Origin of the sequence: Aeromonas veronii bv. veronii (genome assembly GCF_000820225.1) — a bacterium.
Taxonomy (GTDB): domain Bacteria; phylum Pseudomonadota; class Gammaproteobacteria; order Enterobacterales; family Aeromonadaceae; genus Aeromonas; species Aeromonas veronii.
The window spans coordinates 230,687-345,384 of record NZ_CDDK01000018.1 but is presented as its reverse complement, the minus strand read 5'-3'; the positions used below and the strand labels follow the sequence as shown (position 1 = coordinate 345,384).

Here is a 114,698-nt window from a genome sequence, read left to right as displayed (position 1 = left end):
TCGCGACAGTGACGAATATTCTCCCCATTCCAGCACACTTCACCGGCAAATGGCTGCGACAGCCCGGTCAACAATCGCAACAGGCTGGTCTTGCCAACCCCGTTGGGCCCTTCAATTTGCACCAGATCGCCGGGCGCAACAGAGAAAGAGAGGTGTTCAAACAGAGTGCGATCTTCGCGCACGCAGCTCAGATTGTTAACTTGAAGCAGCATGGGGATTTTTTCAGAGAAAATGAAGCGGTCTGCATCTTAACACAGTATTGGAATACGTCTTTTCAAAGATGCAACAATTGAACTGACTGGCGACCGGGATCACAAAGAAAATACGGTAGAAACCGCCTGCTCAACGCAGCTGGGGGACAAGCGGCTGCACGCCATAAAATTCAGGAAGGCAATTGCCTTCCTGAATCATCAAGAGCGACCTTTTCGCAACGATATCAAGAGCTCTGCCTCTGCCTTTGGCAACTCGCACTCACTCATGACTTCATCAAGATCGGCGCCCAGTTCGACCATCTTTGCCGCTCGGCTGTAAAGCCTGCGTTCGGGATCCTGCATGGTCAGTTCTTGCTGGCGCTCATTGACCTGCTGCATCGCCCCTTCCACCGACTGCAGACGCTGCCCCATGCCAATGGCACCGGTATGGAGCTCCATCATCTGCTTGCGCAAGCTTTCCAACTGACCTTGCAGCGTTGCCACACTGGCCTCGGACTCCTGCTTGCTGCGCTTGCTCTTGAACCAGATATAAGAGGCAAACGCCAAGGCAATCAGGGACACCCCCAAGGCAACCATCTCGATTATCAAAACATCACCTTACTTATCAGAGGGAACCGATATCTTCCCACTCTTCATCGGAGAGCAGCTTGTTCAAGTCAACCAGGATCAGCAGTTGCCCATCGCGGTTGCTCACCCCCTGAATAAACTTGGCGCTCTCTTCAGTGCCGACCGCAGGTGCCGCATCGATTTCGGAAGAACGCAGATAAACCACCTCAGCCACGCTGTCGACCATGATGCCGATCACCTGCTTCTCGGCCTCGATGATCACGATCCTGGAGTTTTCACTCACATCACCGGAAGGCAGACCGAAGCGGGAACGGGTATCGATGACAGTCACCACATTGCCACGCAGGTTGATGATCCCCAGTACGTACTCAGGCGCACCCGGCACCGGTGCAATTTCGGTGTAGCGCAACACCTCCTGAACCTGCATCACATTGATGCCGTAGGTTTCGTTTTCCAGTTGGAAGGTTACCCATTGCAGCACTTCATCTTCGGCCAGATTCTGTGCAATATTGCGCTTTTCTGTCATGTTTTTATTCCTTTTATGAAAACGTCTACTGCTAAAACTAGCAATAAAACAGCTCGATTGCAGAAGTTATCAGCGACCTTCTATGTTAACCCCACGCTCCAGCAACAGGAGCAGTTCGCGGACGTGTAACAGGGCACACATTTTTTCTTTGACCATGCCAGCCAACCAGGGGCGCTTGCCCTCCTGATGGCGCCATTTCACTTGGTCACGGTGTAACAATTCAGTCCCTTTGAGATGATGGCAGGCTAATCCCCACGGCGATTCACCAAGCATAATCAAATACTTGTAATCATCCATCTCGAGATGCTGACCCGGCATGACCCACTGGGCAGTATCGACCACATTCATCTTCTGCTCGCGGGAGGTCATGATCCCCTTGTACCAGCCAGGCTGGCCAAACAGGGAGGTGATCTCGCCCAGCTGATGAATACCACCCAGCTCGGTCAACGGCACCGCAAACGTCACGCCCGCGACTTCAAAGAAAAGGGCCTGAAACTCTTTACCGGTATCGATATTTTCCCAAGCAACCGGTTCACTGGCCTCTACCGGAGCAACCTCCAGCGCCGTTTCGGTCAGGATAGTAGTATGGGGCTCTGCAACCTCGGGAAGCAGAACCTCCTCAGGCCATTCAGGCTCCACCGGCAGCAGTGATTCCTCTGCCACAATCTCCAGCGGAGTGGTGAGTGTTATCTCTTGGGTGAAGGCATCATTTTCGAACTGGACTTGTCCCACCTGAGCCAATAGCTCACCAAGTTGGGCAAGCCGTGGATCGCTTTCGAGGTAAGGTGCGGCAACTACCTCGGGGACGCTTTGGGGCTGACGTTGCAACTGTAAAACAGGGGCAGATTGAACCTCTTCCACCTCATCCAGCACCAGTGGCTCATCGAGCAGCAGGGAGTGGAAATAGTCATCCATCGCCCGAACTTGAATGGTATCTCTCATGCCGTCACCTCATGAACCCGTTGCCGCTCAAGGGCATCAAGATGGTTGAGCAGCGTTTCATATGCATAGGTTCCACGACTCCCGGGAGAATAGATAGACGGGGGGATATGCAGCAAGCTGGCATCCCGAAACTTGGTATCAATAGGGATCACCGCATTCCACACTGAATCTCCATATTGATCCTTAATCGACTTCAAGGTCATCAGAGAGGCTCGGGTGCGCTTGTCGAACATGGTCGGGATCACGGTATAACGGAACTTGTCACGCTTGGAACGCTGCATGATCTCGAATGTTTTCATCATCCGCTCCAACCCCTTGAGGGCCAGAAATTCAGTCTGGACAGGCACCAGAATGCGATCGCATGCAGCCAGCGCGTTGACCATCATCACCCCCAGTACTGGCGGGCAATCGATCAGCACGTAATCATATTGCTCCTGAATGCGCAGCAGTGCCCGTTTCAGTACCAGTCCCATCCCCTCACGATTGCCCATCACCCGATCAAGGGTCGCCAAGGTAATAGAAGCTGGCAGTAAGTTGATATTTTCGAACTTGGTCTTGAGCGTCAGTTTATTGACAAGCTCGGCTGTCGGTTTGACAGCTTGAAACAACTCATAGAGGGTTCCATCCAGGCGATCTGAATCAAAATCAAGATATGCAGTCAGCGAAGCATGGGGGTCGGTATCAATCAACAGCACCCGCTGGCCACGCTGGGCCAGGATCCCCGCAAGCGAGACCACTGTGGTGGTTTTACCCACACCACCTTTCTGGTTGGCAACCGTCCAAACAATCACTGTATCAATCCTGCCTTGTTGTTATGCGTATGCCACCACCGGGCAAGGTGATCACCTTTATCTCTCCTGCATCCACCGCCTGCTGTACAGCAGGAACCGGTTCAGCAACTACCGTCGATGTTGCAACCACAGGTGCCGGCGGCACCCAGGCAAATTTGGAGATAGCGACCACAACCTTGCGATTCTGCAGCCTGCCCTGCTCGCTGCCGTTGTCAGCAAAGGGGGAAAACTCGCCATATGCCTCGAACGCCAGACGCTGAGGGGCGATCCCATCGGCAATCAAGCCATTGAGTACCGCTTCGGCCCGAGCAGCAGAAAGCGCCCAGTTAGAACGATAAATTTCATTATTTATCTGTTGGTTATCGGTATAACCCCGAACCCTTACATAGTTATCGACCGGTTTGAGAATACTTGAAAGAGTATTAATGACCGGTGCAGCGTTTGGTCCCAAAAAGGCACTGCCGCTGCCAAACAACAAGCCGGAACTGAGTTCAACCGTCAGCCAGTTCTCATCTTGCGTCAGTTTGACGATACCGGCATCCACCAGCGAGCCCATGCTCTGTTGCAACTGCATATCGAGTTTTGCAAGTGTCGCGCCATCTTGCAGCACTGGCACACCAGAAATAGGAGCAAGTGAAGGAGAGGGGGATGCTGGGCTTTCCAGCAACGATGGAGAGGCAGATACCGCGTTATCCAGCAGGGAATTACCCTGCCCTTCGAGCAAGCCATTGCCGCCAGACTGCATGACACTGAACGCCTGACTCATACCATCAATCACCGCGCGATACTTGTCCTTGTTCACCAGCGCAACAGAGTAGAGCACCACGAACAAGGCAAAGATCAGCGTCATATAATCGGCATAGGAGACCAGCCAGCGGTCAAGATGCTCGCGACCCTGCAAGTGCAACCGATAGCGCTTGCGCATGGCTACTCTCCTTTCAAATAGGCCCTAAGCCGGCGTTCAACCTGTAAGCCGTTTTCACCATGAGCGATAGCCAGCAGCCCTTCCAGGGTCATCTCCTGAAAGAGTGCATAGTGATAGTGAAATGCGCGTAGCCGATTGGCGATAGGCAGGTAGATGAGGTTGGCAAACCCCACTCCATAGATGGTCGCCACAAATGCCACTGCGATACCCGCCCCCAGCGCTGACGGGTCTTCGAGATGAAACATGGCCTGGATCAGGCCCAGCACGGCACCGATGATCCCGATGGTCGGACTGTACCCCCCCATAGCTTCAAATACCCTGGCGGCATGTTCATTGCGCTCCTGCTCGATATCGATGTCCGCTTCCAGCAGCATACGGATATCCTCTGTGGAGACCCCATCGACAATCATACCAAGCCCTTGGCGGGTAAAGTTGTCTTCCTCATGCTCGGCCTGATTTTCAAGGGCCAGCAGTCCTTGCTGGCGCGCAAAGACGGCCCATGACTGCAACCGTTCGGCCTGCGTCGCAAGATCTTGGTGGGGAGGGGTAAAAATCCACAACAGCTGGCGCAACGCCAGCAAGATGTACTTGGCTGGAGTCTGCAACGTGACGGCACCGACGGTACCACCCAGCACGATCAAAAAAGCAGGGCCGTCCACCAGCGTCAACAGGGAGCCGCCATGCCACAGTTGGGCAATGGCAATAGCCCCCAATGCCAGGAGCAGACCGAGCAAGCCCATGATTAGCGCCCCAACTCAACCAGAATACGCTGGGCCACCTTGTCCAGAGGGAGTGATTCGCTGGCAATCCCCGCTTTGGCTACCGCTTGCGGCATACCATATACCACGCAGGAAGCCTCATCCTGAGCCCAGATGGTTGAGCCCTGCTCTTTCAGCAGTCTGGCGCCATCACGGCCATCTGCGCCCATACCGGTCAGCACAATCGCCAATACCTTGTCGGCATAGGTCTTGGCCGCAGAGGCAAAGGTGATATCCACACAAGGCTTGTAATTTACCTTGTCGTTGCCATCCACGATGCGAATACGGGCCCCTATTCCACGACCTTCCAACAGCATCTGCTTACCACCGGGAGCAAGGTAGGCATGCCCTGGTTTAAGCACATCGCCATCTTCCGCTTCCTTGACGCCAATCTGACATAACCCGTTGAGACGGGCAGCAAACGCGGCAGTAAAAGTGGCTGGCATATGCTGGATAAGCAGGATGGGATGGGGAAAATCCCCCGGCAACTTGGTCAGCACATTTTGCAACGCAACAGGTCCGCCGGTAGAAGTGCCGATCGCCACCAACTGATAACTCTTGCCACTGCGCTTGAATGAAGCACTTGGCACAGTACGTTGCAGGTCAGGCTGACGATCTGAAGTTCTGGGCACAGTGCTGCCCAGAGGAGCACGAGCAACCGGTTCAGGTGCTTTGGGGCGAGCAGCGGATGTCATCAGGAAGCGCTTGCGGGAGATCTCCTTCACCCGTTGTTGCAACAGTCTGACCGCTTCATCTTTGTCTCTGGCAATGTCCTCAAACTTCTTGGGCAAGAAGTCCAGGGCACCGGCGTCCAGCGCATCCAGCGTAGCCTTGGCCCCTTCATGGGTCAGGGAGGAGAACATCAGAATGGGGGTTGGGCACTTGGCCATGATCTCCCGCACCGCACTGATGCCATCCATCACGGGCATTTCGATGTCCATGGTGATCACATCAGGGCGCAGCGACATCGCCTTGTCCACCGCCTCACGTCCATTCTGGGCCGTATCAATCACCGTCAGCATGGGATCCTGATTGATGATCTCGCTCACCCGACGGCGAAAGAAGCTCGAATCGTCGACAACTAATACCTTGACTGCCATTGTTGTTTTTCTAACTCCTTGGGCCTGAGCTATTAATGTCTACGCGCATATGCTTTGAGCAGACTCGGCACATCCAAAATAAGAGCGATTCCGCCATCACTGGTAATCGTCGCACCGGCCATGCCAGGGGTGCCTTGCAGCAGGTTATCAAGTGGCTTGATCACCACCTCTTCCTGACCAATCAGGCTATCTACCACAAACCCGATTTGCTGAGTGCCAATCTGCACGATCACCACATGTCCGGTATCCTGACGTGAACGTTTGTTGGCGCCACGAATCAACCATTTGTGCAGATAGAAGAGCGGTATCGCCTTCTCGCGCACAATGATGGTGAGCTGGCCATCAACCATGTTGGCCTTTTTCAGATCCAGATGGAAAATCTCGTTCACACAACCAAGGGGAAGTGCGAAGGTCTGCTCACCCACTTCCACCATCAGAGTCGGCAGAATGGCTAACGTCAACGGAACCTTGATTTCAAGACGGGTACCTTTCCCCCAAGTGGAATCTATATGCACCGACCCATTGAGGCTGACAATGCTGGTTTTAACCACATCCATTCCGACACCACGGCCAGAGATATCAGAGATCTCGGCCTTGGTTGAAAAACCCGGGGCAAAGATCAGGTTATAGGCATCGTTGTCGCTCATGCGAGCGGCAGTATCTGCATCCAGAACACCGCGACTGATTGCGATGGACTTGAGTTTCTCCGGATCCATCCCAGCCCCATCATCCTCGATACAAAGCAGGATATGATCGCCTTGCTGGGAGGCGCTAAGGGTGATCGTCCCTTGCCGTGGTTTGCCCGCTTTCTCACGAACATCCGGCATTTCGACCCCGTGATCGCATGAGTTGCGAACGAGGTGAACCAGAGGATCGGCGAGCGCCTCCACCAGGTTTTTATCCAGATCGGTCTCTTCGCCCACCATCACCAGCTCAATCTCTTTCTTGAGGGTTCTGGCCAGGTCACGCACCACGCGCGGGAAACGACCAAATACCTTCTTGATTGGCTGCATGCGGGTTTTCATCACCGCACCTTGCAGATCAGCCGTTACCACATCCAGATTGGCAACCGCCTTTGACATCTCTTCATCATTACTGGCAATACCCAAGCTCACCAGCCGGTTACGAACCAGTACCAACTCACCTACCATGTTCATGATGACATCGAGGGTCTTGGTATCCACCCGCACCGTCGTATCGCTTTGCACGGCACTGTTTTCTGCTGGCGCAGGCGCCGCCTTGGCAGCAGGCGCTGGCGCCTTGGCTGCTTCAGCGGGTTTTGCGGGGGCAGCCGGTGCAGGTTTGGCTACAGGAGTGGTAGGTTTGGGCGGAGTCACCGCAGCAGGTGCGGCAGGTGCGGCAGGTGCGGCAGGTGCGGCAGGTGCGGCAGGTGCCAGAGTACTCTGAGGCCCTTGGCCACGGCCATGCAATTCATCAAGCAGACGCTCAAACTCATCATCATCGATAAGCTCGTCCACCTCTTTTTGCACCGACTTCAGAGGATTTACCTCTGGCGCCCCCATGTGCTGTCCCTGACCATGAAGCTGGTCCAGCAAGGCCTCAAACTCATCATCAGTGATATCGCCAGAGCCACCTGCTATCGGGGCTGCTGCAGCCATCTTGGTCGGAGCCCCACCCACGCCGTGGAGCTCGTCCAGCAGACGCTCGAATTCGTCTGCAGAAATTTCATCGATCGAGCCGCCGCCATTGACAGGAGTAGGCTCGCTGCTGATGGCTGCGGGTTCAACAACTTCTGGAGCAACTTCTTCAACAACTACCGGTGCTGCAGGTTCAGATTCTACAGCCGCTGCCGCACTGGTCGCAGTGCGCAGTTGCTCTTCCCCTTCTGGCTTGCACAACTCATGAAGGTCATGAAGCAAATCATCTGACGCAGGGCTGGGTGCTTCGCGATTTTGAACCTGGGCGAACATGACATTGATGGCATCCAGCGCTTGCAGGATCACATCCATCAGCTCCGCAGTAACGGTTCGCTTGCCATTACGCAAGATATCGAACACGTTTTCCGCACCGTGGCATACATCAACCAGTTCACCGAGCGACAGAAAACCTGCCCCCCCTTTCACGGTATGGAAACCGCGAAAGATGGCATTCAACAGGTTCTTGTCATCGGGCCGCTTTTCCAAGTCGACCAGTTGTTCAGACAACTGTTCCAATATTTCGGATGCTTCGACCAGAAAGTCTTGCAGTATGTCTTCATCAACTTCGAAGGCCATGCGTCACTCCATTAGAATCCCAAGCTAGACAGCAGATCGTCCACATCATCCTGACCATTGACCACATCGGCACGAGCCTCGGGGTTCATGATAGGGCCCTCTGCTTCAATCCCGTTGACAGGAATACTACGAGTTGAATGCTCAGCAGAAGCCTCACCAAACATGGTCAGCATTTCTATTAATTTTGTTTCAACTTCCTGAACAAGCTTGATGACCTTGCGGATCATCTGACCTGTCAAATCCTGAAAATCTTGCGCCATCAGGATTTCTGTCAGCAGTTGCCGTAATTTATCGGCATCAGACTCTGAAGCCTTAATAAAATCATCAAGTTGGTGGCATAAGGATTTGAACTGCCCCACGCTCATGTCACGAGACATCAGGGCATTCCAGTTCGGCATCACCAGCTGGATATTGTCATTCAGGCGATCCGCTATCGGCAAACTGGCTTCCACCGCATCCATTGTGCGATTGGCCGCTTTGTCGGTCATATCGATAACGTAGCTCAAACGCTCCCGAGCATCGGGAATGTCATGAGTAGCCAAATCGGGAATACGGGGATCGAGGCGAAATTCTTGAAGTGAATCATGCAGTTGTCGGGTCAGCTGACCTACTTTTTCAAACAGATCGGCTGCGTTGGGGGCACATACTTCGGCAAGCAGTTCATCGGCCAGCTCAAATTCGCCTTGCTCCAGATGAGCAACAAGCATCCTTGCCTGGTCGAGCGAAATCATTGCTCTCGTTTTGGCCATCATCCCTGCAGCTCCTTAGCCAATTCGTTCGAAAATTTTGTCGAGTTTTTCTTTGAGCGTTGCTGCGGTGAAGGGCTTGACGATGTAACCGTTGACGCCAGCTTGGGCGGCTTCAATGATCTGCTCACGTTTGGCTTCAGCAGTTACCATCAGTACCGGCAGATGCTTGAGCTTCTCATCGACACGGATGGCTTTAAGCAGGTCAATACCTTGCATGCCAGGCATGTTCCAGTCGGTAACTACAAACTGAAAATCACCATTTTTCAGCATCGGCAGCGCTGTATTGCCGTCATCCGCCTCATGGGTATTGTTGAATCCCAAGTCGCGCAGCAAGTTCTTGATAATCCGGCGCATCGTTGAAAAATCGTCAACAATGAGGATTTTCATGTTCTTGTCCAAAATTCCCTCCTAAATAGCCACCAGAGTGGCTCACTTACATGATGCTAAAAACGGGTTGTGTCGTGCGGATTATGCCTTAGAGTTTCATCTCAGTGTAGCCAGTACAAACACTTATAGATGCCAATCTCTCAAACGAGCACGCAATCTGTGCATTGCCTGACTGTGGATCTGGCTCACACGCGACTCGCTGACATTCAAAACCTCGCCAATTTCACGCAAATTCAGCTCTTCATCGTAGTAAAGAGAGAGAACCAAAGCTTCTCTCTCTGGTAGACGACCAATTTGCTCGGATAATTGAATCTGAAATCGCTCGGCAGCCAATTCATCGAATCCCGAGCCGGAAGGGGCATCATCGGGGTGGCCGATCACATCCTCGCTGACCCCCAGATCCTCGATACCGATAATTTTGCCGCAAGAGACGTCTTGCAGCATCGCATGGTAATCAGCGATGGAGACCCCCATCTCGGCAGCAACCTCGGTATCTCGCGCGTCACGACCGTGCGTCTGCTCGACATTCTCGATCGCTTCTGCAATAGCCCGACTGTTGCGATGCACAGAGCGGGGTACCCAGTCACCACGCCGGATCTCATCCAGCATGGCGCCTCGGATGCGGATCCCGGCATACGTCTCGAAGCTGGCCCCCTTGCTACCGTCAAAATTGCGGGAGGCTTCAAGCAGCCCAATCATACCTGCCTGGATCAGGTCATCCAGCAAGACACTGCTGGGCAGGCGAGCCAACAAATGCTGGGCAATTCGCTTGACCAGGGGAGCATGACGCTCCACCAGCACATAGGAATCCTGATGACGCAAGTACGCTTGGGCTTTATTCACGGGAACCTTCCTGTGTTGTGGCCGGTTTCTGCAACAAATTTTCCAGGAAAAACTCCAGATGGCCGCCCGGCTGGTTGGGAACCGGCCAGCTCGCAGCCTTGTTGGCAAGGGCCCGGAACGCCAGTGCGGCCGGCGACTTGGGAAACGCCTCGACAATCAGCTTCTGCTTGCGCACGGCGGCACGCAGGTTGGTGTCATAAGGTACACAGGCGACCAGCTCCAGCGAAGTGTCGAGGAAACGATCCGTGACCCGGGTCAGTTTGGCAAAGAGCTCCTGCCCTTCGCGCAGACTGCGCACCATATTGGCCACTACCTTGAAACGAAACACACCGTGATCCTTGGAGAGGATCTTGATGAGGGCGTAGGCATCGGTGATGGAGGTCGGCTCATCACAGACCACCACCATGATGTCCTGAGCGGCACGGGTGAAGCTCAGCACCATGTCGGAGATCCCCGCAGCCGTATCCACCAGCAGGATGTCGACCTGGGTCTTCATTTCGCTGAAGGCACGGATAAGTTCGGCATGCTGCACCGGAGAAAGCTCGACCATGGACTGGGTGCCCGAGGTCGCAGGCACGATCATCATGCCGTAAGGGCCTTCGACGATGATATCGTCGATGGTGCATTCACCCGCCAGGACATGAGAGAGGTTGCGATGAACCCGCAGCCCCAGCATGACGTCGACGTTGGCCAGACCCAGGTCGGCATCCAGCACCATCACCCGCTTGCCTTGGGCGGCCATGGCTCCGGCCACGTTCAGGGTCACGTTGGTCTTGCCCACGCCACCTTTACCACCGGAAACGGCGATTACTTTTACTCGATTGTTTTGACGCATTTTGCGCAGACCACTCGCCTGATCCATATACATGTTACTCATAAAACTCCGAATCTTCGGCCTCGCCAAAGCCTGCGCCCCAGAAATAGGGCTCCTCTGTTTCTCGCTCCAGCGAGCCCATGGCAGCCCCGACGAGCTGCGCCGCATTGGCAACCTGAATATCTTCCGGAACCCTTTGTCCGTCAGTGATATAGCTGATGGGCAATGAATTCTGGATACACACGTTAATCACTTCGCCCAGATTCAGACTTTCATCCAATTTGGTAAGTATGCAGCCGCTTAATGGAATACGCCGGAAATGGTCAACCGCCTCCTGCATCACCCGACGCTGGGAAGTTGCCGACATCACCAGATAACTGCGGATCCGTACCTTGGCATTCTTGACCAAGGTATCGAGCTGCTCGGTCAAGCGGATATCCCGTTGGCCAACGCCGGCCGTATCGATCAGTACCAGCCGACGATGGCGGAACTGATAAAGAGCATTGGCCAACTCTTCGGCATCACGTACCTGCCGCACCGGACACCCCATGATGCGGCCATAGGTCTGCAGCTGTTCATGGGCACCAATCCGGTAGTTGTCGGTGGTGATCAGCGCCACCTGCTCGGCGCCATACTTCATGGCGAAACGGGCAGCCAGCTTGGCGATGGTAGTGGTTTTGCCCACCCCGGTCGGACCAAGCAGCGCCACCGCGCCGCCCTGACGCATGATCTCGTCCTCACTGATCTTGAGCTGGGCCGTCAGCACTTCGGCCAACTGGGCCATCGCCTGATGGATGGACATATCTTCGGGGATCAGTCCCGCCAGTTGATCGGCAAAGGCATCATCAAAGCCCAGTTTCTTGAGCTCCTTGATCAACAGGGCCCGCATCGGTTCGCGGCGCTCCACCTCTTGCCACATCAGCCCGGAGATCTGGTGCTCCAGCAATTTACGGATGCTGGCCATCTCCTTGCGCATCCCTTCCATCTCCTGATCCCGCTGGGCAGGTTGAGGGGGGCGCTGGCCGGACGCAACCCGAGCTTTGGGCTTGGCAGGTTCGGGAGCTGCGCCCCACTGCCCCTGCTCGGCCAATGTTCTGGGCGCTGCATTGGCAGCGGCCAGACCGGCCGATTGGGTATTACCCAGTGGCGCCCCATTGCCCGGCTTGAGCTTCTGCTGGCGCGCCAGCAAGGCGGCCAGGGTATCGGCATAATGTTCGTTCTGCTCCTTCGCCGGCGTCGGCTCGGGGCGGATCATCTGCCGTGCAGCAGACGAAATATTGACGCTCTCATCGTTCAGCTGACGGCGAACCGGCGCATCTTTGGGCCCCGGAACCTGGGATTGATAATCGACTGCGGCGACTATCTCTACCCCTCCGGTGACCTTCTTGTTGGACATGATGACGGCGTCAGGCCCGAGAGTCTCCTTGACCTCGGCCAGAGCCGTTCGCATATCCTTGGCAAAAAACCGCTTAATCTTCACCCGTCGTCTCCGCTAACTAGTTCTGCCCTACCGCACTGACGATGCGGATCTGCTTGTCGTCGGGCACTTCCTGATAAGACAGAACGCGCAATCCAGGAATGGCATTCTTGACAAATTTCGCCAGGGTATTGCGCAAGATCCCCGATGTCAGAAGCACGGCCGGTTGGCCTTCCAATTCTTGTCGTTGAGTGGCTTCCACCAGCGAACGCTGCATCCGCTCTGCCAGACCCGGTTCAATACCGGCACCATCACCGCCACCTGCCTGCAGGGATTGATGCAATATACGTTCCAATTCCGGCGCCAAGGTAATCACCGGCAACTCGGGATCCGGGCCTGCAATCTCCTGCACAATCAGGCGACGCAGGGCAATCCGGCAAGCGGCCGTGAGCACTTCCGGATCCGGACTGCGCGGCGCGTATTCAACCAGGGTCTGCAGGATAGTGCGCATATCGCGGATTGGCACGCCTTCATTGAGCAAATTCTGCAATACCTTCACAAGGTTACCCATGCTGATCACTTCCGGCACCAACCCTTCGACCAGCTTGCTCTGATGTTTGCCAATCATGTCGAGCAGCTGTTGTACTTCGTCATGGCCCAGCAGCAGAGCCGCATGGTTGGTCAGGATCTGGCTCAGATGGGTAGCCACCACGGTCGCGGTATCCACCACCGTATACCCCAGCGTCTGTGCCTGAGAGATCATGTCCTTGGCAACCCAGACCGCTTCCAGTCCGAAGGCGGGATCCCGGGTCGCTATCCCCTGGATCTGGCCGAACACCTGCCCCGGATTGATGGCCATCTCCTTATCATGGTAGACATTGGCCTCGCCGGTACTGACCCCCATCAAGGTGATGCGGTATTGATTTGGCGCCAGATCCAGGTTGTCGCGAATGTGGACGGCCGGGACCAGAAAGCCCAGCTCTTGCGAGAGTTTCTTGCGCACCCCTTTGATCCGGTTGAGCAGTTCGCCCCCCTGATTGCGATCCACCAGCGGGATCAGCTGATAACCCACTTCCAGCCCGATGATGTCCACCGGCATCACATCGTCCCAGCTCAGCTCTTTCTGCTCATGGGGTTGCTCGGCAGTAGCAGGTAGCAACTCACCCTTGGCCGCTTTGGCGGCTGCCAGTTTCTCGCGGCGCAGCAACCACCAGGCGCCAGCGGCAGCGAGAGCACCCAGACTCAGGAAGGCGAAATGCGGCATCCCCGGCACCAACCCCATCATCAGCAGAATGCCGGCCGAGATGATCAGCGCCTTGGGATTGTCAAACAGCTGGCCCAGTACTGCGGTACCCATGTCCTGATCAGTATTCTGACGGGTCACTATGATGGCGGCGGCGATGGAGAGCAGCAGAGAGGGGATCTGCGCCACCAGACCGTCACCGATGGCCAACAGGGTATAGATCTCGGCAGATTCGCTGAAGGTCAGCTGGTGCTGCATCATCCCGATGATGAAGCCGCCGATGATGTTGATAAAGAGGATCATGATGCCCGCAATGGCATCCCCTTTGACAAACTTGGAGGCACCATCCATGGAGCCGTAGAAGTCAGCTTCCTGGGTTACATCCTGACGACGCTTCTTCGCCTCTTCCTGATTGATAAGGCCGGCGTTCAAATCGGCATCGATGGCCATCTGTTTGCCCGGCATCGCATCAAGGGTAAAACGGGCACTCACTTCCGCGATCCGCCCGGAACCCTTGGTAATGACCACAAAGTTGATGATCATCAGGATGGTGAAAACGATGATGCCGACCGCATAGTTGCCGCCGATCACCACGTTACCGAACGCCTCGATCACATGGCCGGCCGCCGCACTGCCATTATGACCTTCCAGTAACACCACCCGGGTCGAGGCGACGTTCAACGCCAACCGCAGCAAGGTAGCGAGCAGCAGTACGGTCGGGAAGGCAGCAAATTCGAGGGGGCGGCGGGTATAGACGGATACCAGCAGCACCACGATGGAGAGGGCAATGTTAAAGGAGAAGAGCACGTCCAGCATCAGCGGCGGGATGGGTAACACCACCATGCCGAGCGCGGCCAATACCAGTAGAGGGGTACCAAGGCCTTTGCCCAATACTCCCCGGTACTCTTTGAACTGGCCCAATACTGCCTTGAATTCCATCGCGCTTCTCAATTTCAACCTGCTGGTGCCAGATTAAAGCAAACATCAAGCCAACAATACAAGACATTGAAATGCAATGGATTTATTTTGACTACGTCAGAACTTTGTCATTTCCGATATTCGGTCGGAATAGGCAGATCTTTAGCCAGCGGCTGGGGACGGCGCCCCTGACCACGGCGGAATTTCTTGAGCTGGAAGACATAGGCGAGCACCTGGGCTACCGCCGCAAACAGCCCTTCCGGGATCTCGTGGCCCAGCTCGGTTGAGTGGTAAATAGCCCGGGTCAAGGCTGGTGACGGCATGATGGGGATCTCGTACTCTCTGGCGATCTCCCTGATCTTCATTGCAATTTCATCGGTGCCCTTGGCCACGACCTTGGGCGCGGCACCGGGTTTTCCCGCATCATACTTGAGCGCTACCGAGTAGTGGGTCGGGTTGGTGATCACCACATCGGCCTTGGGTACATCCCCCATCATCCGGCGCATCGCCATCTGCATCTGCAACTGACGGATCTTGCCCTTTACCTCGGGCTTGCCTTCGCTGTCCTTGAACTCGTCCTTGACCTCCTGTTTGGTCATCTTGAGCTGACGCATGTGGTTCCACTGCTGGAACGGCACATCGATGGCCACGATGGGGAGCAGGGCGCAGCAGAGGATGATCAACATCCAGAGAAACAACTCCAGCGCATCGATAATACCGCCGGGGAAACCCTCCATGGATAGGTTGAGCAGATGATTAAACTGACTTGATAACATCCACCAGGCAAACAGGGTGATGAACACCACCTTGGCGATGGATTTGACCAGCTCAATCAGCGACTGCACCCCGAACATTCGCTTGAGGCCGCTGAGCGGGCTCAGCTTGCTCATCTTGGGCATCATGGCTTCGGTGGAGAAGTTCATCCCCCCCATCAGGGTGTTGCCGATAAAAGCGGCAATCGCCACCAGCGCAAACAAGAGTCCCAGCGGAAGCACCAGTTCCCCCAGCAGCGCCGGCACCATAGCGATCATGGCATTGGGATCGAAAGCCTGCTCCCTGTCCAGGGTAAAGCCCATGGTGACTACCTTGATCATGGCAGTCGCCAGCGAGCCCTTGAGCATCAGCAGGCCAAATACCGCCGAGAGCAACACGCTGGCGGTTCCCAGCTCTTTTGAACGTGCAATCTGCCCTTTTTCACGGGCCTGTTGCAGTCGTTTGCCCGTGGGTTGTTCGGTACGTTCCTGGTCGGTATCAGCCATGAGCGCCCCCGAAGCACTGGGTGTTGATCAGCTCGCAGCTGACCTCCTGCACCCGCTCCCACATGATGTCGAAGTGGCCGAGGAACCCGCCGATAGTGAGCCAGAGGATGAGCAGACCCGACATCATGCTGACCGCAAAACCGATACTGAAAATGTTGAGTTGCGGCGCCGCCCGGGTCATGACACCAAAGGCGAAGTTGATCAAGAGCAAGGCGACGATGGCTGAAAGCGACATCACCAAAGCAGCCTGATACATCACACCCAGAAACGCACTCAGGGTTTTCATGGATGAAACCGAGAGGCCGTGCTCGGAGACAGGCAGTGTCTCGAAACTAAGAATGACCAGCCGCAGCATCACCAGATGACCATCCAGCGCCAGAAACACAAGGGTCGCCAGCATCAGATAAAACTGACCCACCACGGGGGCCGACTGGCCATTCATCGGGTCCACCAGGGTGGCAAAACCCAGACTGGTCTGCATAGCGATGACCTGACCGGCCATCACGAAGCTCTCCATCAGAAACTGGGTCATCAGGCCGAGGGCAATACCGATCAGCAGCTGCTGGCCCAATACCAGAAAGCTGCCGGCCGAGAAGAGCTCGATAGGGGGCATTTTCGGAAGCAGCGGGGCAATCAGAAAGGTGATGGCCAAAGCCAACCCCATCCGTACCCGCGCAGGAGCAAGGCGGCTGCCGAACACCGCCATCACCATCAGCAGGCTGCTCACCCGCGCCAGCGGCCAGAGGATGGAAGACAACCACTCCATGATCAGAGCGGTTGTGTAGGTCATCCCACCACCTCGGGGATTTGATTGACCATCAGTATGAAGAAGTCCATCAGACTCTGCATTCCCCAGTGAGCACCAATTCCCAGGGCCAGCAGGGTCACGATAAGACGGGGCAGAAAGCTCAGGGTCTGTTCGTTGATGGAGGTGGCCGCCTGAAAAATGGCTACCACCAGCCCGATAGCGAGGCTGGGCAGGATCACGGCGCTGACCATGATATTGACCAGCCAGAGCGCCTCGCGAAAGACGTCGACAAAGGTTTCAGGACTCATGTTCGGGCTCCTTGCGCTCGACCGGCTAACCGGCACCCAGTCCGAAACTGTTGGCCAGCGACCCCAGAATGAGATTCCAGCCATCCACCATCACGAACAGCATCAACTTGAAGGGCAGCGAGACGATCATCGGCGAGAGCATCATCATCCCCATCGCCATCAGAATACTGGCGACCACCAGATCGATGACCAGGAACGGCAAGAACAGCATAAAACCAATCTGGAAGGCGGTTTTCAGCTCGCTGGTGACAAACGCCGGGATCAGCACTCGTAGCGGCACATCGGCAGGTTTCTCCACCTGCACGTTGGCGATCTCCATAAAGGTGTTGAGATCCTTGATGCGGGTCTGGGCCAGCATGAACTGATGGATGGGCAACTCGGCCCGCTCCAGCGCCTCCTTTGCCTGAATGGTCTCGGCCAGATAGGGCTGCAACGCCTCATCATTGATGCGATCCAGCACCGGCGACATGATGAAGAACGACATGAACAGGGCGATGCCGATCAACACCTGGTTGGAAGGACTCTGTTGCAGACCGATCGCCTGGCGCAAGATACCCAACACCACAATGATGCGGGTAAACGAGGTCATCATGATCACCATGGCCGGCAAGAAGGAGAGCGCGGTCATCAGCGCCAGCACTTGCAGGGTCAGGCTGTACTCCTGAGAGCCATCCCCCATGGTCTTGACGGTCACCGCCGACATGGCGTCCTGTGCCAGCGCAGGCCAGGAGCAAAACAGTGGTATCAGCAGGCTGACCAGCAGCCCCGTTTTCAGCCATAAGCCGTTAGCTTTTTTCATGCTTGCCCATCAATTTGCCAAGCTGCTGGGAAAACGCCTGCGGCTGGTTTTCGTCCAGCGGCTCCTCCAGCCGGTAGAGAAAGTTGACCTGCTGCGGTGTTACGCCGACCAGCAACTGCTGTTCGCCCACCTTGACCACCAGCAGCTTCTCTTTGTAACCCACCGGCAACGAGGCGATGACCCGCATCTGGCCGCCCCCCATGGCGGTCGCCAGCTTGCTCTTCTTGAGCAGAAATCCCAGCACCAGAATGAGACCAATCACCATCAGACTGGAGAGCAACCAGGAGCTCAGACTAGGCACGTTGGCAGATGCCGCTGTCTCGGCAAAGACCGGAACAGGCAGCAATAACAACAGGAGGCGCATCATTTGAGCTTCTTGATCCGTTCAATCTGGCTGATGACGTCAGTCAGGCGGATACCGAACTTGTCGTTCACCACCACCACCTCGCCGTGAGCGATCAGGGTACCGTTGACCAATACATCCAGCGGCTCGCCTGCAACCCGATCCAGCTCCACCACCGAGCCCTGGTTCAGCTGCAACAGGTTGCGGATGCTGATCTGGCTGCGGCCCACCTCCATGGCGATAGTGACCGGAATATCGAGAATGGTGTCGAGCTTGCGACGCTCCTCGGCACTGATAGGGGCATCATCTTTCAACTCTTCCAGCGGGGCTGGCTTGGCTTCCGCCGTCACCTGCTCCTCCAGAGCCGCAGCCCAGGCATCAGCCATCAGATCCTCTTCCTCAGTTCCGCTCATCTTGTTTCCTTATGCTACTTCGTGACCGTTTACCGTAATAAACCGTCAATTATCGCTGTTGATCTTCGATACTGCGCTCGAGCTCTTCCAGCTCGGCCTCGCCATCAATTCGTACCCCGCCCCGGGTCACCAGATGCATCTCCGTCTTGACCCCTTCCGGACGTTTGAGCTTGTCGGTGATCTTGAGCGCCACATTATCCTTGGTGCGGCCCATCTTGGCGTGGAAAGTGGGCAAGTCCTCCACAAAAACCAACAGATTTTCCGGCATATCGACCGGAATGATATCGCCGGGTCGCAGCTCCATCAGTTCACGCAGGGTGAGTTCGGTCTCCAGCAGCTTGGCCCGCAGCTCCACCTTGACGTCCATGATCTCGTCACGCAGCGCCTTGCTCCAACGTACATCGGTATCCCCCTTGTCACTCTGCACACCGGCGTCCAGCAGCTCGCGGATCGGCTCCAGCATGGAATAAGGCATCGCCACGTGGAAGTCGCCGCCACCACCGTCGAGCTCGATGTGGAACGAGCTGACCACGATTACCTCGGTCGGGCTGACGATGTTGGCCATCGCCGGGTTCACTTCCGAGTCGAGATACTCGAACCCCACGTCCATTACTGGCGCCCAGGCATCCTTGTAATCCTCAAACACCAGTTTGAGCAGCATCTGGATAATGCGCCGTTCGGTCGGGGTAAATTCGCGCCCTTCAATTTTGGCGTGATAACGGCCGTCGCCACCGAAGAAGTTCTCCACCAGGATGAAGACCAGTCGAGCCTCCATGGTGATGAGCGCCGTCCCCTTGAGCGGGCGGAAGCGCACCATGTTGAGACTGGTCGGCACAAACAGGGTATGAACATACTCGCCAAACTTGAGCATCTGCACCCCGTTGATGGAGACCTCGGCGGTACGACGCATCATGTTGAACAGGCTGATCCGCATATGGCGGGCGAAACGTTCATTCACCAGCTCCAGCGTCGGCATGCGACCACGGACGATGCGGTCCTGGGAGGAGAAGTCAAACTGTGCTACGCCGGGATCTCCAGCGCCGCCTATCTCTTCCTCTTCGACATCATCGACACCGTGCAAGAGGGCATCAATTTCGTCCTGACTTAACAGATCGCTCACGCTTCACCTACTGCATTACAAAGCCGGTAAACAGCACTTGTTCGATAACGGGGGAAGAGACCAGGTCCTTGAGCACCCGACGGCACTCTTCCAGTGAATCCTTGCGCAGCTTCTCCTTACCTTCAAAGGTCATCAGCTGTTCGGCACTGGCTGCACTGAATACCCGCAGCAAGGTGCCTTCAATCAGGGGGATATTCTGTTTGGCCAGCGTCTCGTCGGCGGTACCGCGCACCATCAGCTGGATCTTGATCTGCACCAGTCGATCTCGCTGGGCACCTGCGACGTTGAAGACAAAGGGGCGCGGCATACCGACATAGAGGGAAGGTTTAGGCGCTTCCTCCTTGGGTGCGGCCTCGGCACCTTCCGCCGCTTCAACAGGCGGTTTATTGGAGCCGGAGAGCATCAGGAAGGCGCCAGCACCACCACCGCCCAGCAAAATAACCGCCAGGGCAATGATAATGATCAGCTTCTTTTTCTTGCCCGCAGCCGGGTCTTTTAGCGTCAACTCGTTATCGTCAGCCATCCCTTGTCCACCCTAGTCTCAAACTTGTTCGATATCATAAACTTACTCGGGATTGCATCAAGCATAGAAATCAATTCCGGAACCGTTTGTCGATTCCACCAGCAAACTGGGGTTGGATGTGGTGAGTTCCCCTTCAACCAGCCCGTTACCGGACCGCGGCTGACCACTACTCTGCCCCTGCTGCCCCTGCCCGTTAAAGGTGGGCTGGCCCTGTTGCTGCTGTTGTTGCGACTGCTGCTGCACCTGCGTCTGACCAAGCTGGATCCCCTGCCCTGCCAGCATGTCACGCAGCCGAGGCATCGCCTGCTCCAGCATCTCGCGGGTCTGTCCATGTTGTACCACAAAATGGACGTTGGCCTGGCTGTCGGCCCCCATCTGGATCTGGATCTTCATCTTGCCAAGGCCGAGGGGGTCGAGCTGAATTTCCGCCTGTTGCAGTTTTTCGGCCAGCATCACATTGACCTTCTGGTGCAATTCGGCAGGTGCTTCCTGACTGGCCAGTTTCAAATGAGGTAAATTCTGCGACTCACGGCGCAGCGTCGTCTCAGCGGCGGGGGCCCGGCTATCGGCTACCTGTGGCTGAGTCTGGCTGTTCTGGCCATGCTGAACGGTCTGGCTCGGGCTGCTCTCACCGCTCGATGTCGCCGCAACCAGGCTCTTCTCCGCCTCACCGGCCTTCGGTTTTACCTCAAGCGAGACCGCTTTGCGCACCTCGTCGGTGCCGGTCACTTCCATCTGCTTGATGCCGGCTGAAATAGTCGACAGCGGCGCTTGCGGCCCCTGAGATTCAGCCTGTGCCAACACCTGCTGCGGCGCCACCATCACGGGGGCGGCAGCACTATCGGTCTGAGCCGTCGCATTTGTCGTCACGCTGCCTTGGGCTGCGGCACTTTCTGCGGCACTTTGCGCCGTCGTCACGGGCGCCGAACTTTGATTAGCGGCGGTGGCTTGCTGCTGGCTACCCCCGGCGGCCCCCTTTTCTGCCCCCTTGCCAGCTACCCCACTTCCATCCGCAGTTGCTGAGGTGGTTGCAGCGCCAGCTTCAGGCTGCTTGAGCCCCTCACTGAAGGCCTTGAGGGCGGTCCCCTGAGTCGCGGCTTGCGTCGCCTGCCCCTTGTTAGTCACAGCATTACTGGCGGCGAGATCGGATTTGCTGTCGCCAGCCTCTTTTGCAGCGAGTAACTCTACGGACTTGGCGGTGCTTGCCGACTCATCGACCGGCAGCACCTTGGCCAGCTGGGCCATTCGCTCTGCCCCCGTGAGGGGCTTGGTCTGCTTGCCATCTGCTCCGAGGGTTTCGCCCTTGGCAAAGGCTTTCTCCCCGGACTGCCCATCCGCAATAGTGGCTGCATCTTCACCTTCAGAGGAGAGAACGGCAGCAGAGGCATCGCCCTGCGCCACTACTCGCGCCGCTGAGGACAATACGGTGGTATCAAGAGTCGAGTTGGCGGTCTGCGCCCCGGTCTGACCGGCAAGCTGTTGGGCAATCCTGGCAGCGGCAGGAGTCTGCTCGCTTTCATCAAGCGCAATCCCCTCCAGCTCACCCTCTTGCGGCAACGGATTGCCGTCTACCACAGTGGCGCTCTGTTGGGCTGCTACCGCCAGCTGGGGTGTCACTAGCGAGGTATCGAGCTTGAGGGAGTCTTGCAGGCGCAGCAGAAAGTCGGTGGCAGGGACCTCCTCCACCTTGTTGTCGGCGTCAGGATCCTGCTCCTTGCCAGTCTCCTCTTTGGGAGAGGCGCTTTCGGTCGCCAAAGATTTGGCTAATCGGGCATGGTTGCCGCCCTGAGTGGTCTCGGCGGCGCCCTGCTCGCTGTTCCGGACCTTGGCAATCAGGGTGGCGAAATCCCCCTTGCTGTCGCTGCCGGTTCCCCCATCGATACTTTTGCTCTCGACGGAACCGTTCAGAGGCGCTTTGTCCAACCCGTTGGCCGCAGCCGAAGGCGTTTGTGTCAACAGTGTCTGCATCATGATGGGATCCCTGAATTCTGGTGGCCCCCAGAGAGATGGCCGCCGACAATGCCCATATCAAAGCAAGTTACAGGCCAGATTGATGAAAGCGTCGCAACATGGCGTACTCATCCAGCATCTTCTGCTCCTGACGCTGGGCTTTCTGCTGCTCGCGGCTCGCTTGCTTCTCCAGCAACAGCTCTACCGCCTTGCGCCGCTGCTGGGCCGCCAGCCACTCTTCACGGCGTTGCTCCAGCGCCTGACGCACCTGCAACACCCCTTCGTACTGCTGGGTCGCAGCCTGTTCGAGCTTGTTGATAAAGGCGTGATACTGGGTATTTTGCTGGGGCGAAATCCCCTGCAGGCCGCGATCGGTCCACTGCTGGTGATAGATCTGGCGATACTGATTGAGGGCATTTTGCTGATCCATGAACAGCTTGAGATCCTGCTGCGCCTTCACCAGCGCCAGCGCACACTGCTGCTCCGCCTCCACCAGCCGATCGGCCAACAATACCAACCCTTTACTCATCGTCGACCTCTCTGTTACCGACCATCATCAGCGCATCAATGGCATCGCCACCATCTGCAAGGCTTGCAGGCCATCATCGTAGTGAATGACCTCGCGCATCCCCTGCTGCAAGAATTGATCCAGATAGGGTTTTTGAATGATGGCACGGTCAATGCGCGGATCGGAACCCTGACTGTAGGCACCGATGGTGATGAGATCCCGGTTCTGCTGATAGAGGGAGTAGAACTGCTTGAGGGTGCGCGCCAGATCCATATGTTCCGGCGAGGTCACCATGGGCATGACCCGGCTGATGGACTTCTCGATGTCGATAGCCGGATAGTGGCCCGCATCGGCCAGCTCGCGCGACAACACTATGTGGCCATCGAGGATCGCCCGCGCCGCATCGGCAATGGGATCTTGCAGGTCATCCCCCTCGGTCAGGACGGTGAAGAAGGCGGTTATGGAGCCCTGGCCGTCACTGCCGTTACCCGCCCGCTCCACCAGCGCCGGTAATTTGGCAAATACCGAGGGAGGATAGCCCTTGGTCGCTGGCGGCTCGCCCACCGCCAGCGCGATCTCACGCTGGGCCTGGGCATAACGGGTCAGTGAATCCATCAAGAGCAGCACATTAAGCCCCTGATCGCGGAAATATTCTGCAATGGCCAGCGCCGTTTCACACCCCTTTAGCCGCATCAGCGGCGAGGCATCGGCGGGAGCCGCTACCACCACGGAGCGGGCTCGCCCCTCCTCTCCCAAAATGTCTTCGATAAACTCTTTTACTTCCCGACCCCGTTCACCGATGAGGCCGACCACCACCACATCCGCCACCGAGCCACGGGTCATCATGCCAAGCAGCACCGATTTGCCGACACCGGAGCCGGCAAACAACCCCATCCGCTGGCCCTGACCAACCGTCAGCACGGCGTTGATGGCGCGCACCCCCACGTCCATCGGCTGATGGATCGGGCGGCGAGAGAGCGGGTTGATGCGGTGCTGGGCAAACTGCACGGTCTGGGAGGAGAGAATGGGGCCGAGCCCATCGAGTGGCTGGCCGATGCCGTCGATGACCCGACCAAGCAGGTTCATACCGACCGGAATACCGTGCTCTTCGGTGATGGGCACCACCCGGGCACCGGGGATCACCCCCTTGAGCTGCTCGCTCGGCATCAGATAGAGGCGATCGCCAGAAAAACCGACCACTTCTGCCTCCAGCGTCCCATCAAGGGTATCGATGCGGCAGAGGGCACCGATGGCGGCGCGGCAGCCAATGGCTTCGAGGGTCAGCCCCACCACCCGGGTCAATTTGCCGGCGACCGGCGGTTTGGGGGCGCTGTCGCGTACCTTGTACCCTTGCAACCGGTTCAGTAGCGAGCCGCTCATCTGGCCTCCTGAGAGCTAAAAAGTGCAGCCGGACAGCAACGTCCGGCATCGGTTATGGGCGTGAGTCCTGCGAAGCCGGTTTTTGCGACGCATTGTCCCGCAAGAAGTTTCGCAGCAACTGATCGATGCGACCGGAGAGGGTCAAATCGATGCTGGAGAGCTCGGTAGCCAGTTGCAGATCGCCGGGGGAGAGGGTGGGATCGCTTTGTAATCGCCAGTGGCGCTTGGCGCACTCTTCGGCGCCAAATGCCTGTTCGATTCGCGCGATATCGTCGGGATGCAACATCAGAGTCACCCCCTGTTCAGCGGCAGGCAGCAAGGCCAGCCCCTCTTTAAGCGCCTCCAGCAGAATGCGGGGGGAGGTCTCTGCTTCGTGACGAATAAGCGCGCGGGCCAGTTGCATCACCAGCGAGACCAACTGCTGCTCCACCGCCTGATCCAGCTCGTTAAGCGGATTGGCAAGGCGCGCGGCGAGCCCCTGCCAGTGGGCGATCTCCTGCTCCACCAGCTCGCGCCCCATAGCCAGCCCCTCCTCGCGCCCCTGTTCGAGACCGGCAGAGTGGCCCTGTTGCAATCCTTCCAGCTTGCCCTCTTCCATACCCTTGGCATAACCGGATTCGCGCCCCTCAGCCATTCCCTCTTCCCAGGCGGCCTGACGGATCGCTTCAAGCTCTTCGGCGGTGATGCTGGGGGTCGGCTCCTGTTCGGGCTCCGGCTCCACCACCTCCTCTTCCTGCTGATACCAGTCAGGGGCCAGGCCAAGAGCATTGGTAGGCGCTCCCGCCTCTACCTCGACCTCCATCTCGGGCCAGCCCCAAGTCTCAACCCGGGCATCATCGCCCTCGGGGCGCACATACCCACGCAGTTTGTTGTTCATGCTTTGCGCGGCTCCTCACCACTGCCTGATGCGGGCTTGGCATCGCGGTTCTGTTTATGGGCCATGGCTTAGAGGAACTCCTCGCCGCCACCGGCACCCAGCATGATTTCGCCGGCATCCGCCAGACGACGGGCGATGGAGAGGATCTCTTTCTGGGCCGCTTCCACTTCGGAGACCCGGATCGGCCCCATGGCCTCCAGATCGTCCGCCAGCATTTCGGCCGCCCGTTTGGACATGTTCTTGAAGATCTTCTCGCGCATCTGATCGTCGGAGCCCTTGAGGGCGCGTTGCAGCAGATCCCCGGGCACTTCCCGCAGCATGGTCTGGATGCCGCGATCGTCCACATCGATGAGGTTTTCGAACACGAACATCAAATCCTGGATCTGCTGGCTCATCTCTTCGTCCGACTCGCGGATGGAGTCCATCAGCTGGCCTTCGATGTTGGTATCCAGATAGTTCATGATGTTGGCGGCAGCCTTCAGGCCGCCCATCTTGGCTGCCTGGGCACCAGCGGCACCAGCGAACTGTTTCTCCATGATGTCGTTCAACTCTTGCAGTGCCGCCGGTTGCACCTCTTCGAGGTTGGCGATACGCATCACCAGATCGAGGCGCACCTGCTCCGGGAACTGGCTCAGGATCTCGGCTGATTGCTCCGGCTCCAGATAGGAGAGCACGATAGTCTGGATCTGCGGGTGTTCGTTCTGGATGATACTGGCCACCTGACGGGCATCCATCCACTTGAGCGAGTCGAGACCGCGGGCGCCGGAACCGAGAATGATCTGGTCCACCAGGTTGCTCGCCTTGTCCTCGCCAAGGGCCGCCACCAGTGCCTTGCGCACGAAGTCTTCGCTGCCGATACCGATGTTGGTGTACTTCTGGATATCGTCGATGAATTGACGGTGCACCGCCGCCACCCGATCGTGACTGAAGTCGGACATGGAGGCCATCGACATACCGAGCCGCTGCACCTGCTTGGGCTCGAGATGACGGAAGATCTGGGCGGCATCCTCTTCATTGAGGCTCAGCATCAACACCGCAGCCATCTCCATCCCCGACATCTGGTCGAGGATCTGGCGCTGACTGTCAGTGATGTCATTGCCGGTGACTTGACTCTTCTTTTCTTCAGGCATCTTTGTTCGTTACCCATTCTTTAATGACCTGAGCGGCCAGATCCGGCTCGTTCGCTACCAGCGCACGCACCGCCTTGAGCAAGTCTTCGTCACGGTGCAGATCCGGCAGTTTCAGCTGGCCATCGCGTACACCAAATACCTGATCGTTCTCGACTTGTGCTGACAGCAGACTCAACTCGTCGTCGCCACCCAGTACGGTGTGGTTGTCGAAATCCACTTCCCCTTCCGGTTTGGCATCCGGATAGAGCAGTCGCTTGAGCATGGGGCGAACCACGGTGACGATCAAGACGATGATCACCAGTACCGAGGCGGCAATCCGCACCGCACGCCAGAACCAGGGCTGATCGTAGAGCGGCACTTCGGCCACGGTATCCAGTTCTGGGCGATTGAACGGAATCGCGACCACCTCAAGGGTATCACCACGGGTCACATCAAAGCCAAGGCCACCGCTCAGCAAACGGCGCAATGTATCGAGTTCTGCCTGGGTGCGCGCCTCACGGGTCACTGCCCCGTCGGCACCGGGTACCGCTTTGTAATCCACGGCAACCGAAACAGTCATGCGGCGAATGCCCCCCATCTGGCGACGGGTATGGCTGACGGTGGTATCCAGCTCGAAGTTGCGAGTCGCCTCTTTGCGGGAACGGCCAGAAGCGGCAGCGCTGGCACCATCACCACCGGTCGCCTCCTCGGGAATATTGGAGGCGGCAGGGGGCTGGTTGGAGAGTGCACCAGGCACACCACCATTGCTGCCGCTGGCGCTGTTCTCTTCCATGGTCATCTCGGAGCGCACTGCAGGCAAGTCAGGGTTGTAAGTCTTGCGGGTCTGCTCCTGCTGGGAGAAGTCGAGGGAGAGATCCACTTCCGCCGTATAGTTGTCGGCCCCCAGCACCGGGATCAGGATGGCGTCAATTTTTTGTTTGTACTCCAGCTCCTGCTTCTGCTGCATGGCAAACTCTTTGCGAGTCTGGGCCGAGATCGGGTCTTGCGAGCCGGAGTTGAGCAGGCGGCCATTCTGGTCGGTGACGGTGACGCGGGTCGGCTCAAGGCCATGTACGGCGGAGGCGACCATATCGACGATGGAGTCCACCTCCCCCTGCCCCAGCGCCGCCCCTTTCAGGTTGAGCACCACGGTGGCACTGGGTTTACGTTCGTTGCGGGCAAACACATTGTCTTTCGGAATGGCCAACAGCACCTGGGCCTTGGCCACATTCTGGAACTGCTCGATGGCGCTCGCCAGCTGGCGCTCGCGGCTCAGCTTCAGACGTTCACTCTCCATCCGCTGGCTGACGCCGAAACTGGAATCTTTGAGCAGGATATCTTCACCACCGATGTTGCTATCGGTGGCATTGGCAAGACCGGCACGGGTCAGGGCCAGCTGGATAGTGGGGTAGCTTTCAGCGTTGACCAGCACGCTCTTGCCATCCACCTCATAGGGGATCTTCTGCTGATCGAGGAAGTCGAGAGTCTTCACCAGCTCCTGGGTGGTGTAGGTGCCGAGGGGACGCATATCCGGCTCCTTGCCCCACAGCAGGATAAACACCGCAATGGCCAGACAGATGGCAAGCCCCAGGATCAGGGTGATTTGCCGCAGCACATCGGTGTTGGACAGGAAGCCCAGCGCCGAACTCTTCTGCTCATTTTCATCGAGGGCGGCGGTGCCCTCATCGTTTATCAGCAGATCGCCGTTTTGGTCAGTAGCCACGATTTATGTCCTTATTGCTGACATGTTCATGATGTTCAGTCGTCATGGTTTATTGGCGTCGCTTATACCGGCATGTTCATGATGGTCTTGTAGGCATCGACCATCTTGTTGCGCACCTGTACCGTGGCTTCAAAGGCGATGGACGATTTTTGGCCCGCGATCATCACCTCGGCCAGATCCACCGACTTGTCACCCATATCGAAACGGGTACGCAGATCATTGGCGGCGCCTTGCAGTTCGTTGACGTTGCCAAGCGCCTGTTGCAGCAGCAGACCAAAGTCGGAGGTTACCTGACGACCGGGTTGTGCCAGCGGCGTTGCGCCTGCTTCGATCTTGAGCGCCTGCATCTCTTGCATCAGGCTGCTTGCACTAATTTCCATTTTCCATCCCCAGACAAATCATTGACGCTGGCATGCAATAAGCAATTAGAGTGCCAATGCGTTAAAAGCGCGATGCGGATGAGTGGCCAGACCAGGCCGGACGGGTTCGACAACGGCAGGTGGCTCTGATTAAATCCGACTCTGACGCCCACTTTTGCTGGCTGGCAAGGAGTCCGCTCTGGATTATCGCAAACCCGTGTTCAAGGCGATGGACTACATCAGCCACCATCTGGATGACAATCCGGGCCTGGATGAGGTCGCAGCAGCGGCAGCCATCTCCACCTTCCACTTCCACCGTATTTTCAAGACGATGGTCGGCGAGACCATTGCCGGATTTACCCGGCGCCTGCGTATGGAACGCGCTGCCCGTCGCTTGCTCGCCTCCCCCCAGAGCGATATCACCACCCTCGCACTGGCCGCCGGGTTCTCCAGCTCGCAGAATTTCGCCAAGGCCTTTCGCCTGCACTTCGCCATGAGCCCCTCGGAATACCGCCAGCAGCAGGGGGGAAACTGGAAAAGCAAGATTGGAAACGATCCCCTTCCCTTTGACACCTATGATGGCCTCGTCATGCACCCGGTCACCGAACACCCGGGTCTGTTGCAGGGGGCAAGCGTCAGGCTGATGCCCGCCCGGCGCGTGGCGTACATGCGCCGCCTGGGCCCCTATGGCAAAGAGACCTGCGAGCAAGCTCATCGGGATTTGCTCGCGCTGTTCGCCTCGGACGAGGCGATGACACCAGCGGGTACCCTGAGTCTCTATTGGGATATCCCCGATATCACCGATGAGACCCGTTGCCGTACTGACGTCTGCATCGAGCTGGGGCCAGAGATCCTCGCTGGGCGCCAGTTAACCACCCAGACCATCGCCGCGGGCCCCTATGCGGTTTGTCAGTTTATCGCTCGCGGCGATCAACTGGTCGCCTGCTGGGAGACGGCGTTTCGCTGGGTAGTGAGCCAAGGGCTGAACTGCGACGATCGCCCGTGTTACGAGCAATACCACGCAGGCACGGACTCCGACCGGGATCATTACGTGTTTGATATCTGTATCCCGCTGATCAACCGATAAGCCGATACCTCATTTCCATTTACCCACTTCGGTGCCTTCGGGCACCGAAGCGACGGAGTCATGCCCATGAATATCAAAACGCTGTTTCTCGCCAGCCTGCTGGTGACGCTTCCCGCTGCCGCCAATGCCCAGTCACAGAGCCAGACGCTGATCTTTGGCGGCACCATCTACAGTGGTGATCCGGCGAACCCTCACCCGGAAGCGGTCGGCATTGAAGGTAAAAAGATAGTGGCAGTCGGCAGCTATCAGGAGGTCAGCGCCCGCCTCGGCAGCCATGCCAAGCGTCTTGATCTGAAAGGAAAGTACCTGATGCCAGGGCTCATCGACAGCCATGTTCATGCGGCATTTGCCGGTTTTCAGGGGATGACGGTTAACTTTCCTGACGCCATGAGTGAGGTTGAGCAGGTGCAGCAATTTCTGACCCGCAGCAAGGATGACCCCCGCCTGACACAGGGCGATGTAGAGCTATACAGCAATGTCTCCCTCGACTACTGGCATCAGCTTCCCCTGCTCGATCAGGTGTTCAATGGCCCGCAATACCAGCAAATACCCGTAGTGCTGGCCGGTTCGGATGCCCACACCGGTTGGGCCAATCAGGCCATGCTGCGCAAGGCTGGCATTGATGCCGACACCCTTGCCGGTCGTTATGCTCCGCTGAAAGGCAATTTTGGCCTCACCCCATCCGGCAAGCTCAATGGCTTTGCCTCGGAAGGCGGCTGGGATGCCATCCTCAAGGCGCTGCCCCCCGTCAGCGACGAGACGATTGCCAGTGCCATCATGACCGCCGCCAAACAGCTCAATCAGGTGGGCATCACCGCCTGGATGGACCCTATCAGCAACATTCGCCCCCTCGCCCCCATCTTCAACGCCGAGCCGGATCGCCGCGATACCGGCCTGCTGCCGGCGTACAGCATGCTCTCCCGGGAAGGCAAGCTGACCGGACATGTGTCCGCCCTGGCACTGGTGGGGATACATGCATCACCCGCCATCATTGATGACGTATTGGCGCTGCAACAGCAGTTTCAAGATGCCCCGGACGTTAAACTGGTGGGGATAAAGATCCTGCAAGATGGTGTCATCGAGTATCCATCCCAGACCGCCAAGTTGAGCGAGCCCTACCTCAACCGTCCCGGTTACAGCGGCAAGGACGATCTGGACAAACAGCGTTTTAACGAGCTGATCCGCACCGCGGATGCCCATCAACTTATCGCTCACTTTCATGCCATCGGCGATCGGGCCGTCCGTGAATCCCTCGATGCCATCGCCTATGCCCGGGCCCACAATCGGGATCACCGCCTGCTGCACAGCATCACCCATCTGGAGGTGGTGAGCCCGGCCAGCATTGCCCGCTTCAAACCGCTCAATGTGGCCGCATCGATGCAACTCTTGTGGGCCGGGAAAAACGTGGCGACCACCCTGCTGCTTGATGGAAAAGTGCCCCCGGCACTGCTAGCCCGCCTCTATCCGGCAGGCAGCTTGCTGCAAAGCGGCGCCATTATTGCCGGTGCCAGTGACTGGCCGGTCTCCAGCCCCAACCCTTTCCTCGCCATGTATACCGCGATCACTCGTCAAGGGGAGCTTGGCTTGCTGCCCCCCGCCAGCGAGCAGATCAGCCGTCAGGCCATCTTGCAGGCCTATACCCTCAACGCCGCCAAGGTGATTGGGCGGGAGAAGGAGATTGGCTCCATCAGCGCGGGCAAGAGTGCTGACCTGATCTTGCTGGATCGCAATCTGGAACAGGTAGCAAGCGAAGAGCTCAAGGAGACCAAGGTGCTCTGGACCATGTTCAAGGGCAAGCAGGTCTATTCAACCCACTGACACCGAGAGAACAAACAGGCCCGCACTGCGGGCCTGTTGGCGAGATCACGACAGGATTAGCGACTCGTTTCAGTCAAGTCCTTGTCAATCCAGTACTTGGAGCCGGAGATATTGGCATCGAGCAGCAAGCCCTTCTCGCCAATCTGGTAGATGGCCATGCCGCCATTGTATTTGGCGGTCAGCTCGGCGCTCTCCTTGCCGGCCACCACACCCACTTCGGAGGTAGCTTCCCACCCCTGGGTCACGAAGGCATCGAATCTGGCCTTGTCTTCAAACAGGATCACCTGCTGATAGAACTTGCCACCAATCCCGGCCGCCAGACCTGCGCCAAACATCTTCATATAGGTGTGCTTGCCGGTTTTGCGATTGACTGCCACCCCGGCCCCCTGATTGGTATGCAGCATCAGGGAGAACTTGCGCGAATCGAATACCGCATAACCATAAGCCTTGTCAAACAACAACTTGGCTGATGGCTGCTCGTTGAACAACCGGATCAGCGCAGTGTCGGCCATGGTATTGAGCGCGATCCTCGCCTCTTTCGCCGTCTTGGGGTTGAGCATCTCGTTGAGCTCCTTGTCGGCCGCCTTCAGCCACTCCTTGCCGGTGGCGATGCTCTTGTCGGTCCAGACCCCGGCGGTATTGAAGGCATCCTCTCCCCAGGCCGAGATGGAGGCCCAGCTCTTCTTGGAGAAATCACTGACATCCTGCCACACCTCCTTGCTGGTCTCGCTCACTGCCGCACCCAGATCGGACGCTGCGGCCTTGAGCTTGGCCCAGTCGGCATAACAGGGTGAGAAGGCCAGACTCAGTGACAAGGCCAGCAACCAGTTACGCTTGTTCATTTTTTCACTCCCGTATTGTCGAGTGTCTGGGTTACCTGGGACGATCACCTACAACAGGCTACCCGCTGAAAATCACTCCCGCATTATCGGAAGGGGAATCCGGTTAAGCAATCATTGAGTCCTGTTTATCCCGCTACAGCCCGATAGCGGTTAACAAAAAGGCTGCTCATCAAAGAGGAGCAGCCTTTTTAAGCACAGTAAAACCGGACGGGCTTATTCGACCATCATCACCTTGCAGGTGTTGGTACTACCCACGGTTTCCATCTTGTCACCGTGAGTCAGCAGCACCATGTCGCCGCTTTGCAGCAGCCCCTTATCCTTGAGCACGGCCAGCGCGTCGCGGCACACTTCGTAGACCGGTTTGGTCTCGTCACCGTCAAACATCACCGGAGTGACGCCACGGTAGAGATTGGTCCAGGCCAGGGTCTTGTTGTGGGGAGACATGGCGAAGATCGGCAGACCGGAGCTGATACGGGACATCAGCAGCGGCGTGGTGCCGGACTCGGTCAGTGCCACGATCGCCTTCACCCCTTCCAGGTGGTTGGCCGCATACATGGTGGACATGGCTACAGCTTCTTCAACGGAAGTGAAGGTGTAGCTCATGCGGTGGTTGGAGACGTTCAGGCTCGGGTGCTTCTCGGCACCGACACAGACGCTCGCCATGGAGGTAACGGTCTCGATGGGGAACTGACCGGCAGCAGTCTCAGCGGAGAGCATCACCGCATCGGTACCATCCAGCACGGCGTTGGCCACGTCCATGACCTCTGCACGAGTCGGCAGAGGCGCATTGATCATCGACTCCATCATCTGGGTAGCGGTGATCACCACACGGTTCAAACGACGGGAGTGGCGGATCAGCTTCTTCTGTACGCCAACCAGCTCGGGGTCACCGATCTCGACACCCAGATCGCCACGGGCGACCATCACAGCATCGGAACCGAGGATGATGTCTTCCATCGCCTCATCGGTGGCGACGGTTTCGGCGCGCTCAACCTTGGCCACGATCTTGGCATTGGAACCGGCTTCGCGGGCCAGCTCGCGGGCGTAGCGCAGATCATCGCCACAACGGGGGAAGGAGACCGCCAGATAGTCCACATTCATACGGGCAGCAGTCTTGATGTCTTCTTTGTCTTTCTCGGTCAGGGCCGGAGCGGAGAGACCGCCCCCTTTCTTGTTGATACCCTTGTTGTTGGAGAGCGGCCCGGCCACGGTCACCGTGGTATGAATGCGGGTGCCTTCAACCTGCTCGACCTTCAGCTGCACACGGCCATCGTCCAGCAGCAGGATGTCGCCCTGCACCACATCGTCTGGCAGGCTCTTGTAGTCGATACCGACCTGCTCCTGACAACCTTCACCCTTGCCGAGTGCCGCGTCGAGAATGAACTTGTCACCGATGGCCAGATAGATTTTGCCATCCTTGAAAGTGGAAACACGGATTTTCGGGCCTTGCAGATCCCCCATGATGGCAACATGACGACCGAGCTTGGCAGCAATGTCACGCACCTGATTGGCGCGCAGGATATGGTCTTCAGCAGTGCCGTGAGAGAAATTCATCCGCACCATGTCGGCCCCGGCGCGGATGATCCCTTCGAGGATCCCTTCGCGGTCGGTAGCCGGACCGAGTGTGGTTACAATCTTTGTACGTCTAGGCATGAAAGACTCCAATATGAAGTTGATATGACTTGAGATTCTGCCCCATCAAGCCCATGGCTCGATGCACCCGTTTGCAAACCATCTGGGTGGTTTTTGTTATTAAATTACAATACTACACCAAGGCGGGTGGCATAGACAGTCGGGGGCCAGAGCCCCCGACGGTTCAGGAAGAGTGCGGGGTTTCGAAGCGGGATTCGCGCAATCCCTCTTTTACTTTCTTCAGATTTTCGCGAAATTTCATCCCCCGGCGCAGGGTAAAACCGGTCGCCAGCACATCCACCAGCGCCAGCTGGGCGATGCGGGATGCCATCGGCATATAGACATCGGTATCTTCCGGCACATCCATGGAGAGCACCAGATTGCACTCGCGGGCCAGAGGGGAGTCCTTGGCGGTCATGCCGATCACGGTGGCGTCGTTCTCGCGGGCCAGCGCGGCGATCTCGACCAACGCCTTGGTGCGGCCGGTGTGGGAAATAAGTACCACCACATCCCCTTCGCTGCTGTTGATGCAGCTCATGCGCATCATGACGATATCGTCAAAGCTCACTACCGGAATGTTGAAGCGAAAGAATTTGTTCTGGGCATCGCGGGCAACGGCGGAGGAGGCGCCAAGGCCGAAGAAGCTGATCTTCTTGGACTGGGTCAGGATATCGACGCAGCGGTTGATGGCAGAGATATCCAGGCTGTTTTTGGCGGCATCCAGACAGGCCATGGTGGATTCGAAAATCTTGGCGGTGTAGGTATCGGGCCCATCTTCCGCTTCCACATGACGATTTACGTAAGGGGTGCCATTGGCCAGGCTCTGGGCCAGATGGAGTTTGAAATCAGGAAAGCCCTTGGTATCGAGACGGCGGCAAAAGCGGTTGACGGTCGGTTCACTGACGTCGGCCATCTTGGCCAGAGCAGCGATGCTGGAGTGGATGGCGGTCTGGGGAGACGCCAGGATCACCTCGGCAACCTTGCGTTCTGATTTACTGAAACTTTCCAAGTTGTTCGTAATTTTATCAAGGGTATTCATCATCACCACCAGGCGTTTTTGTAATTTAGCTTCAGTGTCTTTGCACTCAATCTACGGCTAAGCAAGTTTCCATTCAAGCTAAGGACTATACAAGACAAGCGGTTATCGCAACTAACGCCTGCCATACAAAGTATGACTCATCTCTAATTATTTCGTACTTTTCGTTACAAAACGTCACCTAGCCATGAAAGCGCTTACAAATGTTGCAAAGCAACAACACTGTGAGCAGGCGCACGTTTGTATCGATCCGGCGGGTGAGCAAGCCTGAGCTCGGATAGAATGGGCCGTCATAATCCAACAATAATCTCGGGACACCAGAGTCGTCCCCATCCTGTAACGAAGGAGTTGTTATGCAGCATACCCATGCGCTGGTCGGCGATGTCGGCGGCACCAATGCGCGTCTGGCCCTGTGTGAGCTGGCCACCGGAACTATCTCTCAGGCAAAGACCTACTCAGGTCTGGCCCATCCCAGCCTTGAAGCCGTGGTACGCCTCTATCTGGAAGAACACAAGGTACAGGTGGCTGAAGCCTGCATCGCCATCGCCTGCCCCATCAACGGTGACTGGGTTGCCATGACCAACCACAGCTGGGAGTTCTCCATCAGCGAGATGCAGAGCAATCTCGGGCTGGCACGCCTGCAAGTGATCAACGACTTTACTGCGGTCTCGATGGCTGTGCCGGTATTGGCTGAATCGGATCGCATCCAGCTTGGCGGCGCCGCGCCGGTAGCGGGCAAACCCATCGCCATCTATGGTGCGGGCACCGGCCTTGGGGTCGCCCATCTGGTCAAGGCGGGTGAGCAGTGGCTGAGCCTGCCGGGTGAAGGTGGTCATGTGGATTTTGCTGCCAACACCGAAGAGGAAGATGCGGTGCTGCAGGTGATGCGAGGCGAATTGGGCCATGTCTCGGCAGAGCGTTTCCTCTCCGGCCCGGGCCTGGTCAATCTCTATCGCGGGCTGGTGAAATCCGATGGTCGTGAGCCAGAGCCGTTCGCCCCCAAAGACATTACCGAGCGCGCACTGGCGGGTGAGTGCCTCGATTGCCGTCGCACCTTGAGCCTGTTCTGCGTGCTGATGGGCCGCTTTGCCGGCAATCTGGCCCTCAATATGGGTACCTTTGGCGGCGTCTATATCGCAGGTGGCATAGTGCCGCGCTTCCAGGAGTTCTTTACCGGTTCCGGTTTCCGGGTCGCCTTTGAAGACAAGGGACGCTTCAAGTCCTACCTCAAGGAGATCCCGGTGTTCCTGATCACCCATGAAGGGCCGGGGCTGCTCGGTGCAGGCGCTTACTTGCGCCAGTCGATGGGGATCACAATCTGATTGAAGAGGGGGCGAGGCGGGATCATCCATGGTTCAGCCTCGATTCAGTGTGAATGGCATAAAGTAGCCGCACGTAACCAAGAGTGTTGTGCTTCACAAGGAGTGGAAAGCGACTCTCATCCGCTGGATACGTTTGTCACCTGACAAGCCTGAACTGTTTCAACCGGCCTTTTGGCCGGTTTTTTTTATGTCTGAATATCCGGGATTACTGGGCCAACGCCTTCAGCTGCGCCTTGTCGGGAGGATTGTTCCAGTCGATGGGGCCATGGGTAAAACGATACTGCAACCGTGGCAGGCTGGTCTCCAGCCACTCTTCCCGAAAATAGGCATAACCCTGATCCCAATCCGGATCATTGGCCCAACCGCTCTGGAGGAAGTAGAGGCGAGTGCCCTGCCCTTCCGGCACAAATCGCAGGCAAACCTGGGTCTTTTGCTGGCGGATATGGGGTAGGCTGGGCGGGAAATTCCAGCTGAAACTGAGCAGGTCATAGGGCATGACGGCCATGACCCGGCACCCTTCGCTGCCACGTTCACCCAGCGGGGCATCAGGCCTGAAGTAGATCTCGAAAGGACCATTCGGTTCGGCCACCATCAAACATTCGGGGGCCAGAAAACTGCGCAGACCGCTTTCGGTAGTCCAGGCGTGCCAGACATCGTCTATGTGCGCCGGAACAAAAATGTTGCCTTCAATCAGTTTATTGTCCATAAATCAGCGATCCTCAAGCCATCCATACAAGGGACTCCGGCAGTATAGCCCCATGGCAAATACAATGGACAGTGCTTAATCACACCCTTGTCATTTGCCTCGATTAACCTGCCGCTGTGCAGCTGCCTCAATGAACATTGGCTTGATCCGGGAGGGCATCATGATCCGGCTCATGGAAGAACACGACATTCCCCAACTGGCCCGGTTGTTTTTAAAGAGCCGCCGCCACACCTTTCACTGGGTCGATCCCGCCCGTTTCCAACTCGAGGATTTCGAGGAACAGACCAAAGGTGAACGGGTGTGGGTAGCCGAACAGGGGGGCAATATCTGCGGCTTTATCGCCATCTGGCAGCCCGATCACTTCGTCCATCACCTCTATGTGTCAAGCGACTGGCACGGTCAGGGGATAGGGCGCGCCCTGCTGGAGCGGGGCCTTGCTGATTCGCCGCACGGCTCGCTCAAGGTTGCGACCCGCAACACGGCGGCAGTAGCCTTCTACCATCGGCTGGGCTGGCAAAACAGTGATGAGACAGGCCACTGCGAGGTCACCGGCCCTTGGTGCAAGTTGCTCAGAAGCTAGCGGGACGCCCGGCACCTGCGCTTTGCGGCTGAACAGGCACCAGCGGTGCCGGGGGGAAGAACCAGCGGTAGAGATCGAACCAGCCATCTCGCTGGGCAATCACGACCTCGTGCACCGGATCGCGCTGGAAGATCGCCACCTTGTTTTCAGTCAGCGGCACCCAGGCATAGTTGACCAGCGCATATTGCGACTGGATCAGGTTGTACTCATTGAGATAGGAGTCATCGTTACCCGATTCGTGCAGTTGGGTACGACTGTCGATGAGGTAAACAAGCTGGTTGAAGAAGGTAAGTTGAAAACCGGTCACTCGCCACTTCTCCCTGGTCGCCTCCTCCTCTTCGATCACGGTGATTTTGCCCCAGCGGCACACCCCGTGATAGTTGACGCCATTGGCCGACATTTTCAGGTCGTAATGGCAGCCCAGACTGTTGATAAACATCCCGACCACAAACAGCAGCACGACAAGCAGTGGCAACAGCAGCAAGGTATTTTTCAGCGTTCGTTTCATCAGAGATCCCTTACAGCGTTTTTTCGAGCTCTTTATAGGAAAGCACGCGAACCTGGTGGCCGGAGACCAGCACCAGCGATGCCGGTTTGACTGGTGGATCGCTCCGTGCCTCCATCTGGCAAACAACGCCGGTCGGCGCGTCGGTGCAGTGCACATGGAGCCACTCGAAATGGAGATAGCTGGCGACAAACGCCACCAACACAGCCAGTAGCAGATTGACGTACATCAGGCCCCTTGCCAGCATTGGCCGCCCGATACCGCTGAGAAAGGCAAGTTTGGCGCGCTCACCAAAAGAACGGGGAGCGGCGGCAGCAGGATCTTTGATGACCTCGTGGTCGGAGCTTGATGGTGTCGACGGTGGCTGCGCAGCCGCTGCAGGCGTGGGCTCGCTCATCGGCTCGGGCAAGGGCTCACTCTCTGTTGGCAGTGCCTTGCCGTAATAGCTCTTCATCTTGCAGTTCAGATGCAGGGAGTACCCTTTTTTCGGGGTACTTCTGATATCCAGCGTCTGGGGGGATGAAGCGAAGTGGCGGCGAATATTGGCGATAGCCACATTCAGGGAGTTGGGGCTGATGGGGCGACCCAACCAGCCGATTTCGAGCAACAGATCCTTGTCGCACACCTCGTCATGGTGATCGAGCAGATAGCTGAAAATGAGGCTCTCTGCCGATGACAAGCGCACCACCCGGGCGCTTTGCAAGTTGTCCTTGTCGGCACAGAAGATCAACTCTCGCCTTTTGACATCAAAGACATAATCACCGAAGTGATAGGCTGATATGTTATTGCCTAGCGCAACCCCCGTCATACCAACCACCTGTTATTTGCATTCATCATGAAGAAGATGGGATTCCACACCTGATAAAGCCAGATGGCGGCTCAGGACTCGCTGTAATTAAACGAAATTCTAAAGGGTCGGGATCTGCGGCACAATAGATGCTGGCAGGCATGAGCGGGGAAAATGAAAATATGCGTCCAGCGCTGTCGGACTGCGTATCGGGCAGAGCATGATGCTGCGAGTTTCGCCTATCGCGGCCACGCCAATCTCAGCTGAACAGTGACATGGGCATGACGAAAAGCTCTGCTGGACAAGGCCCCTTGCCCCTCACAACATCTCGCCGCACTTCACAATAAAGGGAACCTTGCATGCCCCGCAGGATGATCCAACGGGGCGAAGTGAACTGACTAGACCCGAAACTGCTTGAGCAGGGTGTCGAGCTGGGCCGACAGCTGCCGCAGATCACTGCTGGCTTCGGCAACCTGTGCCACTCTGGCCGCACTCTCGCTGTTGAGCGTCGCAATCCGGTTGACACTGTGGCTGACCGCCTCTGCCACCGAGTGCTGTTCTTCCGATGCCTGGGCGATATACATGTTCATCTCGCGGATCAGGCTGACCTGATTTTTAATCTTCTCCACCGATGTCTGCACATCTGCCGCCTCGATGCCGGCGCGGGATGCCTTCTCCTGACTCTGTTGCATTCCGGCCCCGACATTCTGGGTCGCTTGCTGCAACCGCTTGATACTGGCGCTGATCTCCTCCGTCGACTGGCGAGTACGGCCCGACAAGGTGCGCACCTCATCCGCCACCACCGCAAAACCGCGCCCCTGATCACCCGCCCGCGCCGCCTCGATGGCCGCGTTGAGGGCAAGCAAATTGGTCTGCTCGGCAATGCCGTTGATCACTTCGATGATGGTGCCAATGCTGCTGCTTTCGGTCGAAAGGGTGCGCATCAGGGTGGCGACTCGCTCCACCTCCCCCACCAGTTGATGGATGGCCTCATTGGCATGGCCCGCCAGATTGTAACCCTGCTCCACATAGAGGTTGGCCTCATCGGTAGCGCCAGAGGTTTTCACCGCATTGCCAGCCACTTCCTGCACCGCCTGACTCATTTCGGTAATGGCGGTGGCGACCTGATCCAGCTCGGATTGCTGGGCGTCACTGCCTACCCGGGTATCTGCCGAGAGGGAGTCACAGAGTTCGGCGGTTTGCAACACCCCGGCAGAGAGCTCGTTGATCTCCGCCACCATCTCCTGCAACTTGGCAATAAAGTGGTTGATGTTGGTGGCCAGCGCGCCCATCTCATCCTGACGGCTGATCTTCAGACGCCGGGTCAGATCCCCCTCTCCTTTGGCCAGATCAAACACCGCCTGATTCATCTGATGGAGCGGCCTGAGCACATTGCGATGAATCAGCACCATCAACAGGGCGATGATGCAGAGATCGAGCACCAGGATCTGCCAGACGGTGGTGATCAACTGCTGGCGCAGTTGGGCCTGAATGGCGGCATCACTGGTTTGCACCAGCAATCGGGCCACTGTGTTTTTCTGACCGCTGTCGTCATAGACCAGATCATACCCTCCGTAGGCAGACACATCGGCAGGCATGGCTGTCACGGGGGCTATGCTCCCCGCCGTGTCACGGGCAAACCCGGCAACCAGCTTGTCCTTGTTGACCACCAGCAAGGCACTCAGGATATCGGCCGCCAGCTCGGACTTGAGCGATGCCTCGATGAAGGCCGATTCATAATTCCACAGCGGGCCGGGCAGGGAGAGCTGCAGCCGGCCAATGGCCTGTTCGACCAGCGCACTCTGTTTGCTGTAGCTCTCCGCCTTGACGGCGTGGTAGTTGTAACCGCCAAACAACACCAGTAGCAGACTCACCGACAGGGAGGTCAACACGGCAATCCTGAACGTCAGACTTTTCCAATCCATGGTTTCCTCCCGGTTTTACGGCAGCCGGCGCAGTGCCATTGAGCGGCACTTGCTATTGGTACTGTTACTGGTACTTGGCATTGATCTTGTCGATGGTGCCATCCGCCTTCATGGCAGCGAGGATCTCGTTGAGCTTGGTGATGAGCTCATCGGGCGTATCCTTGTTAAACGCCAAGCTCATCTGGGTTTCCTTGAACACGAAGACCGGCTTGGGTGAGGCCACCTTCTCCTTGCTGGCCAGATAGGGGGCCAGATACTGGCCGGTTGCCCAAAGATCGATGCGGCCCGCCTCCAGTTTCTTCACGTTGGCGGTATCGTTGGCTGCCAGCTGCAACTTGGCAAATCCCTGGGCCTTGAGATATTCGGCGGCCGCATCACCGTTATAGCCACCCACCGAATACTGCTTGGCATCTTCCAGCGACTTGACCGTGATATTGGCGGTCGAGCTGGAGAAGAACACCCAGTTGTTATTGACCAGCGGCCCTACCCACTTGAACAGAGCTTCCCGCTCCGGAGTGCGGGTCGTGGAGTAGAGGGCGGTATTGGGAGTACCGAGGGTATCTTCGTACGCCCGTTTCCAGGGCATCAGGGTCAGCTTGTATTCGACTCCAGCACGCTTGAACAGTTCTTCGACCACCTCGGTCGACAGCCCGACAATCTTGCCCCCCTCCCCCTGCATGTTGAATGGCGGGTAATCCTCGGTCATCACGTTCAGTGGCGCAGCCTGAACTGCGGTTATCGCCATCATGGAAGAGACTGAAAAAATTGCACTTTTCCACAGCAGTTGATAGTTCATTGCAACCTCGCTTTGCTTGCCATTCATCCCTGAACATCCGCCGTTACCGATGGCGGTGCACGTCTGACCCGCTGGGGTCATGCCGGCTTTCACGGCTCGCCGCCCACCCATATGCAGCAGCAAACAGATCCGGATTTTGCCTGTGCGCAACGAAACGCAACCGGCGAGGGAGGCTCACAACAAATCGAGGTGGAAACATGCCAGGGCAGCATGAGGGGAGTGCGGAGTGGGGCGGATAAGCCTCTGCCATACAACAGCGCCGTGGCAAAGAAAAAGCGCATCGTTTTATGACAGGGGTCTGGGAGAGAAATGATAGAAAACGCCAACATCCATTTTCCCATACTGCTCGAGGAGACCTCAGAGCCAAACCTGTCCTTTAGCTAAGGTCACGAAAAGAGATACGTCAAATGAGAATGCTAACCCCCTCATCTGCTTCCAGATTAGATTCCAGATGAGCTCCGCCGAGCCACAAAGTGGCGCGAGATACCCGAAAAACAGAAGGCCACCGCGAGGTGGCCTTCTCCAAATCAACAATGAACGTCTGGTGAAACTCAGTCCTTGGCCGCGTCCATCACACCCTCTTCAGAGTGTGCCGGCAGGATCAGGTTGAGTAGGATGGCGGCAACAGAGGCCAGGCCAACGCCGGCCAGCGCGAAGTCGCCAATCTTCATCTCCAGCGCACCGACACCGACGGTCAGAGTCACGGCGACGATGGCGATATTGCGTGACAGTCCCAGATCCACCTTGGATTCCACCAGCGTCTTGAGACCGATGGCAGCGATGGATCCGAACAGCAGCAGCATGATACCGCCCATCACCGGCATCGGGATGGAGGTGAGCAGCGCATTGAACTTGCCGAAGAAGGCCAGAATGATGGCAAACACCGCAGCCCAGGTCATGGTGACCGGATTGAAGTTGCGAGTGATCATCACGGCACCGGTCACTTCGGCGTAGGTGGTCACGGGTGGGCCACCGATGAAACCGGCGAAGCAGACGCCGATGCCGTCACCGGCCAGCGTACGGTGCAAACCCGGATCCTTGGTGTAATCCTTGCCAGTCACGCCACCAATCGCCAACACGCCACCGATATGCTCGATACAGGGGGCGATGGCTACCGGCAACATGAACAACGCAGCAGCCCAGTTGATCTCCGGGGTTTCGAAGTGGGGCAGCGCCAACCAGGGGGCGTTCACCATGCCATCGAAACTCACCTGGCCCATGAACACCGCCGAGACATAACCGGCAATCACGCCACACAGGATGGGGATCAGCTTGATCCACCCCTTGCAGAACACAGCTGCAATCAGGGTGACCGCCAGCGAGATACCGGCCAGCGTCAACGCAGTCCCCGCAGGTACTACCTGCTCACTACCGGCACGGCCCATCGCCATGTTGCAGGCAACCTGCGCCACAGAAAGACCGATGACCATGATCACCGGGCCAATCACCACCGGGGGCAGCAATTTGTGCACAAACCCCATCCCTTTTGCCCGGATCAGCGCAGCCAGAATGAAATACATGAAACCGGCGGCAAACAGGCCAAACATGGTGGATGGCAATCCCCAAGTCTGGGTAGCGTAGATGATGGGGGCGATGAAGGCAAAGCTGGAACCGAGGAAAATCGGGACCTGGCGGCGGGTGCAGAGCTGGAACAACAGGGTGCCCACACCGGCGCCAAGCAGGGCCATGGAGGGGTTCAGTCCGGTGAGCAGGGGCACCAGAACCATGGCACCGAAGGCGACAAACAGGATTTGCAGCCCGGCGACACTTTGCTTGACTAAGGAAAACATGGATGTCCTTAATTTTTTGATAACTGATGGGGATATTTATCACTTTTCAGTCATCACAAGACTTTTTCAAGGCACAAAATGAACACAAATGCGTCACTTGTTACCTTTTACTGCTTGGGAAGGGCATGAAACTGGCTTTTTAGGCGGGATTCGTTGCTACAAGCATCGAGTATGCGATTTTACGCATTATTGTGACGAACGCCAATCGTTTTTCCATCATGTTTATTGTGTTCATGGTCAAAAATGCCGCCACCAAGGGGCGCTCTATAATGGATCCTGTGAATCAAGATGGACAAGGAGTCCCCATGTCACAGCCCCCATTCAAGGCCAGCCAGCGCAGATTGCTTATTGGCTCGGCCATCGCACTCGCCCTTTTTGCAAACCCGTTCAGTTATGATTTCGCCCACAATGAGTGGCAAATGAATCAGGCCTATGCCAAGTCCTGCTTTATCGCCGGCACTCGCATCACGATGGCCGATGGTTCCACCCGCCCCATAGAGACGCTCCGGGTCGGTGAACAGGTGCTGGATCAGCACGGTGGCAGTAACCGGATCCTGGCGATCGAACGGGTCATACTGGGCAAGCGCAGACTCTACGGGATCAACCATTTGCTCCCATTCTTTACCGCTGAGCACCCTCTGCTGACCACGCGGGGCTGGGCGGCCATCTCACCAGCCATGACCCGAACCGAAAACCCGCAACTGGCGGTGCTGCCGCTATTTACCGGCATGCAGATAATGTGTCGCCCGGCACCTGCCATGGTGACGGGCAATCTGGCCCTGCAACCCCAGCCGGAATTACTGCTGGTTGAGTCACTCTGCTGGATCGAGGCGCCTCCCACTACCGCACTCTTCAATCTGCTGCTCGATGGCAGCCACAGCTACATCGCCAATGAGCTGATCGTTCACAACAAAGATGGCGATGGTGGCAGCAGTGGTGGTGGCGACAGCGGTGGAGGCAGCAACAGCGGCGGTGGCAGCAACAGCGGCGGAGGCAGCAACAGCGGCGGAGGCAGCGACAGCGGCGGAGGCAGCGACAGCGGCGGAGGCAGCGACAGCGGCGGTGGCAGCGACAGCGATGGGGGCAGCGATGACAGTGGCGGCCAAGGCGAGCATGCCGGCGGAGAGCAGCATGGTGGAGGTGAACGGCATGCTGGTGGAGAAAAACATGCAGGGGGAGAACGCCATGGGGGTGGCCGCGGATTTGGCAATGGCGTTGATGACAACGGTGTGGATGCCATCGATGCCAATGGCAACAAGCTCAGAGGCGATGGCACCATCGATGACAACGGCGTGGATGCCGTCGATGCCAATGGCAACAAGCTCAGGGGCGATGGCACGGTCGATGACAACGGTGTGGATGCCGTCGATGCCAATGGCAACAAGCTCAGGGGTGATGGCACAGTCGATGACAACGGTGTGGATGCCGTCGATGCCAATGGCAACAAACTCAGGGGCGATGGCACGGTCGATGACAACGGTGTGGATGCCGTCGATGCCAATGGCAACAAGCTCAGGGGTGATGGCACGGTCGATGATCGCCAGCAAGTGCTTACCGATGAGCAGGAGCGGGCGCTGCTCAACAACGGTTTTCGCCAACAGGGGCAACCATAATGCGTTATCTGCTACCACTCCTCCTGCTCGGCCTCACTGGCTGCGCCACGGTCGACACCCCGCCGCTTTACCATCAGATGGATAAGGCAGATGTTCAACTGGCCAATCAGGCACTCGCCAAGGCGCTGGAAACCCGTACCAAAGGGCAGAGCCTCACCTGGTTCAATCCGGCTAACCGTCACTCGGGTAGCGTCACCCCGCTACGCACCTTCCGCCATACTAGCGGGGAGTGGTGTCGCGACTATCGCGAGCAACTCAATATCGGCAAGGCGAGCCAGCAGTGGCAGGATACCGCCTGTCGCAATCAGCAAGGGCGCTGGCGGCCATTGCGAACTTAGTGAATGCCACGGGGTAAACGAAAGGGGGTAGCAGCGCTACCCCCTTGTCATCTTTACCGACCCGTTATCCGAGCGGTGAATATGCGGTTATACCCGACGATAGGGCAGGTAAACCGGCTCCCACATGTGGTTGAGGATATGCTGCTGCAGATCCTGACCGATCAGCGGGTGGGAGGGATCCCGACGCACGATATCCTTGAGCACGGCGGTCGCCACATGCACCGAGATGCTGCGCAGCTCGCAAATGCGGGGATAAACAGCCCCTTTCGCCAGGTCCACCTCACTCACGCACTCGGCCAGCGCAAAGGCGGCAGTAGTGAAGACATCGGGTGTGATCTCGCGGAGCTGGCTGACGATGGCCGCCAGACCTACACCGGGGAAGATAAAGACGTTATTGCCCTGCCCGACCCGAAAATCCTGCCCCTCGTAGCTCACATCCTTGAACGGACTACCGGTTGCAACGATGGCTTTGCCCTTGCTCCAGCGGTAGATATCCTCCGGCAGCGCTTCACAGTTGGCGGTCGGGTTGGAGAGCGGGAACACCATGGGACGCTCGCAATGCTGCAGCATCAGCTGGATGTGTTCTTCCTGGAAGGCACCGCCCGAGCCACTGGTACCCAGCAGCACGGTAATGGGCACATGACGCAGCACATCGGCCAGATTGGCCTTGCCGGGCACCTCGGTATCCCAGCCCGCCAACAGCAACCCCGGTTTGGCGTAACGACGCTTGTACTCGTCGAGCCCGTCCCGGTTGTCGCACACCAGCCCCTGGGTATCCAGAATGTAGATGCGATCGCGGGCCGCCTGCGGATCCATCCCCTCACGGATCATCCCCGCGCAGATCTGATCCGCGACACCAACCCCACCGGCGCCAGCGCCATAGACCAGATAGTTCTGCTGACCCAGGCTCTCCCCCTTGACCTTGACCGCGCCGATGATACCGGCCAGCACCACGGCACCGGTGCCCTGAATATCATCGTTGAATGACGGCAGCGCCTGCTGATAACGGGCCAGATTGTTGAAGGCATTGGATTTGCTGAAGTCTTCCCACTGCAGCACAGCATTAGGGAAGTGGCGCTTGACCCCCTGCACGAACTTGTCGATGAACTCCTCATACTCCTTGCCGCGAATGCGCTTGTGGGGGCGGCCCAGATACATGGGGTCATCGAGCAGTTTCTGATTGTCGGTGCCCACATCCAGCGCGATGGGCATGCAGCAGGCGGGGTGAATACCGGCCCCCAGGGTATAGAGCGCCAGCTTGCCGATGGGGATCCCCATACCACCTACACCCTGGTCGCCGATCCCCAGAATGCCCTGGCTGTCGGTGACGACTATGATGCGGATCGATTTGGCATCGAAGTGACGGGCCTGACTGCCCATGTCATCCACGTTGTCTGGGGTGATGTAGAGGCCGCGCGGCTTCTGGAAGCGGTGGCTGAACTCCTGGCACGCCTTGCCCACGGTCGGGGTATAGATGTAGGGAGTCATCTCCTCCACATGGCGTGACAACAGGGCATAGAAGAGAGTCTCGTTGCGATCCTGCAGAGCACGCAGGTTCTGGTACTTCTCGATATCGCTGCAAGCGCTCTTGAACCCCTCATACACTCGCTCGAGCTGGGCTTCAAAAGTTTGCACCTGAGGCGGCAGCAAACCATCGAGATCAAAATCGGCCCGCTCCTGTTCGGTGAAGGCCGTGCCCTTGTTGAGGTATCGATTGTTAAGCAGATCAGTGCCGGTCAGTGCAACGGGGCGAAAATCCTGTCCCTGTGCATCTTTCCACAGCAGATATTGTCCGGTAGCCATAGTCATTCTCTTTGATTTACGTGAAATTGCCGTTCGGCAGGAGAGCAAGACTCATAATGAAATCAATCATATGACGTTTACTCGATCGGTTTTGTGAGCTTGGGCATACCCTGCGGCCAAAATAGGCGCCTGGCGACCCCGGCGAGACAAATATCCACGGCAAGGAATGAGACTCATGTTAGCATTGCGGGCAACCCAGTCCCTTACAGCATCACAGCCGGGAGTGACCTGATGCCCTCGCCTCTGCCAGCCTGCGTCCCCTTCTTTCAGCCATGCGCCTGATCCCGCTGCTTGCTCTGTGGTTGTTTCTGACCTGCCAGTCGGCTCTCGCCGCACCGGGCCGAGTGCTCAACATCATCGTGGGTGAATGGCCCCCTTTCGTCTCCGAGCAGTCAAAACAGCACGGTCCCGTGGCCCACCTCATCAGCGATCTGTTCAAGGAGGCGGGCTATCAGGTGAAGTTCCACTTCGCTCCCTGGGGCCGGGTCTATTCGCTGGCGGCCAACAGCCAGCTCTACGACGCCACCGCCGTCTGGATGCACAAAACGGAGCGGGAGCAGGATTTTCTGTTCAGCGAAGCGGTGCTGCAGGAGCAGTTTGTCTTCTTCTCCCTCAAATCACGGCAGCTGCAAGCCGAGCGCCTTGAGCAGATCATCGGCATGCGGTTGGGGGGCGATATCGCCTACAGCTACGGGCCCGAGCTGGACAAGATGGTGGCCGATGGCAGGGTAACCCAACAGAAAGTCACCGACGTGAAACAGAATTTCGGCAAGCTGCTGCGCGGACGGATCGACCTCTATCCACAAGAGCTGCGAGTCGGTCTGGCCGAGTTGCAGAGCCAGCTCGACCCCGCCAGCGCGGCACTCATCACCCACAGTCAGACCCCTTTTCTGCGCAACGACAGCTTCGTGATGTTCCCGCGCAAGATGCCGGATTCAGCCAAACTGCGGGATCAGTTCAATCAGCAGTTGCAGCAGGCCATCGCCAGCGGACGTTATCAGCGCTACTTCGAACGGCTGGCCCGGGGCGAATATTGACCTTGGCGAGGCAAAAACCGAGAGGATAAAACAGAAGTGGCGGCCCTTTGTGGCCGCCACCTCTGTGATGCTTGTCAGCTGCTGGCATTAGCCGCTGATGCCCACCTCCAGCTTGAACGGCGTCTTGGCCTTGCTGCTCTCAGCCGCCCCCATCTGGTAGACCCGAATGGTATAAGTGCCCTTGGCGGGCAGGGTCGCCTCAAAGTTGTTCCCTTCCGTAGAGCCGATAAACATCGCCTCCCCCTTGCTGCCCGGCGGCAAAATATTGAAGTAGGGCTTGCCGGTCAGGATCACCACCATGCTCTGGCCCTTGTTGGCCGTCAGCTTGTAATCGAGGGTCTGGCTACCCTGAATGGTGCCGTTGATGGTTGCCCCTGACTCCCCCTTTTTGAACTGCACCTGCTGGGTCTTGATCCCGTCAGCCGCCTGCGCCACGCCCGCAATACCACCGAAGAGCGCAGATGCACATACCGCTGCCAGCCATGCTTTTCTCATCATTTGTCATCCCTTGTGTGAATGGAACCCCTGTTACTGTTGCTCAAGGTGGCCCAAAAAACCATCGCCGTTTGCTGCATCGCTCAATCAATTTGCCATCACGATCGACCCGCCATCAAAAGGGGCGCCGCAGCGCCCCCTTCTTTTTACTCTTTGTCGACCATCAGCTTGATTTGCCCGCCTTGGGCTCATCGAGGGTGTGTTTCACCTCTTCATACCAGAGGTCGTGGTGCTCCTTGGCCCAGGTCTCGTCCACCTCGCCGGTCACCATCCCCTCCAGCGCCCCTTCCAGCTGGAACAGACCCATGTAGATATGGAAGATAAAGCCGCAGATAAGGATCAAGGCGCCTACGATATGGATGAAGCTGGCCCACTCCATCTGACGGCGCAGCTGGCCGAAGATGGGGAAGTCGAGGAACAGCCCGGTCGCCACCACAATGCCGCCAAACCAGATCAGCAGCCAGAAGATCGCCTTCTCGCCACCGTTGGAGAAGCCCGCCGAGGGGTGACTTCCCTTGTGCTTGCCGAGCATGCCGCCAAACTTCATGAACCACTGCACATCCACCATGTTGACGATGTTGTGGCGGAACCACTTGATGAGCACCCCCATCAGGCAGAGGAAGAAGAGCGGCCCCACGTAGTTGTGGAACACCTTGGCAAACCAGATCCAGTTCTCCCACACCCCGAGGCTCACCACCGGCTTGATGAAGTACTTGCCGTAGATGATGGCCAGCCCCGACCCGGACAGGGTCAGAAACATGGCCGCCGTGGTCCAGTGCAGCGCCCGATCCAGCCTGCTCCAGCGCTTGAGCTTGCGCCCGGTGCGCGGCTTGGAGAGCTTGGTCTGCCCCACCACCAGATACATCAGGCCACACATGGCGAGCGACCCGAAAATGGCGATGGCGCCGAGCGGCGACACCCACTTGGTCTTCACCTCGAACCAGAGCTGGCCCGGCACCGAGATCAGCACCCCGTGCTCCGGCGAGCGGGAGGTGGTCACCCCCTCCTGCCCATCCTTCACCGCCCGCCAGTAATCGGCGCCGGCAAAGCCGACCGCCTCTTTCTGCGCATCAGCGAAGCCGGGCGCGCTGAACAGCAGCAAGGCCGTCAGCAGCGCTGTCAACCAGTGTCTCATTGGCCATCCTCCTGCTTGCCAAGCTTGAGCCCCTTGCCTCTGCCATCGTGAGGTTTGCTGGCGTCGCGATAGAGCGCCTGTTCATCAGCCCCCCAAGCTGCGTGAGGAGCACCACGATAGGCAACCCGCTCGCGGAAGATGTCGGAGATCACCTGCGCATCCCCCGCCAGCAGCGCCTTGGTGGAGCAGAGCTCGGCACACATCGGCAGCTTGCCCTCGGCGATGCGGTTGGCACCGTACTTCTGGCGCTCCGCCTCGCTGTGATCCTCTTCCGGGCCGCCGGCACAGAAGGTGCACTTGTCCATCTTGCCCCGATCGCCAAAGGCGGCGGTCTTCGGGAACTGGGGGGCACCAAACGGACAGGCAAACAGGCAGTAGCCACAACCGATGCAGAGATCCTTGTTGTGCAGCACGATGCCGTCGTCAGTGTGATAGAAGCAGTCGGCCGGGCAGACCGCCATGCAGGGGGCGTCGGTGCAGTGCATGCAGGCCACCGAGATGGAGGTCTCCCCCGGCAGGCCGTCGTTGAGGGTCACCACCCGGCGGCGCTGGATGCCCCACTCCAGGGCATCGTCGTTCTCGTTCTTGCACGCCGTCACACAGCCGTTGCACTCGATGCAGCGCTTGGTGTCACACATGAATTTCATTCTGGCCATGGGATCAGGCTCCTACTTTGCGAAAACGGCACAGTGTGACCTTGGTCTCCTGCATCTGGGTGACCGGGTCATAACCATAGGTGGTGACTATGTTGACCGACTCCCCCAGCACATAGGGGTCAGACCCTTCCGGATATTTGGATCGCAGATCCTTGCCCTCGAAGTGGCCGCCGAAGTGGAACGGCATAAAGGCAAGCCCCGGTTTGACCCGCGGGGTCACCAGTGCCTTCACCTTGACCCGGCCCCCTTCCGGCCCCTCGACCCACACATCCTGACCGTCGCGCACGCCGACATCGTTGGCATCCGCCGGGTTCATCTCGACGAACATCTCCTGCTGCAACTCGGCCAGCCAGGGGTTGGAGCGGGTCTCGTCGCCGCCCCCCTCGTACTCCACCAGACGGCCGGAGGTGAGGATGATGGGGAACTCCTTGCTGACATCCTTCTCCTGCACCGAGGCGTACTGGGTCGGCAGGCGCCACAGGCTTTTCGAATCAGGCCAGGTGGCGTAGTCGGCCAGCAGATCCCGGCGCGGGGTGTAGAGCGGCTCGCGGTGCTTGGGCACCTGATCCGGGAAGGTCCACACCACGCAGCGTGCCTTGGCATTGCCATAGGGCACGAAGCCGTGCTTGATGGCGACCCGCTGGATGCCGCCAGAAAGGTCGGTCTTCCAGTTCTTGCCCTCGGCCTCCTTCTTCTCGGCCTCGGTCAGCTCATCCCACCAGCCGAGCTGCTTCATCAAGTCGGCAGTGATCTCGGGATAGCCATCCTCCACCTCGCTCCCTTTCGGCCAGGAGTCTTCGGCGAGCAGCGAGACGCCCTGATACTCGATGCCGAAACGGGCACGGAAACCGCCACCCCCTTCCGACACCGGAATACTGGTGTCGTAGAGGATATGGCTGCCGGGGTGTTTCATCTCCGGGGTACCCCAGCAGGGCCAGGGCAGACCGTACACTTCGCCACTGACCGGGCCACCTTCGGCCTTGAGGTTGGTCTTGTGGAAGGTGTGCCAGTTCTGCTGGTGCGCCTTGAGCCGCTCCGGGCTCTGGCCGGTGTAACCCACGCTCCACATGCCGCGGTTGTATTCGCGGGTGATGTCTTCCAGCAGTGGCTGGTTGTTCTCTACCTTGATGTGCTTGAACAGCTGGTCGGCAAAGCCGAGCTTCTTGCTCAGGAGATACATGATCTCGTGGTCGACCTTGGATTCGAACAGGGGTTCTATCACCTTGTCGCGCCACTGCATGGAGCGGTTGGTGGCAGTGACGGAACCATAGGTCTCGAACTGGGTGGTGGCCGGCAGCAGGTAGACGCCGTCGGTGCGATCGTTCATCACCGAGGCGACGGTGGGATACGGGTCGACAATCACCATCATGTCGAGCTTTTGCATCGCCTTCTTCATTTCCGGGCCGCGAGTCTGGGAGTTGACCGCATGGCCCCAGTAGAACATGGCGCGGATATTGGAGCCCTGCTCGATCAGATCGGCGTTCTCCAGCACACCATCCACCCAGCGGGAGACCGGAATGCCGTTGTTGTTCATCGGCAGCTTGCCGTTGTAGGCCTTGTTGTCGAAACGGGCCTTGATCCACTCGTAATCCACATCCCACACCCGGGCCCAGTGCTTCCAGGAGCCCTCTTCCAGACCGTAGTAGCCGGGCAATGAGTCGGAGGTGACGCCAAAGTCGGTGGCGCCCTGCACGTTGTCGTGACCACGGAAGATGTTGGTGCCGGCCCCGCTCTTGCCCACGTTGCCAAGGGCCAGTTCGAGGATGCAGTAGGCGCGGGTGTTGTTGTTGCCTGTGGTGTGCTGGGTACCGCCCATGCACCAGACCACGCAGCCGGGGCGGTTGTCGGCCAGCAGCTTGGCAGCGCCATAGACCTGCTGCTCGTTGAGGCCGGTCACCCGCTCTACTTCGGCCGGGGTCCAGCGCGCCACCTCTTTTTGCACCTCGTCCATGCCATAGACGCGGGTGCGGATGAACTCCTTGTCTTCCCAGCCGTTCTTGAAGATGTGCCAGAGCATGCCCCAGATAAAGGCGACGTCGGTGCCCGGGCGCAATGAGAGGTACATGTCCGCCTTGGCGGCGGTGCGGGTACGGCGCGGGTCGACCACCAGGATCTTGCAGCCGTTACGCTCTTTCGCCAGCAGGATGTGCTGCATGGCGACCGGGTGGGCCTCCGCCGGGTTGGAGCCGATAAACATGATCGACTTGCTGTTATGCATGTCGTTCAGGCTGTTGGTCATGGCACCGTAGCCCCAGGTGTTGGCTACCCCGGCTACCGTGGTGGAGTGGCAGATCCGCGCCTGGTGATCCACGTTGTTGGTGCCCCACAGAGACGCCATCTTGCGAAACAGGTAGGCCTGCTCGTTGGAGTGCTTGGCGGAGCCGAGCCAGTAGACGCTGTCGGGGCCGGACTCCTTGCGAAGGCGCAGCACTTCATTGCCTACTTCTTCGATGGCCTGATCCCAGCTGATGCGCTGCCACTTGCCGCCCACCAGCTTCATCGGGTACTTGAGGCGACGCTCACCGTGGCCGTGCTCGCGCAGGGCAGCCCCCTTGGCGCAGTGGCCGCCAAGGTTGAAGGGGTGATCAAAGGCCGGCTCCTGACCGGTCCAGACGCCGTTCTGCACCTCGGCATAGACGCCGCAGCCCACCGAGCAGTGGGAACAAATGGTGCGCTTCACCTCGACCGGCACCCCGGCCGCCACTGTTTTGGCCTCGGCCCGCTGCATCATGGCAGGGGCCAGCCAACCGGCGGCCACGGCGCCACCGGCTACCAGACCCGAGTTGACCATAAAGGCGCGGCGGGTCAGCCCCTGACCGCGAATGGCCTCATTGCCCTGCTCGCCCGCCTGGGGCTGCTCGGCACGTTTTGTCAGTTTCATGAGTTCTCCTTCACTGATCCGGCTCAGTCAGTGCCGCGCAGGGTGCGATAAAAGTCGTGAACATGGGGGGTCTCCCGATAGCCCTTGTCAGGCTCGGTGTCGTGGGTCAGCACCTCTTTGCCCACCACCCGACCGGTGGCACCGGCCAATACGCCTATGGTGGCGACCACGCCAACTCCCTTGATCAGATTGCGGCGGGACGGGTCTTTCAGCTGTTCATCGCTCATTCTTGTGACCTCTGTTGTTGTTCTTGCTGGCGCCTGCGCGCCAGCTTCGCGTCCAATGGATATCTCGTCTGTTCGTTTTGTTATGCGCAGCTCTTGTTATGCGCAGATAAGGGCGTTCAGCCCGGCACCACGCAGGCGCCAAACGGCAGGCGCAATTCGTTTTCCAGCTTGAAGAAATCTTCGGCAAGGGCGCCGACCGCCCGGTAGAAGCTGCCCCCTTTCGCCTGTTGCTGATCGCGGCAGCAGGCGAGTACCCAGGGGGCAAGGTGGCGCTCATAGAAGCGGTTGCGCTCCGGATGCTGCTCGCCAATCAGTACCGCCATCACCTCACAGAGGGCGGCGAGATGATCTTCCGGCTCGCACACTCCGCTCTGGCGCTCGAAACCCAGCGACTGCAGATCTGCGCGCAGCACCGCCAGCGGCAGCTCCATCAGGGAGCCAGTGAGATACCAGGAAGCAAACGGCACAATCTCTCCGCGCCCCAGCCCGATAAAGAGATCCTGATACTCCTCGGCAAGCTCGTTTTCGTGGTGGCTGCTGGCCGCCAGCTGCACCAACCCCAGCCCTCTGGCAAAGGGGCCCGGCATCGGCTGCAACCCTTGCAGCCAGGCGAGCTGTTCGCCACGGGGGGCGGCGCGCCAGAGGCTTGCCAGCAGGGCGTAGAGATCGGCGCTGCTCTGTTCCAGTTCGGTCATGGTCAGTTCGCCAACCTTTTCGTTATGTTGTTCACTCATCACTGGCCCCTCACACCTTGAGCTGGGAGACGGGATCCGCCGCCAGCGCTGCAAACACATCCTTGACCCGACAGTCCTCGCACATCAGCAGCCGCTGGGCGGCCTCGTTCTGGAAGTGGGAGTGACCGGCCAGTTTTTGCTGGATGCGGCGGATCATCGAGGCGGGCGCGAACGGCTTGGAGCAGCGAATGCAGCAGGCAGCCTCTTCGGCTTTCAGGCTCTGGACGGCGCGGCGGGCCTCGGGCACGGGTTGCAGACGGGGCGTAAGCACGATGGCCTGCTCGGGGCATGCCTTTTCGCACATACCGCACTGGATGCAATCCTGCTCGATAAAATTGAGGCCGGGCGCATGACCCACCGCATGCAGGGCGCGGCTCGGGCAGACCGCCACGCAGCCCATGCAGAGGGTGCAGTCAGACTCTTTCAATTCCACACTGCCGTAAGGGGCGCCGTGGGGCACCGCCAGCGGCTCACGGTTCCCTTCGTTGGCCTGCCAGAGGGCATCGAAGGCGGCAAACAGGTTCTCCCGTTTGTCTCCCTTGAGCGGCTTCTCCAGCAGGGCAAGGGCTGTCTGGCCGGAAACAGGCTCACCAGCATCTGCGTCAAACAGGGCGATGCGATCGGTAGCAAGCCCAGCGCCCGCCAGCAGCACGGCGGCGCTCGCCAGTTCCCGCTCAACCAGCGCACGGACACTTGCGGGGGCATCATCGCCCAGCGCAATACGCACTGCGCTGGCGCCATAGGAGAGTGCGGCGAACCAGCTCTCGATACCCAAACTCGCGCTCTCCTCAACCCAGACTGGCAGCCAGTTGGCGGGCAGGCGGGTGAGTTCGGCCTCCACCGATTCGCGCTCGTTTTCACCGGCGATCAGCAGTCGGGGCGCGTCGCCCCCGGCCTCCCGATAATGCTTGAGCAAGCGCAGCAGGTAGTCGCCGCTGGTGTTGGCATCGGGCTGGTGATAGCCAATCGCCCCGGTCGGACAGGCCGAGGCACAGCTACCGAAGCCCTGACAGAGATGGGGATCGATCTGGATGCGACCATTGATGGGCTTGAGGGCATCGGTCGGACAGACATCGAGGCAGCGGCTGCAACCGGGCACGCCTCGGGCGGTAAAGGCACAGGCCTCGGGGTCGAGGCGAAAATAGCGCGGCTTGTCGAAGATACCGGTCAGCGCACAGAGCTCGGCAAGCCGTTCGGCCAGCCCTTGATCATCGGCCAGATGCAGATAGCCGACCGGCGGGCGCTCCAGCGCAAACAGCGGAGCGCGGCCCAGATCGGCCACCAGATCGAAGCGCGGTTCCCGTGGCTGTTCACCAACAGCAGCCGCTTGGTGTGGAAAGCCTTGTTGTGGGAAGCAAAGCGCAGCCAGATTAACCCGCTCGCCCTGCCCATTGAGGCCGGTAAGCTGGAACTGGCCGAGATACCCTGTCAGGCCCGGTTCGCGCAGGGTCAAGGCTGCGAGGGATGCGGTGGCATCGAAAATGGTTTCGAGATCGGCCGCCTCGGCGTCATGCACCGCTTCGCTCACCAACAGGGTGGGCTTCACCCCGGCGGGCAGCAGGCTGGCAGCGCGGCGAATGCGATCTTCCGGGCCGACCAGCAGCAGGCGCCCCTGACTTTGGTAAGAGACAGTGGCCGGGATCAGGTTGTCGGTCTTGACCGTATGCTGCAGGGCATAGGCGCGAGCGCGCGCGTTATGCTCGGCCGCCCCCGCCCCATGGGCAAGATTGGAGGCCAGATTTGGGCTCAGATTTGGCAATGTTTGTTCAGTGCTCACATACACTCCTGCGCGCGCCACCTCATGGGATGGGCGCTTGTTGGTAAGCCGAGAGAGCAAGAGGCGAGCCAACTCCCCCGGAAAAAAAGTGACTGACAGGGAGTCAGGATCCTGAGGGTTCCATTCCCCCACCTTTGGTTGGGACATTTTGTCCACCACAGGAAACCAAAATGTCCCGATCGTCGGTGTGGGTTTGAGAATGGTTATCAGCCAGCCCGTGCGGCTCGGCGGCAGGTTCGCTGACAAGCGCAACCGGTTCAACAGATCCGCTGGCCGGATTGGCCGATTCGCTGTCTGGGGCAATCACCTGATCCACCAGCCAGTTGCGCAGCCCGGCGGTCAGGGCCGCAGGCAGCAATTCGGGCTGGCTGAAATCCTGGGTGTAGTCGTCGAGCCCATCCGGCTTGTGGCTGCAAAACATGGCCCGCAGCGCCTCCTTGTCGGGGAGTTTGGCCTTGCCCGGCGGGGCTGTTGTTAGCGGCGGTTCGCCACTCTCTGCCCCCTCAACAGCAAGAGGTTCACAGCTCCCCTTGTCAGTGCTGACTACGGGGCTATCCAGCGATGTATCTGGATTTTTACCTTCGCCACTGCCTTCGATGGGGGCGGCAACTGCCTCGGGGATGGCCTCTTCCCGTGGCTGCAATACCTGATGCTTGCGCGCCTCACTCTTGCGAGACGACCAGCGTTTGAGGAACTCACTCATGGGCGCGATTTCCGCTGTCACAGCCACGCTCGCGGCCATCGGGGCCGGTGGCTTTAACGGCGCCACAGCTGGCTTGATCCTGGCTATCGACACCGAGCTGATCCTGCGCCCGACCCTTGCCCTTCTTGCCCTTGCGGCGGGCCTCCAGCAGCTCGCCGTGGCGACCGATAAAGGCCTCCACCCAGGCTTGCAGTGCCTCGGGCAGCGGGCAGGAGAGCACCTGCCGCTCGCCATCCATATAGGCGGCGGCCACAGTCTGGCTCAAGGTCAGGCCATCGGCCACAAAGCCACTGTCCACGCGGCTTCCGGTGACAAAAAGGCGGGGCGAGCCGGAGCTCAAATTGAAGCGATAATCTCCCCGCTCATCGCGAAACAGGGTAAGGGGCAAGGCACCGGCTGCCTCAGATTCGGCGGGATGGAGCGCCGCAATCTCGAAACGGCGGCTCTGCCAGCGGCCAACCTGGCTGTCGATGGCCTTTAACTCCAGTTGCAGCCAGCGCTGCGGGGGCAAGGTATTGGTGGTGTCTTGCACTGTCACGGCTCCCATCAAAAGGTCTCGGCCGGGCCGCCCTCCCCTTGAACCACCCCGTTTGGGACGGTTCAGAGCAACAGATTCAGGGCGGCCACGGCCATCAATGGGATAAGACATAGCAAGAGTGGGGCCAAGGCAGGTTTAGCTTATTCTTAGAAACAGTCAAAAACCGCGCCATACCTAACTCACATGATGAGACTGATGGAATAGCTAAACTTACGATGGGTTTACACTACAACTATCTAAAGACGCAGTTAACCCACAACATATAGTCATGCTTACACATAAAAAATGAAGTGGGAAACCATATCCATATCTATGATGCTTGATATAGATCAATCTCAAACGAGTCAAGTTACATTAAATTAAAAATATCACTAGCATTCATCATCCTTTCATTCAATAAAATTAATTATCTTCTGGGGAAGAATATGACTACTGTGCGCAAAGTTGAAGTATTATTAGATAGTGTATATACCGTAGAGCCTTTAAATGAAGTTTACGCTTGGAATGATGGCCATTGGAACTATCAGTGGAGTGGTCGTTCTAGTAAGTTCAATTTGATTGACGGCGTTAAACAAAGGATAGAACCTGATGGCAGTATAATTATTAAAAACAAGAAGGGTAATATAATAAGGCTAGTGTAATTCTTGAATACAATGGTTTTGTTCCATACCAACGAGCAAAACCATTTCAATGTAGGTGTTTAATATGTATGAATTAGGCTCACCTCTTCTGCTTGTGATCGAGGTAACAGATAAATGCAATTTAAAATGTGTTTACTGTTACAATGAGTTTAGTGAGAAACGACAAAAAGACATAGATCATAATTCATTAATGAGAATTCTTTTAGAAGCTAAAAAAATAGGTGTCTTTGATATTAACTTTTGTGGTGGGGAACCCTTCTCAAATAGAAATTTTATGAGCTACTTGGAACTAGCTGTTGAGCTTGGTTTCGATGTAACAATAAATACCAATGGAACACTTATAAATGATAAGATTTCAAAAAGACTGATGGAGCTAGACCTAATACAACATATTCAAGTTAGTTTTGATGGCCATACTGAAGACTTGAATAATAAAACTAGAGGAAAATTCCCAAGAGCATATCGAGGTTTTCAATTACTATGTCAAGAAGCAGCATGTAGAACCCTATCGCCTTCCGTTGGTATTGTCCTATCAAAAACTAACTACAGGCATCTTGAAGAGATCATTTCTCACTTTTCAACATATACAAACAGAATTCATGTGATGAATGTGATGGGGCATGAGAATCTAATGCTTGATGATATGGATAAGTTTATTTTAGAAAAAGAAATAATACCCTCAATAAAGACAATCTGCAAAAAAACAAACACTCAAGTAACAAAAATACACAAAAGCCAAACGTGTAATGACTTTTTATTTAAAAAAGCACATGTCGATTGTTTGGCTGGACATACATTCCTTGCGATATCATCTAACCTAGATATATTTCCGTGTGATATACACCGCAAATCCATTTATAAATGGGCATCTGATGGAGATATAATGATAGCCCATAAAAAGGCACTAGAAGAATGGCGTTCAATGAATAAACCATGGTGTTTTCATGACAAAAAGTGCAGATCATGTCATGGCATATAAAATATCATTAATTAAATAACTATTGATTTTAATAGCCGAGCATATTCTTTCTACTCGGCTACATAGAAAAAGCCTAGTTAAAAAGTAATCTGGAACAAAACTTGCTGTATCCCTCCCCTTAGATCCCGGCAACCGGTCGCGAGGGGCCCATGACACCGACCTTTATCAAAAGCAATGCTGCCGCCCAGCTCACCATGACCGTCGAGGTGATGGATGAGCAGGGCACAATGAACACCCGCCAAATCGCCTGTGAGCGGCCACTGACGGTCTACCTCAACTGGAAGGAGATAGTAACCCTGATGACGCTGGGGGCCCGCCCCGAGGCGCTGGTGCTGGGTTATCTGAAAAATCAGGGCTTTATCGAGGATATTTCGGCCATCGAGTCGGTGATCGTCGACTGGGAGAGCGAGGCCGCAGCCGTGGTGAGCAGCCAGCAGGCCGACGATCTCGACAAGTCACTGGAGAAGAAGACGGTCACCTCCGGCTGCGGTCAGGGCACCATGTATGGCAGCGTGATGAAGAAGCTCGAAGGGGTCGTGCTAGCGGCGCCCGAGCTTAAACAGAGTACTCTCTACGCCCTGCTCAAGGCGCTGTCAGCCCATAACGAAACCTACAAGATGGCCGGTGCCGTCCATGGCTGCGCCATCTGCCGCGGCAGCGAAATCCTCTCCTTTGTCGAGGATGTGGGGCGCCACAATGCGGTGGATACTTTGGCTGGCGAGCTCTGGATGCGCGGCGAGAGTGGCCACGACAAGATCTTCTACACCACAGGGCGGCTCACCTCGGAGATGGTGATCAAGGTGGCGCAGATGGGCATTCCGGTGCTGCTGTCGCGCTCCGGCGTCACCCAGATGGGGCTGGATCTGGCCCGCCAGCTCGGCATCACCATGATTGCCCGCGCCAAGGGGCGCCACTTCGAGGTATTCAGCGGTCACGACCATATGGTGCTGGACGAGAAGCCGCCGGTGCTGGCGCCCAGTCCGGCCGGTCGCGGGATGCGGGACTAGGCCATGAATGAGTTTATGAACGTGAAGCAGGTGGCGGAATACCTCGATCTCAACGAGAAGAAGGTCTACCAGCTCGCCAACGAGGCGCGCATCCCCGCCACCAAGGCGACCGGCAAGTGGCTGTTTCCCCGCTCCCTGCTCGACCGCTGGCTGCTCGGCAGCTGCCACGAGGGGGTAATGAACGACCGGCTGCTGCTGGCGGGCTCCGACGATGTGCTGCTGCACTACGCCAGCAGCCGCTTGGCACAGCAGCTCGGCACCCAGGCACTGGTGGGCTACACCCCGTGCGGCACCCGTCAGGGGCTGGCGATGCTGGCGCGCGGCCATGTGGATCTGTGCGCCATCCACTGGGGGCAGGCCGAGGAGGCGCACCTGCGCCACCCGGCGCTGGTGCAGCAGTATCAGGGCCACCGGCAATGGGTGATCGTTCATGGATTCAGGCGGGTGCAGGGGCTGGTGCTGCGCCAGGGGCTGCAACCCAAGGAGGCGAAAGAGGCGCTCGACTGGCGCTGGGCCATGCGCCAAGAGGGGGCTGGCAGCCAGCGCGCCCTGCAGGAGTGGCTGCAAACCCAGGGGGAGTCGCTGACCCGGCTGGAGCGCACTCTTGAGGTCAATAGCGAGCGGGAGCTGGCCGCCGCCATCAGCCGCGGCGATGCGGATGTCGGGCCCGGCGCCCAGAGCACCGCCACCGAGTTTGGCCTCGGCTTTATGCCCTTGTCGCAGGAGTGCTTCGATCTGGTGATGCCGCAGGGGGTCTTCTTTCGCACCCTGCTGCAACAGCTGATCGGCTGGCTGCAATCCCCCGAGGGGCGCGAGCTGGCGGCCCGCCTCGGCGGCTATGACCTGACCCAGAGCGGCAAGCTGGTGTGGAGTCCGCAGTAAATAACCACTCACCCACCGACAAAACAGCCCGCCAACCATGTTGACGGGCTGTTTTTATAATGGGCCTTTTTATAACAGCATCAATCGCTTGTCTCACGCCCCTCGGCATTGAGGGCGATGCGCCACCCTTCCAGTTTCGCGGGCTCGCTGCCGCTGGGCAGCAGGGCGTGGCTGCGCAGCCGCACGGTAAAGCAGCTCCCCTGCCCCGGGGTGGAGTCCACCAAGAGCTCGCCGCCCCAGCGGCTGATGATGCGGTGGCTCAGGGCCAGCCCCAGCCCGGTGCCGGTGGCGCGGGTGGTGAAGAAGGGGTCGAAGATCTTGTCGATAATGGCCGCCTCGATGCCGCTGCCGTTGTCGATCACCCGTACCTCGGCCCCGCGCAACTGACCCAGTTCATCGACCCAGTCGCGGCTCTCGACCCGGATCTCCCCCTGCTCCCCCAGCGCGTGGCTGGCGTTGACAAGGAGGTTTATCAGCACCTGCAATAGCTGCTGGCGATCCGCCTCGATGGGCTGCTGGGCCCTGAGATCGGCCACCAGCTCCACCTGCTGCTGGCGCAGGGCGGAGCGCACCAGGGTCAGGCTCTCCTCGATGATGGGATTGAGGTGCTGCCACACCGGCGCCGTCTCGTAATCGCCGGGGCGAGAGTATTGCAGCAGGCTGCGGGTGATGGCACGAATGCGCTCGATCTGGGCCAGCACCAGCGCCAGCTCCTCGCTGACCGGCTCGGCCGCCTCCCCCAGCTCCAGCTTCATCAGCTCCACATTGCCGAGGATCACCGCCAGCGGGTTGTTGATCTCGTGGGCCACCCCGGCGGAGAGCTCGCCAAGGGCCGCCAGCTTCTCGCTGATCAGCAGCTGCTGGCGCGCCTCGGTCAGCATATGGATATGATCTTCCAGCTCGGCAGTCTTGAGCTCGAGGCTTTGGGTGCGCTCGGCCACCTTCTGCTCCAGCTCATCGGCGCTGCGGGCCATCTGCTGCTGATGCGCTTCTTGCCTGTCCAGCATTGCGTCGAACTGGCGACCGAGCTGGGCCAGCTCGTGGTCGGGGTCGAGGGCCAGCGGGCCGATGCGAGCCGACTCCCCGGTCTGCACCTGCCGCACCACCTTGTGCATCCGCTCGATAGGGGAGAAGAGATCCCGCGCGCCGCGATAGACCAGCAGGCCGGAGAGCAGCAACAGCAGCACCACGCCGGAGCCCAGCTCCACCAGATTGGTGAGGTAGGTACGGATAATGGGCCACTCGAGAAAACCGACATAGAGCATGCCGATCCGCTCGCCCCTGGCCCCCAGCAGCGGCTCGTAGCCAGATACATACCAGGCGTCGTGGACGAAGGCGCGGTCAACCCACATCTCCCCCCGCCCCAGCACCTGCTCGCGCACTGGCGGCGAGACCCGGGTACCCACCGCCCGACCCACCTGACGGCTGCTGCTGACCGGCACGTTGGTGCTCACCCGCAGATCGTCGAGAAACAGGGTAACGGTGCCGACGCTGCCATCCGGCAGGGTGTTTTTGGCAAACACCTGCCCCTTGAGCTCATCCACCAGCCGGGTGCTGCCGTTGACAAGCTCTCCCCCCTCCAGCACGGCCCAAAGGGAGCCGTCGCGGCCCATCACAGGGGTCAGTGACAGACTGATCAGCCCCCTGTTCTCCACCACCCTGGTGCCATCCCGCTGCCACAGCACGGCCCGCTTGGCCAGTTGCGGGGAGAGAGCGAGCATCTCCTGCTGCGACCAGACCACGAAGTGGCTGACGCTGCGCCCGGCCGTGAGGGCGGCCCGCTCCTGCGCCGTCAGCTGATCCAGCTCGGGGCCACGGCGCAAGCGCAGAAAATCGAGACCATAGTTGGCCGCCAGCGGCATCACCCAGTTATGCAGCTGATCCGGCGATTCCCGCAGCCGCAGCTGAAAGGCCCAGGCATCGCGCAGATGCTCCAGATGCTCGGTCTGGCGCTGCTGCTGCACCGTGATGGCGTGATGGGCCACCCCGAGATCGCTGCGCACCGTGGTGAGCAGGTTCTGCCAGCTGTAGGTGAGAGTCCAGTAGAGGGTGAGCGCTATCATGCCCACCAGGGTGAGCATGATGGGTACCGAGGTGAGCAACAGCAGGCGCCAGCGCACTTTGGTGCGCACGCAACGGGGCAACAGGGCGCGCATGCAGCGGGAGAGCAGGGTCAGTTGCATCGCCACCCCATCCAGTCAGCCTTCCTCATTCGATGGCCCACTCCTTGAATTTGCGATCCAGCGTCTTGCGCGCCACCCCGAGCACCCGGGAGGCGGCCGACTTGTTGCCATCATGGCTGGCCACCACCTGCAGGATGTGGGCTTTTTCTACCTCCGCCAGCGGCCATGCCAGCGGATAGCCCTCCTCGCTCGCCCCCTGTTCAGCAAGCTTGCTGCTCTGCCAGTAATCCGCCGGGGGCTTGCCCAGCAGCAGGCAGCGCTCGATAAGGTTGCGCAGCTCCCGCACGTTGCCGGGCCAGGGGTAAGCCTGCATCGCCACCACATCCTCGTGGGTCCAGCTCAAGGAGCCCATCCCCATCTCGGCGGTGAGCTGGCGGGTAAAGTGGTGTACCAGCGCGGGGATATCGTCTATCCGCTCCCGCAGCGGGGCCACCGGCAGCGCCACCACGTTGAGGCGATAGAAGAGATCTTCGCGAAAGCGGCCCGCCTCCACCTCGGCCTTGAGGTTGCGGTTGGTGGCGGCAACGATGCGCACATCCACCGCCAATTCGCGCTCGGCCCCCACCGGGCGGATGGCCTTCTGCTCCAGTGCTCGCAGCAACGAGGCCTGCATGGCAAGGGGCATTTCGCCGATCTCGTCGAGAAACAGGGTGCCCTGATGGGCAACCCGGAACAGACCGTCGCGCCCCTTGCGGGCGCCGGTAAAGGCCCCCTGCACGTGGCCGAACAGCTCGCTTTCCAGCAGCTCCGGCGCGATGGAGGCGCAGTTGAGGGGCACAAAGGCCCCCATCCGGCCAGAGAGTTGATGCAGGGCGCGGGCCACCAGCTCCTTGCCGGTGCCGGACTCCCCCTCCACCAGCACGGCGGCGTTGGAGGGGGCCACTCTGGCGATGAGCGTCTTGAGTTCGCGGGTCTTGGCACTGTCGCCAATCAGGGTGGGCGGGAACAGCTTGCTCACCTCCCGGCGCAGCAGCAGGTTCTCCCGCTCCATCTGGCGGCGCTCGATGACTCTATCCACCGCCTGCACCATCTGATCGAGGTTGAAGGGCTTGAGGATAAAGTCGCTGGCGCCGAGGCGCAGCGCCTTGAGGGCGGTCTCCATATCGCCAAAACCGGTCATGAAGATGATGTCGCTGCGGCGAGTGGCCGGGTCTATGGCCTCGTGCCACTCGATGCCGGAGCGCCCCGGCAGCCGGATGTCGGCGATGATAAGGTCAAAGTGAAGGCGGCAGCGCAGGGCTTCCGCCTCCTCCACGCTGGCGGCAGTCTCAATCTGGGCAAAACGCTTGGCCAGCGCCTTGGCCAGAAAGCTGCGCATGCCGGGCTCATCGTCAACGATAAGCAGGGAGAGGGCAGACCAGCGGCTGGGAGGGAGTGTCATGGAAAAAAGTACCTCGGATGCACGTACGGTCGGTGAATGTCCCGATAACCGGAACCTTAGTGGGACATTTTGTCCTTCCCGTATCAAAAGCACCAACACCAATTATTAAAAGCGATAACAAGCTCACCTAATTGATTCTAATAAGCTTCTGTTTTTAAACGGCAAACCGTGAATGCAGCGGCAAAGGAACAGTTTGGCACCCTGCTTGCTTACTCTTGCCCTCTCCTCAGCCACCCTGAAAAAAGTTGCATCACGATGACGATAAAAACCAACCTCAAACGTTTTGCCCTCTCCCTCGCCGCCAGCCTGCTGATCGCCGGCGCGGCCCATGCTGACACTACCAAGGCGCCAATCCGCCTCGCCACCACCACCAGTACCGAACAGTCCGGTCTGCTGGGCTGGCTGCTGCCCCAGTTCACCAAGGAGACCGGTTATCCGGTGCAGGTGATGGCGGCCGGTACCGGCCAGAGCCTGAAGATGGGCGAGAACGGCGATGCGGATCTGGTGATGACCCACGCCCCCTCTGCCGAGAAGAAGTTTGTCGACGCAGGCTTTGGCATCGAGCCAGTGCACCTGATGTACAACGACTTCGTTATCGTCGGCCCGGCCAAAGATCCGGCGGGTCTCGGCAAACTGCACGACGCAGCCAAGGGGCTGCAAGCCATCAAGGAGCAGGGCCAGACCTTTATCTCCCGCGGTGACGAGTCCGGTACCCACATCAAGGAGAAGACCCTGTGGCAAGCCGCTGACGTCAAACCCGAGTTTGCCGGTTACAAATCCATCGGCCAGGGGATGGGCCCGACCCTGACCATGGCCTCGGAGCTCGGTGCCTACACCCTGACCGACCGCGGCACCTGGCTCGCCTACCAGAGCAAGCTGGATCTCGCCGTGCTGCTGGAGGGTGACAAGCGCCTGTTCAACCCCTATCAGGTGATCCTGGTCAACCCCAAGCGCTACCCGGATCTCAACACCGAAGGGGCCCGCACCCTGAAAAACTGGCTGGTCTCCGAGCATGGCCAGAAGCTGATCGGCGACTTCAAGGTGGCGGGTCAAGCGCTGTTTGTAGCGGATGCCAACGGGAAATAATGGCAACCCTGACCCCTGCGATGACCTTGATGGCCCTCCCCCGGTTCGCTGTGGGAGGCGCCTGATGCCGACCCTGCTCGACACGACCGTATTGACGGCCCTCGCCCTGCACGATGAGAGAGAGGTCTGATGCCGACTCTGCTCGATACTACGTTGGCTGCCCTCGCCCTGCTGTTCAGTGGTGACACCGAACTGTGGCAGGTGGTGGGGGTCTCCTTCTCCGTCTCCTGCATCGCCCTGCTGCTGGTGCTGGTGCCCGCCTTGCTGCTGGGCTTTGCCCTGGCCTATCTGCCGCTGCCCGGCCGCTGGTTCTGGCTCTCCTGCATCAATACCCTGCAATCGGTGCCGACCGTGGTGATTGGCCTCTTGCTCTATATGCTGCTGTCGCGGGCCGGCCCCTTTGGCGACTGGAAGCTGCTCTTTACCCAGCAGGCGATGGTGGTGGGGCAGATGCTGATCGCCTTCCCGGTGATCGCCACCATGGCCCACGCGGCGTTTGTTCAGAGCGATCGGCGCGCCTGGGAGACTGCCCTGACCCTGGGGGTCTCCTGGCCCAAGGCGCTGATCGGCCTGATGCACGAGTGCCGCTTTGGCCTGCTGGCCGCCATCATCGGCGCCTTTAGCCGCATCGTCACCGAGGTGGGCTGTTCCATGATGGTAGGGGGCAATATCCTGCACTTCACCCGCAATATCCCCACCGCCATCGCGCTGGAGACCCAGAAAGGGGCCTTCACTCAGGGGGTGGCGCTCGGCATAGTGCTGCTCACCCTCGCCCTCTTGCTCAACCTGTTGCTGACGGCGTGCCGCGGCCACAGTTATTTGAAGAACTGACCATGGCGCAGCGCACTGTTAGCCATTACCGAATGCTGCTGACCCCATCTCTGGCACGACCACAGCTATCTGAAGAACTGACCATGCCCCCACTGTGTATCAACAGGAGTACCCCATGGCCCTGACCGCCCACCAGCTGACGATGCGCTTTGGCGAGCGCCAACTGTTCGAGATTGACCGGCTCGCCATCGCACCGGGGGATGCAATCTGGCTGCATGGAGCCAACGGGGTGGGCAAGACCACTCTGCTCAAAATCCTGGCCGGGCTGCTGGCCCCTACCCGCGGCCATACCAATCTGCCGGGGCGCTGGCAACAGCGGATCAACCGGCTGCTTAAGCGGGATCTGGGGCCGGGCAGGGTCACCTATCTGCACCAGACCCCCTATCTGTTCGATCGCACAGTTCACGACAACGTGGCCTGGGCGCTCGATAAACAGCTCGGCAGCGAGATCCGGGTGTTCGAGGCGCTGCGCCGGGTCGAGCTGGAGGGGCTGGCACGGGAGCACATCAGCATTCTCTCGGGTGGCGAACGGCAACGGCTGGCAATGGCGCGCGCCTGGGCGCTGCAACCGGCCTTTCTGCTGATGGATGAGCCCACCGCCAATCTCGACACACATTCGGTTGCCCTGATGGCCGCATTGGCGCAAGATCTGCGGGAACATGGCAGCGGCCTGGTCGTCATCAGCCACCAGAGCAACGCATTGACCTCCCTGTGCGAGCGGCAATGGACCCTCGCCCGTGGCCAGCTGCAAGAGACGACCCCTTTAAAAATCATCGAGCGACATGACTTCAAAAAGCGACAGCCACTCTGATCCCGTTGCCGTATCAGCAGTGATCCTGGCAGGAGGCCGCGCCACCCGGATGGGGGGCGAAGACAAGGGATGGGTAGCACTGGCGGGACGCCCTCTTATCGACCATGTTTTGGCGCGCCTGCGCCCCCAGGTGGATGAAGTGCTGATCAACGCCAACCGCAGTCAGCCCCGCTATCAGGCGCTGGCCCCGGTCATCAGCGATGACAACAACGACTATCTCGGCCCGCTGGCGGGCATGCAGGCGGGCCTTGCCGCCGCCCGTCACGACTGGGTGCTGTTCGTTCCCTGCGATGGCCCCGCCCTGCCGCTGGATCTGATGAGCCGCTTTCGCGCCGCCCTGACCCCGGATACCGAGCTGGTAGTGGCCCACGATGGCGACTGGTTGCAACCCGTGGTGGCCCTGCTGCACAAATCCCTGCTCCCCTCCCTCACCGCCGCACTGGCAGAGGGGGAGCGCAAAATCGATATCTGGTTTGCCCGCCACAACATGGCGGTGGTGAGCTTTGCCGATCAGCCGGATGCCTTTATCAATCTCAACAGCCCTGCCGAGCTGGCCGCCTACGAGGCCCGTCTGCTCGCCACGGCTATCGACCCCCAACAAGGAGTCACCTCATGACCCCGGCCCCCACTCTTCCCCTGCTCGGCTTCGCCGCCTGGAGCGGCACCGGCAAGACCACCTTGCTGGAGCAGTTGATCCCCCTGCTGGTGGATCGCGGCCTGCGGATCGGGGTGCTCAAGCACGCCCACCACGACTTTGATATCGACCAACCGGGCAAAGACAGCTACCGCCTGCGCAAGGCGGGTGCCCAGCAGATGATGGTTGCCTCCCGCCGTCGTCATGCTCGCATTACTGAAACAACGCACGGCGAGACCGAGCTGGCCGAAGCCGATTTTCGCCAGTTGCTGGCCAGCTTCGATCAGACAGAGCTCGATCTGCTCTTGGTCGAGGGGTTCAAGCACGAGCACTTCCCGAAAATCGAGCTGCACCGCGCCGAGATTGGCAAGCCGCTGCTCTTCCCCGAAGACAGCGACATCATCGCGCTGGCCAGCGATCAGCCCCAACAGAGTGGCGAACAACAGCAGACAAGCCTGCCCCGCCTCGATATCAACGATCTGGCGGCCATTGCCGACTTCGTCTGCCGCTGGCTTGACGGCTGCCAGAGCAAGGAGCCGGAGGCGGGCAAGGGCTTTCTCTCGGTCGAGGCGGCCCGCAACGCCATTCTGGCGGCCCTCACCCCGAGCAACGCCTGCATCGATAAACCGCTGGCCCAGTGCCACGGCGCCGTGCTGGCCGCCGATCTGATAAGCCCCATCAATGTGCCGCCCCACGCCAACTCGGCGATGGATGGTATTGGCCTTCGCAGCGACGATCTCGCCACCGGTCGCTGGCAGCTGGTGGGGGAAGTGCTGGCGGGCCAGCAGCGCCACGAGCCTGTGCTGGCCGGTCAGGCGGTGCAGATCATGACCGGCGCCCCGCTGCCCCCCGGTGTCGATACCGTGGTGATGCGGGAAGAGACGCTGATTGAAGGTGAGTGGGTCACGGTCACCGCACCGATCCGCGCAGGACAGAATGTGCGCCTGGCCGGCGAAGATCTCGCCAAGGGTGCGGTCGCCATCCCGGCCGGTACCTGGCTGGGCGCCCCCCAGCTGGGGCTGGCGGCATCCCTCGGTCAGGCCAGTCTCACTGTGCGCACCCCGCTGAAAGTGGCGCTGTTCAGTACCGGTGACGAGGTGCAGGCGCCGGGCGAGCAGCTCGCCCCCGGCCATATCTTCGACAGCAATCGCTTCACCCTGATGGCCCTTATCCGTGCCGCCGGTTGCGAGGTGATGGACCTTGGCATCATCCCCGATGACAAGACCATCCTGCGCCAGCAGCTGGAGCAGGCCGCCGCCAGCGCCGATCTGGTGCTGAGCTCCGGCGGGGTCTCGGTGGGCAACGCCGACTTTATCAAGCTGGTGCTGGCTGAGCTTGGCCAAATCGATTTCTGGCGCATCCAGATGCGACCGGGCCGCCCGCTCGCCTTTGGCAAGCTGGGGCAGACCCCCTTCTTCGGCCTGCCGGGCAATCCGGTGGCGGCGATGATCTGCGTACTGCAATTTGTCGAGCCCGCCATCGCCCGCTTGCAAGGCAAGCGGTGGCAGCCGCTGCGCCTCTCGGCACTGGCAGACGAGAAGATGAAGAGCCGCCCGGGGCGCACCGAGTTTCTGCGCGGCATCTTCCATCAGGACCGTAACGGCCAGCTGCGGGTGCGCACCACAGGGCCACAGGGCTCCGGCATTCTGAGCTCCATGGCCGAGGCCAACTGCCTGATCGAAATCGTACCGGACCAACCCGGGATCGCCATTGGCGAGCGGGTCTGGATCCACCCCCTGCAGGGACGACTGGCCTAAATCCCGACGGGGCGTCGGCCGGATGCTCGGCGCCCCGTCACCCACCTGACAGGAGGCAGACCGTGCGTCTTGATGCCCCCCTCTCCCGACTCGATCTGCTGGTCTATGGCCGCTACCGGATCGTCCATGGCCTGCGCATTGCGCTCGCCTTTATGCTCACCTTTCTGCTGACCCGCGAGCTGAAACTGCCGGAGAGCACCTGGCCGCTGATCACCCTGGTAGTGGTGATGGGCCCCATCTCGTTCTGGGGCAATGTGCTCTCCCGCGCCCTGCAGCGGGTGGTGGGCACCATTTTCGGCGCCAGTTGCGGGGTGGTGGCGCTCTATCTCGAGATCTACTCGCTACCGCTTACCCTGATCTGGTGCGGCTGCATCATGTTCCTCTGCGGCTATCTGGCCCTCGGCAAGCGCCCCTATGTGGGGCTGCTGATCGGCATCACCCTGGGGGTCACCATGGGGGCCATGCCGGGGGATATAGAGACGGCGCTGTGGCGCAGTGCCGACGTAATACTGGGCTCCCTGCTGGCGCTGCTCTTTTGCAGCATCTATCCCCAGCGGGCCTACAGCCACTGGCGGCTGCAACTGCACCAGATCCTGCAGCAGTCTGGGCGGCTCTATCACACTCACCTCTCCCCCAATGTGCTGGAGCGCCCGCGCCTCAAGCACAATCTCTCCCAACTGTTGGCACAGACCGGCAAACTGCGGGCCCTGCTGGCACCAGCAGCCAAGGAGACGCGCCACAGCGTCGCCCTGTTTGATGCGGTGCAGGTCACCATGCGCAACACCCTCTGCACTCTTGAGATGCTGGCCAACACCTACTGGAACGATCGGGAGAGCCACTTCCTGATGCAGAGCACGGCTGCGCTGCAAGCCTGCCATCTGGCCACCGAGGAGGCGATCAACCAGCTTGCCCTGATGATGCAAACCGGTGACGGTCGCGGCGCAGATGACGCCATCGCCCGCCTGCACGAGGTGGCGACCCGGGTATCGCTGCCGCCCAACGCAGAGGCAGCCATCAATGGTTACCTCTGGCTCAACGTCCAGCTGACCGAACAGCTCACCCACCTGCGCCGCCTGCTGGGGCTGATCCTCACCCCGCCCCATCGCAAGCAGCCCGACTAGGCCCAATGCAAAACGCCCCGCAGTTGCGGGGCGTTCTTGTCGGCATAGGCACTGATGATCAGGCCGCCGTGCGGGCGTTCTCGCTCATCTGCTCCAGCTCTGCGCGGCTCAGGGTAGAGACAAAGCGGCCATCGAAGTAGATATCCATCAACTCGCCACGCTTCTCGCCACGCATCATGCTGCGGCGACCATCCAGATAGTGCACCTCCATCTGGGCGGTATGCTCGTCCGGGTAGCTGATCTCCACCTCGCGCACCCCTTGTGGCAGCATGGCCAGCGGCACCTTCTTGAGGGCCGGATCCAGATGCTGGTTCACCTTGATCACCGGATTGGCTTTCATGTCCACCACAGCCGGAGATTTGCCGGTGATGGGGTTCTTGCCAGACCAGAACTCGATGGTATTGAAGACGAACAGGTCAGCGGTCGCGGCCAAACCGTAGACAGGGGAGAGCAGCATAAAGACCCCGGCACGAGCGTAGCGGTTATCCACCACGCTCAAGTTGCCCTTGGTGACCATGCCGGAAAGCCCCATCTGCCCCATACAGCCGCCCAGACCCATGCTCGCGACCATAACCAGCAGGGCCATTGCCCGCCCCTTCTGTTGTAATGCCATCGTGTTCTGTTCCTGCTCTGAAATAAATGAGGCGGCAAGCCTAATCAAGGGGCCAGAAGAGGACAATTCACAATGGCGGGACGATACAGGAGGGGTTCAGATTGGCATATCAAGTGCGCAATAAATAAGCACCGATGGGATTATCATCCGATCGGTGCCTCGTTCAACAATCAATAACCGTCAGGAGCCGATTGCCAGATTGGAGACTGTCTCGGTCACATTGATGGCACCCTGCTCTATCTGTGCCATCACGCCACTCACCTCGCCGATCTGCTCCTTGCCACGCTGGGCGCTGGTGGCCACCTCATTGATGTTGCCGGTGATCTGGGCCGTCAGTTCGCGGTTTTTCTGAACCACGCTGGCGATCTCGCCGGTCGAGAGGGAGGTGCGCGCAGCCAGCTGACGTACCTCGTCGGCCACCACCGCAAAGCCGCGCCCCTGATCGCCGGCCCGGGCAGCCTCGATGGCTGCGTTAAGGGCCAGCAGATTGGTCTGCTCGGCAATGCTACTAATAGTAGAGACAATGGCTTCAATGCTTTTCGACTGCTCATTGAGCTGGCCAATCAGGCCGGAAGTGCGACTCACCTGTTCGGAAATGGCGCTGGAGATGGCAACCGATGCCGCCAGCAGTTCAGACCCGGTTTCGGCAAAGCGGGTGGTCTCCTGCGAAATGGTCTGGGCTATGTTGGCCGCCTCGCTCACTGCCTGGGCGCGCTTGATCCGCTCTGTCACCTCACTGGCAAACTTGATCACCTTGACCACCTTGCCGCTCTCATCCTTGATGGGGTTGTAGGTAGCCTCCAGCCAGATCTCGTTGCCGTGGCTGTCACGGCGACTGAACAGCCCAGACTTGAGCTGGCCGTGGGCCAGATCGTCCCAGAAGTGGGGTTGCTCGCGATAGAAGCTCTCATCGCAAAACAGCCTGTGATGCTGCCCCTTGAGCTGCGAAAGGGAGTAACCGACGCAGGAGAGGAAATTCTGATTGGCCGTCACAATCTCCCCCATGGGGGTGAACTCGATAATGGCGAGCGCCCGATCGAGTGCCGAGATGATCGCTTTCTGACGACTCAACTGCTGATAACTCTCGGTGATATCGGAGGCTATCTTGACCACCCTGACCACCTTGCCGTCAAGCTTGACCGGGAAGTAGGTCGCCTCCAGCCACAACTCCCGACCCTGTTTATCAAAGCGTTGGTAAGTGCCACTGTGGCTATGCCCCTGACGCAGCTGTTCCCAAAACTGGGCGTAGGAGGATGACTGGACGTAGTGGGCATCACAAAAAATCCGGTGGTGTTTACCAATCACCTCCTGCTCGCTATAGCCCACCACATTCAGAAACAACGGGTTCGCCTCGAGGATCTCGCCGCTTGGAGTGAAACTGATGGTAGCGACACCGACTTTTACTGCATCAATAAATGCTTGGGCCTGGGCCAACTGCATTTGGCACGCTTGTAATTCCGCTTTGAGTTTGAAGTTGAACATATGCCCTGCCCCTCTATTACCTGGTTACAACTACGTCACATCTGCATGAACTTTAGACGAGAAACCATAGAGATAACGGGGGCCCATCGATTAAGGTGCCAGGTCCCACTCCAGATAGGCCGGATTGGCGACAAAGCCGATCCGCTCATAGAGAGGGCGCCCCTGCTCGCTGGCATGGAGCCACACCTTGCCCAGCTGACGCGCGCTGGCGAAGGCTGTAATGGCATCGAGCAGCGCCGTGGCGATCCCCTGCTGGCGCCATTGTGACCGCGTATACATATTGAGCAGATACCCCTCCACACCCGCCAGATTGCCGGGATAGGGTGGCCGTACAAATAGTGCCAGCGTCCCGGCCGCCACGATCTGTTTGCCGCCCTTCTGCGTATCGGCCTCAGCCAGCCATGATAAAGCACTCTCTTCACTCATCGCCCGGGTGAAATAGTCAAGGGTGGCCTGCCACAAGGCCGGGTCTGCCTGCGGCGTCACCAGCTCACCGACCTCACAAAACAGCTCCATGCGCAGCGCCACCAGTGCGGGAATATCTGCGGCCCTTGCCTGACGAATAATCATTGGCTGCTCCTTTTCTCTCATGGGAGATTTCGCCGGCCGTCATTATGACAAAGAGCGCCTTGTGGCGCTCTTTGTGATTGGGGGAAATCATCGATAAATCAATGGTTGCGACGTGTCAGCCAGTGATCCAGGCTCAGCACACCGCCGCCCCAGATGATCAGGGTCAGCAGCATCCAGCCCCACAGCTGGTGATCGTAAAAGCCACCCGCCCAGAGGGTCGGGTAGGAGATCACCGCCATGATATTGAAGCCAAACAGCAGCAAGGCGGCCGGGCGAGTAAAAAGCCCCGCCAGCAGGAAGAGCGGCAGCAACAACTCGGTCGCCGTCCCCAGATAAGCAGCCCACAACCAGGGCAGCAGGGGCACCTGATACTCGGATTCAAACAGATAGAGGGTGGACTCCCACGCCGTCAGCTTGAGCCAGCCTGAAGTGATAAAAACCGACGCGACCCACAGCCGCGCCAGCAACAGCACACCAGTACTGCTCCAGCGCGGCAAATCACCACTCGAGCTGGCCAGCGCCAGCCATTTGTTTGCCATCATGGCATTACCTCCATATCCACCAGCAGACCAAGGGTTATCAGGCGAGTGAGATGTTCACTGGCCGCAGGGTCGGCCGCCAGCAGATCGACCAGCGCCGTACCAGCGAGACATCCCTGTAGCAGCGCCCACTCACCCACCGTCAGGGGCAAGGGGGCAACCCGGCAATCCGGCTGTTTCTTCAATGCCAGCCAGACGGGGGCATCAAGCACCTCCACCGCTTCACCACCGTGCAGCGCCATCTGCCACAGGGCCAGCACCGGATAATCACTGGCAACCAGCAGCAGATCCGTGGCCGGCAAGAGTCGCAGCCGATCCCATTGTTGCGGCGATAATGCGGCCAGACGCTCGGCTGGCCAGCAGCGTGATTCCAGCGGCAGCAGACTGGCACGCTCAAGCTGCCATTCGAACTGAGCCAGCGCCTCCAGCCAGGGCAGTCCGGTTGTAGTCGGCAAGCGGGCCAACCATTGGCCAAATCCGGCGCCATAGTGCATGACGCACCCTTCCCTGAGGGGCTCGGCCAATACGAAGCCACGGGCCGCCGCTGCAAAAAAGTCATCCCCGACCATGGCCTTGACGGCGGGATAACTGCTCGCCAGCACCTCGCCAAGGCTCAGGATGAAGTGGTTGCGATAGACCTGCAGCACAGATTCGGCAGAAAAGAGTCGGGAGCTGATGTGAGGGGAAATGGCGTCAGGCGCCCCCAGCAGACCATCGGCAAAGTGCTGTTGCAGCTGTGCCAGTTCAGCCATGGGCCACCTCCCGTGGCGCACTCATGGCGCACTCCTCATCCAGAATGGCGCCGGCCTGCGCCGCCTCTGCCAGCAAGACCGGCAGCGGCGGGATCTCGAGGTCCCACTCAATCAGGGTCGGAATGGCCTGCTTGCGGCAGATCTGGCGATAGAGTTCCCAGACCGGTGCCACCACAGGGGCGCTGTGGGTGTCGATATAGAGAGAGCCTTCCGGCAGCTGTTTCTCGGTATAACCGGCCAGATGGATCTCCCCGACGGTGGCGAGATCGATCGCCGCCAGATACTCATCGCAAGAGAAACCGTGATTGAAAGCACTGACATAGAGATTGTTGAGGTCGAGCAGAATGCCGCACTCGCTGCGCTGCTGCAGCTCGGCCAGAAATTCCCACTCGCTCATCTCCCCGGGCAGTTGCAGATAGGAGGAGGGATTTTCAATCAGCATGCGGCAACCCAGAGTCTGTTGTACCTGCTGGATCTTGTCGCTCATGTTGCGCAGAGAGGCGCGGGTATAGGGCACCGGTAGCAGATCGTTGAAATAACGCCCGCCAATGCTGCCCCAGCTGAGATGTTCGGAGATCCGTGCCGGTCTGATCGCCGCGACCAGTGTCGACAACTGCTGCAGATGGTGCGGATCGAGCGGGTCGGCAGAACCGAGGGACATGCCAACGCCGTGAAGACTGACGGGGTAGTGCTGCGCCAGTTCGGCGAGCACCTGAAAACCCTGGCTGTGCCGTTCGAAGTAATTTTCACTATGCACCTCCAGCCAACCAACTGCCGGCAGGGTTTGCCGGATCTCGTCGTAATGGGGAGTGCGTAATCCGATGCCAATCAAAGGGTTCATCGCAAGACTCGCTTTCGCCAACCAGAGAAGATGCAGGGGGCGGCCGTTGGCCATCCCCTGCCCGATGTCTCTTACTTCGGTTGCAGCGAACCGCCGACCAGCTTCTCGCACAGCCCTTTGGGCATCACCACAAAGGCATCACCCTGAGCATCTTCCTTGGCAGTACCGGCGCAGGAGCTGCTCTTGGTCGCACAGTCATTCTTGCTGGCCTTGACCACGCCGTAGCACTTCTCCTTTTCATCGGCAGCCATTGCTGGTGCCGCGATAAATTGGGCGCCCAGCGCCAGCAGACCGGTCATGGCGGAGGCGATAGCAGTGCTTTTTTTAACATTCATGTTCATGTTCCTTTTGATGTCGTTGGATGTTGCTGATATCCCCGATTTGTCGCAACCGGGTACCTGCAATAGAACCGGCAAACGGGATATTCCCTTTCAAAAAAAACACAAAAAGAGTTAAAAAACCCAAAGACAGACACTCAATTAATTGATTTTAAACAGCTATTTCATCATTAGAAATTTCTCGACGACCACCCATTAATGAACGAGTAAAGTGCCATATGGTGCTTTCATCCCGTTAATCTTCTTCACTGCTTCCATCAAAAGAGATGTGTCAGACATAAAAAAGCCCCGCCAACAGGCAGGGCTGGATGCAACTTTCAAGAAACAAGAAATCAACAAGCGGGGGCGGGGAGTTGGGAGCCAGGAGTTGCGGCAAACAGATAAAAAAAGAGACAGCTTTGGCTGTCTCTTTTTGCACATGGTGCGAATGGGGTTTAGTAGAAGATCCGCTCGCCACGCTCGCTCATTTTGAGCCACACCGGTTTGGTGCTGGTTTTATTCCAGATCCGGTGCAGATAGCTGTAGAAACGGGCACGATCGCTGCGAAACAGCATCACGGGGAAAGCCAGAATGCCCACCAGCAATACATAAATGCGACGAAGAATAATCTGAGTCAGGGAAAAGGGATGAAACATGATGTAACTCCTTACTGGTAAGACCACTGAACAAAGATTACCCCACTCCATGTAGGATTACTACATCACCAACGCATTTTTTTATAAAAAAATGGTGAAAAACGGGAAATACTGAAAACGGGTTACGTCATTAACCAACAATTAACAAACTTGCGAAAATCGTGCGCTTTGCCACAGTTATCAGGGGAAAAACATGCAGTAGGGAGACACGCATGAAACTGCCGGAAGTGGCACTGCTGGTGCTGATGGTTGCCCTGACACGGGCACAACTGGAGGAGTGGCAACTGAATCGGGAAGATGCCATCGTGCTGGCCGAACGGGGCGTGCCCACCGTCAGCCTGTGGCAATGCGGCACACTGAAGCAACGGATTGCGGATCTCAACCAGCACAGTGCCGAGGTGCAGTTTCAATATCGGGGGCAAAACATGGCGGATGTGAGCCACTATCTCGAGCGCGAGTGGAAACAGGCTGGCTGCGAGCAGTTACTGGTACAGCAAGGATACTGACCAAGGCTCAGACTCGAATAGTGATGATTAAGATAAACAGAAAAAAGATGGAGGCACGTTCCGGAGTCGAACCGGACTAAACGGATTTGCAATCCGCTGCATAACCGCTTTGCTAACGCGCCATGCTGACAAGACTGATTGTCTTGAGAGTGTGTTCCATCGTTGGTGCGATGGAAAATTGGAGCGGGAAACGAGACTCGAACTCGCGACCCCGACCTTGGCAAGGTCGTGCTCTACCAACTGAGCTATTCCCGCGTTACTGCTTTCGTGCCAGTTGCCTGACAACGAGGCGCATTATACGTACCACGAGCGCCAGCACAACCCCTTTTTCGCAATTTAAGCCCTGATGCAGACTGTTTGCTCAGGGTTTAAACGCCTTGCTGCATTTTTCTCCAGCCAGCTGTGACCCACCAAGCGAATTTGGGATAAAGTCGTTGAAATGATTACGCTTTCGTTCGAGACTTGAGCGGCTTAATAACCGGATTCTCAATTGAAAATCACAAGATGAAATGGATCTTCACGCTTCGTGGGCTCAGGCCGCAGTTAATGCTGGCTTTTTTCATGTTGGGCATGGTGCCCTTTTTGGTCATCACCCTCTTCTTCCTATACAGCCACGGCAAGGATCTCACCACCCAGACCTCCAACCATCTGGTCTCCGTTCGTAATATCAAGAAGAGTCAGCTCGAGGATTACTTCAACAACCTCAAAGAGCAGATCATCAACTTCTCCCAGCAGGATTTTGCCGGCAACAGTATCGGCCGTTTCTATGGCTTTACCGGCGCCTTCGAGAAGTTGGGCACCACACCGCAGGAGGCCCGCAGCCGTGCTCAGGCCCGCTATCTGCCAGGCTCCTGGGATCAACTGCGCAAACCGGACAGTCAGGTCGAGATCGAACCCTCCATCACGGCGCTTATCCTCGCCGACGAGATGTATGGCCGGGTGCACCAGCGCTTTCATCGCGGCTATGCCGACATGGTGCGCAAGTCCAACTACAGCGACATCTTTCTGGTGGACCTCAACGGTGATGTGGTCTATTCGGTCACCAAGCACCCTAACTTTGCCACCAATCTGCTCTCCGGACCTTATCAGGGCAGTGGCTTGGGCCAGACCTTCGCCAAGATCAAACGCCGCCTCGATGGCGGCCAGAAACCGCAGCAGATCTTCGAATTCACCGATTTTGGCCGAAACGAGCTGACCGGGCAGGTGGTCGCCTACATGGCCGCCCCCGTGATGCAGTACGACTATGTGCGCGGTGTGGTGATTTTCGAGCTGTTGCCGGACAAGCTCAACCAGATCATGGCGGAGCGGGAGGGGCTGGGCGAAACCGGCGAAACCATCCTGATCGGCCCCGACAAGCGGATGCGCGCCGATGCCTGGCTGGCGCCGGAGTTCAGCGTCGAGAACAGCTTCAGCCCCAATTTCCGGCCGCTGCAAACACCCCTCATCACCAAGACTCTCTCTGGCGAGCAGGGGGTAGGGCTGTTCCACTCCTATCAGGATGACGAGGTGCTGGCCGCCTACACCCAGGTGAAGGTGTTCGATACCGAGTGGGCCTTTATCGCCGAGATCTCCACCCGGGAAGCCTATGCCCCGATCCGCCAGCTGGAAACTCTGGTAATTGTGCTGGGCGCGGGTTCGGTACTACTGCTGATCCTCTTCTCCCGCTGGCTCTCCCACTCCATCACGGCGCCGCTGCGCTCCCTGACCGAAGCAGCCGAGCAGGTGGCCGACGGCGCGCTGGATCACCCCATCGCCATCGAGCGCACCGGCGATGATATCGACCGGCTGGCCGAGGCGTTTCGCCATATGCAGCGCTCTGTGAAGGACAAGATCGAACTGATCGAACAGCAGACCCAGGAGCTGCAACAGCAGGTCAAGCTGACCCACAAGCAGAACCTCAGCCTGCAGCAAGCGGACAAGCTCAAGGATGAACTGCTGGCCAACACCTCCCACGAGCTGCGTACCCCCATTCACGGTATCAAGGGGATGGCAGAGTCGATGCTCGCCAGCCAGCAGGATTTGACCGAAGGGCAGCAAAAGCAGCTCGGCCTCATCATCAAGAGCGCCGACGGCCTGGCCCGTCTGGTGGACGATCTGCTGGACTACCACCAGATGCGCTACGGCCAGCTGGAGATCCACTCCCAGCCCGTCTCATCCAAGGGGGTTATCCGGCTGGTGCTGGACCTCTGCCAGCATCTGGTGCAGGCCAAACCCCTCACCCTGGTGGATATCAGCCCGGCCGAACTACCGCCGGTGCTGGCCGACGAGCAACGACTCGAACAGGTGCTCTACAACCTGGTGGGCAACGCCATCAAGTACACGCCGCAGGGCAAGGTGGTGCTCAGTGCCATCGTCGAGAACAACTTCCTGCGCATCAAGGTCACAGACACCGGCATCGGCATCGCCCCCGATCATCTGGAGCATATCTTCGAGCCGCTTGTGCAGATGAGCCCGGAGGTAAGCAAGCAGGGGGCCGGCCTTGGCCTCTCCATCACCCGCCAGCTGGTGCACCTGATGGGAGGCGAGCTGTTTGTCGAGAGCGAGCCGAGCGTTGGCTCTACCTTCGCCTTTACCCTGCCCCTTGCCACCGGCAAAGCGGCCAATCTGACTCTCGACAGCCGCCAGATCGAGCATCAGCTGGTGCGCCAGCAACCGCTGATCCTGCCGGACTGGGAGAGCGACGATCTGCCCCCTCCCCCCGAGGATGCTCCGCTCATTCTGGTGGTGGATGACGAGCCCATCAACCTGCACATCCTGCGCCATCTGCTGCAGCCCTGCGGCTACCGCATCCTGCCCAGCAGTGACGGCCACGATGCGCTGGCCAAGCTGGCCGAGGAGCCGGTGGACCTCATCCTGCTCGATGTGATGATGCCGACCCTCTCCGGTTTTGACGTCTGCCGCCGCCTGCGCCAGCAGCACCCGAAAGATATGCTGCCGGTGCTGCTGCTCACCGCCCTTAACCAGCCCAAGGATATCGAGGAGGGCTTCGGGGCCGGTGCCAACGACTATCTGGTCAAACCCTTCTGCAAGGAGGAGCTGTTTGCCCGAGTCAAGGCACTGCTGGAGGCCAAGGCCGGACGCGCCTCGCTGGTAGAGAACCGGCTATTGAAGCAGGAGATCGAACATCGCCTCACCCTGCAGGATCGACTGCATCAGGATCAGCAGCGCCTGCTGGCCCTGCTCGGCGAAGGGGCCGACCCCATGATCTTTATCGACGAGCAGGGCACAGTGCTGTTTGCCTCCCGGGTGATGGCACGCCTGCTGGGTCAGGAGCCGGAAGCCATGGAGGGGCAGCCCCTCAATGAGTGGCTCGCCACCCCGCTGCAACAGCAGTGGCCCGACCTTGCCAGCGAGCGGGAACACAATCTGGAATTTCTGGTGGCCGGGCAAAAAGATGTACTCAACGCCCGTGCCCTGCCCATCGCGCTCGGAGGACAGGCCGCTTTCGCCCTCACTCTGAGTACCGAGCTGCGTCAGGATGAGAACCGGGTAATGGCGCTGGAGAACGCCCTCAAGAACCTCTCGCGGCAAGCCATCATCGAAGATGAACAGCTGCTGGGCGAGCTGAGCCGCCTGGGTGGCGAGTTCCGTTCGCTGGCCGACGACCTCATTCGCCAGCAGGATGACGAGCCGCTGCGCCGTGCGCTGGTAGAGACCATGCAGCTCACCCTGGATGCCTGGCAGCAGGGGACCGGCAAGGGCAAAATCGTGCTGGCAGAGAAGAGCAAGCTGTGGCGGGTCTATATGGACAGATCCAGCCCGCAGACCCGCACCCTCGACAAATACCTGAGTCTGGACACCCTGCCCAAGTCACCACGCTGGAAGACGGTAGTGGCCACCACCGAGTATGTGCTGGGCCACTGCCCGCTCAATGACCACCAGCGCCAGCAGTTGCAGCACAGCGCACAGACCCTGCGTCAACTCGCCAACCGCAAGCCGTGACACGGCGCCCTAAACGGGCGCCGGATCACAATTGGCAATCTGGTTTCTTTTTATGCAAAAAAAAGCCCCGCACAACCCCGAAACCGAGAGCAGATCCAATTCACAAATTTGTCATATACGCCATTTTCACAGCCACTTCCTACGCGAGAGCAAATAACGCAAATCAATGATTTTAAAAAGATAAAAAAGCATTTTGACGAGATTGACGTAACACCGTCAATTTTTACGAAAACAACGAAATCAATAGTTGTTGTTTTCCTGTTAATTCTGGTTTGCTTAGGGCGTTGGAAAACAGAACGACAAAGGTTAGACACCTGACCAACACAGAGGGCCGATTTCATCAGCATGCGAAACCGGTGCTCACACAAAACAAGGCGAACCCTCGGGAATGCCAAAAAATAAGAAAGGAAAACATATGCTTGCCAAAGTATCCAAAATCTCTACCGCTGTAATGCTGGGAACCATGATGCTTGCCGGTGCCGCCGGTAACGCCATGGCCGCAGAAAACAAAACCGTGCTGACCATGGTTGCACAGCAGGAAACCGCCTGGGTCAAGAACTTCAACCCCTTCCTGCAAGCGGGCCTGCTGCACACCACCCGTCACTTCATCTATGAACCGCTGGTGATCTTCAACGATATGCAAGGGGGCAAACCCGTCTATCGTCTGGCCACCAACTATGCGTTCAGCGATGACCTGAAATCCGTCACCTTCGATCTGCGTGACGGCGTGAAGTGGTCTGACGGCGAAGCCTTTGATGCCGATGACATCATCTTCTCCTTCAATCTGGTCAAGGCCAACAAGGCGCTGGATGAGCGCTCAATCTGGACCCAGATCAAGAGCGTCGAGAAGCTGGCCCCCAACAAGGTCAAATTCGACCTGACCGAGGTCAACACCAACGTGGTGAACGATCTGGTGCTGGTACCTATCGTGCCGGAGCATCAGTGGAAATCGGTGAAAGATCCGGTTGCTTTCACCAACGACAAGCCGGTCGGTACTGGCCCCTTCACCGAAGTGGACAACTTCTCCGCCCAGCTCTATACCCAGTGCCGCAACCCGCACTACTGGGATAACGCCAACCTCGCCATCGACTGTATCCGCATGCCGCAGATGGCCACCAACGACCAGGTGCTGGCGGCTGTCATGAAAGGTGACATCGACTGGTTCGGCTCCTTCGTGCCGGATATCGAGCGCCTCTACGTCGGCAACGATCCGAAGAACAACAAATACTGGTTCCCGGCCTCTGGTACCGTGGCGTTCAACGTCAACTTCCAGACCAAGAACCCGGGCAATAACGAAGCCTTCAACGACATCAACTTCCGCCGCGCCTTCTCCATGGCGATGGACCGCCAGTCCATGGTGGATATCGCAGGCTACGGCTACCCCACCGTCAACGAGTACCCGTCAGGTCTGGGCAAAGCCTTTGACTCCTGGAACAACCCGGAAGTGGACAAGAAGTACGGCAAGTACAACAAGTTCGATCTGGAAGGGGCCAAGGCCCTGCTGAAAGAGGCAGGCTACAAGGATTGTGACGGCGACAAGTTCCTCGACACCCCGAGCTGCAAAAAGATCGAGTTCAAGGTACTGGTACCGAACGGCTGGACCGACTGGGTCAACACAGTTCAGATTGGTGTAGAAGGGCTGCAGGCATTGGGCCTGAACGCCAAGACCGCCACCCCGGAAGCGACCGTCTGGACCGAGAACCTGATCACCGGTGACTTCGATGTCGCCCTGCAGGGTTACTTTGCCGGTGCCAACCCGCACAAGTACTTCGAGACCGCGTTCCACTCCCGCAACATGGGTGACCGTGGCAACCGCTTCGCCGCGCCCCGTTACAAGGATCCCGAACTCGACAAGCTGATCGATGACTTCACCCAGACCGCCGATGCGGCCAAGCAGAAGGAGATCATGTTCGCCATCCAGGATCGTGTTGGTGCCAACCAGACCATCATTCCGGTCTTCAACAACCCGACCTGGTATGAGTACAGCACCAAGCGCTTCAACGGCTGGTTCAGTGCTGATAACCCGGTAGCCAAACCTCAGCTCCACCCGGACACCCCTGAGCGTCTGCTGCACGTGTTGTCCCTCAAGCCAAACAGCTAAACAATCCCGGCCCCCTGCGGGGGGCCATCTTCCCCGTTAACCCCTTTCTTGCCCGGCACCGCCGGGGTTGGGGTAGCTATACCCGACGCGGGGCAGACTTGCAGTAAAAGGTACTATCATGGGATTCATACTGAGACGCTTTTCCTTCTATCTGGTTGCCTTTCTGGTAGCCGCCACCATCAACTTCCTGTTACCCCGTGCCATGCCAGGGGATCCTGTCTCCGTGATGTTTGCCCGCGCTGGCGCCATGATGGAACCCGCCGCCCTGGAAGCCCTCAAAGCCACCTTCGGCTTTGTCGACGGCCCTATCGGCACCCAGTTTCTCACCTATGTGAAGAGTGTATTCACCTGGGATCTCGGCACCTCGGTGCGCTTCTACCCGCAGCAGGTCTCTGACGTGCTGGGCCGTGCCATCGGCTGGACCCTGTTTCTGGTCGGCACCTCCACCATCCTTAGCTTCTCCATCGGTTCCATCGTTGGCATCTTCGCCGCCTGGTATCGCGGCGGCCGGATGGACAGTATTCTCTCCCCGCTCACCCTGGTGATGCAGGCCATTCCGCCGGTGGTGGTCTCCCTGCTCGCCCTGTTCCTGTTCGGGGTCAGCCTCGAATGGCTGCCCATCGGCTACGCCTACAGCCCGGAGATCAAGGCTGACTGGGGCTGGGAGCACATCAAGAGCATCATGACTCACGCCATCATGCCGGTGCTGACCCTGGCCGTGGTGCAGGTGGGGGGCTTTCTCATCACCATGCGCAACAACATGATCAACCTGCTGGGCGAGGATTACATCACCATGGCCAAGGCTAAGGGGCTCTCCAGCAACCGGGTGATCTTCAACTACGGCGCCCGCAACGCCATTCTGCCCAGCGTCACCGCCCTATCGATGGCGCTCGGCTTCGTCATCGGTGGCTCTCTCATCACCGAAGTTATCTTCAACTATCCCGGCTTGGGCCTGACCCTCTATCAGGGCATTCTGGCCCGCGACTACCCGCTCATTCAGGGGCAGCTGCTCATCATGACCATCACCATGCTCAGCTTCAACTTCCTGGCCGACGTGCTCTACGTCTTCCTGGATCCCCGTCTGCGTACAGGAGGCAAATAAGATGCGTATGCCGACCATTCTCAAAATCCTGCTGGGCAACAAGAAGGCTGCCTGTGGCCTCGCCATCGTGGTTGCCTTCGTACTGATGGCCCTCTTTGCCCCCATTCTGGCCAGCAACGAGCCGACCAAACGGGTGGCTCGCCCGCACCAGCCGCCCAGTGCCGAGTTCGTGATGGGTTCCACCCGCATGGGCCACGACATCTGGGCCCAGTTCACCAACGGCGCCCGTATTTCGCTGCTGGTGGGCTTCAGCGCAGGCCTGCTGGTCTGCACCCTGGCCGTCGCCATCGGCATCACCGCCGGTTACTTCGGCGGTCTGGTAGATGAATGCCTCACCTTCCTGATGAACGTGGTGCTGGTGATCCCCAACCTCCCCTTGCTACTGGTGCTGGCGAGCTTTATCGGGGAGGCGTCACCGGCGGTGATTGCCGTGATAATAGGGTTGACCTCGTGGGCCTATGGCGCGCGGGTCATCCGGGCCCAGACCCTGGCCCTGCGCGAGAAGGAGTTCGTCATCGCCGCCGAAGTGCTGGGCGAGCCGGCCTGGCGCATCATTCTGGTGGAGATCCTGCCCAACCTCATCTCCATCATCGGAGTGAGCTTCATCGGCTCCATCATCTACGCCATCGTCACCGAAGCGACCCTGGAGTTCCTCGGCCTCGGCGACCCGACTGTGGTGAGCTGGGGCATCATGCTCTACAACGCCCAGACCTCCAGTGCCATTCTGGTCGGCGCCTGGTGGGAGATCCTGGCCCCCTGCTTCGCCATCGCCACCCTGGGTGCCGGTCTGGCCCTGCTCAACTTCGCCATCGACGAGATTGCCAACCCGCAGTTGCGCTCCCACAAAGGGTTGAGCCGCTGGAAGAAACTTGCAACACCGGTCGCAACACCACTCTCTGCCGCACAGGAGAAGACAGCATGAACAAGCATCCCCTGCTGTCAGTACGCAATCTTTGCGTCGACTACATCACCGAAAATGGCGACGTGCGCGCCGTCAACTCGGTGAGCTTCGATATCAGACAGGGCGAAATCTTCGGTCTTGCCGGTGAGTCGGGCTGCGGCAAATCCACCGTCGCCTTCTCGGTGGCCCGGCTGCACAAGCCGCCCGCCTACATCAGCGGTGGCGAGATCCTGTTCAAAGGGGAGAACATCCTCCATTACGGTGACGAGCGGCTGCGCTCCTACCGCTGGCAACAGGTGTCGGTGGTGTTCCAGTCCGCCATGAACGCCCTGAACCCAGTGCTGCGGATGGAGGAGCAGTTCTGCGACGTGCTGCTGGCCCACAACCCCGGCATGACCCGTTACGAGGCGATCAAGCGCGCCCAGGAGCTGCTCACCATCGTCGATATCCACCCGAGCCGGCTCAAGGACTACCCGCACCAGTTCTCCGGCGGCATGCGCCAGCGGCTGGTGATTGCCATCGCCATGGCGCTCAACCCCGAGCTGCTCATCATGGATGAGCCAACCACGGCGCTCGATGTGGTGGTACAGCGGGAGATCCTGCAGAAGGTCTATGCCCTGAAAGAGAAGTTCAACTTCTCCATTCTGTTCATCACCCACGACCTCTCCCTGATGGTGGAGTTCTGCGATCGCATCGGCATCATGTATGCCGGTGAACTGGTGGAGGTCGCCCCCTCCAAGGCGATCCTGACCGCGCCGCTGCACCCCTATACCAGAGGGCTCGGCAACTCCTTCCCACCCCTGCACGGGCCGAAGAAGGTACTGGAGGGGATCCCTGGCACACCGCTCAACCTGCTGGAGGTGCCGGTCGGCTGCCGCTTTCAGGCCCGCTGCGGCAAGGTGCACGATCGCTGCCGTCAGGAGTACACCAAATTGGCCGAGATCCGCCCCGGGCAACAGACCGCCTGCCACCTCTATGAGGAGCAGGGGCTGCAACAAGATTCCGTGATCTATCTGGACAAGGCCGCTGGCTGTTAAGGATGTCTGTCATGCAAATCGCCAAAACCGATGCACCCATCATCGAAGTCCAGCACCTCTACAAGGACTTCCCCATCAACTCCAATGCCATCAAGAGTGGCAAGATGCGGGCGCTCTCCGACATCACCTTCAACCTGCACCGGGGCCGCGCCCTGGCGGTGGTCGGGGAGTCGGGCTCCGGCAAGAGCACCATCGCCAAGATCATCGCCAAGATGTACAAGCTCAGTGCCGGGCGCATCCTCTATCGCGGCCACGATCTGGAGGAGTTCAACAAGGGCACCGCCCTGCTGGACTATCGCCAGAGCGTGCAGATGGTGTGGCAAGATCCGTTCGGTTCGCTCAACCCGACCCACACCATTTATCACCACATCGCCCGTCCCCTGCTGCTGCACAGCAAGGTGATCGACAAAAAAGAGCTGCCCGACATGGTCTACGCCCTGCTGGAAAAGGTCGGCCTGACCCCTGCCAAAGCAACGGCGGCCAAGTATCCGCACCAGCTCTCCGGCGGCCAGCGCCAGCGGGTCAACATCGCCCGCAATCTGGCGGTAGAGGCGGAAGTGGTGCTGGCGGACGAACCGACTTCCATGCTCGACGTCTCCATTCGCATCGGCATCCTCAACCTGATGGAGCAGATGAAGAACGAGCTCGGCGTCTCCATGCTCTACATCACCCACGACATCGCCACCGCCCGCTATGTGGCGGAAGATCTGGCGGTGATGTATGTGGGGCACATGGTGGAGTGGGGCGAGGTGGACGAGATCCTGCACCACCCGCAGCACCCCTACACCCAGCTGCTCATCTCGGCGGTGCCCGATCCGGAGAAGAGCATCCACGCCGAGCTGGAGGGTGGCCGCAAGGGGGAGATCCCGCTCTGGACGCCGGAGTCCTGCGGTTGCCCCTTTGCCGGGCGCTGCAATCAGGCGATGCCCCGCTGCAAGGAGGCGCTGCCCCCCATCACCAAGCTTGCCGACAACCACTTCGTGCGCTGCTACCTCTACGAGTGAGGGTGAGCCTTAGACCGGCCGGACAACCCTGTCCGGCCATGCCTCGATACGGGGCGGCCACAACCCCGTGATGTGCCTCACCGCCCGGCGGTGAACCACAGGAGTAATACCTTGATGGAACTCTTGATCAATCAGGTGGGCTACGAGTGCGACGGACACAAGGTCGCCCTGTTGCAAACCTCCCCCGCCCCTGATCTCGGCGGCTATATCAGGCTGCAACGCCTCGATGATGGCCAGATCCTGTTTGAAACCCCGCTGCAACCGGCGGACAGCGTCCCCGGCTGGCAAGGCCGCGCTTACTGGCGTGCCGACTTCTCCGCCTTCAAGGAGCCCGGCCACTATCGGCTGGAGGCGATCACTGCCCAAGGCATTGTCCGCTCGACCCGCTTTGCCATCGGCCAGGATCTGCTGGCCAGCCGCTGCCTCTCCGATGTCATCCACTACTTCAAGGGGCAGCGCGCCAGCGGCACCTTCGATCGGGCCGACCGCAACGCCCGCCTGTTTGGCACCGACCAGCACAAAGATGTCCACGGCGGCTGGTTCGATGCCAGCGGCGACATGAGCAAGTACCTTAGCCACCTCTCCTACGCCAACTACCTCAACCCCCAGCAGACCCCCATGGTGGTGTGGGCTCTGCTCAAGTGCAGGGAACTGCTGGCCCCGCGCCGCGATATCGACGGAGTGAACCTCTGCAAGCGGCTCAATGACGAGGCGCTGCACGGCGCCGATTTCCTCTGCCGGATGCAGGATGAGTCGGGCTTCTTCTACATGACCCTGTTCGACAAGTGGAGCAAGGATCCCGCCCAGCGCGAGCTGTGCGCCTATGCCACCCAGCAGGGGCTCAAGTCCGCCAACTGGCAGGCGGGTTTTCGCCAAGGGGGCGGCATGGCTATCGCCGCGCTGGCCCGCGCTGCCCGCGAGAGCGTCAGCGGCGACTTCGATGCCAGCCGCTACGCCGAGGCCGCCAAACGCGGCTACCTGCATCTGTGCGAACACAACCTTGCCTACCTCGATGACGGGGTCGAGAACATCATCGACGACTACTGCGCCCTGCTGGCAGCGGTGGAGCTGACCCGCACCTTCGGCGCCGAGTGGCTGAATGAGGCGAGAGCCCGTGCCAGCAAACTCTGTGCCCGCCAGCGCCCTCATCCTGAGCTGGGTCACTACTGGTCGGCCAACGAGGATGGCTCGCGCCCCTACTACCACGCCGCTGAGGCGGGTCTGCCGGTGCTGGCGCTGCTGGAATATCTGGGCGTAGAGCCGGAGCAGGAGCACAAGGCCCAAGCACAAACCGTAGTGGAGCAGGCGCTGGCCGCCGAGCTGGCGCTCTGCGCCCGCGCGGGCAACCCCTTCTCCCTCGCCCGCCAATATGTCAAAGGGGTGGATGAAGCGCCGCGCGTCAGCTTCTTTATGCCCCACAATAACGAATCCGGTTACTGGTGGCAGGGGGAGAACGCCCGCCTCGCCTCGCTGGCGGCCATGGCCTTTGCTGGCGCCCGCCACTTCCCCCGCCAGAGCCAGCCGCTGCTCACTTACGGCCAGCGCCAACTCGACTGGCTCCTCGGGCAGAACCCCTTCAACGCCTGCATGCTGGCGGGCTACGGCATCAACAATCCCGCCTATACCGCCGGGTATCCCAATGCGCTGGGGGGGATCTGCAACGGCATCACCGCCGGGTTCGATGACGAAAACGACGTGGCTTTTATTCCGGAGGAGTACAAGGATCGGCTGGATCAGAACTGGCGCTGGGGCGAGCAGTGGATCCCCCACGCTGCCTGGTTTGCCCTGGCTATCAGCTGGCAGAGTGCGCTGAGTGATCGACATGAGCAGGGAGGTCACCATGATTGAGTTCTGGGTAGGCGTCGATGGCGGGGGCACCCACACCCGCGCCCGCATTCGAGATCGGGCGGGCAAGCTGCTCGGAGAGGGGCGCGCGGCCGGCTCCAATCTGGAGCTGGGCATCCCCCATGCCCACGCCAATGTGCTGGCCGCCATCGCCAGCGCCCGCCTTGCCGCCGGGATCGCTATCGAGAGTGAACAGCAGATGGGGGTCGGGCTGGCGCTCGCCTCCGCCGAGCTGGCCGACTGCTATCACGCCCTGCTCGAGATGCCCTTCCCCTTTGCCAGCGTCAGGCTCACCTCCGATGCCTTCGGTGCCTGCCTCGGCGCCTTTGGTGGCCGTGAGGGGGCCATCCTGATCGCCGGTACCGGCTCGGTGGGGCTGATCTATCAGGAGGGGCAGATCCGCACCTGCTCCGGCCGCGGCTTCCCCATTTCAGACATAGGCAGCGGCGCCTGGCTGGGGCTGCGCGCCATCCAGCAATCCCTGCTCTGCCACGACGGCATTCTGCCCCCCAGCACCCTAGCCATCCGCTTGATGGACCGCTTCAAGCGGGATCAGGCCGAGGTGGTACGCTGGGCCGCCCGCGCCATTCCGGCGGACTATGGCCACTTTGCCCCCTGGGTGTTCGATGCCGCCAGCGATGGCGACGAGCTCGCCAATCAGCTGCTGGACGAAACCTGCGAACAGCTGCGGATCCTGCTGGAGGGGATGACCCAGCTCGGAGCCAGACAAATCGCCCTGCTGGGGGGGATTGGCACCCGCCTCGCTCCCCGTCTCGGCCAGCTCAACCTGATCCCCCCCCAGGCAGATGCGCTCGATGGCGCCATCCTGTTTGCCCAATCAGAGGATTTTCCATGTCTACACCCCTGATCCACACCCAGGTCGCCCGACGTGACGGCGAGGATGTCTGGTTCACCTTCACCCTCTCCCGCATGCCGGATACCCGGTGGAAGCTGCACTTCTGTCTGGCTCGCCATATCGACCCCGACTCCTTGCAAGGGGGCGAGCTGGAGCGCCAGAGCGGCAGCTACAAGGTGATTGTCCCAAAAACTGGCAGCTGCGAGCTGCGCTTTTGCTGCCGCCAGACCCCCATCAAGAAGCTCTCCGACATGCCGCAGGGCTTTTTCCTCAGCTTGCCGGAGGCGACCACAGGTGCCCAACTGCTGCCAGTGACGCTGGCAGCTCAGGATCTCGGACTGGAGAACCCGCCGGTAGCCCGCCCCGACCTGCCTGATGTCGAGCCTCTGCCCGGAATCGTGCCGCAACCGGCCCATCTGGTACTACTGGAGGGGAACTTCAGGCTGGCCGAGCGGGCTCATGTCAGCGCCCCTCACGATGTGCCGAAGCTGCTGGCCCACTTCAACGAGCTGACGTCGCTGGCACTGGAGCAGGATCACGACGCTGAAATCCGGCTGACCGAGGCCAAACTGGCACCCGAAGCCTACCAACTCACCATCACGCCGCAGGAGGTGGTGATTGCCGCCGCCGACGAAGCGGGCTGGCGTCATGGGCTGGTGACGCTGGCCCAGTGGTATCTGCAACATGGGGAGAGCCTGCCCTGCGTCACGCTGGAGGATGCCCCGCGCTTTGGCTTTCGCGGCATTTTTCTCGACTGCGCCCGCCACTTCCACACTCCGGCAACCATCAAGCGCCTGCTCAAGCTGATGAGCCTCTACAAGTTCAACCGCTTCCACTGGCATCTGACCGATGACGAGGGGTGGCGACTCGAGATCAAGGCCTTTCCGGAGCTGACCGACGTGGGTGCCTGGCGCGGCCATAATCTGGCGATCGACCCCCAGCTCAGCGGCGGTGCCGAACCCTATGGCGGCTACTACACCCAGAGCGAGGTGAAGGAGCTGGTGAGCTATGCCAGTGAGCTCGGCATCACCGTCATTCCCGAGATCGACATCCCGGGCCACTGCCACGCCGCCATCAAGGCGCTGCCCGAGTTGCTGATCGAAACGGAGGATCACTCCCGCTACCGCTCGGTCCAGCATTTCGATGACAACGTGCTCAACCCCGCCCTGCCCGGCACCTACCGCTTCCTGGAGGCGGTGCTGGACGAGGTATGCGAGCTCTTTCCCGGCCCGCAGATCCACATGGGGGGGGACGAGGTGCCGACCGGGGTCTGGACCGACAGCCCCGCCTGCCAGCAACTGATGGTCGAGCAGGGCTACGCCGACTGCCGCGAGCTGCAGGGCCATCTGCTGCGCCACTGCCAGCGCTATCTGGCCGCCAGAGGCAAACAGATGATCGGCTGGGAGGAGATCCTGCATGGCGACAAGGTGAGCCGCAAAGCAGCCATCTGTGCCTGGACCAGCTTTCAGGCGGGGCTGGACGCTGCCGCAGCCGGTTATCCGGTGGTGATGGCGCCCGCCCAGTTCCTCTATCTGGATCTGGCCTGGAGCGCCGATATTCATGAACCCGGCCTCTACTGGGCGGGGACCCTCAATCTGGAGCAGGTTTATGCTTGCGATCCTGCCCCAGCCGATTTCCATGCCAACGATAACATCCTCGGGGTGCTGAGCCCCTTGTGGTCAGAATTGATCACCAGCCGTGATCGTCTCGACTACATGTTGTTCCCGCGTATGCTGGCCACGGCCGAGGTGGCCTGGAGCGATCCCGCCCACAAGGGCTGGGAGCACTTCGCCGCCCGCCTGCCGGGTCAGCTGCAGATCCTCGATCAGTTGCAGGTGCGCTACCGGATGCCACAGAGGTAATGTTGTCTCTACTTTGGCGGCCAATTGGCCGCCTTTTTTACGATTAACCAACAAAACATCAACTTCCCCCTACCATTCATCCGCCATTATTGGCAAAATCCAGCCCCCAATGAAGCTGGTCTGCCTCCTGTTGGCGCGAGCCTGCGGCCACCTCCAGATCTGCCACAATAACAACGACAACATTATCAACAAGAACATCGGAGCGTATTCCTATGGCCCGCAGAGACGTCCATACCCTAGATAGCGAAGTGGAGTTTCCTGCCGACGTACAACTGGTCTCCACCACTGACCTGCGCGGGGTGATCACCTACGCCAACCCGGCCTTTTGCGAAATCGCAGGCTACCAGGTCGATGAACTGGTGGGACACAACCACAATCTGGTACGCCACCCCGACATGCCCAAGGCCGCCTTCGCCGATCTCTGGGCCCGCCTCAAGGAGGGCAAACCCTGGCGCGGTATGGTAAAAAACCGCTGCAAGGATGGCCGTTACTACTGGGTAGATGCCTATGTGACCCCCATCTATGAAGGCAACAGGATCAGCGGCTACCAGTCGGTACGCTGCAAGCCCGAGCCCCAATTCAAGCGCATCGCCGCTCAGACCTACCAGGCACTGCTCAAGGCCGAGCGCGGCAACAGCAGCAACCTCCCCTCTCTTGCCAAAGTACGCACCCCGGCCATTACCCTGCTGCTGCTCGGCCTGATGGGCTGGACCTTCGCCAGTCAAGGGGCCATGACCGTCCTGCTGATGCTGCTGCCCCTGTTGCTTATTGGCGGAGCCTACTGGCGCGAGCTCTTTGCCCTGCCCCACTATCTGCAGAGACTGGGCCGTGAATATGACAGTCTGACCCGGCTGGTCTACTCCGGTGACAACCCCGGCGCCATTGCCGATTTTCATATCAAGATGCTGCAGGCCCGCATCCGAACCGTGTTGGGGCGGATCAACGATGCCACGGCACCTCTGCAAACCCTGGCCATCAATCTGAAGCAGGCCTCTCATCAAGCCTGTCTCGATATCAACGAGCAAGATGCCCAGACCCAGCAGATGGCTACGGCCATGACTCAGATGGCCAACACAGCTCACGAGATCGCCCGCAACATTCAGGACTCCAACGGTCAGGTCAACGAAGCTCGCAATCGTTGTGAACAAACCAACCAGCAGTTGAACCAGACCGAGCAACAGATCGAACAGCTCGCCAAACAGGCAGAGCTGGCGTTCAACTCGGCGGTAGAGCTCGCCAGTGAATCCGAACGGATTGGCAGTGTCATGGGCGAGATCCAGGGCATCGCCGAGCAGACTAACCTGCTGGCCCTCAACGCGGCCATCGAAGCCGCTCGCGCCGGGGAGCAGGGCCGTGGTTTTGCGGTGGTCGCCGACGAGGTGCGTACCCTGTCGACCCGCACCCACAAGGCGACCGAGCAGATCCAGGGCAGCATCAAGCAGATCCAGCACACTCTGGGACGCTGGAAGGGGATGATGCAGGAGAACCTGCAACAGACCCGCGCATGTGCCGAGATGACCCGCCAGGGCGCCAGCAGCCTCCATACCGTGCTGGCAGAGATAGAGCTGGTCACCGAACACTCCACCCAGATCGCCACCGCTGCTGAGCAGCAACAAGCGGTCGTGGAGGAGATCAGCCGCAGCATCCACCAGATATCCGCATACTCCCACGCCAACAGTCAGAAGATGCTGGATGTCGATTACTCCAGTCAGGCTCTGCTGGAACGGGCCAAGCAACTGAAGGGGCTTAGCCAGACCTTCGGCTGAATCATTGCCAGCCTCATGACAGAAGCGCCACAATGGCGCTTCTGTTGTTTTTGACGAATCGGGTTTATGAGCATTGAACCAAGTCCATCCCCATTGAACAAAACGGCCCGTATCGAAGCGATCATCGCCCTGATCCCGGCAGGCCGGGTGGTCAGCTATGGTCAGGTGGCCGATCTGGCCGGGTTGCCCGGACGGGCAAGACTGGTGGGCAAGGTGCTGCGGGAAACCGACAAGGTACTGCCGTGGCATCGGGTGCTGAGCGCGGCGGGCACCATCTCGTTACCGAAAGGATCGCCAAGCTTTGCCGAACAGACGGGACGCCTGCAGCAAGAAGGGGTCGTGGTGATCGGTGGGCGGGTCAGAATGAAGGAGTGGCAATGGCAGCCCGATCTGGCCGAGCTGCTTTTTCTACTGCCGTTTTGAGCGGATCACAGCCGGATCACTCCAGCGGCGCCAGGATCTCGTCGCTGCGCACCTGCACCGGTATGGTCTCATCCGCACGCTGCAGCAGCACCAGCAGGCTCTGCCGGTCCACCTCCAGCACATAGGCCGCCCCTTCCCGGGTCATGCAGCTCATACCCGGCCGGATCTCGTTAATCTCCATCTCAACCTCCTTGTCTACTTCGCGATTGACGACAGCTGCACTCCTTGCAGCTGTCTCAGTATACCGCTATCCATAAGCAAAGAGGCCCCTTGTCGGGGCCTCTTTTCATCAGGCTTTTTTAGCCTTTGGCAAACTCTCTTGCCAGGTACCGTTGTCGTAGTGAGCGGTCCAACCGGTCGCCTTGCCGTTGACCTCGCTCATCACGTACTGCTCCTTGGTCTTGCGACTGAAGCGCACGATAGCGGGGTTGCCGTCCGGATCGGTGAGCGGGGCACCGGCCAGATACTTGTGCTTGGCGGAGATGCGATCCTTGAAGCGCTTGAGCTCTTCCACCAGCGGCGCGCGGGTCTCGCGGGATTTGGGGAAGTTGCTGGCAGCCAGGAACAGACCGGCAGCCCCGTCACGCAGCACAAAGTGAGCATCGGACTGGGTGCACTTGAGCTCCGGCAGCGGCACCGGATCCTCCTTCGGCGGCGCGATGTCGCCGTTTTTCAGGATCTTGCGGGTGTTCTTGCAGGTCTCGTTGGTGCAGCCCATGTACTTGCCGAAACGGCCGTTCTTGAGCTGCATCTCGGCTCCGCAACGGTCGCACTCGATGCTCGGCCCTTCGTAGCCCTTGAGCTTGAACTGGCCCTTCTCGATCTCGTAGCCATCGCAATCCGGGTTGCGGCCACAGACGTGCAGCTTGCGGCTGTCATCGATGATGTAGGCATCCATCGCAGTGCCACAGACACCGCAGCGGTGCTTGGCGCGCAGCGCTTCGGTTTCTGCCTCTTCGCCGTCAGTGGCGGAGACAAACTCGTCGGCAGAGACCAGGTTGATGGTCTTCTTGCAGCGCTCTTTCGGCGGCAAAGCATAGCCGGAGCAACCAAGGAACACGCCGGTGGTGGCGGTACGAATACCCATCTTGCGGCCGCAATCCGGGCAATCGATGTCAGTCATCACCATCTGGTTGGCACGCATGCCGCCCTCTTCAGGCGCCTTGTCGGCCTTCTCCAGCTCCTGGGTAAACTCGGCGTAGAAGGCGTCCAGCACCTTCTTCCACTCAAGGCTCCCATCGGCGATGCCATCGAGCTTGTCTTCCATCTTGGCGGTGAACTCGTAGTTCATCAGCTCGACGAAGTTCTCCACCAGACGATCGGTGACAATCTCGCCCATCTTCTCGGCGAAGAAACGGCGGCTCTCGACCCGCACATAACCGCGATCAACGATGGTGGAGATGATGGAGGCGTAGGTAGACGGACGGCCGATGCCGCGTTTTTCCAGCTCGCGCACCAGCGCGGCTTCAGTGAAACGGGCAGGCGGCTTGGTGAAGTGCTGGCGCGGATCCAGCTTGATCAGCTTCAGCACCTCGCCCACGGTCACCGCAGGCAGCTGACTATCTTCGCCCTTGCGACCCATCGGCGGCAGGGCCTTGGTCCAACCGGCGAAGCGCAGGGTACGACCACGGGCCTTGAGCTCGAACTCGCCCGCCTTGACGGTCAGGGTGGAGGAGTCGTACTGAGCCGGGGTCATCTGGCAGGCCACGAACTGACGCCAGATGAGGTCGTACAGACGCATGGCATCCGGCTCCATCCCTTCCAGCATCTCGGCAGTCACCTGTACGTTGGAGGGACGGATCGCCTCGTGCGCTTCCTGGGCATTGGCCTTGGCGCCATACAAATTCGGCTCGGCTGGCAGATAGGCCGCGCCATACTGCTCGCCGATATATTCACGCACCGCCTCAACCGCCTCTTTGCTGAGGTTGGTGGAGTCGGTACGCATATAGGTGATGTAACCCGCTTCATAGAGACGCTGGGCCATCATCATGGTCTTCTTGACCCCAAAGCTCAGCCGGGTAGAGGCCGCCTGCTGCAGGGTAGAGGTGATAAACGGCGCGGACGGCTTGGAGCCGGTCGGCTTGTCTTCCCGGTTCACCACCTTGTAGTCGACCCCTTCCAGGGCTGCGACAGCGGCAAAGGTCTCGGCCTGGGTCACCGGCTTGAAGTCGGCCCCGTTGCGGCTGACCACTTCCATCCGCAGATCGCTCTTGTCACCGGTCAGCAGGTCGGCATTGAGATCCCAGAACTCGACCGGTACGAACGCCTTGATTTCGCGCTCTTTATCGACGATGAGACGCACCGCAACGGATTGCACTCGACCGGCGGAGAGACCGCGGGCCAGCTTTTTCCACAGCAGCGGGGAGACCATGTAACCCACCACGCGGTCGAGGAAACGACGGGCCTGCTGGGCATTGACGCGGTCAATATTGAGTTCGGACGGCTGGGCAAACGCCTCCTTGATGGCGCTCTTGGTGATCTCGTTGAACACCACGCGCTTGTAGCGGCTGTCGTCGCCACCGATGATCTCGCGCAGGTGCCAGGCGATCGCCTCTCCTTCTCTATCCAAGTCGGTTGCGAGATAGATGGTGTCGGCTTTCTCGGCCAGACTTTGCAACTCGCTGACCACCTTCTCCTTGCCGGGCAAAATCTGGTAGTTAGCCTGCCAGCCAGCGGTCGGATTGATACCCATCCGGGCAAACAGGGCCTTGCGATCCTTGGCAGCCTTCTCGGATTCGCTCAACTTGATGCCGCGAATGACAGGTTTCTTGGGCTCGGTGCTGGCGCTGCCGCTGGTGGGCAGATCGCGAACATGACCAACGCTGGATTTCACCACGTAGTCTTTGCCCAGATATTTGTTGATCGTCTTGGCCTTGGCCGGAGACTCCACTATGACCAGTGATTTGCCCATGCTGTAACTATTATCCTCATTGCACCCGACGGGGTTGGTGTGCGGTTTTGTGGGGCTGTATAAGAGATTTGGCGCGAAAAAGCAATCTTGTGAGCAAATTTGCCTGACCAGCCCTAACCACACGGCTTCTTTTATTGCTTCTTTATTTATTAATGCGAAGGCAACAGGCCGGACGCAACCGCTTTTTCAATTTTCTGCCATACCGCCCCTCTTTTTATATCTGAAACGACATAAAAACGTCTGCTGGTTACCGGCTTGTTACAAAAACATAAAATCTCTTTATAATGGCCCAACCCCGACGCATTGTGCGCGGAAGGAACCGCTACCCATCATAAAAATCGAAAGGATGTACTCAATGAAGCACTTCGAGGTCAATTTCGACGGTCTGGTCGGCCCGACTCATAACTATGCCGGCCTCTCCTACGGCAACGTTGCCTCCCAGAGCAATGCCCAGGAGGCTTCCAATCCGAAAGAGGCCGCCAAGCAGGGGCTGCGCAAGATGAAGGCGCTGACCGAGCTTGGCATGACCCAGGGGGTACTGGCGCCACAAGAGCGTCCCGATCTCGCCACCCTGCGCCGCCTCGGCTTCACCGGCAACGATGCCCGGGTGCTGGAGCAGGCCGCCAAACAGGCTCCTGCCATACTGGCTGCCTGCTATTCAGCCTCCAGCATGTGGACCGCCAATGCCGCCACCGTCTCTCCCAGTGCCGATACCCAGGATGGCCGCATTCACTTCACCCCCGCCAACCTGACCAACAAGTTTCACCGCTCTCTGGAGCCGGACGTTACAGGTCGCATCCTGCGCGCCGTGTTCAACAATGATCGCCACTTCAGCCACCACCTCCATCTGCCGGAGAATGACCACTTCGGCGATGAGGGGGCAGCCAACCACACCCGCCTCTGCCGCGCCTATGGCGAGGCGGGGGTCGAGCTGTTTGTCTATGGCCGCAGCGCCTTTGACTACTCCCGCCCGGCGCCGAAGCGCTATCCGGCCCGCCAGACCCTGGAGGCAAGCCAGGCCATCGCCCGCCTGCATGGCCTTGGCGAGGAGAGCGTGGTGTTTATTCAGCAAAACCCGGAGGTGATCGATCAGGGGGTATTCCATAACGATGTGATCGCGGTGGGCAACCAGAACGTGCTCTTCTTCCACCAGCAAGCGTTCCTCAACACCGAAGCGGTACTGACCGAGATCCGCGGCAAGTTTGGCGAGGGGAATTTGCACTTTATCGAAGTGCCAACCGCCGAGGTATCCGTGCTGGATGCGGTGAAATCCTACCTGTTCAACACCCAGATCCTCACCATGCCGAGCGGCGAGATGGCCATTATCGCCCCCACCGAGTGCCGCGATAATCCGGCGGTGTCGGCCTATCTTGGCAAGCTACTGACGCAGGAGACTCCGATCAAGGCGGTCCACTATATGGATGTGAAACAGAGCATGCGTAATGGTGGCGGCCCGGCCTGCCTGCGACTGCGGGTTGCCATGAACGATCAGGAACTCGCTGCGGTCAATCCGGCCTGCCTTATCAACGACAGTCAGTTTGCCCGTCTCGATGGCTGGGTCGATCGCCACTACCGCGACCGCCTGACCCTCGATGACCTGCGGGATCCGGCACTGGTGCAGGAGTCCCGCAGCGCACTGGACGAGCTGACCCAGATCCTGAAACTGGGTTCGGTCTACCCGTTCCAGCGCTAGATGTGATGCCCGGCAAGACCGCCAACGCTGGCGGTCTTCTGCTATCTGCCTCATCTTCAGCGCACTCGCCAGCTTGCACGGATGCTGTTTTGTGCAGAAAAGCAGCGCACAACTTGCTGATAAGCTTGAATTTTGAGCTTGATGTATCAAAAAATCGACGAACAGTCATTTTTTACTGCCAGATGCTTCATCAAGGGGTTCACAAAGCCTCTGGATCTGATAGTATGCGCCTCGCACTTGGGGAGGGGTTCCCGAGCGGCCAAAGGGATCAGACTGTAAATCTGACGGCTCTGCCTTCGAAGGTTCGAATCCTTCTCCCTCCACCATTCAAGTGCAAAAGTAGTGACAATCAGGAAATACCCCGTGGAGGGGTTCCCGAGCGGCCAAAGGGATCAGACTGTAAATCTGACGGCTCTGCCTTCGAAGGTTCGAATCCTTCTCCCTCCACCATTTCCCTGATTGCAATGGCTGAATACAATTTGTTTTGCCCCTGTGGAGGGGTTCCCGAGCGGCCAAAGGGATCAGACTGTAAATCTGACGGCTCTGCCTTCGAAGGTTCGAATCCTTCTCCCTCCACCATCATTCAAGAAAACCCGGCCTCGCGCCGGGTTTTCGCTTTCTGCCATTCTCATCACATTTTTCCGACCTTGTCAGATCTGACAGTTGCAATTGCATCCCATCTTGCTCATCGTGGCATCATCGACATCAGAGTGTTCAAATCATGTTTGAAGTCTGGGACGAGCATGGTCACGCCACCGGTCTGACACTGCAGGCGCTCAAAGTCAGAATCAGCAACGACTATCAGGGCGATCTGATGGTGCGCTACAGCAACAAGCTGGGACTCCCCACGACCCTCTTTCTGACCATTCATCAGGGCGTTGCCTATCAACGCTTCAAAGCGGGCTCGCCAAAACTGGATTGGGAATGGCTGGCCAGCGCAGGCAATGGCCACAGCCCCCGTAATTTTATGAGCGAACAGTTCCCCTTACTCCAGCTCTCCTTGGATAACTGAATGCCCCTCTCTTTCGCTCAATAACGTCAATTCATCGATGATTTGCTGTAATTGGGCACGAAAGCGTGTCAGCTCATCGGTACAAGCTGGCGATCCAAACTGACGGATTTTTTCTTCCAATCGCCATGCCTGTTCAGCCAATTCCGGCGCCATCATCATGCTGATGGTCCCCGCCTGACGATGCACCCAACTGGCCAATGCATTGTCATCAAGTGGCGCCTGTGCCATCGACAGTTCAAGATCCTGGCGAAAAAGCGGAAACATCTGCCGCAACTTGTCACCATGACCAAAAAATGCCTCCATGGCCGCAATATCAATCAAGGTTGGCGCGGTTAAGATTCGCCACTTCTGCAACATCTGGCGCAGAACATCCAGCAGCACCGGTTTGCCCAGCAGATCGTCCATGCCCACGGCAAAACAGCGTTCAGCCTGTTCTGGCAACACATTGGCCGTCATGGCGATGATCAGCTGCCGCTCGCCTTTCTCTGCAGCCCGTATCCTGCGGGTGAACTCATAACCATCCATCACCGGCATCTGACAGTCACAGAGCACCAGCTCATAGGGATGCTGCGCGACCATCTCGAGAGCCTGCTGGCCATGCTCGGCCACATCGCAGTTCATCCCAAGTTGCCTGAGCTGGCGTATTACCAGCGACTGGTTGAGGGGATTATCCTCCACCAGCAATACCCGACAGGGCTGCATGGGTGCGCTCTTTCGCATCGCTTTCGTTGCCGTCCCTGCGCTCAAGCCAAACTGGCGATAGCAAACTTCACGCACGGCATGCCAGGTCATGGGATTGCTGTTGAGGATGTAACCCTCCTCATCACAACGATAACCGAGGGGGGTTGCCAGCGGCAGCACCCGGATGACTCCGTTGCCAGCCAGCTCATGGTCTGTGAAACGCAAATGAGCATCACCAGACTCCGACGTTCGTGTTACCCCCAAGGCATCAAGATGCAACAGCAGGGTGTGGCACAGCTTCTCCTCATGGAGATCGATATGGGCTTGCACGCCATTGAGACGGAGATCCGGCTCTCGCTGTACCAGCATTGGCAACGTAACCGTCAGGCTGATGAAAGTGCCCAGCCCAGGGGCACTCTCCAGCCGGATCTCGCCACCCATCAAGGTGGCTAGGGTCTGGCAAATACTCAGGCCCAAGCCGGTACCACCATAACTGCGGGTGGTGGAGCTCTCTGCCTGTTCAAAGGCATTGAAGATCCGGCCAAGCGCTTCGGTGCTCATGCCAATGCCACTGTCGCGCACGCCGAAGCGCAGTTGCTGTTGCCCCTCCCCCTGTACCAGCAATTGCACCGAGATCTCGATAAAGCCCCGCTCGGTGAACTTGATGGCATTGCTGACAAAGTTGAAGAGGATCTGGCGCAGACGCAACGCATCACCACTTACCCGAGCCGCCACACCGGCATCCACCCAGAGATAGATGCGCAACCCCTTGCGATGCACCTCGCTCACCGTCATGATCAGCACGCTATCGAGCAGCTCCCGGACAAGGAACGGCGCTTGTTCGAGTTGCATCTTGCCCGCTTCCAGCTTGGCGAAGTCGAGCACGTTGTCGATCAGCGCATGCAACCCCTGGGCACCGCGGTTGATAACCTCCACCATCTGGCGCTGATCCTGAGTCAATTCGGTAAAGGTGAGCTGTTCCGCCATACCGATAATGCTATTCATGGGCGTGCGAATTTCGTGGCTCATGGTGGCCAGAAACTCCCCTTTCTGGGTGGCGGCAGACTCCGCCTTGGCCTTGGCTCTGGCAAGTGCAGCCTCCACCTGATGACGACGAACTATCTCCTGACGCAGCCGCCAGTAAGCCACCGACAACACCAGAATAAAGAGCGTGATCGCCACCCCGGCGGGCAGCAGGGTTCGCACCAGTTTCGCTCTGGGGATACCTTCGCTGTAATTGAGCGCCAGCCAACTGTTGCGTATCTGGCGCTTCTCCTTGTCGCTCATGCTGGCAAGCACCCGGTTGACCAGGGGCAGCAAGGGGACGTAAGGCTCACGTACCGCAACGGCCAACTCATCCTTGAAGGGGGTGGGCGCGGCAATATGAAGTCGATCATCAAACTGTTCGGTGATAAGACGGGAAACCACCACCAGATTGCCGATATAGGCATCCCCCCGCCCTGCTGCAACCCGGGTGAGCCCCTCGCTGGCACTCTTGGTCGCGATCAGTTTCAGGTCAGGCACCATTGCCCTCAGCTGGGGGATCAGCATGCTGTCGGTCAGCAACAGCTTTTTGCCAGTCAGATCAGAGAGATCCCCGATCGGAATACTACCGCGCGCCGTCACCAGCACCATCGGGAATGATGCGAAGGGTTCACTGGCATGCCAGCCCACCAGCCGCTCGATAATGCGAGCGGGTAATACCGCCAGGTCGACTTCGTGATGCAGCAGCAACTGTTGCAGTTCGGGCCAGCTCTGCACCGGCATACGACTGTATGCCAACCCCAGCTTCTCTTGCAGCACGTCCAGATAATCCACCATCAAGCCGACCGGGTTGCCATCCTCATCACGGTAAGACAGAGGAACCCATGCGGGAAGCTGTCCCAGCTTTAGTGGCGGCAACGTCGAGAGCCAGGCTCGCTCATCAGGACGCAGTAAAAAATGACTGTGCCCCATAAAATTGGGCTCCAGGCTCTCCCCCAGCCAGCGTTTCTCCAATGCACTGCGTGCCTCGACCGTCAGCGACTGAATGGCAGTATCAAGCCGAATAGCAAGAGAGTGTTTCTGGCTGGCGACACCAAGATGCAGGGTTTCCATCAACAAGGGAGACTGGGCAACCACCGCTAACGCCGGGTGGCGCTCGATAAACAGATTGGCCACATGAAGGTTGCCGATATAGGCATCCGCCCGCCCTTGTTCAACCGCCTGTAGTGCGCTGCGCGTATCATCAAAGAGCCGTGACGTGACATTCGGATAGTGCAGCTTGACCAGCTTCTCGGTCAGAAAGCCTTTTTCGATGGCAATGCTGGCGGACTGCAACCGGCTCACATCCCGAAACAGGGGGCTGTCCTGGCGCACCACCACCACGGTCGGCGAAGTGTAGTAAGGCAGACTATAGGTGATGCACTGGCGCACCTCAGAGTTAAAGGCATCGAGCAGGATATCCAGCTTGCCACGGCAGGCATCGGCATACATGGTTTTCCAGTCAGGGTAGACCTGCCAGGCAATCCGGTAATCCAGCTTTTTGGCTAATTCCTCCATCAATTCAACACTGAAGCCAGCGGCGACCTTGCCGTCCCACTGCTGAAAGGGTCCCCATCCTCCTGCCAATATGCCTACCTCAATCGTTGGGACAGAAGGCACCTCTGCTAGAGATATGTTCACTGTTTTATAAGAGGCTCATCCATGTCCTTCAAGATTATTCTTGCCGATGACCACCCCTTGATTTTGACCGGGATCCGTAGCCTGATTGAACAGATAACACCCCATTGTGAAGTGGTCGCCGAGGCATATCAGGTATCTGACTTGCTGAAATTATTGCAACAACATCGTTGTGATCTGTTGATCACCGATTTCAGCATGCCGGGCGATACTCGTAGCGATGGCATAGTAATGATCCAGCAGTTACGCCGGGATTATCCAAACCTGCCCATTATTGTACTAACCCAGATCCACAATGCCGGTATCTTGCAGTCACTCATCCAATTGGGGGTGAGCGGTATCCTGCTCAAAAAAGCGGTGATCAGCGAATTATCCGATGCCATTCGCCAGATATTATCCGGGCACAGCTATATCGGCAGTTCGGCGAAAAACCTGCTGGCCGAAGCCGGGCTTGGTCACCACACAAGCCTGATTCAGCTCACCCCCAAGGAGAGCGAAGTTGTGCGACTCTTGGCCAGCGGCATGTCCGTCACCCAGGTGGCCGAGTACCTGCACCGCAGCATCAAGACCATCAGCACCCAGAAAAAAAGCGCCATGCTGCGGCTCGGCCTGCAAAGCGATAGTGCGCTCTTTGACTATGCCAAAAGCAGCGGCCTCTGCTAGTCAATAGCAGCATCAAATATCAGGGTGATATCTCCTTTATAGGTGGAGCCCGGGTACTTCATCATTTCCGTGACCACGTCTCCAGCGACCCAGAATTTAATCTTTCTTGCCCCATTGATAGTAGGCCCTCGCAGGGATGAAAATTTGTATGGTGTAGTACTAAGATGGAACATTTCATTTTCCACGTTAATATAATATGTATTTAATTTTGCTTGATGCCCTTTGGCATTTTTTAACGCACATTCTGTACCAGATATATACTGGCAACGCAGTGTTACTGTAAATGGTGCACTACTCCAAAGCCGAAATGGTAACTCTTGTTGTAATTTATTTGGTATCCCCTTCCCATTATGTATCCTATCGCTCCATCCCCCTGGCGGCAACAGAGTTACTTTGCTTCTCCCTTCCCCCTCTCCTTTTGGAAAGTCCACTCTAAGTTGGTGACGGACAGCCAGCTTAATATTAACTTCATGTGCTAGTTGCCCGTTATAAGCTCCATCACCAAGATCAATATCCTGATTCCTACCTATAGAAAAATTGAACCTACCGGAATAATTTCCATTTGACATTTTAAGAGGGTCTGGCGACTCAAGACGGAAACCATAAATAATCCTATCAATCCAATAATAACCATTGTCATCTGCCGGGCTATTAAAATAACACTCAGCAGCACGTCCTTGTGCACTAGATTTAATAGAATGTAGAAGTAATTCAGAAAATGCTGGTGTTCCCCATGCTCTTTCTGTCAAAAAGATACAGTCGCCATTTATTCTACTCATTGGTCTAGGATGATCACCTGAAAGATCCATTTTTCTGTTTCAACACCAATATGAGTAGGAATCATTTTCAATTCATAAACCGTACCATCTTTATCATTAGTAACGATTATTTTTTTGGGGCCAGAGGTTTGATAATAACTAAGATAGTTTGACTTGCTTTTTTTAGAGCTAACAGAACGAAACACGTCTACTGAAAACTGAATAATAGTGGCACTTTCTAGTGGTTTCTCTGGATCACAAAAGTCAAATCCATATGGCTGTTCCATACGACATGGAGTTTTATTTATGAAATAACTACCTTGAGGACCATAGCTGCTTGGAATGTACTCAGCTGTAATATTAAATGTTTCTGCATATACTGAGTCACTAATCATGACTACAATAATAAAAAAAAGTATAGATATTATTTTTTTACGGTAATACTGGATGAACATCTTAACTCTCCCAACATAATAATATCCGACTCATCCATGCGACTTTGTTCTATAGCCGAACTGTTGCAATGAAGGGAACCATTATGTTCCACGCTAAATCCCGGCTGTCGTCTGCTCGCCTCCAGCGCAAAAAAACCATCATTTTCGGTAAATGCCCGCCCAATAGGGTTGCTGACCATAGCACCACGCAGTGGCTGATTTTGCTCGTCCAGCAAACGACCTATCACTGTGACTGTGCTCACCGCATTCACTTGCCCATAGCCAACCCCACCACGATTAAGGTGATAGGGAAGCACACTGGGTTTGATGGTGAGTGGTGTCCCTTCGTGATCGGCCATCTCCAGTTGCAAGGCGCCACTCTGCAAGGCAGGCGCAGAGACCAGATGGCGTCCGGGACCCAGGGTTTGCAAGCCCCCTTGGTCGTCGCTGACCCGGATCTGCGCTGCCTCGTCATCGGCGTCGATATCTAGGATCATCGCCGCCTCATTGCCCATGCCGCCCATATCGCGGGAGCCGATCGCCAGCTCCCCTTCCCGCCCCAGTGCCACTACGCTCTCCAGGTTGATGCCGCCGGTCATCTCTGCGTTATAGGAGGAGTGCTGGGCAAACAGGTCGCCCCCCAACCAGGGCGACGCAAAACGACCATAGCCTGACAGACCGGTACCATAACTGTCATGGGTGCTGCCCACGCTGACCTGACGCAGTGGCCCCCAATCCACCTCCTGCTGGTAATTGAGATAGGCGCTACGCTGGGCACCGCCCGAGCGGGAAGTATTGCTGCCCAGCCCCAGTGACAACTGGCGATCCTGTCCGCCCAGGTTGACGGTCAGACTCAGGGTGCTGCCGCGATCCCGCTGCTGCGCCGTGCTCTCGCTACCGGGACGATCGAACAAGGTCACGCCCCAGGTCACCCAACGCCCCCACAGCCGATCGCTATAGTGCCACCCCACATCAGCGCCGTTACCACGACCAGACTGGTGAGAAACATAGAGACCGAGGGAGCCCCACTTTTCCAGCGACTGCTGCAGTGACAGGCTGGATACCGAGCTTGCGTCCCCTTGCTTGCGCAGATTGCGCGAATGGCTGGCCACCAGACTGCTGTTGCCATGCCAGTAGATCCCCTGCAGATCGTAACCCCACCCCATGCCGACGCTCTGGTTGAGGGAGGCAAAGCCGTGGAGCTGACTGGTCGCCTCCCAATCGAGCGAGAGAGAGTGCTGGGCTCGTTTGTCCACATACTGGCTACCCGCCCCCGCTACCAGCGAGGGGAGCAGCAGATGGTTAACCGCAATACCACCACTGGCCCCTTCCAGATCGCTGTCTCCCTGTCGTACCAGCCAGCGGGTCTGGCGTCCGACAAACAGGTTGAAGCGCCACGGCTCCTCCGGCGTCTGCCAGTTGGAGGGTTTGTAGATCATCTCGCGCCAACGGCGGCTCTCCTGACCATCCTCCAGCAACCGCAGTTCCACCTCGTAAATGCCGCCGGGCAGCGAGCGGGTATCAAGTGCCTGCAGACCCGATACGACCGGCTGGGACTGGATCAGGTTGCCGTCACGATAGATCTCCACCATGCCCGGCCTGGCCGGAGCCACCTGGATCGGCGCCAGACTGGGCACCCCGCGTTCCCGACGCAGCAGATCCGAACTGCCCCACATCACCCCGAGCACAGTGGGCGTCGCACCACTGTAGTAGTTCGGCTGACGCACCAACCCCTGCGCCGAGGGAAAGAAGAAGCCGAGACGATAAAAATTGGCCTCATGGAGCCGTTCTCCATAGACCTGAGCCATCCCGAGATCAGTTGGCCCACCCCCTTGCCAGGTGGCATCCCCCTCCATAAAGGGGGTCCACTGCCCCCAGCTGCCCTCCAGCTGCAAGTTGTAGTGACCGTTACGCTGAGTGCCCTGCACCAGATTCAGCTGGTTCTGGACCAGCAACCCCTTGCTCTCTTGAGGCAATGCCATAAAGCGCTGATCCCGCGCCTCCTGTTCTACCTCACCGGTCAGCACCGAGAGCTGGGACTCCTCCAGACTATATTGCAATCCCACTATGCCTTCAGGACAGGTCCGGCCGCACTCGCCGAGCGGCAGGTGCGATCCCAACCTGGTCAGCCAGCGTTCACGCGCCTCCTCGTCAAACTCGCTCTCCTGCACATCCACCAGTGAAAGCAGCTGTACCGAGTTATCCCGCCCGAGCAGCACTTCCCCATCCCCCAGCAGGCGACCGTCGACGGTCACCCGCACCATCAGGGGAACACCAAAAAAGTGCGCTTCAAACCCTTCTGGCAACTGCCGCGCCTGTTGCAGCAGCAGTGCCGGATCTGCCGCCACCAACGGGACAGAGAGCAACAGCCCGAGCAAGAGAAGAAGAGAACGAACCATTAAGTGCAACCTGAATGCTTGGAATCTCAATTAAAGGGGGGCCTGATGACCCCCACATACTCATGTCAGCTGCCTTGAGCAGTCGGTGCCGACGGCACCTCCGATTCAAACATCATGCTGACAATTCCCTGATAATTGCCGGGCTTATAGCCACCGGCTGGCGCCGCTGCCGGAATGATTTCAAACCCGACCTTTTTACCGGTATTGGCATCCGCCTGATTCAGCAGGTCTTTCGATGAGGTGGTCAGCTCAACCCCCGCCACCTTGACCGTCACGCCGATACTCTCCTTACCGCTGATAATGGTGGAGGGATAGAGCAGATAGCCCTTGATGGGCCCAATAGTGCTCTTCATATCCAGCTGTTTGGCTAATGGCTCCAGCTTGTTGTTAAAAGAGTTAAAGGCCAGTTTTTGCGGGGTATTCATCCAGTCCCCCACGGGTTGCACGTAAAAGTTCTCGGTCGGGATCTGCGCCGTCACCGTCACCGTATGCTCGATGCGCTCGGCCGCCATCAGCGAACCACTCGCCAGCAACAGGGCGGGAAAAAGCGATAACATCTTCATAGCCACTCCTTCAGGTGTGATTGTCGTTCTTGTGATATATCGGGATTCAGAGCTTGAACTCCTTGAATACCGACTTTTTCCCTTCGATCAGTTCAAAACGAACCAATCGGGTTGCCTCTTGACTGACCCGCTTTTTAACGCCAGGCAGCAGATGCATCTTCTCCGGCTGACTGCATGAGCTCTCTTTTTGGTCACACAGTTCCAGATAATCGAGAATAACGGTGGCATTGCCCCGGTTCTCCACATAGAGAACACCGTTTTTACGGTCAATACGGGTGTCATGACGAGTCTCTTTGGGGGCCACAAAGAGAATGGTGCCAAAACCGGTCATGATGCTGACACCGGCGCTTATTTTTTGCTGTGGTGGCAATTCGGTTATTTCATCACCCTGTGGCTTGACCGGTACAAAACGCACCCGAAAATAACGTTCTCGCTCCCGCACTCCCATATAGATAAAACGTGTAGCCTGCATACCACCTGCCGGAATAATCAACCGTGATGGACTTGTCACCAACTGACGAACGCCCTCCTCCGGTAACTCCTGCTCCTTCGGCACGCCATCGGCACCATATATAATTTCGGCCAAGGTTATTTTGACAAATGCCGTCTCATCACCAAGATTTCTAACCCGCTTGAGCAGCGTAGTTTTTTCTGCCGACATATAGTCATATAAGGTGCCAACGCTAATATCTGGAGATGCCAAGACATTGCTGCTGAATATAAGCAGCAACACAGTAAAAATCTTATTCATGAATAATAATCACACTGTAAAAACGATAGAGAGTGGTGCCTTCATTGCAGGCTCCGTAAAAATATATGACATCCATATATGTAAGTCGCCCAATGATCATATTTGGCTCGGCGATTCGTCATTGAGGCCAGTCTAGATAATCCACACAGCGGACTTAATCGGAATAATCTGATACTGCCAACGTATTTTTTCTGCAAAAAATCAGACAATTCCTACAGCCAGCTTTCAACATCCTCCCCTATTATCCGAAATCATCTCAGTCAGCAGGGAAGTGACATGTTTGCGTTTAAAGAAGAGTTTCCGGTCGGTGACGTGGCATCCCTGACGACAGCGGACATTGCCGTGCCCTTTTATCAGCCAATCGTTGACCGGGATCGCCAGATCATCGGCTTTGAGGCGCTGGCCAGACGCTGGGAACCTCGCCAGCAGCGCTATCAGGGAATAGACTTTCCCTCTCTCAGCGATGACGAGTCCCTGCATGTGGATATCGTCATGCTCAGAGCCATTTGGCGTGATCTGACCGTGCTGGCACGCCATGCTCCTTGTACCCTCTCGATAAACCTCAACCCCGCTTTTGAGAGCCCTACATATAAGAACCTGCTGTTGCTCACTCTCTTGCAGGCCCGCAAGCTGGATATCGCAATCTGGTTCGAGGTGGTGGAGTACGCCCCGCTAGAGCGCAAGGAGTTGGCCCTGATCGAGGTACTGCGCAGCCACGGTGCCCATATCGCCTGCGATGACTTTGGCACCCAGGAGTGCAATTTTCAACGAGTGATGGCGCTCCCCTACGAGGTCATCAAGCTGGATCGCTCTCTGCTGCTGCAAGCGACCAGGAGTAGCCATGCCTTGCGCATGCTGACCGGACTGGTGGAGTACCTGCAGCGACTCGGCATGAAGGTGGTGTGCGAAGGGGTGGAAAACCAGACCCATATCGAGATTGCCGACCAGCTCGGCTGTCACTATCAACAGGGTTACGTCTACGCCATGCCCGCCCCCCTCTCCCGTTGGGCCTGAGAGGCTGTTTCATTTCGGCATCCTGTCGGCTCGCGCTGCCAACAATTTCCTGCCAAATTGCATGATGACGTGGGGGCGAGTACAATCTCGCACCCCGAATATCCGGCGCATCGTCTGTAGATAGGCCCCGGATATGCCGTCATCGGGTCGCGCTGCATTGAGCCTCCTCTCGGAGGGCATCTTGCACCGCAACTCAACCACTACGATGCCATCAGGTGGCATCGTCCTGATTTGCAATCAGATATAAAGAGTCCGCCATGTTTAAACCAGAATTGCTCTCCCCCGCAGGTTCCCTCAAGAACATGCGTTACGCCTATGCCTATGGCGCTGATGCCGTCTATGCCGGTCAGCCCCGCTACAGCCTGCGGGTGCGCAACAACGAATTCGATCACGAAAACCTGCAGCTGGGCATCAACGAAGCCCATGCACTGGGCAAGCAGTTCTATGTGGTGGCCAACATCCAGCCCCACAACTCCAAGCTCAAGACCTTTATCCGCGACATGCGCCCTGTGGTTGAGATGAAGCCGGATGCGCTGATCATGTCCGACCCAGGTCTCATCATGATGATGCGTGAAGCCTTCCCGGATATGCCCATTCACCTCTCGGTGCAGGCCAACGCGGTCAACTGGGCCACGGTGAAATTCTGGCATCAAATGGGCCTGACTCGGGCCATCCTCTCCCGCGAGCTGTCGCTGGACGAGATTGAGGAGATCCGCATGCAGGTGCCGGAGATGGAGCTGGAAGTGTTCGTTCACGGCGCGCTGTGCATGGCCTACTCCGGCCGCTGCCTGCTCTCCGGCTATATCAACAAGCGTGACCCCAACCAGGGCACCTGCACCAACTCCTGCCGCTGGGAGTACAAGGTGCACGAGGGTAAAGAAGATGACGTGGGCCAGATCGTCCACCGTCAGGAGCCGATCAAAGTGCGTCCGGACAACACCCTGGGCCTTGGCAAGCCGACTGATGCCCTTGTGCTGCTGGAAGAGTCCAACCGCCCGGGCGAGTACATGAGCGCGTTCGAGGACGAACACGGCACCTACATCATGAACTCCAAGGACTTGCGTGCCGTCGAGCACGTCGAGCGACTGACCAAGATGGGCGTTCACTCCCTGAAAATCGAAGGGCGCACCAAGTCTTTCTATTACTGCGCCCGTACCGCTCAGGTTTACCGCAAGGCCATCGACGATGCAGTGGCAGGTCGTCCGTTCGACCGCAGCCTGATGGGCACCCTCGAAAATCTGGCCCACCGCGGCTATACCGAGGGCTTCCTGCGCCGTCACAACCACAGCGAATACCAGAACTACGACTACGGCTACTCCGTCTCCGACACCCAGCAGTTTGTCGGCGAGATCACCGGTCGCAAAGGTGACATGGTCGAGGTCGAGGTGAAGAACAAGTTCCTGGTGGGCAACAACCTGGAGCTGATGACCCCGCAGGGCAACGTCCGTTTCAATCTGGAGCAGATGGAGAACCGCAAGGGCGAGCTTATCGATACCGCGCCGGGCAACGGTCACGTGGTCTATGTGCCAGTCCCGAAAGATCTGGATGTGAACTACGGCATTTTGCTGCGCAATCTGGGCGACAGCCAGGATACCCGCAACCCGCACACGGCGGCCTGAGATGGCGCTGCTCATCACCGACAAGTGCATCAACTGTGACATGTGCGATCCCGAGTGCCCCAACCAGGCTATCAGCCTGGGTGAGGAGATCTACGAGATCGACCCCAGTCGCTGCACCGAGTGCGTCGGTCACTATGAGAAGCCGACCTGCATCAGTGTCTGCCCTATCGACTGCATCATCTGGGATCCCGCTCATGTGGAGACCGAAGATCAGCTGATGGAGAAGTTTGTGCGGATGCACAGACCGTAAAACGAAAAAAAGGCCGAATAATCGGCCTTTTTTGATCCTGCGTGCAGCGGCTGGCTATCACTTGCCGACCAGCCGGATCAGTTTGTCCAGCTCCCGCTGGGCCTCCAGCATCCGGGTCTGGGACTCCTCCAGCCTGGCCTGGCGCTTGGCAATCTTCTCCGGTTTGCCACTGACTCTCGCCTCCTGCAACTCGAGCAGACGCTCGTCCACCTCGCCGCGCAGTTTGTTAACCCGCTCTTTCTGCTCCTTGAGCAGACCTTCATCGGTACAGTTGACCTTGATATTGCGCGCGGCCTGTTCCAGCCCGGCAATCTGCCCGGCGTTATTGTGTGCTTTGGCAAACACCAGCTGGTCGTTGACGGCCTGCAGACGAGCCTTGCAACCGACCGCCTCACTGCCAAAGGCCTGACCCGCCAACAGCAGCAAGCCGGCTCCCAATACTTTCCACATCTCGATTCATCCGGTCTTGTTTGCGAGCTGACCATAAAAACCTTGATCGGCAGCAGGGTCAAGCAAGCGGGAAAAAGGTGCGACAGAAGTTGTGCGACATCACGCAATTGCCACCCTGTTGGCTCTACAATGGCGCTCTTTCCAATCGGGAGTCTGTTATGAATCAACAAATTGTGGTCATTGCCAACGGTGCCCCCTATGGCAGCGAATCCCTGTTCAACGCCCTGCGTCTCGCTATCGCCCTCAACGAACAGAGGGGTGCCAGCCTCAAGCTGTTCTTGATGTCCGATGCGGTGAGCGCGGCGCTGGCCGGTCAGGCTCCGGCCGAAGGGTACAACCTGCGCCAGATGCTGGAGATCCTGCTGGCACAAGGCGTCACCATTCGCCTGTGCAAGACCTGCACCGATGCCCGTGGCATCACCGCCCTGCCGCTGATCGAGGGCATTGAGGTCGGCACCCTGCCGATGCTGGCCCAATGGACCCTGGCTGCCGACAAGGTGCTGACCTTCTGAACCATAAGGGGCTGGCCAGCGGCGAAGTCAGCCCGGTTAGCCTATCACCGACTCCTGCCGGGCACTTCGCCGACCATGATGTCGGGCGCCTGCTTCATAAAGCGCAAAAATCGCCACACAAAGCAGCGCCATCAGCACATAGAGCAACTGACCGCTCCACTGCTCGAGGATCCAGCCTCCCAGCAGGGCGCCGGCGGCTCCTCCCAACCCGGCCAGTGCGCTGGCACCAAAGTAGCTCCCCTTGAGATGAGCGGGAGCCATCTGGTCGATCAGCACGTTGAGCAGGGGGAAGAGGATGGTCTCGCCAATGCTGAGCAACAGCACGGCGCCAAACCAGTGGCTGCGCACCATCGGGTCCCCCAGCGCAAAGAGCAATTGAGCCGCCAGAAAGAGCGCCATGCCGATATGAAGCCGTACCCGCACCGGCCAGCGTGACAACAACCGCAGCAGCGGAAATTGCAGCAGCACCACGGTCAGGGCATTGGTCGCCACCAGCAGAGCAACCAGTTCGGCCACCTGCGGCATACCGGCCCGGGTCAGGTATTGCACCAGCGGCGAGTGAAACTGGGAGTAGACCAGCACCATCAGGAGATTGGCCATCACCAGCAGCAGGAAGGCACGATCCGCCAGCAACACCTTGATGGCATCCCGCAGTCCGGGGCCTGCTGCCCCCGGCTTACCTGTGTTGCCAGCCCGGCGAAATCCCCAGCCAAAGGCCAGCGCCAGCAGCAGATAGCTCACCACCAGAAACAGGAAGGTCTCCTGCTGGGCGTTGATCCCGAGGGTCACCCCGAGCAGAGGCCCCAACGCCGCCCCCAGGTTGAGCAGAAAATAGCGCAGGTGCAGTGCCAGCTCCCTCGCCTTGGCCGAGGCCAGACTGTCGGCCATCAGCGCCTTGCCGGGGGCATCGATGAGCCCCGACGAGAGGCCGCTGCCCATCACCCCGACTCCGAGCCAGAAAACTTCGTGCGAAAAACCGAGCAGGCCGAAACAGATCATCGCCACCAGACAACCGGCCAGCAGTATGCTGCGCCGCCCGAAGCGATCAGAGAGCCAGCCGCCGTAAAAACTGACCAGGGTAGAGAGGGCCATCGAGCCCCCCAGCAACAGGCCGATGAAGGTGGCCGAAAGGTCATACTCCCGATAGAGCAGAATGGAGAGGAAGGGCCACACCATGTAGTAGCTGGTACGCACCATAAAGGTGCCCAGAATGACGATCCAGACCAGCGGGGTAAATTGCCTGAAGGTGCTCCATGACATCGCTATGCTCCATGCCCCGCAGCTCTTACCACAAGATCCTGTCATAAACGGGGAAAGCATTCAGTTGTAACAGAGGGCCTCAATAGAAACAACCCTCGCTCACCGACAAGGTGCAACCGGATGCAAAAAGGCCAGCTGATGGGCATCGGCTGGCCTTGTTATCACGGGATTTCCCTCGAGCTAGCGCCAGGGGCTCTGCTGCCACAGACGCCCCAGTCCGGCTTCCAGCGCCTGCGCGCCCTGCTGCCCCAGCTTCTGGGTCAGGCTTTTTGGTTTGCGATAACTGATGCCGATCACCTTGTGGTGGCTGGCCTGCGCCAGCAGATAATCATCACTGGTGCAGAGGGTATCTACCAACCCCAGCCCCTTTGCCTGACTTGCCAGCCAGTGCTCACCGGTCGTGACCTGATCGATATCGAGTTGCGGGCGGTGTTCGGCCACAAAGGCCTTGAAGCGCTCGTGGATCGCCGCCAGCTCCTCGCGAAACTTCTCGCGCCCCAGATCGTCGTTCTCACCGAACATGGTGATGGTGCGCTTGTACTGACCGGCGGTGTGCATCTCGAATTCGATGTCATGCTTTTTCAACAACTTGTTGAAGTTCGGCAGCTGGGCGATCACCCCGATGGAGCCGACGATGGCAAAGGGGGCAGCCAGGATCTTGTCCGCCACACAGGCCATCATGTAGCCGCCACTCGCCGCCACCTTGTCGATAGCCACGGTGAGCTTGATGTCACGATCGCGCAGTCGCTGCAACTGGGAAGCGGCCAAGCCATAGCCATGCACCACGCCGCCACCGGATTCGAGTCGCAGCAGCACTTCGTCGCCGGGCTGGGCGACGCCAATCACCGCGCTCACCTCTTCGCGCAGGGAGGCCACCTCTTTGGCATCCATGCTGCCGTTGAAATCGAGCACGAACAGGCGACTGCGCTCATCCCCCGCCTTGGCGCGTTTTTTCTGCTCCTCTTTCTGCTGCTTTTCCATCACCTTGCGCTCGGCCTTGCTGGCGAGCGCGCTCTTGAGCGCAAATTGCCCCTGCTCCAGCTCGCTCGAGAGATCGGTCACCACCAGCTCACCCTTGCGCGCTTTCGGCTGGCGAGTGCTGACGATCATCAGGATGATGGCGCCGATGGCCAGCAGGAAGGTCACTGTCTTGGCCAGAAACAGGCCATATTCGGTCAGAAATGTCACGATGGACTCCAGAATGGATCGGTTTTCGTCACATTCTAGGGAGTTTGATGGAGGCACGCAAAAAATCGCAGCCAGTGTCCGGAAAAACCAACCCGAGCATCACAACCTCTCTATTTTCTTCACATTTTTCTTGCCGCTGGCTGGTCAAACAGGCGCGCGGATCAGTACACTTGGCGCCGATTGCCATGCACTTATGGCCGGAATTTGTTAACAGGAGTTGTCATGCTCGATTATCAGGCACCCCGCGATCTGCTCAAGGATAAAGTCATTCTGGTCACAGGTGCCGGCGATGGGATCGGCCGCGAAGCCGCCCTCACCTACGCCGCTCACGGTGCCACCGTGATCCTGCTCGGCCGCACCAGCGCCAAACTCGAAGCCGTGTATGACCAGATTGAAGCGGCCGGTTATCCGCTGCCCGCCATCGTGCCGGTGGATCTGAAAGGGGCCACCGCCGCCCACTACCGCGGCATGGCCGAAACCTTCGCCCAGCAGTTTGGCCGCCTCGACGGCGTGCTGTTCAACGCCGGTCTGCTTGGCACCCTCTCTCCGTTTGAACACATTCAGGAGAAGGAGTGGGACGAGGTGATGCAGGTCAACGTCAAATCGGAATTCCTGCTGACCCAGGCGCTGCTGCCGCTCTTGCGCCAGACAGCCAAGGCGCAGGGCGATGCCTCCATCATCTACACCTCCTCCAGCGTGGGACGCAAGGGGCGCGCCTACTGGGGCACCTATGCCATCTCCAAATTTGCCATTGAGGGGATGATGGAAGTGCTGGCCGACGAGCTGGAGAACACAGGCGTGCGGGTCAATACCCTCAACCCGGGCGGTACCCGCACCAAGATG

Annotated in this window: 105 protein-coding genes, 5 tRNA genes and 1 pseudogene (2 of these 111 running past the window's edge); 39 read left to right on the top strand and 72 right to left on the bottom strand. The window is 58.6% G+C overall.

All coding sequences use genetic code 11. The features are described from left to right. From ccmA to fliE, 30 genes are all read right to left on the bottom strand, one after another. On the bottom strand, positions 1–212 hold the 5' portion of the coding sequence (gene ccmA, locus BN1139_RS07845) for a cytochrome c biogenesis heme-transporting ATPase CcmA (RefSeq protein ID WP_005353659.1). Its footprint begins 433 nt before the window's first position; 212 of the gene's 645 nt are visible here — the first part of the coding sequence; it begins with the start codon at positions 210–212; its stop codon lies off the left edge, out of view. Positions 213–410: 198 nt separating this feature from the next. Beyond that, entirely contained in the window at positions 411–788 is a 378-nt protein-coding gene (locus BN1139_RS07840; protein WP_005353661.1) for a DUF2802 domain-containing protein, read from the bottom strand. A 28-nt stretch (positions 789–816) separates the two neighbouring features. After that, positions 817–1,305 (bottom strand): chemotaxis protein CheW, encoded by a 489-nt coding sequence (locus tag BN1139_RS07835; RefSeq protein WP_005298836.1) that lies wholly within the window; start codon positions 1,303–1,305, stop codon positions 817–819. A gap of 69 nt (positions 1,306–1,374) precedes the next feature. Then, entirely contained in the window at positions 1,375–2,247 is an 873-nt protein-coding gene (locus tag BN1139_RS07830) for a chemotaxis protein CheW (RefSeq protein ID WP_005353662.1), read from the bottom strand. Beyond that, entirely contained in the window at positions 2,244–3,038 is a 795-nt protein-coding gene (locus BN1139_RS07825) for a ParA family protein (RefSeq protein ID WP_005353663.1), read from the bottom strand. Before BN1139_RS07825 ends, BN1139_RS07830 begins: the two co-directional genes overlap by 4 nt. 4 nt (positions 3,039–3,042) lie before the next feature. Beyond that, the gene (locus tag BN1139_RS07820) at positions 3,043–3,963 is read right to left on the bottom strand and encodes a flagellar motor protein MotB (protein ID WP_005353664.1); all 921 of its coding nucleotides are present in this window, start codon (positions 3,961–3,963) and stop codon (positions 3,043–3,045) included. A gap of 2 nt (positions 3,964–3,965) precedes the next feature. Then, a complete protein-coding gene (locus BN1139_RS07815) occupies positions 3,966–4,703 on the bottom strand; it encodes a flagellar motor protein (protein WP_005353665.1) in 738 nt (245 codons plus the stop codon). Between the two features lie 2 nt (positions 4,704–4,705). After that, positions 4,706–5,821, bottom strand: a complete 1,116-nt coding sequence (locus tag BN1139_RS07810; RefSeq protein WP_005353666.1) for a protein-glutamate methylesterase/protein-glutamine glutaminase — start codon at positions 5,819–5,821, stop codon at positions 4,706–4,708. A 32-nt stretch (positions 5,822–5,853) separates the two neighbouring features. Further along, positions 5,854–8,055, bottom strand: a complete 2,202-nt coding sequence (locus BN1139_RS07805) for a chemotaxis protein CheA (RefSeq protein ID WP_041980341.1) — start codon at positions 8,053–8,055, stop codon at positions 5,854–5,856. Positions 8,056–8,066: 11 nt separating this feature from the next. Beyond that, entirely contained in the window at positions 8,067–8,807 is a 741-nt protein-coding gene (locus BN1139_RS07800; protein ID WP_005353668.1) for a protein phosphatase CheZ, read from the bottom strand. Between the two features lie 12 nt (positions 8,808–8,819). Continuing rightward, complete coding sequence (gene cheY, locus BN1139_RS07795) at positions 8,820–9,191, bottom strand: chemotaxis response regulator CheY (RefSeq protein WP_005334709.1); 372 nt, start codon at positions 9,189–9,191, stop codon at positions 8,820–8,822. 123 nt (positions 9,192–9,314) lie between these two features. Next, the gene (locus tag BN1139_RS07790) at positions 9,315–10,034 is read right to left on the bottom strand and encodes an RNA polymerase sigma factor FliA (protein ID WP_005353671.1); all 720 of its coding nucleotides are present in this window, start codon (positions 10,032–10,034) and stop codon (positions 9,315–9,317) included. Then, on the bottom strand, positions 10,027–10,902 hold the full coding sequence (locus BN1139_RS07785; protein WP_013723550.1) for a MinD/ParA family protein: 876 nt from the start codon (positions 10,900–10,902) through the stop codon (positions 10,027–10,029). Before BN1139_RS07785 ends, BN1139_RS07790 begins: the two co-directional genes overlap by 8 nt. A 1-nt stretch (position 10,903) precedes the next feature. Beyond that, positions 10,904–12,328, bottom strand: a complete 1,425-nt coding sequence (gene flhF / locus BN1139_RS07780) for a flagellar biosynthesis GTPase FlhF (protein WP_005362047.1) — start codon at positions 12,326–12,328, stop codon at positions 10,904–10,906. A 16-nt stretch (positions 12,329–12,344) separates the two neighbouring features. Beyond that, positions 12,345–14,447, bottom strand: coding sequence for a flagellar biosynthesis protein FlhA (gene flhA, locus BN1139_RS07775; protein ID WP_013723549.1), 2,103 nt, complete (start codon positions 14,445–14,447; stop codon positions 12,345–12,347). Positions 14,448–14,554: 107 nt separating this feature from the next. Beyond that, on the bottom strand, positions 14,555–15,685 hold the full coding sequence (gene flhB / locus BN1139_RS07770; RefSeq protein ID WP_005334720.1) for a flagellar biosynthesis protein FlhB: 1,131 nt from the start codon (positions 15,683–15,685) through the stop codon (positions 14,555–14,557). Beyond that, on the bottom strand, positions 15,678–16,475 hold the full coding sequence (fliR, locus tag BN1139_RS07765) for a flagellar biosynthetic protein FliR (RefSeq protein ID WP_005353677.1): 798 nt from the start codon (positions 16,473–16,475) through the stop codon (positions 15,678–15,680). Before fliR ends, flhB begins: the two co-directional genes overlap by 8 nt. Beyond that, positions 16,472–16,741, bottom strand: a complete 270-nt coding sequence (gene fliQ, locus BN1139_RS07760) for a flagellar biosynthesis protein FliQ (protein WP_005334727.1) — start codon at positions 16,739–16,741, stop codon at positions 16,472–16,474. Before fliQ ends, fliR begins: the two co-directional genes overlap by 4 nt. Positions 16,742–16,766: 25 nt before the next feature. Continuing rightward, positions 16,767–17,540: a flagellar type III secretion system pore protein FliP gene (gene fliP / locus BN1139_RS07755; protein WP_005334729.1), complete on the bottom strand. Its 774-nt coding sequence runs from the start codon at positions 17,538–17,540 to the stop codon at positions 16,767–16,769. Continuing rightward, the gene (gene fliO, locus BN1139_RS07750; RefSeq protein ID WP_005353678.1) at positions 17,527–17,907 is read right to left on the bottom strand and encodes a flagellar biosynthetic protein FliO; all 381 of its coding nucleotides are present in this window, start codon (positions 17,905–17,907) and stop codon (positions 17,527–17,529) included. The genes fliP and fliO overlap by 14 nt, the downstream gene beginning before the upstream one ends. Further along, the gene (gene fliN, locus BN1139_RS07745) at positions 17,904–18,296 is read right to left on the bottom strand and encodes a flagellar motor switch protein FliN (protein WP_005298791.1); all 393 of its coding nucleotides are present in this window, start codon (positions 18,294–18,296) and stop codon (positions 17,904–17,906) included. Before fliN ends, fliO begins: the two co-directional genes overlap by 4 nt. A 49-nt stretch (positions 18,297–18,345) precedes the next feature. Beyond that, the gene (gene fliM, locus BN1139_RS07740; RefSeq protein WP_005334736.1) at positions 18,346–19,416 is read right to left on the bottom strand and encodes a flagellar motor switch protein FliM; all 1,071 of its coding nucleotides are present in this window, start codon (positions 19,414–19,416) and stop codon (positions 18,346–18,348) included. A gap of 7 nt (positions 19,417–19,423) precedes the next feature. After that, the gene (fliL, locus tag BN1139_RS07735) at positions 19,424–19,939 is read right to left on the bottom strand and encodes a flagellar basal body-associated protein FliL (RefSeq protein WP_005353679.1); all 516 of its coding nucleotides are present in this window, start codon (positions 19,937–19,939) and stop codon (positions 19,424–19,426) included. Positions 19,940–19,996: 57 nt separating this feature from the next. Further along, positions 19,997–21,910, bottom strand: a complete 1,914-nt coding sequence (locus tag BN1139_RS07730) for a flagellar hook-length control protein FliK (RefSeq protein ID WP_005353681.1) — start codon at positions 21,908–21,910, stop codon at positions 19,997–19,999. 67 nt (positions 21,911–21,977) lie between these two features. Further along, complete coding sequence (gene fliJ / locus BN1139_RS07725) at positions 21,978–22,418, bottom strand: flagellar export protein FliJ (protein ID WP_005334746.1); 441 nt, start codon at positions 22,416–22,418, stop codon at positions 21,978–21,980. A gap of 27 nt (positions 22,419–22,445) precedes the next feature. Next, positions 22,446–23,777: a flagellar protein export ATPase FliI gene (gene fliI / locus BN1139_RS07720; RefSeq protein ID WP_005334747.1), complete on the bottom strand. Its 1,332-nt coding sequence runs from the start codon at positions 23,775–23,777 to the stop codon at positions 22,446–22,448. A 52-nt stretch (positions 23,778–23,829) separates the two neighbouring features. Next, positions 23,830–24,654, bottom strand: coding sequence for a flagellar assembly protein FliH (gene fliH / locus BN1139_RS07715; protein ID WP_005353684.1), 825 nt, complete (start codon positions 24,652–24,654; stop codon positions 23,830–23,832). A gap of 68 nt (positions 24,655–24,722) precedes the next feature. Next, entirely contained in the window at positions 24,723–25,784 is a 1,062-nt protein-coding gene (gene fliG, locus BN1139_RS07710; protein ID WP_005334749.1) for a flagellar motor switch protein FliG, read from the bottom strand. Continuing rightward, on the bottom strand, positions 25,777–27,486 hold the full coding sequence (gene fliF / locus BN1139_RS07705; RefSeq protein ID WP_005334750.1) for a flagellar basal-body MS-ring/collar protein FliF: 1,710 nt from the start codon (positions 27,484–27,486) through the stop codon (positions 25,777–25,779). Before fliF ends, fliG begins: the two co-directional genes overlap by 8 nt. Before the next feature lie 62 nt (positions 27,487–27,548). Continuing rightward, positions 27,549–27,866 (bottom strand): flagellar hook-basal body complex protein FliE, encoded by a 318-nt coding sequence (fliE, locus tag BN1139_RS07700; RefSeq protein WP_005353687.1) that lies wholly within the window; start codon positions 27,864–27,866, stop codon positions 27,549–27,551. Positions 27,867–28,020: 154 nt separating this feature from the next. On the opposite strand from fliE, the gene BN1139_RS07695 reads away from it, so the two are divergent. Together BN1139_RS07695 and BN1139_RS07690 are read left to right on the top strand one after the other, a co-directional pair. Next, positions 28,021–28,932, top strand: coding sequence for an AraC family transcriptional regulator (locus BN1139_RS07695; protein ID WP_005353690.1), 912 nt, complete (start codon positions 28,021–28,023; stop codon positions 28,930–28,932). A gap of 66 nt (positions 28,933–28,998) precedes the next feature. Continuing rightward, positions 28,999–30,750, top strand: coding sequence for an amidohydrolase (locus tag BN1139_RS07690; protein ID WP_005353693.1), 1,752 nt, complete (start codon positions 28,999–29,001; stop codon positions 30,748–30,750). A gap of 56 nt (positions 30,751–30,806) precedes the next feature. Here the strand turns inward: BN1139_RS07690 and befA are convergent, their stop codons facing one another. From befA to BN1139_RS07675, 3 genes are all read right to left on the bottom strand, one after another. Beyond that, positions 30,807–31,592: a beta cell expansion factor BefA gene (gene befA / locus BN1139_RS07685; protein ID WP_005353696.1), complete on the bottom strand. Its 786-nt coding sequence runs from the start codon at positions 31,590–31,592 to the stop codon at positions 30,807–30,809. A 213-nt stretch (positions 31,593–31,805) separates the two neighbouring features. After that, positions 31,806–33,245 (bottom strand): pyruvate kinase, encoded by a 1,440-nt coding sequence (gene pyk / locus BN1139_RS07680; RefSeq protein WP_005353698.1) that lies wholly within the window; start codon positions 33,243–33,245, stop codon positions 31,806–31,808. Positions 33,246–33,408: 163 nt separating this feature from the next. After that, entirely contained in the window at positions 33,409–34,263 is an 855-nt protein-coding gene (locus BN1139_RS07675) for a MurR/RpiR family transcriptional regulator (RefSeq protein WP_005334759.1), read from the bottom strand. Between the two features lie 347 nt (positions 34,264–34,610). Between BN1139_RS07675 and glk the strand changes: the two are divergent. Continuing rightward, positions 34,611–35,582, top strand: a pseudogene (gene glk, locus BN1139_RS07670) (glucokinase); the annotation flags it as partial. A gap of 205 nt (positions 35,583–35,787) precedes the next feature. Here the strand turns inward: glk and BN1139_RS07665 are convergent. Then, on the bottom strand, positions 35,788–36,288 hold the full coding sequence (locus BN1139_RS07665) for an SRPBCC family protein (RefSeq protein ID WP_005334766.1): 501 nt from the start codon (positions 36,286–36,288) through the stop codon (positions 35,788–35,790). A gap of 160 nt (positions 36,289–36,448) precedes the next feature. On the opposite strand from BN1139_RS07665, the gene BN1139_RS07660 reads away from it, so the two are divergent. Next, positions 36,449–36,868 (top strand): GNAT family N-acetyltransferase, encoded by a 420-nt coding sequence (locus BN1139_RS07660; protein ID WP_005353700.1) that lies wholly within the window; start codon positions 36,449–36,451, stop codon positions 36,866–36,868. Here BN1139_RS07660 and BN1139_RS07655 read toward each other — a convergent pair. The 5 genes from BN1139_RS07655 to BN1139_RS07635 all read right to left on the bottom strand — a co-directional run bounded on the left by BN1139_RS07655 (position 36,858) and on the right by BN1139_RS07635 (position 42,671). After that, complete coding sequence (locus BN1139_RS07655; RefSeq protein ID WP_005353702.1) at positions 36,858–37,376, bottom strand: hypothetical protein; 519 nt, start codon at positions 37,374–37,376, stop codon at positions 36,858–36,860. The genes BN1139_RS07660 and BN1139_RS07655 overlap by 11 nt on opposite strands. A gap of 10 nt (positions 37,377–37,386) precedes the next feature. Next, entirely contained in the window at positions 37,387–38,103 is a 717-nt protein-coding gene (locus BN1139_RS07650; RefSeq protein ID WP_013723546.1) for a winged helix-turn-helix domain-containing protein, read from the bottom strand. A gap of 455 nt (positions 38,104–38,558) precedes the next feature. Continuing rightward, a complete protein-coding gene (locus BN1139_RS07645; RefSeq protein WP_005353720.1) occupies positions 38,559–40,085 on the bottom strand; it encodes a methyl-accepting chemotaxis protein in 1,527 nt (508 codons plus the stop codon). 64 nt (positions 40,086–40,149) lie between these two features. Beyond that, positions 40,150–40,881 carry a substrate-binding periplasmic protein gene (locus BN1139_RS07640; RefSeq protein WP_005353721.1) on the bottom strand — a complete coding sequence of 244 codons (732 nt, stop codon included), beginning with the start codon at positions 40,879–40,881 and terminating at the stop codon, positions 40,150–40,152. 551 nt (positions 40,882–41,432) lie between these two features. Continuing rightward, positions 41,433–42,671, bottom strand: coding sequence for a uracil-xanthine permease family protein (locus tag BN1139_RS07635; protein ID WP_005334784.1), 1,239 nt, complete (start codon positions 42,669–42,671; stop codon positions 41,433–41,435). 305 nt (positions 42,672–42,976) lie between these two features. Here BN1139_RS07635 and BN1139_RS07630 point away from each other — a divergent pair, with 305 nt between their 5' ends. Both BN1139_RS07630 and BN1139_RS07625 read left to right on the top strand, forming a co-directional pair. Further along, complete coding sequence (locus tag BN1139_RS07630) at positions 42,977–44,284, top strand: Hint domain-containing protein (RefSeq protein ID WP_041980334.1); 1,308 nt, start codon at positions 42,977–42,979, stop codon at positions 44,282–44,284. Further along, positions 44,284–44,622 carry an RT0821/Lpp0805 family surface protein gene (locus tag BN1139_RS07625; RefSeq protein WP_005353727.1) on the top strand — a complete coding sequence of 113 codons (339 nt, stop codon included), beginning with the start codon at positions 44,284–44,286 and terminating at the stop codon, positions 44,620–44,622. Before BN1139_RS07630 ends, BN1139_RS07625 begins: the two co-directional genes overlap by 1 nt. 87 nt (positions 44,623–44,709) lie before the next feature. Here the strand turns inward: BN1139_RS07625 and BN1139_RS07620 are convergent, their stop codons facing one another. Next, on the bottom strand, positions 44,710–46,425 hold the full coding sequence (locus tag BN1139_RS07620; protein ID WP_005353730.1) for an NAD-dependent malic enzyme: 1,716 nt from the start codon (positions 46,423–46,425) through the stop codon (positions 44,710–44,712). 272 nt (positions 46,426–46,697) lie between these two features. Between BN1139_RS07620 and BN1139_RS07615 the strand changes: the two genes are divergently transcribed. Beyond that, positions 46,698–47,462, top strand: coding sequence for a substrate-binding periplasmic protein (locus BN1139_RS07615; RefSeq protein ID WP_005353733.1), 765 nt, complete (start codon positions 46,698–46,700; stop codon positions 47,460–47,462). 87 nt (positions 47,463–47,549) lie between these two features. Here the strand turns inward: BN1139_RS07615 and BN1139_RS07610 are convergent, their stop codons facing one another. From BN1139_RS07610 to BN1139_RS07570, 9 genes are all read right to left on the bottom strand, one after another. Further along, positions 47,550–47,960, bottom strand: a complete 411-nt coding sequence (locus tag BN1139_RS07610) for a hypothetical protein (protein ID WP_013723543.1) — start codon at positions 47,958–47,960, stop codon at positions 47,550–47,552. Between the two features lie 160 nt (positions 47,961–48,120). Beyond that, positions 48,121–49,092 carry a formate dehydrogenase subunit gamma gene (locus BN1139_RS07605; RefSeq protein WP_005353740.1) on the bottom strand — a complete coding sequence of 324 codons (972 nt, stop codon included), beginning with the start codon at positions 49,090–49,092 and terminating at the stop codon, positions 48,121–48,123. Then, positions 49,089–49,748 (bottom strand): formate dehydrogenase FDH3 subunit beta, encoded by a 660-nt coding sequence (gene fdh3B, locus BN1139_RS07600; RefSeq protein WP_005353752.1) that lies wholly within the window; start codon positions 49,746–49,748, stop codon positions 49,089–49,091. The genes BN1139_RS07605 and fdh3B overlap by 4 nt, the downstream gene beginning before the upstream one ends. A gap of 4 nt (positions 49,749–49,752) precedes the next feature. Next, positions 49,753–52,629, bottom strand: coding sequence for a formate dehydrogenase subunit alpha (locus BN1139_RS07595; protein WP_005353754.1), 2,877 nt, complete (start codon positions 52,627–52,629; stop codon positions 49,753–49,755). Positions 52,630–52,652: 23 nt separating this feature from the next. Continuing rightward, positions 52,653–52,856, bottom strand: coding sequence for a transcriptional initiation protein Tat (locus BN1139_RS07590; protein WP_005303194.1), 204 nt, complete (start codon positions 52,854–52,856; stop codon positions 52,653–52,655). Between the two features lie 116 nt (positions 52,857–52,972). After that, positions 52,973–53,590, bottom strand: coding sequence for a TorD/DmsD family molecular chaperone (locus BN1139_RS07585; protein ID WP_005353757.1), 618 nt, complete (start codon positions 53,588–53,590; stop codon positions 52,973–52,975). Positions 53,591–53,600: 10 nt separating this feature from the next. Further along, entirely contained in the window at positions 53,601–55,367 is a 1,767-nt protein-coding gene (locus tag BN1139_RS07580) for a 4Fe-4S dicluster domain-containing protein (RefSeq protein WP_005353760.1), read from the bottom strand. Positions 55,368–55,470: 103 nt separating this feature from the next. Continuing rightward, positions 55,471–56,070, bottom strand: coding sequence for a DUF3306 domain-containing protein (locus BN1139_RS07575; protein WP_005353762.1), 600 nt, complete (start codon positions 56,068–56,070; stop codon positions 55,471–55,473). Further along, on the bottom strand, positions 56,063–56,617 hold the full coding sequence (locus BN1139_RS07570) for a DUF3305 domain-containing protein (RefSeq protein ID WP_005353764.1): 555 nt from the start codon (positions 56,615–56,617) through the stop codon (positions 56,063–56,065). Before BN1139_RS07570 ends, BN1139_RS07575 begins: the two co-directional genes overlap by 8 nt. Before the next feature lie 696 nt (positions 56,618–57,313). Between BN1139_RS07570 and BN1139_RS20905 the strand changes: the two genes are divergently transcribed. The 3 genes from BN1139_RS20905 (at position 57,314) to BN1139_RS07560 (ending at position 60,117) form a co-directional block, all read left to right on the top strand. Further along, positions 57,314–58,228, top strand: coding sequence for a radical SAM protein (locus BN1139_RS20905; RefSeq protein WP_005353766.1), 915 nt, complete (start codon positions 57,314–57,316; stop codon positions 58,226–58,228). A 149-nt stretch (positions 58,229–58,377) separates the two neighbouring features. Beyond that, the gene (locus BN1139_RS07565) at positions 58,378–59,235 is read left to right on the top strand and encodes a formate dehydrogenase accessory sulfurtransferase FdhD (RefSeq protein ID WP_005353768.1); all 858 of its coding nucleotides are present in this window, start codon (positions 58,378–58,380) and stop codon (positions 59,233–59,235) included. Positions 59,236–59,250: 15 nt separating this feature from the next. Then, a complete protein-coding gene (locus tag BN1139_RS07560) occupies positions 59,251–60,117 on the top strand; it encodes a helix-turn-helix transcriptional regulator (RefSeq protein ID WP_013723539.1) in 867 nt (288 codons plus the stop codon). Between the two features lie 80 nt (positions 60,118–60,197). Here the strand turns inward: BN1139_RS07560 and BN1139_RS07555 are convergent, their stop codons facing one another. Both BN1139_RS07555 and BN1139_RS07550 read right to left on the bottom strand, forming a co-directional pair. After that, entirely contained in the window at positions 60,198–62,300 is a 2,103-nt protein-coding gene (locus BN1139_RS07555; RefSeq protein ID WP_005353775.1) for a sensor histidine kinase, read from the bottom strand. Between the two features lie 25 nt (positions 62,301–62,325). Then, a complete protein-coding gene (locus BN1139_RS07550; protein WP_005353777.1) occupies positions 62,326–63,681 on the bottom strand; it encodes a sigma-54-dependent transcriptional regulator in 1,356 nt (451 codons plus the stop codon). A gap of 255 nt (positions 63,682–63,936) precedes the next feature. Here BN1139_RS07550 and BN1139_RS07545 point away from each other — a divergent pair, with 255 nt between their 5' ends. The 6 genes from BN1139_RS07545 to BN1139_RS07520 all read left to right on the top strand — a co-directional run bounded on the left by BN1139_RS07545 (position 63,937) and on the right by BN1139_RS07520 (position 69,921). After that, positions 63,937–64,767, top strand: coding sequence for an ABC transporter substrate-binding protein (locus BN1139_RS07545; protein WP_005353779.1), 831 nt, complete (start codon positions 63,937–63,939; stop codon positions 64,765–64,767). A gap of 129 nt (positions 64,768–64,896) precedes the next feature. Next, positions 64,897–65,598: an ABC transporter permease gene (locus BN1139_RS07540; RefSeq protein WP_005353780.1), complete on the top strand. Its 702-nt coding sequence runs from the start codon at positions 64,897–64,899 to the stop codon at positions 65,596–65,598. A 115-nt stretch (positions 65,599–65,713) separates the two neighbouring features. After that, complete coding sequence (locus BN1139_RS07535; protein ID WP_005353782.1) at positions 65,714–66,409, top strand: energy-coupling factor ABC transporter ATP-binding protein; 696 nt, start codon at positions 65,714–65,716, stop codon at positions 66,407–66,409. Continuing rightward, complete coding sequence (mobA, locus tag BN1139_RS07530) at positions 66,381–67,025, top strand: molybdenum cofactor guanylyltransferase MobA (protein ID WP_005353783.1); 645 nt, start codon at positions 66,381–66,383, stop codon at positions 67,023–67,025. The genes BN1139_RS07535 and mobA overlap by 29 nt, the downstream gene beginning before the upstream one ends. Further along, entirely contained in the window at positions 67,022–68,800 is a 1,779-nt protein-coding gene (locus BN1139_RS07525; protein WP_005353785.1) for a bifunctional molybdopterin-guanine dinucleotide biosynthesis adaptor protein MobB/molybdopterin molybdotransferase MoeA, read from the top strand. The genes mobA and BN1139_RS07525 overlap by 4 nt, the downstream gene beginning before the upstream one ends. Positions 68,801–68,862: 62 nt before the next feature. After that, positions 68,863–69,921, top strand: coding sequence for an FUSC family protein (locus BN1139_RS07520; RefSeq protein ID WP_005353787.1), 1,059 nt, complete (start codon positions 68,863–68,865; stop codon positions 69,919–69,921). Between the two features lie 58 nt (positions 69,922–69,979). Here the strand turns inward: BN1139_RS07520 and BN1139_RS07515 are convergent, their stop codons facing one another. The 8 genes from BN1139_RS07515 to BN1139_RS07480 form a co-directional block, all read right to left on the bottom strand. Then, on the bottom strand, positions 69,980–70,534 hold the full coding sequence (locus BN1139_RS07515) for a DUF3332 domain-containing protein (RefSeq protein ID WP_005353791.1): 555 nt from the start codon (positions 70,532–70,534) through the stop codon (positions 69,980–69,982). Positions 70,535–70,714: 180 nt separating this feature from the next. Beyond that, positions 70,715–72,016, bottom strand: coding sequence for a methyl-accepting chemotaxis protein (locus BN1139_RS07510; RefSeq protein ID WP_005353794.1), 1,302 nt, complete (start codon positions 72,014–72,016; stop codon positions 70,715–70,717). A gap of 90 nt (positions 72,017–72,106) precedes the next feature. After that, positions 72,107–72,586 (bottom strand): GNAT family N-acetyltransferase, encoded by a 480-nt coding sequence (locus BN1139_RS07505; protein ID WP_005353798.1) that lies wholly within the window; start codon positions 72,584–72,586, stop codon positions 72,107–72,109. Between the two features lie 98 nt (positions 72,587–72,684). Then, positions 72,685–73,128: a DoxX family protein gene (locus BN1139_RS07500; RefSeq protein WP_005353801.1), complete on the bottom strand. Its 444-nt coding sequence runs from the start codon at positions 73,126–73,128 to the stop codon at positions 72,685–72,687. Further along, the gene (locus BN1139_RS07495) at positions 73,125–73,877 is read right to left on the bottom strand and encodes an HvfC/BufC N-terminal domain-containing protein (protein WP_013723538.1); all 753 of its coding nucleotides are present in this window, start codon (positions 73,875–73,877) and stop codon (positions 73,125–73,127) included. Before BN1139_RS07495 ends, BN1139_RS07500 begins: the two co-directional genes overlap by 4 nt. Next, entirely contained in the window at positions 73,870–74,718 is an 849-nt protein-coding gene (gene bufB / locus BN1139_RS07490) for an MNIO family bufferin maturase (RefSeq protein WP_005353812.1), read from the bottom strand. The genes BN1139_RS07495 and bufB overlap by 8 nt, the downstream gene beginning before the upstream one ends. Before the next feature lie 71 nt (positions 74,719–74,789). Then, entirely contained in the window at positions 74,790–75,053 is a 264-nt protein-coding gene (locus tag BN1139_RS07485; protein ID WP_005334862.1) for a BufA1 family periplasmic bufferin-type metallophore, read from the bottom strand. Between the two features lie 437 nt (positions 75,054–75,490). Beyond that, positions 75,491–75,691: a YbfA family protein gene (locus tag BN1139_RS07480; protein WP_005334863.1), complete on the bottom strand. Its 201-nt coding sequence runs from the start codon at positions 75,689–75,691 to the stop codon at positions 75,491–75,493. 212 nt (positions 75,692–75,903) lie between these two features. On the opposite strand from BN1139_RS07480, the gene BN1139_RS07475 reads away from it, so the two are divergent. Then, positions 75,904–76,197, top strand: coding sequence for a hypothetical protein (locus BN1139_RS07475; protein WP_005347702.1), 294 nt, complete (start codon positions 75,904–75,906; stop codon positions 76,195–76,197). A gap of 48 nt (positions 76,198–76,245) precedes the next feature. Here the strand turns inward: BN1139_RS07475 and BN1139_RS07470 are convergent. Continuing rightward, positions 76,246–76,319, bottom strand: a tRNA-Cys gene (locus tag BN1139_RS07470). A gap of 57 nt (positions 76,320–76,376) precedes the next feature. Further along, positions 76,377–76,452, bottom strand: a tRNA-Gly gene (locus tag BN1139_RS07465). A gap of 249 nt (positions 76,453–76,701) precedes the next feature. On the opposite strand from BN1139_RS07465, the gene BN1139_RS07460 reads away from it, so the two are divergent. The 11 genes from BN1139_RS07460 (at position 76,702) to BN1139_RS07410 (ending at position 93,036) form a co-directional block, all read left to right on the top strand. Then, positions 76,702–80,139 (top strand): ATP-binding protein, encoded by a 3,438-nt coding sequence (locus BN1139_RS07460; RefSeq protein WP_041202730.1) that lies wholly within the window; start codon positions 76,702–76,704, stop codon positions 80,137–80,139. A 415-nt stretch (positions 80,140–80,554) separates the two neighbouring features. Then, a complete protein-coding gene (locus BN1139_RS07455) occupies positions 80,555–82,240 on the top strand; it encodes an ABC transporter substrate-binding protein (protein WP_005353816.1) in 1,686 nt (561 codons plus the stop codon). 118 nt (positions 82,241–82,358) lie between these two features. Further along, a complete protein-coding gene (locus tag BN1139_RS07450; RefSeq protein ID WP_005353818.1) occupies positions 82,359–83,342 on the top strand; it encodes an ABC transporter permease in 984 nt (327 codons plus the stop codon). Between the two features lies 1 nt (position 83,343). Beyond that, complete coding sequence (locus BN1139_RS07445) at positions 83,344–84,264, top strand: ABC transporter permease (protein WP_005353820.1); 921 nt, start codon at positions 83,344–83,346, stop codon at positions 84,262–84,264. After that, positions 84,261–85,280, top strand: coding sequence for an ABC transporter ATP-binding protein (locus tag BN1139_RS07440; protein WP_005353822.1), 1,020 nt, complete (start codon positions 84,261–84,263; stop codon positions 85,278–85,280). The genes BN1139_RS07445 and BN1139_RS07440 overlap by 4 nt, the downstream gene beginning before the upstream one ends. An 11-nt stretch (positions 85,281–85,291) precedes the next feature. After that, complete coding sequence (locus BN1139_RS07435; protein WP_005353824.1) at positions 85,292–86,284, top strand: ABC transporter ATP-binding protein; 993 nt, start codon at positions 85,292–85,294, stop codon at positions 86,282–86,284. 114 nt (positions 86,285–86,398) lie between these two features. Next, entirely contained in the window at positions 86,399–88,132 is a 1,734-nt protein-coding gene (locus BN1139_RS07430) for a glycoside hydrolase family 9 protein (RefSeq protein WP_005353826.1), read from the top strand. After that, positions 88,125–88,997, top strand: coding sequence for a glucosamine kinase nucleotide-binding domain-containing protein (locus BN1139_RS07425; protein ID WP_005353828.1), 873 nt, complete (start codon positions 88,125–88,127; stop codon positions 88,995–88,997). The genes BN1139_RS07430 and BN1139_RS07425 overlap by 8 nt, the downstream gene beginning before the upstream one ends. Continuing rightward, positions 88,982–90,847: a beta-N-acetylhexosaminidase gene (locus BN1139_RS07420; protein WP_005353829.1), complete on the top strand. Its 1,866-nt coding sequence runs from the start codon at positions 88,982–88,984 to the stop codon at positions 90,845–90,847. Before BN1139_RS07425 ends, BN1139_RS07420 begins: the two co-directional genes overlap by 16 nt. A gap of 212 nt (positions 90,848–91,059) precedes the next feature. Further along, positions 91,060–92,613 (top strand): methyl-accepting chemotaxis protein, encoded by a 1,554-nt coding sequence (locus tag BN1139_RS07415; RefSeq protein WP_005353830.1) that lies wholly within the window; start codon positions 91,060–91,062, stop codon positions 92,611–92,613. Positions 92,614–92,679: 66 nt separating this feature from the next. Beyond that, on the top strand, positions 92,680–93,036 hold the full coding sequence (locus tag BN1139_RS07410) for an MGMT family protein (RefSeq protein ID WP_005353831.1): 357 nt from the start codon (positions 92,680–92,682) through the stop codon (positions 93,034–93,036). Between the two features lie 16 nt (positions 93,037–93,052). Here BN1139_RS07410 and BN1139_RS21645 read toward each other — a convergent pair whose 3' ends face one another. After that, complete coding sequence (locus BN1139_RS21645; RefSeq protein WP_005334891.1) at positions 93,053–93,217, bottom strand: hypothetical protein; 165 nt, start codon at positions 93,215–93,217, stop codon at positions 93,053–93,055. 108 nt (positions 93,218–93,325) lie between these two features. After that, positions 93,326–95,947, bottom strand: coding sequence for a type I DNA topoisomerase (topA, locus tag BN1139_RS07405; protein ID WP_005353832.1), 2,622 nt, complete (start codon positions 95,945–95,947; stop codon positions 93,326–93,328). Between the two features lie 355 nt (positions 95,948–96,302). Between topA and astB the strand changes: the two genes are divergently transcribed. The 5 genes from astB to BN1139_RS07380 all read left to right on the top strand — a co-directional run bounded on the left by astB (position 96,303) and on the right by BN1139_RS07380 (position 98,652). After that, a complete protein-coding gene (gene astB / locus BN1139_RS07400; RefSeq protein ID WP_005353833.1) occupies positions 96,303–97,640 on the top strand; it encodes an N-succinylarginine dihydrolase in 1,338 nt (445 codons plus the stop codon). Positions 97,641–97,881: 241 nt separating this feature from the next. Next, positions 97,882–97,966: transfer RNA gene (locus BN1139_RS07395), tRNA-Tyr, on the top strand. Between the two features lie 39 nt (positions 97,967–98,005). After that, positions 98,006–98,090, top strand: a tRNA-Tyr gene (locus tag BN1139_RS07390). Positions 98,091–98,134: 44 nt separating this feature from the next. Beyond that, a tRNA-Tyr gene (locus BN1139_RS07385) sits at positions 98,135–98,219 on the top strand. Positions 98,220–98,361: 142 nt separating this feature from the next. After that, on the top strand, positions 98,362–98,652 hold the full coding sequence (locus BN1139_RS07380) for a hypothetical protein (RefSeq protein WP_005353834.1): 291 nt from the start codon (positions 98,362–98,364) through the stop codon (positions 98,650–98,652). On the opposite strand, the gene BN1139_RS07375 is transcribed toward BN1139_RS07380, so the two are convergent. Next, positions 98,626–101,943, bottom strand: coding sequence for an ATP-binding protein (locus BN1139_RS07375; protein ID WP_005353835.1), 3,318 nt, complete (start codon positions 101,941–101,943; stop codon positions 98,626–98,628). The genes BN1139_RS07380 and BN1139_RS07375 overlap by 27 nt on opposite strands. Before the next feature lie 75 nt (positions 101,944–102,018). Between BN1139_RS07375 and BN1139_RS07370 the strand changes: the two genes are divergently transcribed. Next, on the top strand, positions 102,019–102,657 hold the full coding sequence (locus BN1139_RS07370; protein ID WP_005353836.1) for a response regulator: 639 nt from the start codon (positions 102,019–102,021) through the stop codon (positions 102,655–102,657). On the opposite strand, the gene BN1139_RS07365 is transcribed toward BN1139_RS07370, so the two are convergent. The 5 genes from BN1139_RS07365 to BN1139_RS07350 form a co-directional block, all read right to left on the bottom strand. After that, positions 102,654–103,466 carry a hypothetical protein gene (locus BN1139_RS07365; RefSeq protein ID WP_013723535.1) on the bottom strand — a complete coding sequence of 271 codons (813 nt, stop codon included), beginning with the start codon at positions 103,464–103,466 and terminating at the stop codon, positions 102,654–102,656. The two genes, BN1139_RS07370 and BN1139_RS07365, sit on opposite strands and share 4 nt — an antisense overlap. Then, positions 103,433–103,870 carry a hypothetical protein gene (locus BN1139_RS20900; protein ID WP_005353839.1) on the bottom strand — a complete coding sequence of 146 codons (438 nt, stop codon included), beginning with the start codon at positions 103,868–103,870 and terminating at the stop codon, positions 103,433–103,435. The genes BN1139_RS07365 and BN1139_RS20900 overlap by 34 nt, the downstream gene beginning before the upstream one ends. After that, positions 103,840–106,248, bottom strand: a complete 2,409-nt coding sequence (locus BN1139_RS07360) for a TcfC E-set like domain-containing protein (protein WP_005353841.1) — start codon at positions 106,246–106,248, stop codon at positions 103,840–103,842. The genes BN1139_RS20900 and BN1139_RS07360 overlap by 31 nt, the downstream gene beginning before the upstream one ends. Before the next feature lie 65 nt (positions 106,249–106,313). Then, positions 106,314–106,811 (bottom strand): CS1 type fimbrial major subunit, encoded by a 498-nt coding sequence (locus tag BN1139_RS07355; RefSeq protein WP_005353843.1) that lies wholly within the window; start codon positions 106,809–106,811, stop codon positions 106,314–106,316. A 46-nt stretch (positions 106,812–106,857) separates the two neighbouring features. Beyond that, entirely contained in the window at positions 106,858–107,562 is a 705-nt protein-coding gene (locus BN1139_RS07350; protein WP_005353845.1) for a hypothetical protein, read from the bottom strand. A 276-nt stretch (positions 107,563–107,838) separates the two neighbouring features. Here BN1139_RS07350 and BN1139_RS07345 point away from each other — a divergent pair, with 276 nt between their 5' ends. The 3 genes from BN1139_RS07345 (at position 107,839) to BN1139_RS07335 (ending at position 110,445) form a co-directional block, all read left to right on the top strand. Continuing rightward, positions 107,839–108,576 carry an EAL domain-containing protein gene (locus BN1139_RS07345; protein ID WP_005353847.1) on the top strand — a complete coding sequence of 246 codons (738 nt, stop codon included), beginning with the start codon at positions 107,839–107,841 and terminating at the stop codon, positions 108,574–108,576. A 257-nt stretch (positions 108,577–108,833) separates the two neighbouring features. Beyond that, the gene (gene trhP / locus BN1139_RS07340; RefSeq protein WP_005353849.1) at positions 108,834–110,195 is read left to right on the top strand and encodes a prephenate-dependent tRNA uridine(34) hydroxylase TrhP; all 1,362 of its coding nucleotides are present in this window, start codon (positions 108,834–108,836) and stop codon (positions 110,193–110,195) included. Between the two features lies 1 nt (position 110,196). Further along, complete coding sequence (locus tag BN1139_RS07335) at positions 110,197–110,445, top strand: YfhL family 4Fe-4S dicluster ferredoxin (protein ID WP_005353850.1); 249 nt, start codon at positions 110,197–110,199, stop codon at positions 110,443–110,445. A 57-nt stretch (positions 110,446–110,502) separates the two neighbouring features. Here BN1139_RS07335 and BN1139_RS07330 read toward each other — a convergent pair whose 3' ends face one another. Next, on the bottom strand, positions 110,503–110,895 hold the full coding sequence (locus BN1139_RS07330) for a DUF1090 domain-containing protein (protein WP_005353852.1): 393 nt from the start codon (positions 110,893–110,895) through the stop codon (positions 110,503–110,505). A gap of 158 nt (positions 110,896–111,053) precedes the next feature. Between BN1139_RS07330 and BN1139_RS07325 the strand changes: the two genes are divergently transcribed. Next, positions 111,054–111,407 (top strand): DsrE/DsrF/TusD sulfur relay family protein, encoded by a 354-nt coding sequence (locus BN1139_RS07325; RefSeq protein ID WP_005353854.1) that lies wholly within the window; start codon positions 111,054–111,056, stop codon positions 111,405–111,407. 36 nt (positions 111,408–111,443) lie between these two features. Here BN1139_RS07325 and BN1139_RS07320 read toward each other — a convergent pair whose 3' ends face one another. Both BN1139_RS07320 and sohB read right to left on the bottom strand, forming a co-directional pair. Continuing rightward, the gene (locus BN1139_RS07320) at positions 111,444–112,667 is read right to left on the bottom strand and encodes an MFS transporter (RefSeq protein WP_005353855.1); all 1,224 of its coding nucleotides are present in this window, start codon (positions 112,665–112,667) and stop codon (positions 111,444–111,446) included. Between the two features lie 180 nt (positions 112,668–112,847). Next, the gene (gene sohB, locus BN1139_RS07315; protein WP_005353858.1) at positions 112,848–113,855 is read right to left on the bottom strand and encodes a protease SohB; all 1,008 of its coding nucleotides are present in this window, start codon (positions 113,853–113,855) and stop codon (positions 112,848–112,850) included. Between the two features lie 222 nt (positions 113,856–114,077). On the opposite strand from sohB, the gene BN1139_RS07310 reads away from it, so the two are divergent. Further along, a protein-coding gene (locus BN1139_RS07310) for a YciK family oxidoreductase (protein WP_005353861.1) crosses the window boundary here: on the top strand, positions 114,078–114,698 show its 5' portion. The gene runs 135 nt beyond the window's last position; only the first 621 of its 756 coding nucleotides appear in the window; its start codon is at positions 114,078–114,080; its stop codon lies beyond the right edge, outside the window.

Excerpts from the sequence above, each read along its gene's own strand:
- BN1139_RS07840 (WP_005353661.1), bottom strand. The coding sequence starts at position 788 with ATGGTTGCCTTGGGGGTGTCCCTGATTGCCTTGGCGTTTGCCTCTTAT.
- BN1139_RS07835 (WP_005298836.1), bottom strand. The coding sequence starts at position 1,305 with ATGACAGAAAAGCGCAATATTGCACAGAATCTGGCCGAAGATGAAGTG.
- BN1139_RS07830 (WP_005353662.1), bottom strand. The coding sequence starts at position 2,247 with ATGAGAGATACCATTCAAGTTCGGGCGATGGATGACTATTTCCACTCC.
- BN1139_RS07820 (WP_005353664.1), bottom strand. The coding sequence starts at position 3,963 with ATGCGCAAGCGCTATCGGTTGCACTTGCAGGGTCGCGAGCATCTTGAC.
- BN1139_RS07815 (WP_005353665.1), bottom strand. The coding sequence starts at position 4,703 with ATGGGCTTGCTCGGTCTGCTCCTGGCATTGGGGGCTATTGCCATTGCC.
- BN1139_RS07810 (WP_005353666.1), bottom strand. The coding sequence starts at position 5,821 with ATGGCAGTCAAGGTATTAGTTGTCGACGATTCGAGCTTCTTTCGCCGT.
- BN1139_RS07805 (WP_041980341.1), bottom strand. The coding sequence starts at position 8,055 with ATGGCCTTCGAAGTTGATGAAGACATACTGCAAGACTTTCTGGTCGAA.
- BN1139_RS07800 (WP_005353668.1), bottom strand. The coding sequence starts at position 8,807 with ATGATGGCCAAAACGAGAGCAATGATTTCGCTCGACCAGGCAAGGATG.
- cheY (WP_005334709.1), bottom strand. The coding sequence starts at position 9,191 with ATGAAAATCCTCATTGTTGACGATTTTTCAACGATGCGCCGGATTATC.
- BN1139_RS07785 (WP_013723550.1), bottom strand. The coding sequence starts at position 10,902 with ATGTATATGGATCAGGCGAGTGGTCTGCGCAAAATGCGTCAAAACAAT.
- flhA (WP_013723549.1), bottom strand. The coding sequence starts at position 14,447 with ATGGAATTCAAGGCAGTATTGGGCCAGTTCAAAGAGTACCGGGGAGTA.
- flhB (WP_005334720.1), bottom strand. The coding sequence starts at position 15,685 with ATGGCTGATACCGACCAGGAACGTACCGAACAACCCACGGGCAAACGA.
- fliR (WP_005353677.1), bottom strand. The coding sequence starts at position 16,475 with ATGACCTACACAACCGCTCTGATCATGGAGTGGTTGTCTTCCATCCTC.
- fliQ (WP_005334727.1), bottom strand. The coding sequence starts at position 16,741 with ATGAGTCCTGAAACCTTTGTCGACGTCTTTCGCGAGGCGCTCTGGCTG.
- fliP (WP_005334729.1), bottom strand. The coding sequence starts at position 17,540 with ATGAAAAAAGCTAACGGCTTATGGCTGAAAACGGGGCTGCTGGTCAGC.
- fliO (WP_005353678.1), bottom strand. The coding sequence starts at position 17,907 with ATGATGCGCCTCCTGTTGTTATTGCTGCCTGTTCCGGTCTTTGCCGAG.
- fliN (WP_005298791.1), bottom strand. The coding sequence starts at position 18,296 with ATGAGCGGAACTGAGGAAGAGGATCTGATGGCTGATGCCTGGGCTGCG.
- fliL (WP_005353679.1), bottom strand. The coding sequence starts at position 19,939 with ATGGCTGACGATAACGAGTTGACGCTAAAAGACCCGGCTGCGGGCAAG.
- BN1139_RS07730 (WP_005353681.1), bottom strand. The coding sequence starts at position 21,910 with ATGATGCAGACACTGTTGACACAAACGCCTTCGGCTGCGGCCAACGGG.
- fliJ (WP_005334746.1), bottom strand. The coding sequence starts at position 22,418 with ATGAGTAAAGGGTTGGTATTGTTGGCCGATCGGCTGGTGGAGGCGGAG.
- fliI (WP_005334747.1), bottom strand. The coding sequence starts at position 23,777 with ATGAGCGGCTCGCTACTGAACCGGTTGCAAGGGTACAAGGTACGCGAC.
- fliH (WP_005353684.1), bottom strand. The coding sequence starts at position 24,654 with ATGAACAACAAACTGCGTGGGTATGTGCGCCCCGAGGGCGATGATGCC.
- fliG (WP_005334749.1), bottom strand. The coding sequence starts at position 25,784 with ATGCCTGAAGAAAAGAAGAGTCAAGTCACCGGCAATGACATCACTGAC.
- fliE (WP_005353687.1), bottom strand. The coding sequence starts at position 27,866 with ATGGAAATTAGTGCAAGCAGCCTGATGCAAGAGATGCAGGCGCTCAAG.
- BN1139_RS07690 (WP_005353693.1), top strand. The coding sequence starts at position 28,999 with ATGAATATCAAAACGCTGTTTCTCGCCAGCCTGCTGGTGACGCTTCCC.
- befA (WP_005353696.1), bottom strand. The coding sequence starts at position 31,592 with ATGAACAAGCGTAACTGGTTGCTGGCCTTGTCACTGAGTCTGGCCTTC.
- pyk (WP_005353698.1), bottom strand. The coding sequence starts at position 33,245 with ATGCCTAGACGTACAAAGATTGTAACCACACTCGGTCCGGCTACCGAC.
- BN1139_RS07675 (WP_005334759.1), bottom strand. The coding sequence starts at position 34,263 with ATGAATACCCTTGATAAAATTACGAACAACTTGGAAAGTTTCAGTAAA.
- BN1139_RS07665 (WP_005334766.1), bottom strand. The coding sequence starts at position 36,288 with ATGGACAATAAACTGATTGAAGGCAACATTTTTGTTCCGGCGCACATA.
- BN1139_RS07660 (WP_005353700.1), top strand. The coding sequence starts at position 36,449 with ATGATCCGGCTCATGGAAGAACACGACATTCCCCAACTGGCCCGGTTG.
- BN1139_RS07655 (WP_005353702.1), bottom strand. The coding sequence starts at position 37,376 with ATGAAACGAACGCTGAAAAATACCTTGCTGCTGTTGCCACTGCTTGTC.
- BN1139_RS07645 (WP_005353720.1), bottom strand. The coding sequence starts at position 40,085 with ATGGATTGGAAAAGTCTGACGTTCAGGATTGCCGTGTTGACCTCCCTG.
- BN1139_RS07640 (WP_005353721.1), bottom strand. The coding sequence starts at position 40,881 with ATGAACTATCAACTGCTGTGGAAAAGTGCAATTTTTTCAGTCTCTTCC.
- BN1139_RS07635 (WP_005334784.1), bottom strand. The coding sequence starts at position 42,671 with ATGTTTTCCTTAGTCAAGCAAAGTGTCGCCGGGCTGCAAATCCTGTTT.
- BN1139_RS07630 (WP_041980334.1), top strand. The coding sequence starts at position 42,977 with ATGTCACAGCCCCCATTCAAGGCCAGCCAGCGCAGATTGCTTATTGGC.
- BN1139_RS07625 (WP_005353727.1), top strand. The coding sequence starts at position 44,284 with ATGCGTTATCTGCTACCACTCCTCCTGCTCGGCCTCACTGGCTGCGCC.
- BN1139_RS07620 (WP_005353730.1), bottom strand. The coding sequence starts at position 46,425 with ATGGCTACCGGACAATATCTGCTGTGGAAAGATGCACAGGGACAGGAT.
- BN1139_RS07615 (WP_005353733.1), top strand. The coding sequence starts at position 46,698 with ATGCGCCTGATCCCGCTGCTTGCTCTGTGGTTGTTTCTGACCTGCCAG.
- BN1139_RS07610 (WP_013723543.1), bottom strand. The coding sequence starts at position 47,960 with ATGATGAGAAAAGCATGGCTGGCAGCGGTATGTGCATCTGCGCTCTTC.
- BN1139_RS07605 (WP_005353740.1), bottom strand. The coding sequence starts at position 49,092 with ATGAGACACTGGTTGACAGCGCTGCTGACGGCCTTGCTGCTGTTCAGC.
- fdh3B (WP_005353752.1), bottom strand. The coding sequence starts at position 49,748 with ATGGCCAGAATGAAATTCATGTGTGACACCAAGCGCTGCATCGAGTGC.
- BN1139_RS07595 (WP_005353754.1), bottom strand. The coding sequence starts at position 52,629 with ATGAAACTGACAAAACGTGCCGAGCAGCCCCAGGCGGGCGAGCAGGGC.
- BN1139_RS07590 (WP_005303194.1), bottom strand. The coding sequence starts at position 52,856 with ATGAGCGATGAACAGCTGAAAGACCCGTCCCGCCGCAATCTGATCAAG.
- BN1139_RS07585 (WP_005353757.1), bottom strand. The coding sequence starts at position 53,590 with ATGAGTGAACAACATAACGAAAAGGTTGGCGAACTGACCATGACCGAA.
- BN1139_RS07575 (WP_005353762.1), bottom strand. The coding sequence starts at position 56,070 with ATGAGTGAGTTCCTCAAACGCTGGTCGTCTCGCAAGAGTGAGGCGCGC.
- BN1139_RS07570 (WP_005353764.1), bottom strand. The coding sequence starts at position 56,617 with ATGGGAGCCGTGACAGTGCAAGACACCACCAATACCTTGCCCCCGCAG.
- BN1139_RS20905 (WP_005353766.1), top strand. The coding sequence starts at position 57,314 with ATGTATGAATTAGGCTCACCTCTTCTGCTTGTGATCGAGGTAACAGAT.
- BN1139_RS07565 (WP_005353768.1), top strand. The coding sequence starts at position 58,378 with ATGACACCGACCTTTATCAAAAGCAATGCTGCCGCCCAGCTCACCATG.
- BN1139_RS07560 (WP_013723539.1), top strand. The coding sequence starts at position 59,251 with ATGAACGTGAAGCAGGTGGCGGAATACCTCGATCTCAACGAGAAGAAG.
- BN1139_RS07555 (WP_005353775.1), bottom strand. The coding sequence starts at position 62,300 with ATGCAACTGACCCTGCTCTCCCGCTGCATGCGCGCCCTGTTGCCCCGT.
- BN1139_RS07550 (WP_005353777.1), bottom strand. The coding sequence starts at position 63,681 with ATGACACTCCCTCCCAGCCGCTGGTCTGCCCTCTCCCTGCTTATCGTT.
- BN1139_RS07545 (WP_005353779.1), top strand. The coding sequence starts at position 63,937 with ATGACGATAAAAACCAACCTCAAACGTTTTGCCCTCTCCCTCGCCGCC.
- BN1139_RS07540 (WP_005353780.1), top strand. The coding sequence starts at position 64,897 with ATGCCGACTCTGCTCGATACTACGTTGGCTGCCCTCGCCCTGCTGTTC.
- BN1139_RS07535 (WP_005353782.1), top strand. The coding sequence starts at position 65,714 with ATGGCCCTGACCGCCCACCAGCTGACGATGCGCTTTGGCGAGCGCCAA.
- mobA (WP_005353783.1), top strand. The coding sequence starts at position 66,381 with ATGACTTCAAAAAGCGACAGCCACTCTGATCCCGTTGCCGTATCAGCA.
- BN1139_RS07525 (WP_005353785.1), top strand. The coding sequence starts at position 67,022 with ATGACCCCGGCCCCCACTCTTCCCCTGCTCGGCTTCGCCGCCTGGAGC.
- BN1139_RS07515 (WP_005353791.1), bottom strand. The coding sequence starts at position 70,534 with ATGGCATTACAACAGAAGGGGCGGGCAATGGCCCTGCTGGTTATGGTC.
- BN1139_RS07510 (WP_005353794.1), bottom strand. The coding sequence starts at position 72,016 with ATGTTCAACTTCAAACTCAAAGCGGAATTACAAGCGTGCCAAATGCAG.
- BN1139_RS07505 (WP_005353798.1), bottom strand. The coding sequence starts at position 72,586 with ATGATTATTCGTCAGGCAAGGGCCGCAGATATTCCCGCACTGGTGGCG.
- BN1139_RS07500 (WP_005353801.1), bottom strand. The coding sequence starts at position 73,128 with ATGATGGCAAACAAATGGCTGGCGCTGGCCAGCTCGAGTGGTGATTTG.
- BN1139_RS07495 (WP_013723538.1), bottom strand. The coding sequence starts at position 73,877 with ATGGCTGAACTGGCACAGCTGCAACAGCACTTTGCCGATGGTCTGCTG.
- bufB (WP_005353812.1), bottom strand. The coding sequence starts at position 74,718 with ATGAACCCTTTGATTGGCATCGGATTACGCACTCCCCATTACGACGAG.
- BN1139_RS07485 (WP_005334862.1), bottom strand. The coding sequence starts at position 75,053 with ATGAATGTTAAAAAAAGCACTGCTATCGCCTCCGCCATGACCGGTCTG.
- BN1139_RS07480 (WP_005334863.1), bottom strand. The coding sequence starts at position 75,691 with ATGTTTCATCCCTTTTCCCTGACTCAGATTATTCTTCGTCGCATTTAT.
- BN1139_RS07475 (WP_005347702.1), top strand. The coding sequence starts at position 75,904 with ATGAAACTGCCGGAAGTGGCACTGCTGGTGCTGATGGTTGCCCTGACA.
- BN1139_RS07460 (WP_041202730.1), top strand. The coding sequence starts at position 76,702 with ATGAAATGGATCTTCACGCTTCGTGGGCTCAGGCCGCAGTTAATGCTG.
- BN1139_RS07455 (WP_005353816.1), top strand. The coding sequence starts at position 80,555 with ATGCTTGCCAAAGTATCCAAAATCTCTACCGCTGTAATGCTGGGAACC.
- BN1139_RS07450 (WP_005353818.1), top strand. The coding sequence starts at position 82,359 with ATGGGATTCATACTGAGACGCTTTTCCTTCTATCTGGTTGCCTTTCTG.
- BN1139_RS07445 (WP_005353820.1), top strand. The coding sequence starts at position 83,344 with ATGCGTATGCCGACCATTCTCAAAATCCTGCTGGGCAACAAGAAGGCT.
- BN1139_RS07440 (WP_005353822.1), top strand. The coding sequence starts at position 84,261 with ATGAACAAGCATCCCCTGCTGTCAGTACGCAATCTTTGCGTCGACTAC.
- BN1139_RS07435 (WP_005353824.1), top strand. The coding sequence starts at position 85,292 with ATGCAAATCGCCAAAACCGATGCACCCATCATCGAAGTCCAGCACCTC.
- BN1139_RS07430 (WP_005353826.1), top strand. The coding sequence starts at position 86,399 with ATGGAACTCTTGATCAATCAGGTGGGCTACGAGTGCGACGGACACAAG.
- BN1139_RS07425 (WP_005353828.1), top strand. The coding sequence starts at position 88,125 with ATGATTGAGTTCTGGGTAGGCGTCGATGGCGGGGGCACCCACACCCGC.
- BN1139_RS07420 (WP_005353829.1), top strand. The coding sequence starts at position 88,982 with ATGTCTACACCCCTGATCCACACCCAGGTCGCCCGACGTGACGGCGAG.
- BN1139_RS07415 (WP_005353830.1), top strand. The coding sequence starts at position 91,060 with ATGGCCCGCAGAGACGTCCATACCCTAGATAGCGAAGTGGAGTTTCCT.
- BN1139_RS07410 (WP_005353831.1), top strand. The coding sequence starts at position 92,680 with ATGAGCATTGAACCAAGTCCATCCCCATTGAACAAAACGGCCCGTATC.
- BN1139_RS21645 (WP_005334891.1), bottom strand. The coding sequence starts at position 93,217 with ATGGAGATTAACGAGATCCGGCCGGGTATGAGCTGCATGACCCGGGAA.
- topA (WP_005353832.1), bottom strand. The coding sequence starts at position 95,947 with ATGGGCAAATCACTGGTCATAGTGGAGTCTCCGGCCAAGGCCAAGACG.
- astB (WP_005353833.1), top strand. The coding sequence starts at position 96,303 with ATGAAGCACTTCGAGGTCAATTTCGACGGTCTGGTCGGCCCGACTCAT.
- BN1139_RS07380 (WP_005353834.1), top strand. The coding sequence starts at position 98,362 with ATGTTTGAAGTCTGGGACGAGCATGGTCACGCCACCGGTCTGACACTG.
- BN1139_RS07370 (WP_005353836.1), top strand. The coding sequence starts at position 102,019 with ATGTCCTTCAAGATTATTCTTGCCGATGACCACCCCTTGATTTTGACC.
- BN1139_RS07365 (WP_013723535.1), bottom strand. The coding sequence starts at position 103,466 with ATGGATCTTTCAGGTGATCATCCTAGACCAATGAGTAGAATAAATGGC.
- BN1139_RS20900 (WP_005353839.1), bottom strand. The coding sequence starts at position 103,870 with ATGTTCATCCAGTATTACCGTAAAAAAATAATATCTATACTTTTTTTT.
- BN1139_RS07360 (WP_005353841.1), bottom strand. The coding sequence starts at position 106,248 with ATGGTTCGTTCTCTTCTTCTCTTGCTCGGGCTGTTGCTCTCTGTCCCG.
- BN1139_RS07355 (WP_005353843.1), bottom strand. The coding sequence starts at position 106,811 with ATGAAGATGTTATCGCTTTTTCCCGCCCTGTTGCTGGCGAGTGGTTCG.
- BN1139_RS07350 (WP_005353845.1), bottom strand. The coding sequence starts at position 107,562 with ATGAATAAGATTTTTACTGTGTTGCTGCTTATATTCAGCAGCAATGTC.
- BN1139_RS07345 (WP_005353847.1), top strand. The coding sequence starts at position 107,839 with ATGTTTGCGTTTAAAGAAGAGTTTCCGGTCGGTGACGTGGCATCCCTG.
- trhP (WP_005353849.1), top strand. The coding sequence starts at position 108,834 with ATGTTTAAACCAGAATTGCTCTCCCCCGCAGGTTCCCTCAAGAACATG.
- BN1139_RS07335 (WP_005353850.1), top strand. The coding sequence starts at position 110,197 with ATGGCGCTGCTCATCACCGACAAGTGCATCAACTGTGACATGTGCGAT.
- BN1139_RS07330 (WP_005353852.1), bottom strand. The coding sequence starts at position 110,895 with ATGTGGAAAGTATTGGGAGCCGGCTTGCTGCTGTTGGCGGGTCAGGCC.
- BN1139_RS07325 (WP_005353854.1), top strand. The coding sequence starts at position 111,054 with ATGAATCAACAAATTGTGGTCATTGCCAACGGTGCCCCCTATGGCAGC.
- BN1139_RS07320 (WP_005353855.1), bottom strand. The coding sequence starts at position 112,667 with ATGTCATGGAGCACCTTCAGGCAATTTACCCCGCTGGTCTGGATCGTC.